113 protein-coding genes, 1 tRNA gene and 5 pseudogenes (2 of these 119 cut by a window edge) are annotated in these 110808 nt (G+C 70.4%); 44 read left to right on the forward strand and 75 right to left on the reverse strand.

Going from position 1 to position 110808, the window contains the following annotated elements:
- From ACFZDI_RS21700 to ACFZDI_RS21755, 12 genes are all read right to left on the reverse strand, one after another.
- Window positions 1-138 carry the 5' portion of an alpha/beta hydrolase fold domain-containing protein gene (locus ACFZDI_RS21700; RefSeq protein ID WP_391252525.1) on the reverse strand. Its footprint begins 726 nt before the window's first position, so 138 of the gene's 864 nt are visible here — the first part of the coding sequence; the start codon lies at window positions 136-138; the stop codon falls past the left edge of the window.
- A 175-nt stretch (window positions 139-313) separates the two neighbouring features.
- Window positions 314-1525, reverse strand: coding sequence for a kynureninase (gene kynU / locus ACFZDI_RS21705; RefSeq protein WP_391252527.1), 1212 nt, complete (start codon window positions 1523-1525; stop codon window positions 314-316).
- Window positions 1518-2348: a tryptophan 2,3-dioxygenase family protein gene (locus tag ACFZDI_RS21710; protein ID WP_234849507.1), complete on the reverse strand. Its 831-nt coding sequence runs from the start codon at window positions 2346-2348 to the stop codon at window positions 1518-1520. The genes kynU and ACFZDI_RS21710 overlap by 8 nt, the downstream gene beginning before the upstream one ends.
- Window positions 2349-2498: 150 nt before the next feature.
- Window positions 2499-2912 carry a DUF3151 domain-containing protein gene (locus ACFZDI_RS21715; RefSeq protein WP_190198187.1) on the reverse strand — a complete coding sequence of 138 codons (414 nt, stop codon included), beginning with the start codon at window positions 2910-2912 and terminating at the stop codon, window positions 2499-2501.
- A gap of 31 nt (window positions 2913-2943) precedes the next feature.
- Entirely contained in the window at window positions 2944-4410 is a 1467-nt protein-coding gene (locus ACFZDI_RS21720) for an MFS transporter (protein ID WP_234849506.1), read from the reverse strand.
- 105 nt (window positions 4411-4515) lie between these two features.
- The gene (gene fbaA, locus ACFZDI_RS21725) at window positions 4516-5538 is read right to left on the reverse strand and encodes a class II fructose-bisphosphate aldolase (RefSeq protein WP_361112999.1); all 1023 of its coding nucleotides are present in this window, start codon (window positions 5536-5538) and stop codon (window positions 4516-4518) included.
- A 148-nt stretch (window positions 5539-5686) separates the two neighbouring features.
- Window positions 5687-6235: an orotate phosphoribosyltransferase gene (gene pyrE / locus ACFZDI_RS21730; RefSeq protein WP_234849504.1), complete on the reverse strand. Its 549-nt coding sequence runs from the start codon at window positions 6233-6235 to the stop codon at window positions 5687-5689.
- Window positions 6236-6245: 10 nt separating this feature from the next.
- Window positions 6246-7034, reverse strand: a complete 789-nt coding sequence (locus ACFZDI_RS21735) for an aldose 1-epimerase (protein WP_234849503.1) — start codon at window positions 7032-7034, stop codon at window positions 6246-6248.
- A 306-nt stretch (window positions 7035-7340) separates the two neighbouring features.
- Window positions 7341-8342 (reverse strand): SRPBCC family protein, encoded by a 1002-nt coding sequence (locus ACFZDI_RS21740; protein WP_391252531.1) that lies wholly within the window; start codon window positions 8340-8342, stop codon window positions 7341-7343.
- 246 nt (window positions 8343-8588) lie between these two features.
- A complete protein-coding gene (locus ACFZDI_RS21745; protein WP_234848945.1) occupies window positions 8589-10244 on the reverse strand; it encodes a polyamine aminopropyltransferase in 1656 nt (551 codons plus the stop codon).
- A 58-nt stretch (window positions 10245-10302) separates the two neighbouring features.
- Complete coding sequence (locus tag ACFZDI_RS21750) at window positions 10303-10911, reverse strand: DUF2617 family protein (protein WP_234848944.1); 609 nt, start codon at window positions 10909-10911, stop codon at window positions 10303-10305.
- A 583-nt stretch (window positions 10912-11494) separates the two neighbouring features.
- Entirely contained in the window at window positions 11495-11782 is a 288-nt protein-coding gene (locus ACFZDI_RS21755) for a hypothetical protein (RefSeq protein ID WP_391252534.1), read from the reverse strand.
- A gap of 128 nt (window positions 11783-11910) precedes the next feature.
- Here ACFZDI_RS21755 and ACFZDI_RS21760 point away from each other — a divergent pair, with 128 nt between their 5' ends.
- Window positions 11911-13113 carry a pyridoxal phosphate-dependent aminotransferase gene (locus ACFZDI_RS21760; RefSeq protein WP_391252536.1) on the forward strand — a complete coding sequence of 401 codons (1203 nt, stop codon included), beginning with the start codon at window positions 11911-11913 and terminating at the stop codon, window positions 13111-13113.
- 345 nt (window positions 13114-13458) lie between these two features.
- Here the strand turns inward: ACFZDI_RS21760 and ACFZDI_RS21765 are convergent, their stop codons facing one another.
- On the reverse strand, window positions 13459-13986 hold the full coding sequence (locus ACFZDI_RS21765) for a YbjN domain-containing protein (RefSeq protein ID WP_234848941.1): 528 nt from the start codon (window positions 13984-13986) through the stop codon (window positions 13459-13461).
- Between the two features lie 165 nt (window positions 13987-14151).
- On the opposite strand from ACFZDI_RS21765, the gene ACFZDI_RS21770 reads away from it, so the two are divergent.
- Window positions 14152-14637 carry a hypothetical protein gene (locus ACFZDI_RS21770; RefSeq protein WP_391252538.1) on the forward strand — a complete coding sequence of 162 codons (486 nt, stop codon included), beginning with the start codon at window positions 14152-14154 and terminating at the stop codon, window positions 14635-14637.
- Window positions 14638-14672: 35 nt separating this feature from the next.
- Here ACFZDI_RS21770 and clpB read toward each other — a convergent pair whose 3' ends face one another.
- Window positions 14673-17270, reverse strand: coding sequence for an ATP-dependent chaperone ClpB (gene clpB / locus ACFZDI_RS21775; protein ID WP_391252540.1), 2598 nt, complete (start codon window positions 17268-17270; stop codon window positions 14673-14675).
- Window positions 17271-17371: 101 nt separating this feature from the next.
- On the opposite strand from clpB, the gene ACFZDI_RS21780 reads away from it, so the two are divergent.
- Complete coding sequence (locus ACFZDI_RS21780; RefSeq protein WP_308287482.1) at window positions 17372-17788, forward strand: TIGR03618 family F420-dependent PPOX class oxidoreductase; 417 nt, start codon at window positions 17372-17374, stop codon at window positions 17786-17788.
- Between the two features lie 167 nt (window positions 17789-17955).
- On the opposite strand, the gene ACFZDI_RS21785 is transcribed toward ACFZDI_RS21780, so the two are convergent.
- A complete protein-coding gene (locus ACFZDI_RS21785) occupies window positions 17956-18291 on the reverse strand; it encodes a hypothetical protein (protein ID WP_030846386.1) in 336 nt (111 codons plus the stop codon).
- 304 nt (window positions 18292-18595) lie between these two features.
- Here ACFZDI_RS21785 and ACFZDI_RS21790 point away from each other — a divergent pair, with 304 nt between their 5' ends.
- Together ACFZDI_RS21790 and ACFZDI_RS21795 are read left to right on the forward strand one after the other, a co-directional pair.
- Window positions 18596-19627, forward strand: a complete 1032-nt coding sequence (locus ACFZDI_RS21790; protein WP_234848937.1) for a helix-turn-helix transcriptional regulator — start codon at window positions 18596-18598, stop codon at window positions 19625-19627.
- A 136-nt stretch (window positions 19628-19763) separates the two neighbouring features.
- Window positions 19764-19943, forward strand: a pseudogene (locus ACFZDI_RS21795) (helix-turn-helix transcriptional regulator); the annotation flags it as partial.
- On the opposite strand, the gene ACFZDI_RS21800 reads toward ACFZDI_RS21795, so the two are convergent.
- The 7 genes from ACFZDI_RS21800 to ACFZDI_RS21830 form a co-directional block, all read right to left on the reverse strand.
- Window positions 19906-20958, reverse strand: coding sequence for a helix-turn-helix transcriptional regulator (locus tag ACFZDI_RS21800; protein WP_234848935.1), 1053 nt, complete (start codon window positions 20956-20958; stop codon window positions 19906-19908). The pseudogene ACFZDI_RS21795 and the gene ACFZDI_RS21800 overlap by 38 nt on opposite strands.
- Window positions 20959-21200: 242 nt before the next feature.
- Window positions 21201-22310 carry a substrate-binding domain-containing protein gene (locus ACFZDI_RS21805; protein ID WP_391252544.1) on the reverse strand — a complete coding sequence of 370 codons (1110 nt, stop codon included), beginning with the start codon at window positions 22308-22310 and terminating at the stop codon, window positions 21201-21203.
- 282 nt (window positions 22311-22592) lie between these two features.
- Entirely contained in the window at window positions 22593-23045 is a 453-nt protein-coding gene (locus tag ACFZDI_RS21810) for a heat shock protein transcriptional repressor HspR (RefSeq protein WP_142166878.1), read from the reverse strand.
- A gap of 5 nt (window positions 23046-23050) precedes the next feature.
- A complete protein-coding gene (dnaJ, locus tag ACFZDI_RS21815; RefSeq protein WP_234848932.1) occupies window positions 23051-24235 on the reverse strand; it encodes a molecular chaperone DnaJ in 1185 nt (394 codons plus the stop codon).
- Window positions 24236-24268: 33 nt separating this feature from the next.
- Complete coding sequence (gene grpE / locus ACFZDI_RS21820) at window positions 24269-24925, reverse strand: nucleotide exchange factor GrpE (protein WP_234848931.1); 657 nt, start codon at window positions 24923-24925, stop codon at window positions 24269-24271.
- Entirely contained in the window at window positions 24922-26778 is a 1857-nt protein-coding gene (dnaK, locus tag ACFZDI_RS21825; RefSeq protein WP_234848930.1) for a molecular chaperone DnaK, read from the reverse strand. Before dnaK ends, grpE begins: the two co-directional genes overlap by 4 nt.
- A gap of 94 nt (window positions 26779-26872) precedes the next feature.
- Window positions 26873-27808 (reverse strand): undecaprenyl/decaprenyl-phosphate alpha-N-acetylglucosaminyl 1-phosphate transferase, encoded by a 936-nt coding sequence (locus tag ACFZDI_RS21830; RefSeq protein ID WP_391252547.1) that lies wholly within the window; start codon window positions 27806-27808, stop codon window positions 26873-26875.
- Between the two features lie 349 nt (window positions 27809-28157).
- On the opposite strand from ACFZDI_RS21830, the gene ACFZDI_RS21835 reads away from it, so the two are divergent.
- From ACFZDI_RS21835 to ACFZDI_RS21845, 3 genes are all read left to right on the forward strand, one after another.
- On the forward strand, window positions 28158-30482 hold the full coding sequence (locus tag ACFZDI_RS21835; protein ID WP_391252549.1) for a heterodisulfide reductase-related iron-sulfur binding cluster: 2325 nt from the start codon (window positions 28158-28160) through the stop codon (window positions 30480-30482).
- Window positions 30483-30771: 289 nt separating this feature from the next.
- A complete protein-coding gene (locus ACFZDI_RS21840) occupies window positions 30772-31407 on the forward strand; it encodes a hypothetical protein (RefSeq protein WP_391252551.1) in 636 nt (211 codons plus the stop codon).
- The gene (locus tag ACFZDI_RS21845) at window positions 31389-32132 is read left to right on the forward strand and encodes a glycosyltransferase (protein WP_391252553.1); all 744 of its coding nucleotides are present in this window, start codon (window positions 31389-31391) and stop codon (window positions 32130-32132) included. The genes ACFZDI_RS21840 and ACFZDI_RS21845 overlap by 19 nt, the downstream gene beginning before the upstream one ends.
- A 12-nt stretch (window positions 32133-32144) precedes the next feature.
- Here ACFZDI_RS21845 and ACFZDI_RS21850 read toward each other — a convergent pair whose 3' ends face one another.
- A complete protein-coding gene (locus ACFZDI_RS21850; protein WP_391252555.1) occupies window positions 32145-32933 on the reverse strand; it encodes a hypothetical protein in 789 nt (262 codons plus the stop codon).
- A 62-nt stretch (window positions 32934-32995) separates the two neighbouring features.
- Between ACFZDI_RS21850 and ACFZDI_RS21855 the strand changes: the two genes are divergently transcribed.
- On the forward strand, window positions 32996-33913 hold the full coding sequence (locus tag ACFZDI_RS21855) for a polyprenyl synthetase family protein (RefSeq protein ID WP_234848924.1): 918 nt from the start codon (window positions 32996-32998) through the stop codon (window positions 33911-33913).
- Between the two features lie 202 nt (window positions 33914-34115).
- Here ACFZDI_RS21855 and ACFZDI_RS21860 read toward each other — a convergent pair whose 3' ends face one another.
- The gene (locus ACFZDI_RS21860; protein WP_391252558.1) at window positions 34116-34616 is read right to left on the reverse strand and encodes a hypothetical protein; all 501 of its coding nucleotides are present in this window, start codon (window positions 34614-34616) and stop codon (window positions 34116-34118) included.
- Between the two features lie 46 nt (window positions 34617-34662).
- On the opposite strand from ACFZDI_RS21860, the gene ACFZDI_RS21865 reads away from it, so the two are divergent.
- The 10 genes from ACFZDI_RS21865 (at window position 34663) to ACFZDI_RS21910 (ending at window position 45467) form a co-directional block, all read left to right on the forward strand.
- Complete coding sequence (locus ACFZDI_RS21865; RefSeq protein ID WP_391252560.1) at window positions 34663-34830, forward strand: hypothetical protein; 168 nt, start codon at window positions 34663-34665, stop codon at window positions 34828-34830.
- Window positions 34831-34963: 133 nt separating this feature from the next.
- Window positions 34964-35761 (forward strand): DUF1963 domain-containing protein, encoded by a 798-nt coding sequence (locus ACFZDI_RS21870; protein ID WP_391252562.1) that lies wholly within the window; start codon window positions 34964-34966, stop codon window positions 35759-35761.
- 179 nt (window positions 35762-35940) lie between these two features.
- Window positions 35941-36345: a hypothetical protein gene (locus tag ACFZDI_RS21875; RefSeq protein WP_391252564.1), complete on the forward strand. Its 405-nt coding sequence runs from the start codon at window positions 35941-35943 to the stop codon at window positions 36343-36345.
- Window positions 36346-36583: 238 nt separating this feature from the next.
- Entirely contained in the window at window positions 36584-37147 is a 564-nt protein-coding gene (locus ACFZDI_RS21880; RefSeq protein WP_391252566.1) for a hypothetical protein, read from the forward strand.
- Between the two features lie 20 nt (window positions 37148-37167).
- Entirely contained in the window at window positions 37168-37548 is a 381-nt protein-coding gene (locus ACFZDI_RS21885; protein ID WP_234848919.1) for a hypothetical protein, read from the forward strand.
- A 341-nt stretch (window positions 37549-37889) separates the two neighbouring features.
- Complete coding sequence (locus tag ACFZDI_RS21890) at window positions 37890-39419, forward strand: FG-GAP-like repeat-containing protein (RefSeq protein WP_391252569.1); 1530 nt, start codon at window positions 37890-37892, stop codon at window positions 39417-39419.
- 522 nt (window positions 39420-39941) lie between these two features.
- A complete protein-coding gene (locus ACFZDI_RS21895; RefSeq protein ID WP_391252571.1) occupies window positions 39942-41345 on the forward strand; it encodes an FG-GAP-like repeat-containing protein in 1404 nt (467 codons plus the stop codon).
- A 35-nt stretch (window positions 41346-41380) separates the two neighbouring features.
- Window positions 41381-42805, forward strand: a complete 1425-nt coding sequence (locus tag ACFZDI_RS21900; protein ID WP_391252573.1) for an FG-GAP-like repeat-containing protein — start codon at window positions 41381-41383, stop codon at window positions 42803-42805.
- A gap of 117 nt (window positions 42806-42922) precedes the next feature.
- Window positions 42923-44368 carry an FG-GAP-like repeat-containing protein gene (locus ACFZDI_RS21905; RefSeq protein WP_391252575.1) on the forward strand — a complete coding sequence of 482 codons (1446 nt, stop codon included), beginning with the start codon at window positions 42923-42925 and terminating at the stop codon, window positions 44366-44368.
- A gap of 88 nt (window positions 44369-44456) precedes the next feature.
- Window positions 44457-45467 (forward strand): Yip1 family protein, encoded by a 1011-nt coding sequence (locus ACFZDI_RS21910; protein WP_234848848.1) that lies wholly within the window; start codon window positions 44457-44459, stop codon window positions 45465-45467.
- A 61-nt stretch (window positions 45468-45528) separates the two neighbouring features.
- Here the strand turns inward: ACFZDI_RS21910 and ACFZDI_RS21915 are convergent, their stop codons facing one another.
- Both ACFZDI_RS21915 and dcd read right to left on the reverse strand, forming a co-directional pair.
- The gene (locus tag ACFZDI_RS21915; RefSeq protein WP_391253221.1) at window positions 45529-46026 is read right to left on the reverse strand and encodes a phosphoribosyltransferase family protein; all 498 of its coding nucleotides are present in this window, start codon (window positions 46024-46026) and stop codon (window positions 45529-45531) included.
- A 26-nt stretch (window positions 46027-46052) separates the two neighbouring features.
- The gene (gene dcd, locus ACFZDI_RS21920; protein WP_309097764.1) at window positions 46053-46628 is read right to left on the reverse strand and encodes a dCTP deaminase; all 576 of its coding nucleotides are present in this window, start codon (window positions 46626-46628) and stop codon (window positions 46053-46055) included.
- 547 nt (window positions 46629-47175) lie between these two features.
- Here dcd and ACFZDI_RS21925 point away from each other — a divergent pair.
- A tRNA-Gly gene (locus ACFZDI_RS21925) sits at window positions 47176-47249 on the forward strand.
- A 79-nt stretch (window positions 47250-47328) separates the two neighbouring features.
- Here the strand turns inward: ACFZDI_RS21925 and ACFZDI_RS21930 are convergent.
- The 13 genes from ACFZDI_RS21930 to ACFZDI_RS21990 all read right to left on the reverse strand — a co-directional run bounded on the left by ACFZDI_RS21930 (window position 47329) and on the right by ACFZDI_RS21990 (window position 56359).
- Window positions 47329-48495 carry a tyrosine-type recombinase/integrase gene (locus ACFZDI_RS21930; protein ID WP_391252577.1) on the reverse strand — a complete coding sequence of 389 codons (1167 nt, stop codon included), beginning with the start codon at window positions 48493-48495 and terminating at the stop codon, window positions 47329-47331.
- Window positions 48495-48707 carry an excisionase family DNA-binding protein gene (locus ACFZDI_RS21935; protein WP_391252579.1) on the reverse strand — a complete coding sequence of 71 codons (213 nt, stop codon included), beginning with the start codon at window positions 48705-48707 and terminating at the stop codon, window positions 48495-48497. Before ACFZDI_RS21935 ends, ACFZDI_RS21930 begins: the two co-directional genes overlap by 1 nt.
- Entirely contained in the window at window positions 48704-50005 is a 1302-nt protein-coding gene (locus tag ACFZDI_RS21940) for a replication initiator (RefSeq protein WP_391253223.1), read from the reverse strand. Before ACFZDI_RS21940 ends, ACFZDI_RS21935 begins: the two co-directional genes overlap by 4 nt.
- Before the next feature lie 130 nt (window positions 50006-50135).
- Window positions 50136-50393 carry a SpdD protein gene (locus ACFZDI_RS21945; protein ID WP_391252581.1) on the reverse strand — a complete coding sequence of 86 codons (258 nt, stop codon included), beginning with the start codon at window positions 50391-50393 and terminating at the stop codon, window positions 50136-50138.
- A gap of 26 nt (window positions 50394-50419) precedes the next feature.
- Window positions 50420-50614, reverse strand: a complete 195-nt coding sequence (locus tag ACFZDI_RS21950; RefSeq protein ID WP_391252583.1) for a hypothetical protein — start codon at window positions 50612-50614, stop codon at window positions 50420-50422.
- 9 nt (window positions 50615-50623) lie between these two features.
- Entirely contained in the window at window positions 50624-50815 is a 192-nt protein-coding gene (locus ACFZDI_RS21955; protein ID WP_391252585.1) for a mobile element transfer protein, read from the reverse strand.
- Complete coding sequence (locus ACFZDI_RS21960) at window positions 50815-51006, reverse strand: hypothetical protein (protein ID WP_104783024.1); 192 nt, start codon at window positions 51004-51006, stop codon at window positions 50815-50817. Before ACFZDI_RS21960 ends, ACFZDI_RS21955 begins: the two co-directional genes overlap by 1 nt.
- A gap of 18 nt (window positions 51007-51024) precedes the next feature.
- Entirely contained in the window at window positions 51025-51681 is a 657-nt protein-coding gene (locus ACFZDI_RS21965; protein WP_391252587.1) for a DUF2637 domain-containing protein, read from the reverse strand.
- A 122-nt stretch (window positions 51682-51803) separates the two neighbouring features.
- Window positions 51804-53135 carry an FtsK/SpoIIIE domain-containing protein gene (locus tag ACFZDI_RS21970; protein ID WP_391252589.1) on the reverse strand — a complete coding sequence of 444 codons (1332 nt, stop codon included), beginning with the start codon at window positions 53133-53135 and terminating at the stop codon, window positions 51804-51806.
- Window positions 53136-53140: 5 nt separating this feature from the next.
- The gene (locus ACFZDI_RS21975; RefSeq protein ID WP_338783135.1) at window positions 53141-53491 is read right to left on the reverse strand and encodes a hypothetical protein; all 351 of its coding nucleotides are present in this window, start codon (window positions 53489-53491) and stop codon (window positions 53141-53143) included.
- A 596-nt stretch (window positions 53492-54087) separates the two neighbouring features.
- Window positions 54088-54816, reverse strand: coding sequence for a UTRA domain-containing protein (locus ACFZDI_RS21980; protein ID WP_391252592.1), 729 nt, complete (start codon window positions 54814-54816; stop codon window positions 54088-54090).
- A gap of 86 nt (window positions 54817-54902) precedes the next feature.
- The gene (locus ACFZDI_RS21985) at window positions 54903-55343 is read right to left on the reverse strand and encodes an ATP-binding protein (RefSeq protein ID WP_384153213.1); all 441 of its coding nucleotides are present in this window, start codon (window positions 55341-55343) and stop codon (window positions 54903-54905) included.
- A 275-nt stretch (window positions 55344-55618) separates the two neighbouring features.
- Complete coding sequence (locus ACFZDI_RS21990) at window positions 55619-56359, reverse strand: GntR family transcriptional regulator (RefSeq protein WP_101278023.1); 741 nt, start codon at window positions 56357-56359, stop codon at window positions 55619-55621.
- Window positions 56360-56503: 144 nt separating this feature from the next.
- Here ACFZDI_RS21990 and ACFZDI_RS21995 point away from each other — a divergent pair, with 144 nt between their 5' ends.
- On the forward strand, window positions 56504-57601 hold the full coding sequence (locus ACFZDI_RS21995; protein ID WP_391252595.1) for a DUF1152 domain-containing protein: 1098 nt from the start codon (window positions 56504-56506) through the stop codon (window positions 57599-57601).
- 456 nt (window positions 57602-58057) lie between these two features.
- Here the strand turns inward: ACFZDI_RS21995 and ACFZDI_RS22000 are convergent, their stop codons facing one another.
- Together ACFZDI_RS22000 and ACFZDI_RS22005 are read right to left on the reverse strand one after the other, a co-directional pair.
- Window positions 58058-58531 carry a hypothetical protein gene (locus ACFZDI_RS22000; protein ID WP_391252597.1) on the reverse strand — a complete coding sequence of 158 codons (474 nt, stop codon included), beginning with the start codon at window positions 58529-58531 and terminating at the stop codon, window positions 58058-58060.
- A gap of 226 nt (window positions 58532-58757) precedes the next feature.
- Window positions 58758-59819 (reverse strand): hypothetical protein, encoded by a 1062-nt coding sequence (locus ACFZDI_RS22005; protein WP_391252598.1) that lies wholly within the window; start codon window positions 59817-59819, stop codon window positions 58758-58760.
- A 739-nt stretch (window positions 59820-60558) separates the two neighbouring features.
- On the opposite strand from ACFZDI_RS22005, the gene ACFZDI_RS22010 reads away from it, so the two are divergent.
- Window positions 60559-60783, forward strand: a complete 225-nt coding sequence (locus ACFZDI_RS22010) for a cold-shock protein (protein WP_033203862.1) — start codon at window positions 60559-60561, stop codon at window positions 60781-60783.
- A gap of 877 nt (window positions 60784-61660) precedes the next feature.
- Here ACFZDI_RS22010 and ACFZDI_RS22015 read toward each other — a convergent pair.
- Window positions 61661-62131: an ATP-binding protein gene (locus ACFZDI_RS22015; RefSeq protein WP_391252600.1), complete on the reverse strand. Its 471-nt coding sequence runs from the start codon at window positions 62129-62131 to the stop codon at window positions 61661-61663.
- 176 nt (window positions 62132-62307) lie between these two features.
- On the opposite strand from ACFZDI_RS22015, the gene ACFZDI_RS22020 reads away from it, so the two are divergent.
- Window positions 62308-62682 carry an anti-sigma factor antagonist gene (locus ACFZDI_RS22020; RefSeq protein ID WP_391252601.1) on the forward strand — a complete coding sequence of 125 codons (375 nt, stop codon included), beginning with the start codon at window positions 62308-62310 and terminating at the stop codon, window positions 62680-62682.
- A 12-nt stretch (window positions 62683-62694) separates the two neighbouring features.
- Here the strand turns inward: ACFZDI_RS22020 and ACFZDI_RS22025 are convergent, their stop codons facing one another.
- Both ACFZDI_RS22025 and ACFZDI_RS22030 read right to left on the reverse strand, forming a co-directional pair.
- Window positions 62695-63033: an ANTAR domain-containing protein gene (locus tag ACFZDI_RS22025; RefSeq protein ID WP_391252602.1), complete on the reverse strand. Its 339-nt coding sequence runs from the start codon at window positions 63031-63033 to the stop codon at window positions 62695-62697.
- Between the two features lie 402 nt (window positions 63034-63435).
- On the reverse strand, window positions 63436-63999 hold the full coding sequence (locus tag ACFZDI_RS22030) for a DM13 domain-containing protein (RefSeq protein WP_391252603.1): 564 nt from the start codon (window positions 63997-63999) through the stop codon (window positions 63436-63438).
- A 199-nt stretch (window positions 64000-64198) separates the two neighbouring features.
- On the opposite strand from ACFZDI_RS22030, the gene ACFZDI_RS22035 reads away from it, so the two are divergent.
- Complete coding sequence (locus tag ACFZDI_RS22035) at window positions 64199-64648, forward strand: SRPBCC family protein (protein ID WP_391252604.1); 450 nt, start codon at window positions 64199-64201, stop codon at window positions 64646-64648.
- A 7-nt stretch (window positions 64649-64655) separates the two neighbouring features.
- The gene (locus ACFZDI_RS22040) at window positions 64656-64985 is read left to right on the forward strand and encodes a TfoX/Sxy family protein (RefSeq protein WP_391252606.1); all 330 of its coding nucleotides are present in this window, start codon (window positions 64656-64658) and stop codon (window positions 64983-64985) included.
- A 347-nt stretch (window positions 64986-65332) separates the two neighbouring features.
- Here ACFZDI_RS22040 and ACFZDI_RS22045 read toward each other — a convergent pair.
- Window positions 65333-65514: pseudogene (locus ACFZDI_RS22045) on the reverse strand (arsenical-resistance protein); the annotation flags it as partial.
- Window positions 65511-65918, reverse strand: a pseudogene (locus tag ACFZDI_RS22050) (ArsR/SmtB family transcription factor). The pseudogenes ACFZDI_RS22045 and ACFZDI_RS22050, both read right to left, overlap by 4 nt.
- A gap of 79 nt (window positions 65919-65997) precedes the next feature.
- Between ACFZDI_RS22050 and ACFZDI_RS22055 the strand changes: the two are divergent.
- The gene (locus ACFZDI_RS22055; protein ID WP_391252608.1) at window positions 65998-66471 is read left to right on the forward strand and encodes an ArsI/CadI family heavy metal resistance metalloenzyme; all 474 of its coding nucleotides are present in this window, start codon (window positions 65998-66000) and stop codon (window positions 66469-66471) included.
- 59 nt (window positions 66472-66530) lie between these two features.
- Here the strand turns inward: ACFZDI_RS22055 and ACFZDI_RS22060 are convergent, their stop codons facing one another.
- The 11 genes and pseudogenes from ACFZDI_RS22060 to ACFZDI_RS22110 form a co-directional block, all read right to left on the reverse strand.
- On the reverse strand, window positions 66531-67223 hold the full coding sequence (locus ACFZDI_RS22060; protein ID WP_391252610.1) for a hypothetical protein: 693 nt from the start codon (window positions 67221-67223) through the stop codon (window positions 66531-66533).
- Between the two features lie 124 nt (window positions 67224-67347).
- A pseudogene (locus tag ACFZDI_RS22065) lies at window positions 67348-67554 on the reverse strand (VapC toxin family PIN domain ribonuclease); the annotation flags it as partial.
- 44 nt (window positions 67555-67598) lie between these two features.
- A complete protein-coding gene (locus ACFZDI_RS22070; protein ID WP_391252612.1) occupies window positions 67599-69011 on the reverse strand; it encodes an MFS transporter in 1413 nt (470 codons plus the stop codon).
- A gap of 133 nt (window positions 69012-69144) precedes the next feature.
- Window positions 69145-70086: a LuxR C-terminal-related transcriptional regulator gene (locus ACFZDI_RS22075; RefSeq protein ID WP_391252613.1), complete on the reverse strand. Its 942-nt coding sequence runs from the start codon at window positions 70084-70086 to the stop codon at window positions 69145-69147.
- A gap of 418 nt (window positions 70087-70504) precedes the next feature.
- Window positions 70505-70699, reverse strand: coding sequence for a (2Fe-2S)-binding protein (locus ACFZDI_RS22080; protein WP_234848860.1), 195 nt, complete (start codon window positions 70697-70699; stop codon window positions 70505-70507).
- Window positions 70686-71360, reverse strand: a complete 675-nt coding sequence (locus tag ACFZDI_RS22085) for an HAD family phosphatase (protein WP_234848861.1) — start codon at window positions 71358-71360, stop codon at window positions 70686-70688. The genes ACFZDI_RS22080 and ACFZDI_RS22085 overlap by 14 nt, the downstream gene beginning before the upstream one ends.
- Entirely contained in the window at window positions 71357-72343 is a 987-nt protein-coding gene (locus tag ACFZDI_RS22090; RefSeq protein WP_391252616.1) for a nucleoside-diphosphate kinase, read from the reverse strand. Before ACFZDI_RS22090 ends, ACFZDI_RS22085 begins: the two co-directional genes overlap by 4 nt.
- Window positions 72340-73113, reverse strand: a complete 774-nt coding sequence (locus ACFZDI_RS22095; protein ID WP_234848863.1) for an alpha/beta hydrolase fold domain-containing protein — start codon at window positions 73111-73113, stop codon at window positions 72340-72342. Before ACFZDI_RS22095 ends, ACFZDI_RS22090 begins: the two co-directional genes overlap by 4 nt.
- Window positions 73110-73841, reverse strand: a complete 732-nt coding sequence (locus ACFZDI_RS22100) for a hypothetical protein (protein WP_234848864.1) — start codon at window positions 73839-73841, stop codon at window positions 73110-73112. The genes ACFZDI_RS22095 and ACFZDI_RS22100 overlap by 4 nt, the downstream gene beginning before the upstream one ends.
- Window positions 73841-74524 (reverse strand): hypothetical protein, encoded by a 684-nt coding sequence (locus ACFZDI_RS22105; protein WP_391252619.1) that lies wholly within the window; start codon window positions 74522-74524, stop codon window positions 73841-73843. Before ACFZDI_RS22105 ends, ACFZDI_RS22100 begins: the two co-directional genes overlap by 1 nt.
- Window positions 74525-74543: 19 nt before the next feature.
- Window positions 74544-75620, reverse strand: a complete 1077-nt coding sequence (locus ACFZDI_RS22110; RefSeq protein WP_234848866.1) for a hypothetical protein — start codon at window positions 75618-75620, stop codon at window positions 74544-74546.
- A gap of 440 nt (window positions 75621-76060) precedes the next feature.
- On the opposite strand from ACFZDI_RS22110, the gene asnB reads away from it, so the two are divergent.
- Genes asnB through ACFZDI_RS22130 form a run of 4 tightly spaced genes read left to right on the forward strand, consistent with a single transcriptional unit; the run spans window position 76061 to window position 80560 of the window.
- Complete coding sequence (gene asnB / locus ACFZDI_RS22115) at window positions 76061-78256, forward strand: asparagine synthase (glutamine-hydrolyzing) (protein ID WP_391252621.1); 2196 nt, start codon at window positions 76061-76063, stop codon at window positions 78254-78256.
- A gap of 47 nt (window positions 78257-78303) precedes the next feature.
- Window positions 78304-79128, forward strand: coding sequence for a hypothetical protein (locus tag ACFZDI_RS22120; protein ID WP_391252623.1), 825 nt, complete (start codon window positions 78304-78306; stop codon window positions 79126-79128).
- Window positions 79129-79416: a PqqD family protein gene (locus ACFZDI_RS22125; RefSeq protein ID WP_234848869.1), complete on the forward strand. Its 288-nt coding sequence runs from the start codon at window positions 79129-79131 to the stop codon at window positions 79414-79416.
- Window positions 79417-79453: 37 nt separating this feature from the next.
- A complete protein-coding gene (locus tag ACFZDI_RS22130; RefSeq protein WP_391252624.1) occupies window positions 79454-80560 on the forward strand; it encodes a diiron oxygenase in 1107 nt (368 codons plus the stop codon).
- 87 nt (window positions 80561-80647) lie between these two features.
- Here the strand turns inward: ACFZDI_RS22130 and ACFZDI_RS22135 are convergent, their stop codons facing one another.
- The 13 genes from ACFZDI_RS22135 to ACFZDI_RS22195 all read right to left on the reverse strand — a co-directional run bounded on the left by ACFZDI_RS22135 (window position 80648) and on the right by ACFZDI_RS22195 (window position 93847).
- A complete protein-coding gene (locus ACFZDI_RS22135; protein WP_391252626.1) occupies window positions 80648-81922 on the reverse strand; it encodes an ATP-grasp domain-containing protein in 1275 nt (424 codons plus the stop codon).
- A gap of 82 nt (window positions 81923-82004) precedes the next feature.
- On the reverse strand, window positions 82005-82766 hold the full coding sequence (locus ACFZDI_RS22140) for a PIG-L deacetylase family protein (protein WP_234849103.1): 762 nt from the start codon (window positions 82764-82766) through the stop codon (window positions 82005-82007).
- Window positions 82759-84111, reverse strand: coding sequence for an MFS transporter (locus ACFZDI_RS22145; RefSeq protein ID WP_391252628.1), 1353 nt, complete (start codon window positions 84109-84111; stop codon window positions 82759-82761). The genes ACFZDI_RS22140 and ACFZDI_RS22145 overlap by 8 nt, the downstream gene beginning before the upstream one ends.
- Window positions 84108-85487 carry a hypothetical protein gene (locus tag ACFZDI_RS22150; RefSeq protein WP_391252630.1) on the reverse strand — a complete coding sequence of 460 codons (1380 nt, stop codon included), beginning with the start codon at window positions 85485-85487 and terminating at the stop codon, window positions 84108-84110. The genes ACFZDI_RS22145 and ACFZDI_RS22150 overlap by 4 nt, the downstream gene beginning before the upstream one ends.
- The gene (locus ACFZDI_RS22155; RefSeq protein WP_391252632.1) at window positions 85487-86539 is read right to left on the reverse strand and encodes an aminotransferase class I/II-fold pyridoxal phosphate-dependent enzyme; all 1053 of its coding nucleotides are present in this window, start codon (window positions 86537-86539) and stop codon (window positions 85487-85489) included. The genes ACFZDI_RS22150 and ACFZDI_RS22155 overlap by 1 nt, the downstream gene beginning before the upstream one ends.
- Window positions 86540-86568: 29 nt before the next feature.
- Window positions 86569-87435: a diaminopimelate epimerase gene (gene dapF, locus ACFZDI_RS22160; protein ID WP_391252633.1), complete on the reverse strand. Its 867-nt coding sequence runs from the start codon at window positions 87433-87435 to the stop codon at window positions 86569-86571.
- A gap of 34 nt (window positions 87436-87469) precedes the next feature.
- A complete protein-coding gene (locus ACFZDI_RS22165) occupies window positions 87470-88555 on the reverse strand; it encodes an iron-containing redox enzyme family protein (RefSeq protein WP_234849098.1) in 1086 nt (361 codons plus the stop codon).
- A gap of 20 nt (window positions 88556-88575) precedes the next feature.
- A complete protein-coding gene (locus ACFZDI_RS22170; RefSeq protein ID WP_391252635.1) occupies window positions 88576-89265 on the reverse strand; it encodes a 2OG-Fe dioxygenase family protein in 690 nt (229 codons plus the stop codon).
- Window positions 89266-89295: 30 nt separating this feature from the next.
- On the reverse strand, window positions 89296-90309 hold the full coding sequence (gene sbnB / locus ACFZDI_RS22175) for a 2,3-diaminopropionate biosynthesis protein SbnB (RefSeq protein ID WP_391252637.1): 1014 nt from the start codon (window positions 90307-90309) through the stop codon (window positions 89296-89298).
- Between the two features lie 27 nt (window positions 90310-90336).
- Complete coding sequence (gene sbnA / locus ACFZDI_RS22180) at window positions 90337-91314, reverse strand: 2,3-diaminopropionate biosynthesis protein SbnA (RefSeq protein WP_234849094.1); 978 nt, start codon at window positions 91312-91314, stop codon at window positions 90337-90339.
- Window positions 91311-92291: an ornithine carbamoyltransferase gene (locus ACFZDI_RS22185; protein ID WP_391252640.1), complete on the reverse strand. Its 981-nt coding sequence runs from the start codon at window positions 92289-92291 to the stop codon at window positions 91311-91313. Before ACFZDI_RS22185 ends, sbnA begins: the two co-directional genes overlap by 4 nt.
- Before the next feature lie 21 nt (window positions 92292-92312).
- Window positions 92313-93230 carry a diiron oxygenase gene (locus ACFZDI_RS22190; RefSeq protein ID WP_391252642.1) on the reverse strand — a complete coding sequence of 306 codons (918 nt, stop codon included), beginning with the start codon at window positions 93228-93230 and terminating at the stop codon, window positions 92313-92315.
- Between the two features lie 17 nt (window positions 93231-93247).
- Window positions 93248-93847, reverse strand: coding sequence for a LysE family translocator (locus ACFZDI_RS22195; RefSeq protein WP_234849091.1), 600 nt, complete (start codon window positions 93845-93847; stop codon window positions 93248-93250).
- 419 nt (window positions 93848-94266) lie between these two features.
- Here ACFZDI_RS22195 and ACFZDI_RS22200 point away from each other — a divergent pair, with 419 nt between their 5' ends.
- From ACFZDI_RS22200 to ACFZDI_RS22220, 5 genes and pseudogenes are all read left to right on the forward strand, one after another.
- Complete coding sequence (locus ACFZDI_RS22200; protein ID WP_391252644.1) at window positions 94267-95109, forward strand: formyltransferase family protein; 843 nt, start codon at window positions 94267-94269, stop codon at window positions 95107-95109.
- Window positions 95106-96422 (forward strand): aminotransferase class III-fold pyridoxal phosphate-dependent enzyme, encoded by a 1317-nt coding sequence (locus ACFZDI_RS22205; RefSeq protein WP_234849089.1) that lies wholly within the window; start codon window positions 95106-95108, stop codon window positions 96420-96422. The genes ACFZDI_RS22200 and ACFZDI_RS22205 overlap by 4 nt, the downstream gene beginning before the upstream one ends.
- A pseudogene (locus tag ACFZDI_RS22210) lies at window positions 96422-96835 on the forward strand (CYTH domain-containing protein); the annotation flags it as partial. The gene ACFZDI_RS22205 and the pseudogene ACFZDI_RS22210, both read left to right, overlap by 1 nt.
- 81 nt (window positions 96836-96916) lie before the next feature.
- Entirely contained in the window at window positions 96917-97585 is a 669-nt protein-coding gene (locus tag ACFZDI_RS22215) for an HAD-IA family hydrolase (RefSeq protein ID WP_391253225.1), read from the forward strand.
- 46 nt (window positions 97586-97631) lie between these two features.
- The gene (locus ACFZDI_RS22220) at window positions 97632-98039 is read left to right on the forward strand and encodes an NUDIX domain-containing protein (RefSeq protein ID WP_234849088.1); all 408 of its coding nucleotides are present in this window, start codon (window positions 97632-97634) and stop codon (window positions 98037-98039) included.
- 7 nt (window positions 98040-98046) lie between these two features.
- On the opposite strand, the gene ACFZDI_RS22225 is transcribed toward ACFZDI_RS22220, so the two are convergent.
- Together ACFZDI_RS22225 and ACFZDI_RS22230 are read right to left on the reverse strand one after the other, a co-directional pair.
- Window positions 98047-99441, reverse strand: coding sequence for a DUF5933 domain-containing protein (locus ACFZDI_RS22225; RefSeq protein ID WP_391252647.1), 1395 nt, complete (start codon window positions 99439-99441; stop codon window positions 98047-98049).
- A 258-nt stretch (window positions 99442-99699) separates the two neighbouring features.
- Window positions 99700-100554, reverse strand: a complete 855-nt coding sequence (locus ACFZDI_RS22230) for a LysR family transcriptional regulator (protein WP_391252649.1) — start codon at window positions 100552-100554, stop codon at window positions 99700-99702.
- Between the two features lie 103 nt (window positions 100555-100657).
- Here ACFZDI_RS22230 and ACFZDI_RS22235 point away from each other — a divergent pair, with 103 nt between their 5' ends.
- The 8 genes from ACFZDI_RS22235 to ACFZDI_RS22270 all read left to right on the forward strand — a co-directional run bounded on the left by ACFZDI_RS22235 (window position 100658) and on the right by ACFZDI_RS22270 (window position 108092).
- On the forward strand, window positions 100658-101383 hold the full coding sequence (locus ACFZDI_RS22235; protein WP_391252650.1) for an SDR family NAD(P)-dependent oxidoreductase: 726 nt from the start codon (window positions 100658-100660) through the stop codon (window positions 101381-101383).
- A gap of 412 nt (window positions 101384-101795) precedes the next feature.
- Window positions 101796-101999, forward strand: coding sequence for a cold-shock protein (locus ACFZDI_RS22240; protein ID WP_004986771.1), 204 nt, complete (start codon window positions 101796-101798; stop codon window positions 101997-101999).
- 179 nt (window positions 102000-102178) lie between these two features.
- Window positions 102179-103642: a DEAD/DEAH box helicase gene (locus ACFZDI_RS22245; RefSeq protein ID WP_391252652.1), complete on the forward strand. Its 1464-nt coding sequence runs from the start codon at window positions 102179-102181 to the stop codon at window positions 103640-103642.
- Window positions 103643-103686: 44 nt separating this feature from the next.
- Complete coding sequence (locus ACFZDI_RS22250) at window positions 103687-103920, forward strand: CBS domain-containing protein (RefSeq protein WP_391252654.1); 234 nt, start codon at window positions 103687-103689, stop codon at window positions 103918-103920.
- 481 nt (window positions 103921-104401) lie between these two features.
- A complete protein-coding gene (locus tag ACFZDI_RS22255; RefSeq protein WP_234849082.1) occupies window positions 104402-104752 on the forward strand; it encodes a MerR family transcriptional regulator in 351 nt (116 codons plus the stop codon).
- Window positions 104753-105001: 249 nt separating this feature from the next.
- Window positions 105002-107065: a discoidin domain-containing protein gene (locus ACFZDI_RS22260; RefSeq protein WP_391252657.1), complete on the forward strand. Its 2064-nt coding sequence runs from the start codon at window positions 105002-105004 to the stop codon at window positions 107063-107065.
- Between the two features lie 19 nt (window positions 107066-107084).
- Window positions 107085-107681, forward strand: coding sequence for a TetR/AcrR family transcriptional regulator (locus ACFZDI_RS22265; RefSeq protein WP_234849080.1), 597 nt, complete (start codon window positions 107085-107087; stop codon window positions 107679-107681).
- A 123-nt stretch (window positions 107682-107804) separates the two neighbouring features.
- Complete coding sequence (locus tag ACFZDI_RS22270; protein ID WP_234849079.1) at window positions 107805-108092, forward strand: DUF4190 domain-containing protein; 288 nt, start codon at window positions 107805-107807, stop codon at window positions 108090-108092.
- Window positions 108093-108144: 52 nt separating this feature from the next.
- Here ACFZDI_RS22270 and ACFZDI_RS22275 read toward each other — a convergent pair whose 3' ends face one another.
- From ACFZDI_RS22275 to ACFZDI_RS22285, 3 genes are all read right to left on the reverse strand, one after another.
- Window positions 108145-108699, reverse strand: a complete 555-nt coding sequence (locus ACFZDI_RS22275; protein WP_234849078.1) for an ABATE domain-containing protein — start codon at window positions 108697-108699, stop codon at window positions 108145-108147.
- Window positions 108700-108862: 163 nt separating this feature from the next.
- Window positions 108863-109306 carry a hypothetical protein gene (locus ACFZDI_RS22280; protein ID WP_391252659.1) on the reverse strand — a complete coding sequence of 148 codons (444 nt, stop codon included), beginning with the start codon at window positions 109304-109306 and terminating at the stop codon, window positions 108863-108865.
- 272 nt (window positions 109307-109578) lie between these two features.
- Complete coding sequence (locus ACFZDI_RS22285) at window positions 109579-110364, reverse strand: helix-turn-helix domain-containing protein (protein WP_391252661.1); 786 nt, start codon at window positions 110362-110364, stop codon at window positions 109579-109581.
- A 70-nt stretch (window positions 110365-110434) separates the two neighbouring features.
- Between ACFZDI_RS22285 and ACFZDI_RS22290 the strand changes: the two genes are divergently transcribed.
- Window positions 110435-110808, forward strand: partial view of a phytanoyl-CoA dioxygenase family protein gene (locus tag ACFZDI_RS22290; RefSeq protein ID WP_391252663.1) — the 5' portion only. 469 nt of this gene lie beyond the right edge of the window; only the first 374 of its 843 coding nucleotides appear in the window; it begins with the start codon at window positions 110435-110437; the stop codon falls past the right edge of the window.

The raw sequence follows: 110808 nt of genomic DNA on the forward strand, positions 1-110808 counted from the left end.
CCGGCGCGGCGCGAAGAAGTCGATCACCTGGTCGGGGTGGTCGCCGTAGGCCACGGTGGCGTCGGGGTCGACGGGCGCGTGGGAGAAGGCCGACTTCTCCTCGGCAGCGGCCCGTGCTGCTGCGACGTCGTCCGTCATGCTCCAGCCCTCCAGCGATGAACCGTACGGGGCAGACCGGTTGAGGGGGTCGGCCGTTGGCCGGGACGGTACCAGGCGCGTGACATGCGCGGACATGCAGATGTCACGCTCGGTGAGGAACGCCGCGGGCCGCCGCGGGCCGGGACACCGAAGGGCCGTCCCGGCCCGCCGCCGCTCAGCCCAGAGTCCGCGCCAGCACCCGGGCCGCCCGCTCCACGTCGGCGAACCCGACGTACAGCGGGGTGAAGCCGAAACGCAGCACGTCCGGCGCCCGGAAGTCACCGACCACACCCCGCTCGATGAGCCGTTTCATCACGTCACCGGCGTCGTCGCAGCGCAGCGCGATCTGGCTGCCCCGCTCCTCGTGCGCCACCGGCGTCACGCACTCCACCCGGCCCGCGGGCACGTACGCCGCCACGCACTCCAGGAAGAAGTCCGTCAGCGCCAGGGACTTGGCCCGCACCGCCTCGACCGACACCCCGTCCCAGACCTCCAGGGCCGCCTCCAGGGCGAGCATGGAGAGGATGTCGGGCGTGCCGACCCGGCCGCGCAGGGCGCCGGGAGCCGGTTCGTAGCCGGTGCGCATGCCGAACGGCTCGGCGTGCGAGTTCCAGCCGGGCAGCGGCGAGTCGAAACGGTCCTGCAGCTCCCGCCGCACGTACAGGTACGCCGGTGAACCCGGCCCGCCGTTCAGGTACTTGTAGGTGCAGCCGACCGCGAGGTCCACGCCGTGTTCGTCCAGCCCGACCGGCAGCGCGCCCGCGCTGTGGCACAGGTCCCACACGGCGACCGCGCCCGCCTCGTGCACGGCGGCGGTCAGCCCCGGCAGGTCGTGCAGCCGGCCGGTGCGGTAGTCGACGTGGTTGAGGAGCACGGCCGCGGTGCGCTCGCCCAGCGCGCCCGGCACGTCCGCCGGGGCCACGGGCCGCAGCGTGCGGCCGGTCATACGGGCGGCGGACTCGGCGATGTAGCCGTCGGTGGGGAAGGTCGTCGCGTCGACGAGGATCTCGTCCCGGCCCTCCCCGGCCATCCGGACCGCGCCCACCAGCGCCTTGAACACGTTGACGCTGGTGGAGTCGCCCACGACGACCTGCCCGGGCGCCGCCCCGACCAGTGGGGCGATCCGGTCACCGATCCGCTCGGGCGCCGTCCACCAGCCGCTCTCCTCCCAGGACCGGATGCGTAGCTCGCCCCACTGGCGGCGTACGACGTCCTCGACCCGGCCGGGGACCACGGCGGGCAGCGCGCCCAGGGAGTTGCCGTCGAGGTAGACGCCCGCGGCGCCAGCCGCACGATCAGACGCAGTGTCGAGCACGAACTCGGCGCGCCGGCCCGCCAGTTCATCGACGGCGTCCAGCTTCTCCGCGACGATGGCCAGGTCAGACATAGGACCGCGCCGTCCACAGCTCGGGGAACACGTTCTTCTGCGCACGCTTCTCCAGCCAGGCCACGCCCGCGGAGCCGCCCGTGCCGGTCTTGGCGCCCATCGCGCGGCGGGTGGCGACCAGGTGGTCGTTGCGCCAGCGCCACACCAGCTCGGCGACATCGCTCAGCGCCTCGCCCAGCCGGGCGACGTCGTCGCTCTCGTCACCCGAGTAGACGGCCGTCCAGGCCGCCTCCACCTGCGGCGACGGCTCGTAGCGCCGCGAGACGTCACGCCGCAGCACGGCCTCCGGGATGTCGTGCCCGCGCCGCGCCAGCAGCCGCACGACCTCGTCGTACAGGCTCGGCTCGTGCAGCGCCTTCTCCAGCTCGGCGTGCACACGCGGTGCGCCCCGGTGCGGGACGAGCATCGACGCGGACTTGTCGCCGAGCAGGAACTCCATGCGCCGGTACATCGCCGACTGGAAGCCCGAGCCCTCACCGAGGGCGCTGCGGTACGAGTTGAACTGGGCCGGCGTGAGTTGGGCCAGCGGCTTCCAGGAGTGGTTGAGCGCCTCCAGTTCGCGCACGGACCTCTTGAGCGCGGCGATGGCGGTGGGGATGTCGTCGCCCCTGAGCGCGCCTGCCGCCGTCTCCCACTCGTGGACGATGACGGTGAACCACAGCTCCATCACCTGGGTCGTCACCAGGAAGACCATCTCTCCGGGGTCGTCGGAGAGGGTGTGCTGGAGGTGGGTGAGTACGTCCGCCTTGACGTAGTCCTCGTACGGCGTCGTGCCGTGGAAGTCGAGATGCGGGGTCTCGGGCTCGTGAGCCTCGTGGGACATCGCTGTCTCCTGCGTATAACTCCGGGTAGCGGTCCGCCCCTGCCGAATCCGACACGGGGGCCCCGGTCCCCGAGGGCATCTTGCGCAATCGTCCCCCGAAACCGCAAGGCCCGCCTTTCGGGGACGGGCCTCGCGTGCACGGACCGTGTGTCAGCCCAGGACCTGCGCCGCCGTCGGCGAGGAGTCCTTCAGGAACTGGGAGCAGCGCTCGTACTCCTCCTGCTCGCCGATCGCCTGTGCGGCGCGGGCGAGGGCGTGCAGGGCGCGCAGGAAGCCGCGGTTCGGCTCGTGCTCCCACGGCACCGGGCCGTGGCCCTTCCAGCCGTTGCGGCGCAGCGCGTCCAGACCGCGGTGGTAGCCCGTGCGGGCGTACGCGTAGGACTCCACGGCCGCGCCCCGCTCGAACGCCTCGTCGGCGAGCTGCGCCCAGGCGAGGGAGGAGGTGGGGTGCGCACCGGCGACCTCGACGGACGCGGCGCCCGCCGCGAGCATCTCCCGCGGCCCCGGGTCGTCGGGGAGGTGGGTCGGGGGCGGACCCCCGAGAAGGTTCTCGTGAATGGACATGCCTCAAGTCTGCGGCATGGCGAGGGTCCCGCTACCCCAACCGCTTCCGCACCGGCTCCCCCTCCAGCGGCGGCGCCATGACACCGCCGTGCCGCAGGCATTCCGGCCGCTTGCAGTCCGGCGGCGGCCTGCGCACCACCGCGGCCGCGATCACCGCCCCCAGCACCATCGCCCCGGCACACCACCCCATCGCCTTCCCGAACGCCGTGTCGAAGGCGGCCGGCTCCCGGTACGCCTCCTCCCCCATGCCCACCAGCAGCGGCAGCGCCGCCACCGCCACCAGACCCGCCGCCCGGGCCGCCGCGTTGTTGATGCCGCTCGCCAGCCCGGCCCGCACCACACTCACCGAGCCCAGCACCGTCGCCGTCAGCGGTGCCACCAGCGTGACCAGGCCCAGGCCGAGCACGACCAGCGCGGGCAGCACATCGGCGAGGTAGGACGCCCCCGGCCCGACCCGCAGCATCAGCAGCATCCCGGCCGCGCACAGCAGCGGCCCCACCGTCAGCGGGATCCGCGGCCCGATGCGGTCGGCCAGCTCCCCGGAGCGCGCGGACAGCAGCAGCATCAGCACGGTCGTCGGCAGCAGGGCCGTACCGGCGGCGAGGGCCGAGTAGCCCACGACCACCTGGAGCTGGAGCGCGGCGAGGAAGAAGAACCCGCCGAGGGCCGCGTACACGCACAGCGTGACGAGGTTGACGGCCGTGAACTGCCGGGACGCGAAGATGTCCGGCGGCATCATCGGATCGGGCCGGCGCCGCTCGACGACCACGAACGCGACGGCCGCGGCCAGCCCGGCCACCGCCGAGACCGCCACCGCCCAGCCGCCCTCACCGGCCTCGATCAGCGCGTACGTCACCAGTGCGAGCGCCAGCGCCCCCAGCACCGCCCCGAGCACGTCGAACCGCCCGTGGGCCGAACCGTCCCCCGACTCGGGGACGTGCCGCAGCGCCACCGGCACACACACCAGCGCCAGCGGCACGTTCAGCAGGAACACCCACCGCCAGCCCGGCCCGTCCACCAGCCAGCCGCCGACGAACGGCCCGACCGCCGCCCCGATCCCGCCGAAACCGGACCACAGACCCACCGCCCGCCCCCGGTCGTCGGGGTGGAAGGAGGCCTGGATCAGCGCCAGTGATCCAGGGGTCAGGAGCGCGCCGCCGACCCCCTGAAGCGCCCGCGCGGCGATCAGCACGCCCGCGTTCGGCGCGATCCCGCACAGCAGCGACGCCGCCGCGAACCACGCCACGCCGACGACGAACACCTTGCGCCGGCCGAACCGGTCCCCGAGCGCCCCGCCGAGCAGGATCAGCCCGGCCAGCGTGACCATGTAGGCGTTGACCGTCCACTGCAGGGCGGACAGGTTCGCGTCGAGGTCGCGGCCGATGCGCGGCAGGGCGACGTTGACGACGGTCGAGTCCAGCATCGCCATGCTGGAGCCGAGGACGGTGGTGAGCAGGACCCACTTGCCCTGCGGTGAGGCCAACCGGACATCGGGCATGCAGGGAGCATACGGAAGAGCCCGGCACCTCAGGAGGTGCCGGGCTCCACGCGAGCGACCGGATGCGAGCCGATGCGAACGGGCTCGAACCGGTGCGCGCCGGACTTACTTGATCTTCGTGCCGGTCGAGCGCAGGTTGCCGCAGGCCTCGACGACACGCGCGGCCATGGAGGCCTCGGCCAGCTTGCCCCAGGTGCGCGGGTCGTAGGTCTTCTTGTTGCCGACCTCGCCGTCGACCTTCAGCACGCCGTCGTAGTTGCGGAACATGTGGTCCGCGACCGGACGCGTGAACGCGTACTGGGTGTCCGTGTCGATGTTCATCTTCACGACGCCGTTCTCCAGCGCGGTGCGGATCTCCTCCTCCGTGGAGCCGGAGCCGCCGTGGAAGACGAAGTCGAACGGGGAGGCCTTGCCGAACTTGGCCGCGACGCCCTCGTTCAGCTCCTTCAGCAGCTCGGGGCGCAGGACGACGTTGCCCGGCTTGTACACGCCGTGCACGTTGCCGAACGACGCGGCGAGCAGGTAGCGGCCCTTCTCGCCCAGGCCGAGGGCCTCGGCGGTGCGGATCGCGTCGTCGACCGTGGTGTAGAGGGAGTCGTTGATCTCGTGGGAGACGCCGTCCTCCTCGCCACCGGTCGGGGTGATCTCCACCTCGAGGATGATCTTCGCGGCGCGGGCCTGCTCCAGCAGCTCCTGCGCGATGGCGAGGTTGTCGGCGAGGGTCTCGGCCGAGCCGTCCCACATGTGCGACTGGAACAGCGGGTTCAGACCGGCCTCGACGCGCTTCTGGGACAGCGCCAGGAGGGGACGTACGTACCCGTCGAGCTTGTCCTTGGGGCAGTGGTCGGTGTGCAGCGCGATGTTCACCGGGTACTTCTCGGCGACGATGTGCGCGAACTCGGCCAGGGCGACGGCGCCGGTGACCATGTCCTTGTTGTACTGACCGCCCAGGAACTCGGCGCCACCCGTGGAGATCTGGACGATGCCGTCGCTCTCCGCCTCAGCGAAACCGCGCAGGGCCGCGTGCAGGGTCTGGGTGGAGGTCACGTTGATGGCCGGGTAGGCGAACTTTCCTGCCTTCGCCCGGTCCAGCATCTCGTTGTAGACCTCGGGAGTTGCGATGGGCATGCGTCCGCTCCTTGTATCTGCGGGTTGACGTACTGCTGTGTCTAACGGCCCTGACCTAGACCTTGGGGTGCGACGTCATCGTCGGCCCCATCTTTCCAGACTTGGCCGGAAGGTCCAGGCCACCGTCCACGCCCTGGTCAGTCCTCGGTCAGTCGAGGCCCAGCTCGTCCTTGGAGAAGGCGTGGAGGTAGGGCACCCCGGCGCCCTCCTGGATCTTCTCGGCGGCGCCGGTCGCGCGGTCGACGATGGTCGCGACGGCGACGACCTCGGCCCCGGCCTCGCGCACGGCCTCGACCGCGGTGAGCGGGGAGCCCCCGGTGGTGGAGGTGTCCTCGACGACCAGCACGCGGCGGCCCGCGATGTCCGGGCCCTCGACGCGCCGCTGCAGGCCGTGCGCCTTGGCGGCCTTGCGCACGACGAAGGCGTCCAGGCGCTTCCCGCGCGCGGCGGCCGCGTGCAGCATGGCGGCGGCGACCGGGTCGGCGCCCATGGTGAGCCCGCCCACCGCGTCGAACTCCAGGTCAGCGGTCAGATCGAGCAGCACCTGCCCGACCAGGGGCGCCGCCTCGCCGTCGAGCGTGATGCGCCGGAGGTCGACGTAGTAGTCGGCTTCCAGACCCGACGACAGGGTCACCTTGCCGTGCACCACGGCCTTGTCCTTGATCTGCTGCAGCAGCGCGCCGCGTGTGTCCGTCATGCCGCCCAGCTTAGAGGCGGCGCCAGCTCCAGGTCGTGGTGGCCTCCAGCGGCTCCAGGGGCGTGACCAGGCGCGGCAGGGTGTTGAGCCCGTTGGGCGGGCCGGTCTGCGGCTCCACGCACACGGCCTCCCGCTGCTCGTCGTAGACGACGACCCACTCCTCGCGGCTGGTCACCTTCAGCTCCAGCTGCCCGGGCCAGGTCAGGGTCGCCTCGACGCCGCCGGGCATGCCGAAGCAGTCGTCCCAGGGGCCGGGCTTGGGGTCGAGGCGGTTTCCGGTGGGCAGGTGATCCGCGCCGCGCTCCTCCTGCCAGGCCGGGTCGAAGTCGAGGGTGACGTCCTCGCCGCCGAGGTTCCGGTTGAACCAGGGGTGCCAGCCGATCTGCGCCGGGAAGGACGACTCGTACGTCTCGACGGACATGGTCAGCGTCAGCGCGTCCTCGGTGAGGGCGATGATCTGGGTGACGAGGCCCGGGTGGGGCCAGGGGTCGACGAGCTCGCACGTGAGGACGGCCTCGTCCGTGCGCGTGCGGGCGGTGCGCCAGGCGTGGTCGCGGACGGTGCCGTGGATGGCGTGCGGCGGGGCGTTCAGCGGCAGCTGCCGCACCTCGGCGCCGTCCAGGAACCGACCGTCCCGGATCCGGCCGCACCAGGGCACCATCGGGAAGCAGCCGAAGCGCTCGCCCTGGCGCAGCAGTTCGACGCCGCCGATCCGCAGTCCTCCGACCCGGCCGCCGTTGCCCGGCTGCACGGTCACCTCCGCGTCACCCGCGGTCAGCGTGATGTCTCGGTCACTCACGGGACGACCCTACTGCGACGATCAAGAGGGCCTCACCGGCGACGGGTCACTTCGACCGGATGTGCCAGGGCCGGGGGCGGTGCGGTCGGGCCACCGCATGCAGCAACGTCTGCCGGGACCCGGGCCGGGATGCGCCCGCGCACGGGCGGTGCCGCCGGGCCGCGTGCAGCAGTGTCTGCCGGAGCCCGAGCCGGGATGCGCCCGCGCACGGGCAGTGCCGCCGGGCCACCGCGTGCAGCACCGTCTGCCGGGGCCCGGGCCGGGATGCGCCCGCGCACGGGCGGTGCCGGCCGGCCGCCGCGTGGATCAGCGGCGTCGGCGCAGGGCCCGGACCGCCACGATGGCCGATGCCAGGGCCAGGGCCGCGGCGGGGGCCGCCCAGCGCAGCGGGGCCGGGGCCGTCACGGTCTGCGGCGCGGGCACGGGGGCGTACCGGCCGCGCGGCGGGGCGTGGTCCACCTCCTCGGCACTGCGTCCGATCATGGTCCGCCGCGCGTGCGCCGCCTCGGCGATGTCCTCGTCGTCCGTGTCATCCTCGCCGTCCACCGGTCCGGGCGGGGAGAGCGGGGTGTCGGCGCCGAAGGCGGAGGGGCGTTCGGGGGCCGGGGGCTCCTCGGTGAGACCGGGGTCGGAGGGGGCCTTCTCGTCGGCCGCACCTCCCTTGTCCTCGGCCGCCCTCCCCTTGTCCTCCGCCGCGCCCTCCTTGCCCTCGGCCGTGTCTCCCATGCCCCCTGCCGTGTCTCGCCGGCCCTCGGCCGCACCTTCCTTGCCGTCCGTCGCGGGCGCGGGCGGGGGCGGTGGCGCCTCGTCGTCCGCGTCGGGCGTCGTCTCGTGGTCCGTCGTCGCGCGCGGTGCGAGGTCCTGCGGGGCGAGGGGTGTGGTGCGTTCGGGCGCCGCCGCGGCCAGGTGCTCCGCGAAACGGTTCAGCAGCCGGGTGACCGCCCCCTCCACCGCGTCCGCCGGGAAGTCCTTGATCCGTCCGTCCGCCGCGGCCGTGCCCTCGTACGCGACGGTGCAGCCGTCCTCCGCCTCGCGCAGGGCGATCCGCAGGGCGATCCTGACCGAGCCGCTGCCGCGCGACTCCTCGGCCTCGCCCTCGACGGCGTACGCGTCGTCACGCCGGAACACCCGTACGGCACCCCGGTAGGTGACGGAGTGAGTGCCGACGCGGATCTTCAGCCGCCCGGTGACGGGCTCGGCGCCGGCGTCCTGTTGGAGCCCCGGAACGGCCCGGGCGACCCGCGCGGGGTCGTCCAGCACCTCCCTCAGCCGCTCGGCCGGAACCGGAACGAACACCTCGTGCTCCATGTCGACGGACTCTACCCAGCACAGCCCGAAACGCACCCCCGCCCGAGGGATTCACCCCCGATCCACCCCCACCAGGCGTATCCTCCCGGCCCTCCCCCTCCCGGTGACGCGGGAGCACCGGTCAGCGACCGGACGCACCAGCCGGCACCGCAGGTCCACCCGCCAGGAGCGCGGACGCACCAGCCGGCGACGCAGGTCCACCCGCCAGGAGCGCGGATACACCCGCCGGCACCGCAGGTGCACCCGTCAGTAGCGCGGATGCACCAGCGTCGACGCCGGCAGTCCCTCGATGCGCGTGCCGCGCGCCGCCCGTTCCCCCGCGGCCAGGGCCGCCTGCGTGAGGGCCCGGGGCCGTGGCCCGTCCGGGTCCAGCCGCAGCCTCGGCTCGGTGCGCGCGGCCAGGACGAAACCCCAGTCGCGGGGCGCCCGGGAGCGGTCGGCGGGGGTGCGGTCCGGCCGGTCGGCGAAGCCGGGATGGCGGCCGCCCGTGCCGTAGGGGGCGGTACGCAGACCGGCCGCGCGCAGGGTCGCCTCGACCGTCCAGTACACGCGGGGGCCGGACGCGACCGGCCCGGCGTGCACCACGAGCCGGCCGCCGGGAGCCAGTACGCGCCGCGCCAGGCCGTAGAACTCCTGCGAGTACAGCTTCGTGCTCGCCGTCATCTCGGGGTCGGGCAGGTCCGAGACGACGACGTCGTACGCCGCCGGGTCCGCTCCGCGCAGCCAGCCGAACGCGTCGTCGGTCGTCACGTGCACGCGCGGGTCGCCGAAGGCGTGCCGGTTGAGGGCGGACAGGGCCGGGTCGGTGCGGGCCAGGCGGACCACCTCCGCGTCGAGTTCGACGACGTCGATCCGGTCCACCGCGCGGTGGCGCAGCACCTCTCGGACGGCCAGGCCGTCCCCGCCGCCGAGGATCAGCACGCGCGCGTGCGGCCCGCTCATCGCGGGGTGGACGAGGGCCTCGTGGTAGCGCGGTTCGTCGCGCCCGCTGACCCGCAGCCGGCCGTCGAGGAACAGGTCGAGGGGCCGCCCGCGGGTGCCTCCGGTGAGGACGACCTCCTGCACTGCGGTCCGCAGCGCCACCCGGACGTCCTCCCCGTACACCGCCTGCCGCGCGGCCCGTTCGAAGTCGTCGACGAGGACGGCGGCCGAGGCGAGGACGGCGAGGACGAGGGCGTTGCCGACCAGCAGCAGCCAGCGGGCGCGCCGGCTCAGGTCCCGGCGGAACAGGCCGAGCACCAGCGCGCCGCCGACGACCGCGTTGACCGCGCCGGTGAGCAGCGCGCCGGTCAACTGCCCGAGGAACGGCAGCAGAAGGAAGGGAAAGGCGAGGCCGCCGACGAGGGCGCCCACGTAGTCGGCGGCGGACAGGTCGGCCACCGCGCCGCCCGCGTCCTGGCGGCGGATGCGCTGGATCAGCTCCATCAGCAGCGGCACTTCGGCGCCGATGAGCAGCCCCGTGGCCAGGGAGAAGGAGACCAGCAGGCAGCGCGGCCCGTTGGCCCACATGCCGCCCCAGTCACCGGTCCAGGCGAACACCGCGTACAGGGCCATCGCGCTGCACCCGCCGACGAGCGCGAGGAGGGCCTCGACGGCACCGAAGCCGGCCGCGGCGAGCGGGCGCAGCCGCTTCGCGGCGAGGGAGCCGATGCCCATCGCGAAGACCATGACGGACAGCACGACGGACGCCTGGGTGACGGAGTCGCCCATCAAGTACGAGGCCAGTGCGACGAGTTCCAGCTCGTACACGAGTCCGCAGGCCGCGCAGACGAACACGCCCGCGAGGACCAGGAAGCGCCCGGTGCCGGGCCGTACGGGCAGTCGCGCCGGGCCGGCGGGGCCGCCCGGGGCGCTCCAGGGCGGCGGGCCACCTGGCGGGGCGGGCGCGTGCGGCTCGATCACGCTGCGACGTTACGTCACGTCTCGACTGCGGTTCGTCACCCACACGTGTGGTGCTGGTTTACCGGGGGCGGGCATCGGTACGCGATGGGTTTCGGCCCGTGCGGCTCTGCGGGGCGGGACCGACGGCCTTTCGCCGGGGGTCGGTTGAGGAGGACCGCCGCCGCACGCGCACGCCGACCCTCGTGCGGGTCGCCACCAACTGCCCGTCCTGCGGATAGGCGTGCCACGTCCGCCAGTGCATCTGGCCCTCGTGGTGCTGGGCGAGCAGGGCCGTGAAGGCGTACGGACTGCCGGGGAAGACGCCGACGAGGCCGTGCGGATGGTCGGAGACGAGGGCCAGCAGCTCCTGGGCGCGGCCCGCGAAGGAGCCGGGCGAGAGGACCTCGACGCGGGCCGCGAACTCGTACTCCCAGTCGTCCACCCGCTTGGCGACGCCGAGCGGAAGCGGGGTGCTGCTGCCCGCGATGCACGCCACCGTCTCCGAGCAGATGCCCCGCTCCTCCTCCAGGAGGACCTGGTGGGACGCACCGAGAAGCCGCAACTGCAGTTTGGTGCCCGCCAGTTCGAGGTCGAGCGTGGCCAGTGCGGGAAGCGGCTCGCGTCCCAGGGCCCACGCGAGATCGGCCGCGCGGGTGTCGGTGTAGGAGGTGTTCAGGGTCGTGAGCATGGATCGGCTCCGCAAGCACACAAAGAGAGTGAGAGGGGTCCGCTGCGCCCCGGTGGCACCGGGGGATGTCGGCCCGGGTCAGCCCGGTCGGCCGGTTCGGGAAGGGTGTCCGCGGGGCTGCCTCGGTGACTTAGAGGGAATCATGAACGGTGGTACCGCAATAGCGTTTTTACCCAAGTTCAGAGGGTTTCCATCCCTCAGAGGGCTCCACAGCTCAACTGTTCAACTACGGCGTGCGCCGCTGCCGGGGAGGCGTGCGCCGGTGCGCCGTGCTTCGCACCCGCAGCCGGGGCGGAGGAGGCGGCGGCGTTACCGACGAAACTCGCAAATGACCATCTCTCCCGCACAGTTACGGAAGCGGTCCCCGCGCGACGGAAGTTGTCCTACAGACAGGGGACGCCACCGCCGGCCACGCGAAGTGGCCCGACGGATATTCGACGCATCGCCTGTCAGGGCTCCGGGCGCCGAGTACGACAACGCGGGCCGACCCCGGGCGCGAACCACACGACGACGCGGGGCCCGCCCAGGTGCGGACCCCGCGTTCGGCAGGGGCAGCCGCCCCGCGTGAGGACGCCGGTGTCGGTCAGCTGCCCCCGCCGCCGCAGCCACCGCCGCCCCCGCAGGAGGACCCGCCGCCGCAGGACGAGCTGCCGCCGCAGGAGTGCCCCCCGTGGTGTCCGCCGCCGCTGTCGGACGAGCCGGAGTCTCCCCCGCCCGCCCACCAGCTGTTGTGGCTGCTGCTGCCGCTCGAACCGGAGGACGCCCACGCCCCGCGACGCGCCGTCCGCCGGGTACCGCCCCTACGGGCCTTGGAGACCAGCGCCCCGATCAGGACGACTCCGACCACCGCCAGGATGATGCCGACGATCATGGCGTCACCCTCCTTCCTTTTCCCCCGAAGCGGCCCCCCGTGGGCGCCTCGCTCTTGCGTGAGGCGGTGATGCCCTCCCCGCTCCCGGCCCAACACAGAGTTGAGGAACTCCAGAGCTTCGGCGGAGGATGGCCGGCATGACCTCCAGCGCGCGCCCCCTCCTGAACCGCCGGCTCGCCGAGTTCGGGACGACGATCTTCGCCGAGATGTCGGCCCTGGCCCTGAGCACCGGCGCCATCAACCTCGGGCAGGGCTTCCCCGACACCGACGGCCCCGAGGAGATCCGGGAGGCCGCCGTACGGGCCCTGCGGGACGGCCTCGGCAACCAGTACCCGCCCGGCCCCGGCGTGCCCGAGCTGCGCGCCGCGATCACCGCCCACCAGCAGCGCCGCTACGGACTGTCCTACGACCCCGACACGGAGGTCCTGGTCACCGCCGGTGCCACCGAGGCCATCGCCGCCGCCCTGCTGGCCCTGGTGGAGCCCGGCGACGAGGTGATCGCCTTCGAGCCGTACTACGACTCCTACGCCGCGTGCATCGCGATGGCGGGCGGCCGCCGGGTGCCGGTCACGCTGCGCGCGGACGTCGAGGAGGGCCGTTTCCGTCTCGACCTGGACGAGCTGCGCGACGCCGTCACCGACCGGACCCGGCTGCTGCTGATCAACACCCCGCACAACCCGACCGGCACGGTCCTCACCCGCGAGGAGCTCGCCGCGATCGCCGAGCTGGCGGTGGAGCGCGACCTGCTGGTGGTGACGGACGAGGTGTACGAGCACTTGGTCTTCGACGACGCCGAGCACGTGCCGCTGGCGGCGTTCCCGGGGATGCGCGAGCGCACGGTCACCATCTCCAGCAGCGGCAAGACATTCTCGTTCACCGGTTGGAAGGTCGGCTGGATCACAGGGGCCCCGGAGCTGGTCACGGCGGTGCGCTCGGCGAAGCAGTACCTGACGTACGTCTCGGCGGGCCCGTTCCAGTACGCGGTCGCCGAGGCCCTCTCGCTGCCCGAGTCGTACTTCACGGACTTCCGCGCCGACATGCTGGCCAAGCGGAACCTGCTGGCGGCGGGCCTGGAGGAGGCCGGATTCCGCGTCTTCCGCCCCTCGGGCACCTACTTCATCACGACCGACATCCGCCCCCTCGGCGAACCGGACGGCTTCGCCTTCTGCCGCTCCCTGCCGGAACGCGCCGGCGTCGTCGCCATCCCCAACGCGGTCTTCTACGACCACCGCGAGGAGGGCGCCCCGTTCGTACGGTTCGCGTTCTGCAAGCGGACGGGGGTGCTGGAGGAGGCGGCGAAGAGGCTCGAGGCCGCGCTCCGGTCGCGCTGAGGCCCGAGGCATGAAGGTCCGGGCGCCCGCCGGGCGTGCACTCGCGGCGGCGTTCCAGGCATCCGGCCGATTCGAGTTCCCTGAGTGCTCGTGAGAGCGGTCCGTGTCCTGCCCCTGCAAGCTGGTCACTCGCACGGGTGACGCCCGCCTCCCGGCGCGGGGAGGGTGGGGGATGAATAGTTCTGTTCCCAGTTCCTTGAGGAGGTCAGTGGTCGACCCGCCTTTCGGGGACAAGGGCCCGGCGATGCCGCTGTGGGGGTGGCCGGGCACCCGAAAAAGCAGACGGCGCGTGCAGCGCGTACCCGTTCGTACGCGCCGACGCGCCGTGGAGGCCTCGGTGGGGGCCTACTCGTCGTCCTCGGGCTTCTCCGCCTCGTCGATCTCCTGCTCCAGGCCGAGCTGCTCGACGAGCCACTTGTCGAACTCGATCGCCGCGCGCACCCAGCTGACCGTCGAGGAGACGAAGTGCTCCAGGCTGACGCCCATGCCGATCAGCATCTGGGCCTCGCCGATCAGGCGGACCGTGCCGTCGTCGTGGGTGTGGCTGTACACCTTCGGCCACAGGGTCCGGCGGTTCCAGTCGTCGATCGACTCCAGGATCTGCGGCTTGGCCTCGATCTCGTGAGGCCGGTCGTAGAACGTCCGCACGGAGAAGACCTGCTGGTCTCCCTCTCCCCGGAACATGAAGTAGGTGCGGAACTGCTCCCACGGCGCCGCGAGGTCACCCTCGTCGTCGACGACGTACTTGAGCTCCATCTGGTCGAGGAGCTGCTTCACGAGGTCCTGATCCGGGACGACGGGGCCGGCCGGGCCGCCGGGCTGCGGCTCGGGCTGGCCCCCGAAGTTCGGAATCGAGGACGGGTCGATGGTCACCGTGAATTTCCCTTCGTACGGATTCCGCCATCCTCCCCCATGCGGGGAGGGGGGTGGCAAGCCCCGACAGGGCCTGTCAGCCCAGGGCTGACACGATCCGGTCAACTGCAACCTCCGAGTACCCGGAACCGTCCTCCTGAGCAGCCGACGGAGGGGGCTGTGCACATGCAGGCTGCGGACAGAGGTCGTACCCGGTGGGGGATCGTCCTGCCGTTCCTGGCGCTGCCGGTGGTGGTGCTCGGCGTCCTGATCATCGGCCTGTTCCTGTGGGCCTGGTCGGACGACGGCACCGGCGACGACGGCCGGGCGGGGGCGGCGGCGACGGTCCCCTGCACCGAGGCCCTGGCCTTCGGCGCCGCCGAGCGTCCCGCGCACGCCCGCGCGCACGACTGCACCGTGCAGCGGGGCATCGACACCTCGTACTCGGCGGTGCTGCGGATGCCCCGCGAGGACGTGCGCGCCTGGCTGCGCGAGACGTACCCGGACGCTCCGGAGCCCCGCACGGGCGGCGGTGTCTGCGGGGCGCTCTGCCTCGACGTGACCCACGAGGACGGCCTCCCGGGAACGGCGGAGGCGCACGTGGTGCAGGTGAGGGTGGAGTACGAGAACGCCGAGACGGCGCGGGTGCGCTTCTCGGCGTTCACGATGTGACCGGGGACGGTCCTGCCGTGTGACCGGGGACGGTCCTACAGCGTCTTGCCCGTGGCCGGGCCCACCAGGAGCCCGTCCTCGAAGCGGTCCACCCGGACCGTGTCGCCGTCCTTGATCTCCCCGGAGAGGATCTCCTTGGCGAGCCGGTCGCCGATCGCCGACTGCACGAGCCGCCGCAGCGGACGCGCGCCGTACGCCGGGTCCAGGCCCTCCTCCGCGAGCCAGGCCAGGGCCTCGGGGGTGATGTCGAGGCTGAGCCGCCGCTCGGCGAGGCGCTTGGCCAGGCGGTCCAGCTGGAGTTTGGCGATGCGCTCCAGCTCGGGCTTGGTCAGCGCGGAGAAGACGACCAGGTCGTCCAGGCGGTTGAGGAACTCCGGCTTGAAGGAGCTGCGCACCACCTCCAGCACCTGCTCCTTCTTCTCCGCCTCGCTGGTCAGCGGGTCGACCAGGAACTGGCTGCCGAGGTTCGACGTCAGCACCAGGATGGTGTTGCGGAAGTCGACCGTGCGGCCCTGGCCGTCCGTCAGGCGCCCGTCGTCGAGCACCTGGAGCAGGATGTCGAAGACCTCCGGGTGCGCCTTCTCCACCTCGTCCAGCAGGACGACGGAGTACGGGCGGCGGCGTACGGCCTCGGTGAGCTGGCCGCCCTCCTCGTAGCCGACGTAACCGGGCGGGGCGCCGACCAGCCGGGCCACGCTGTGCTTCTCGCTGTACTCCGACATGTCGATGCGGACCATCGCCCGCTCGTCGTCGAAGAGGAAGTCGGCGAGCGCCTTGGCCAGCTCGGTCTTGCCCACGCCCGTGGGGCCCAGGAAGAGGAAGGAGCCGGTGGGCCGGTCGGGGTCGGCGATGCCGGCGCGGCTGCGGCGTACGGCGTCGGACACCGCGCGCACGGCCTCGGTCTGGCCGATGAGCCGCTTGCCCAGCTCGTCCTCCATGCGCAGCAGCTTCTGCGTCTCGCCCTCCATCAGCCGCCCGGCCGGGATGCCGGTCCAGGAGGCGACGACGTCGGCGATGTCGTCGGCGCCGACCTCCTCCTTGACCATGGTGTCCTTGGCGACCTCCTCCTCGGCCTCGGAGGCGGCCTCCAACTCCTTCTCCAGAGCCGGGATCTCGCCGTAGAGGAGCTTGGAGGCAGTGTCGAAGTCGCCGTCGCGCTGGGCGCGTTCGGCCTGACCGCGCACCTCGTCGAGGCGTTCCTTCAGCTCACCGACGCGGTTGAGGGACTGCTTCTCCTTCTCCCAGCGGGCGGTGAGGCCGCGCAGCTCCTCCTCCTTGTCGGCGAGGTCGCGGCGCAGCTTCTCCAGGCGCTCGCGGGAGGCGGCGTCGGTCTCCTTGCCGATCGCCAGCTCCTCCATCTTCAGCCGGTCCACGGCGCGCTGGAGTTCGTCGATCTCGACGGGCGAGGAGTCGATCTCCATGCGGAGCCGGGAGGCGGCCTCGTCGACGAGGTCGATGGCCTTGTCGGGCAGGAAGCGGGAGGTGATGTACCGGTCGGAGAGCGACGCGGCGGCGACCAGCGCGCTGTCGGCGATCTGGACCTTGTGGTGGGCCTCGTAACGGCCCTTGAGCCCGCGCAGGATGGCGATCGAATCCTCGACGGTCGGCTCGGCGACCAGCACCTGCTGGAAGCGCCGCTCCAGGGCGGGGTCCTTCTCGATCCGCTCGCGGTACTCGTCGAGGGTCGTGGCACCGACCATGCGCAGCTCGCCGCGGGCCAGCATGGGCTTCAGCATGTTTCCGGCGTCCATGGCGGAGTCGCCGCCCGCACCGGCCCCGACGACGGTGTGCAGCTCGTCGATGAAGGTGATGATCTGCCCGTCGGAGTCCTTGATCTCGGCGAGGACGGTCTTCAGCCGCTCCTCGAACTCACCCCGGTACTTCGCGCCCGCGACCATCGCGCCCAGATCGAGTGCGACGAGCCGCTTGTCCTTCAGCGACTCGGGCACGTCGCCCTTGACGATCCGCTGGGCGAGACCCTCGACGACGGCGGTCTTGCCGACGCCGGGCTCGCCGATGAGGACGGGGTTGTTCTTGGTCCGCCGGGACAGCACCTGTACGACCCGCCGGATCTCCTGGTCGCGGCCGATGACGGGGTCCAGCCTGCCCTCGCGCGCGGCGGCGGTGAAGTCGGTCCCGAACTTCTCCAGGGCCTTGTACTGGCCCTCGGGGTCGGCGGTGGTCACGCGGCGCTGTCCTCGTGTCTTCTGGAAGGCGGCCTGCAGCTTCTTGGCGTCGGCCCCCTGCTGGGACAGCACCTCGCCGGCCGCGCCGCCCTTCGCGGCCAGGGCGATGAGGAGGTGCTCGGTGGAGAGGTACTCGTCGCCCAGGTCCTTGGCGCGGGCCTGCGCGTCGGCGACGACGGCCAGCATCTCGCGGTTGGGCTGGGGCGGCGCGACGGTCGACCCGGTCACGCTCGGCAGCCCGGCGAGCACGCGCTCGGCTCCGGCGCGCACGGCGGCCTGGTCGGCGTCGACCGCGGCGAGCAGGTCGGTGATGTTCTCGTTGTCCTGTCCCTGGAGCAGCGCGAGCAGCAGGTGGGCAGGGGTGAGGTCGGGGTGTCCCTCGGTCACGGCCCGGTTGCTGGCAGCGTTGATCGCGTCCCGGCTCCGGTTGGTCAGCTCGGCGTCCACGTTCGCGTTCTCCTCCTTGCACTGACCCGAACGGCTTGCACAAAGTTGAGTCTAGTGCACTCAAGGACGGTTCGTGGAGGCTCGGGGGCTAAGTTCCGGGCATGGCGACCAAGTACTCCATGGACCCCGGCGCTCCGGACCCGTCATTTCTCGGCTTCTGGCGGGAGCGGCACCTGTGCACCCTGACGACTCCCCGCCCGGACGGCACTCCGCACCTGGTACCCGTCGGGGTCACATACGATCCCGAGGCCCGTCTGGCTCGGGTGATCACCAACCGGGGCAGCGCGAAGGTGCGGTACGTGCGGGCCGCCGGGGAGCAGGGGGCGGCCGTCGCCGTCTGCCAGCTGGAGGGGCGCCGCTGGGCGACGCTGGAGGGCCGGGCCTTCGTCCACGAGGAGCGGGAGCGGGTGGCCGAGGCGGAGCGGCGGTACGCGGAGCGCTACGGCAGGACCCCGTCGCCCAATCCCTCACGGGTGGTGATCGAGATCCATCTGACGCGGGCGATGGGGCGGGGTTGAGGGAAGTGAACATCCACACCGGTGATCGACCGGATCCAGCCACTGCGGGACTGCGTCGATACCCGAAATACCCCCCGAAAACTGCAGCGGCGTCACCGTGTTCAGGTCACGGTGACGCCGCTGCGGGGGGAAGCACCTGAGCGATCTTTTACGACGGGGGAATCGCGTCAGGCACTGCGGGGGGTGGCAGAGATGGTCCTCGGGGCAGGGGAGTCGGCCTCCACCTGCTGGTGGTCCCGTTGATCCAGGTTCACAAAGATCATTCCGTACCGTACGGCGCACCGTACAGGCTGCGGCGCCCCCCGAGGCCGCCGCAGACACCGGTAAGCCCGTACGTCCTCGTCGTCGTCCCGCGTGACGACCACCGGTTCGCCGAAGACCGTCACCATCAGCGAGTCACCACTGTGGGGGATGGCGGTGACCAGGTCGATGAAGTGCCAGCCGGAGCGGTAGGCGGTGGCCATTTCACGGCGGAAGGAGCGGTCGTCGGGTGGAGTGGTCACGGTCAGCTCCCCGCCCCGTCGACTCCGGGGCTCGGCCACTGGGTGTTGTCAGTAGCTGCTGCGACGCTCACAGCTGCTGCCGGCCACTGCGTGTTCGCCCGGGCCTCGCGCCCCTCATCGGAGAAGCCACTCAGTGCACCGAGGGCTACAACAGCGGAGAAGGCGGCGACAAGCACCGAGCGAAGCATTTTGTTACGCATAGTCGGCTTCGTCCTCACTTGAAGGTCCCCTTTTCCCCCGTCGAGTACGACGATGGCTCATTCGGGCACGTCATGGCCACACAATCGATGCATCATGTTCCTGCATGTTCAGGACCCTGGGGGGTGGAGATTTGGGCTCTAATCGGACCAAGGGTGCGCATACCCACCCGATTACCGAGCTGTGCGAGGCAGGAAGTCGCCTCTATACCACAGCTCTTCGGGCTGGACGGGTCGCGCGCACCGAAGCGGAGTCCGCTCCCTGCCTCATCGAACTCGCGTTGCTCCACCCCGATCCCGACGATCAGGACTGGTTGCGCCCCGTGCCGCCGGCGCTGGCACTGGCGCAGCATCTGCATCCCCTCGAGCGGGAGATAACCGAGCGCAGGCGCCTGTCCGTGCAACTCGCGGACACCTTCGAGCCGTTCCTGGCCATGGGCCTGCAATCGACGACCACCAGCGACTCCATCACCGTGCTGGAGGGCGGCGAGCGCATCAACGCCGCGCTCAACCTGGCCACCACGCAGTGCCGGACGGAGCTGCTCACGGTGCAGCCCAGTGACCGTGTCTCCGAACGGAGCCTGCTGCGAAGCCTGGAGCGGGACAAGCCCCTCATCGACCGCGGGGTCAAGGTCCGGAGCCTGTACCAGCACACCGCCCGTTACAACCCGGAGAAGCTGGCGTACGTCGCCCGCCTGTCCGAAGGAAAAGTCGAGTACCGCACCATCGACGAACTGGTCGAGCGCTTGATCATCTGCGACGAGACCGTAGCGTTCATCCCTGCGCGCGAAGACCAGCAGGTCGCCCTGGAGCTGCGTCATCCCGGACTCGTCCGCTACCTGATCAAGGTTTTCGAGTACCTGTGGGACCGCGCGGTCCCGATGAGCACCGGCGCGCCCTATGAGGTGGCGTCCGACGGCATCACCGAGATCCAGCACTCCATAGCCAAGCTCCTGGTGGAGGGCCACGTGGACGAGGCCATCGCCCGCCGCCTCGGCATGAACGTCCGCACCTGCCGGGCCCACATCGCCAAGCTGGCGTCGGCCCTGGGCAGCGGCAGCCGGGCACAACTGGGTTACCTCATCGCGCGGTCCGGGATGCTGAAACAGGACGACGGAACGGGAGGAAGTCCCGGGTGACGTCGGTGCCACACGCGGAGCACGGCACGGAGGAACCGTGCCCCGGCGGGGCCGCGCTGTACGAACGGGCCCTTGGCGAAGGGCACGTGAGCGCCGAAGCAGCCCATCCGCGCCGTGCCTGCTGGACTTCGGGCACGCCATGGCCGCCCTCCTCGTCGAAGGGCACACCGACGCCGTCCTCGCCGAGCGGCTGGGGCTGAACATCCGTACCGCGCGCGTGCACATCGCCAAGCTCGCCGCGACGCTGGGCAGTCAGCGCAGGGCGCAGCTCGGGTATCTCATCGGGCGGTCCGGGATCCTTGGTCGGGGACGCTGAGGGACGGGGTGGCCGCCGAGGGGGGCGGGCCGTCGAGGCCCGCCTGGGCGATGCGGACGCCCAACTGCGTACGGCTCGCCGCCCCCAGTGTCTCCGACAGGCGCGCGATGTGCGCCCGGCACGTCCGCACGCTTATGCCCAGCCGTTCCGCGATGACGGCGTCCTGATGCCCCTCCGCCAGCAGCGCCGCGATCGACTGCTCGCGGTGGGAGATGCCCTCGATGCCCGTCTCGGGGAGCGGGGCCGTGAGGGGGATGGCCAGGCGCCACAGCCGTTCGAAGACCGTGACGAGGTACTCGATCAGCGCCGGGTGCCGTAGCTCCAGGGCCATCGTGCGGTCGGTGTTGGCGGGGATGAACGCCACCGTCCGGTCGAAGAGGATCAGCCGGTCGATCACCTCGTCCAGCGTGCGCGCCTCCACCGCGTCGCCCATCAGCTCCAGATACGTCAGCAACCCCTGCCCGTGCCGGGCGACATGGGTGTACAGGTCCCGCATCCGCACCCCGCGGCCGCGCAGGGACATCGCCCGGTGCAGCCCCTCGGACAGTTCCGCCTCGCGGCGGATGCCGCCCGGCTGGACCGTGAGCACCTCGGCCGTGCACGCCTGGGTCGCCTCGTCCATCGCCGCCTGGATCCGGGCGAGTCCGTCCAGGACCCGGATGGCCGGGCCCTCCGCCGCCGACGCGGCCGACTCGGCCGGCCGCACCGGGCTGCCCAGTCCCGCGTACCACTCGACGGCCGCGACGGCCGAGCCCACCCGCCGCTGGCTCGCGCTGACCTCGTCGTGCATCGCGCGCAGCAGCCGGGTCATGACCTCCTGCGGGGAGGTCGGCACCAGCCAGTCCATGTCGTCGGGGTCGGGGTGCAGCAGGGCGAGTTCCAGCAGGCAGGGCACCGGCTCCGCGTCCCGGCGCGGCACCCGGCCGCGCCGTACGGCCCGGGAATACACGCGATCCCCGGCGTCGCACAGCCGGTCGGCACCGTGGGGATGCTCATCCGCCCCGTGCCCGGCCATCGCCCATCCCACCCCCGGTTCCGCCGTCTTCCGCAGCGCAACTATGCGCGGACCGGACGTGCTCCGCAACACGGCTCCCCGCGCGACGGCCCCCGGAAACCACCGGTACGCACCGGTGTCTCCGAACGCGGTCCGATCGAAGGCGGTCCTGGTCGCAGCCTGTTCGCAGGTCCGTTCCCAGGCCTGCTCGCCCGTCCCGCCGCGGCAGAGGCCGGGGGTGGTGAACCCGGCTCGGGAGGGGGCTACTTCAGGCCGATCGCCCGGCACGCCGCCTTGTACTCGGCCGTGCAGATGTCCGACAGCTTGTAGATGTCGTCCGCGACCACCGTGTCCTTGATGTTCTCCTTGGTGAGCGCGACCACGGGCACGAGCTGCGCCGGGATGCCCTTGTCGGTGGGGCTGTCGACCCTGTCGCGGGTGAGGGCGGCGAACTGGATGTCGCGGCCCTGCACCTTGGCGACCGCCATCTCCGCGGCGTTCTCCGCCTCCTGCGGGTACGACTTGTACACGCTCATGTACTGCTGACCGGCGATGATCCGCTGCACCGCGGGCAGCTCCGCGTCCTGGCCGGTGATCGGCGGCATCTCGGTCACACCCGCGGCCCGCAGCGCCTTGACGATGCCGCCGGCCATGCCGTCGTTGGCGGAGTACACCGCCGCGATGTTGCCCTTGCCGATCTTCTGGATCGCGCGTGCCATGTTGGCCTGGGCGTTCTCCGGCTTCCAGTCCTCGGTGTCGAAGGAGTCGGCGATCGTCACCTTGCCGTTCAGCTCGGACATCGCGCCCGCCTTGAACTGCTTGGCGTTGGGGTCCGTCGGCGAGCCGTTCATCATGACGATCTTGTCGGAGAGGCTCGCCTTCTCGCCGATGGCCTCCAGCAGGGTGCGGCCCTGGACCTCGCCGACCAGCTCGTTGTCGAAGGAGATGTACGCGTCGATCGGGCCCTCGGCCAGCCGGTCGTAGGCGATGACCGGGATGCCGGCCTCCTTGGCCTTCTTCACGCCGCTCGCGATGGCCTTGGCGTCGACCGCGTCCAGCAGGATCACGTCGACCCGGTCGTCGATCATCTGCTGCAGCTGGCTCGCCTGCTTGTCCGCGCTCGCCTCGGCGTTGGCGTACTCGACGCGGCCCTTGTCGTTGGTGAGCGACTCGACCTTGGTCTTGATGATCGGGTAGTCGAAGTTCTCGTACCGCGTGTTCGCCGTCTCGGGCAGCAGCAGCCCCACGGTGATGTCGTTGCCCTTGGCCGGGCTCGCGTCGTCACTGCTCCCCGTCGCGTTGAGCACGCCGCAGCCGGCGAGCGTGACGGACATCGTGGCCGCGGCCACGGATATGGAGATACGACGACGCATGGGGGAGCTCACTTCGCGTGTGATTCGGACGTGGGCACAGCTTTACGGCCCATGTGACTGAAAAGCCAACGCTGAGGCGCCCTCCAGGTCAAGCGGAACCACTTAACGAGATGACAACACCACGCTCCGCAGCGGTTGTGAAGACAGTGCGGAATGGCCTTCAAGTGCTCTGCACCGGTCAGTCATGGACAGGAGACCTGGCGAAATCGGGTCAAGGCACGCAAAAGAGGCCGGGAGTTGACTCCCGGCCTCTTTCACACACTGTCACGTTGGGCACATGGTTCAGTCGGACTGCTGCTGCCGCTTCGGCCGCCACACCACCAGCGCGCTGGTCTGCTGCACCTCCTGGTACGGCACCAGGTCACGGCGGTACGACGCGTGCACCGCCGCCTCGCGCTGCCGCATGGCCGCGGCCGCGCCGTCGAGCGCGTCCTGCATCTCGGCGACCCGGGCCTGGAGCGCGGCGACCTGGTTCTCCAGTTCGATGATGCGCTTGATTCCGGCCAGGTTGATGCCCTCGTCCTGCGACAACTGCTGCACCGTGCGGAGCAGTTCGATGTCGCGGGCCGAGTAGCGGCGGCCCCGGCCGGGGGTGCGGTCGGGGGAGACCAGGCCCAGGCGGTCGTACTGGCGCAGCGTCTGCGGGTGCAGGCCGGACAGCTGTGCCGCGACCGAGATGACGTAGACCGGGGTTTCCTCGGTCAGTTCGTACGGATTGCGCCGACGACCGTCCATCTGCCTCATGCTCCCTTCGCGGCCTGGAACAGATCCGCCCGCGGATCCTCACCCGCGGTCGCCTCGCGGTACGCCTCGAGTGCGTCACGAGCCTTCCCCGACAGGTCCTTCGGAACACTCACCTCGACGGTGACCAGGAGGTCGCCGCGGGTGCCGTCCTTGCGGACCGCGCCCTTGCCCCGGGCGCGCATGGTACGCCCGTTGGGTGTGCCCGGCGGCAGTTTCAGGGTGACGGGCGGGCCGCCCAGGGTGGGCACCCGCACCTCACCGCCGAGGGCCGCCTCGGCGAAGGTCACCGGGACGGTGACCGTGAGGTTGTCCTCCTTGCGGCCGAACACCGCGTGGGAGTCGACGTGCACGACCACGTAGAGGTCGCCCGCCGGCCCGCCGCGCTCGCCCGGTGCTCCCTTGCCGCGCAGCCGGATCCGCTGGCCGTCGTTGACGCCCGCGGGGATGCGCACCTGCATGGTCCGCGAGGACTTGGCCCGGCCGCTGCCCTTGCAGACCTCGCAGGCGTTCTCCGCGATCAGGCCGCGGCCCTTGCAGTCGGGGCAGGGGTCGGTCAGGGAGAACCCGCCGCCGCTGCCCCGGGCGACCTGCCCGGTGCCGACGCAGGTCGGGCACACGCGCGGCGTGCCGTTCTTGTCGCCGGTGCCCGAACAGGCCTTGCAGGGCGACTGCGAGGACATCCGCAGCGGGACGGTCGCGCCCTCGATCGCCTCGGTGAAGCTGAGCGTGACCTCGGACTCGATGTCCTGGCCGCGCCGGGGCTGCGTACGCGTCCCCGGGCCGCCCGCGCCACCGCGGTTGAACAGGCCCCCGAAAACGTCACCGAGCCCGCCGCCGAAGCCGCCGGCTCCCTGGCCGCCCTGGGCACCGCCTCCGAAGAGGTCGCCCAGGTCGAAGTTGAAGGAGCCGCCCGCGCCGCCCGGCCCCGGGCGGAAGCCGCCGTTGCCGAAGAGGGCACGCGCGTCGTCGTACTCCTTGCGCTTCTTGGGATCGCCGAGGACGTCGTTTGCCTCGGAGATCTCCTTGAAGCGCTCCTCCGCCTTGACGTTTCCCTTGTTGGCGTCCGGGTGGTTCTCGCGGGCGAGCTTCCGGTACGCCTTCTTGATCTCGGCCTCGGTGGCGTCCTTGGGGACGCCGAGGACCTTGTAGTAGTCCTTCTCGATGAAGTCCTTGGTGCTCATCCTCGACGCCCCTCCTTCCCTTCGTCTATGACGTCAGCCCTCGTCCGGGCCACCGCTCTCCTTGTCGTCGGCGTCGGCGGACTCGTCCGCCTTGACCGTCTGCGCCCCCGGCTGGGGTTCGGCCACCGCCACGCGGGCGGGGCGGATGGTGCGCTCGCCGATCCGGTACCCGGGCTGCAGAATCGCCACGCACGTCGTCTCGGTGACGTCGGGTGCGTAGCTGTGCATCAGGGCTTCGTGGATCGTCGGGTCGAAGGGCTCGCCCTCCTTGCCGAACTGCTGCAGGCCCATCTTCGCCGCGGTGCTCTCCAGCGACTCGGCGACGGACTTGAAGCCGCCGACCAGTTCGCCGTGTTCACGTGCGCGGCCGATGTCGTCGAGCACGGGCAGGAGCTCGGTCAGGAGGTTCGCGATGGCGATCTCCTTGACCGCGATCCGGTCGCGCTCGACCCGGCGGCGGTAGTTCTGGAACTCGGCCTGGAGGCGCTGGAGGTCCGCCGTGCGCTCGGTGAGCGCGGAGCGGGCCTGGTCCAGCTGGGCCACCAGAGCCACGTCCTGGCCCGTGTCCCCGGCCGGGGCCGCCCCCTCCTCCGCGGAGGGGGAGGCGGCCTTCGGCTCGGCGTCGTCGGAGGTGGCGCCGGAAGGGACGTCGGGCTGCTGCTCGTCGAAGCCCGGGGTCTCCTCCGTCACGCGGCACCGTCCTTCCGGTCCTCGTCGACGATCTCGGCGTCGACGACGTCGTCGTCGGCGGACTTGGCACCACCGGCCGCGCCCGCGTCACCGGCGGGACCACCGGCGGCCTGGGCCGCGCCCGCGTCCGCGTACATGGCCTGGCCGAGCTTCTGCGAGACGGCCGCGACCTTCTCGGTGGCGGTGCGGATCTCGGCGGAGTCCTCGCCCTTGAGCTTCTCCTTCAGCTCGGCGACGGCTTCCTCGACCTCGGTCTTGATCTCGCCAGGGACCTTGTCCTCGTTGTCCTTGAGGAACTTCTCGGTCTGGTAGACGAGCTGCTCACCCTGGTTGCGGGACTCGGCGGCCTCGCGGCGCTTGTGGTCCTCCTCCGCGTACTGCTCGGCCTCCTGGCGCATGCGGTCGACCTCGTCCTTCGGCAGCGAGGAGCCGCCGGTGACGGTCATCTTCTGCTCCTTGCCCGTGCCCAGGTCCTTCGCGGTCACGTGCATGATGCCGTTGGCGTCGATGTCGAAGGACACCTCGATCTGCGGGACGCCGCGGGGCGCCGGCGGCAGACCGGTCAGCTCGAACATCCCGAGCTTCTTGTTGTACGCCGCGATCTCGCGCTCGCCCTGGTAGACCTGGATCTGCACGGACGGCTGGTTGTCCTCGGCCGTGGTGAAGATCTCGGACCGCTTGGTCGGGATCGTGGTGTTGCGCTCGATGAGCTTGGTCATGATGCCGCCCTTGGTCTCGATGCCGAGGGACAGCGGGGTGACGTCGAGGAGCAGGACGTCCTTGACCTCACCCTTGAGGACACCGGCCTGCAGGGCGGCGCCGATGGCGACGACCTCGTCCGGGTTGACGCCCTTGTTGGCGTCCTTGCCGCCGGTCAGCTCCTTGACGAGCTCGGCGACGGCGGGCATACGGGTGGAGCCGCCGACCAGGACGACGTGGTCGATCTCGCTGATGGAGATGCCGGCGTCCTTGATGACGTTGTGGAACGGCGTCTTGCAGCGCTCCAGGAGGTCCGCGGTCAGCTGCTGGAACTGGGCGCGGGTGAGCTTCTCGTCGAGGTGCAGGGGACCCTCGGCGGAGGCGGTGATGTAGGGCAGGTTGATCGAGGTCTCGGTGGACGAGGACAGCTCGATCTTCGCCTTCTCGGCGGCCTCGCGCAGACGCTGCAGGGCCATCTTGTCCTTGCCCAGGTCCACGCCGTGGCCGGACTGGAACTGCTGGACCAGGTAGTCGACGATGCGCTGGTCCCAGTCGTCACCACCGAGGTGGTTGTCACCGTTGGTGGCCTTCACCTCGACGACACCGTCGCCGATCTCCAGCAGCGAGACGTCGAACGTACCGCCACCGAGGTCGAAGACCAGGATGGTCTGGTCGTCCTTGTCGAGGCCGTACGCCAGGGCGGCCGCGGTGGGCTCGTTGACGATGCGCAGCACGTTCAGACCGGCGATCTCGCCGGCCTCCTTCGTGGCCTGACGCTCGGAGTCGTTGAAGTACGCCGGAACGGTGATGACCGCGTCGGTCACCTTCTCGCCCAGGTAGGCCTCGGCGTCCCGCTTCAGCTTCTGGAGCACGAAGGCGCTGATCTGCTGCGGGTTGAAGGGCTTCCCGTCGAGCTCGATCTTCCAGTCGGTGCCCATGTGACGCTTCACGGAGCGGATGGTCCGGTCCACGTTCGTGACCGCCTGGCGCTTGGCCACCTCTCCGACGAGCACCTCACCGTTCTTGGCGAAGGCGACGACGGACGGCGTGGTCCTGGCGCCCTCGGCGTTGGTGATGACGGTGGGCTCGCCGCCCTCCAGAACGCTGACGACGGAGTTAGTCGTGCCCAGGTCGATGCCGACCGCACGTGCCATGGTTGATTCCTCCAGCTGACTTGAGTGGAACGGACTCAAGTGTGCACGACGGCTCCCCACCGGTCAACAGACCTGAGCCGGGCAGGCTCAACTCTTATCCGCTCCTTACACGCAATGGCGCGCTGACCTGCGCGGATACGCTGCGTCGAGGGCCGTATGCAGGAACACGGGAGAGTGCAAACACGGCCACGAGGACCCCTCCCGCCACCCACCACAGAGCGCCGGCCCCGATCCGGCCGGCATGCGCGAGTACCCCGACGAGCATCCCCGGCAACGCCCCGGCCCCCAGCAGCAGACACGCTCCGGGCGCGGTCACCCCGAGCCGCCGCAGCCGGTGCGCGAGATGGTCGGGCCCGCCGCGCGCGAGCCCCCGCCCGGCCGACTTCCGCGTCACGAGCACGAGGCCGGCGTCGGCGGCCACCACGGCGGTCAGCCCGAACAGGACCCCCGCGCTTTCCACCACCCCGAACCCGGCCCGGGCGTACACGGCCGCCACGGCGATCACGAACCCGGCGGCCATGGACCCGCAGCCGCCCAGCGCCGCGCGCGCGGGATGCCAGTTGTGCAGGAGGAGGCCGGTCAGCGCGGCGGCCAGCACGCTCACCAGCCCCGCGAAGGCGTCCATCGCCTCGACGGCCGCACAGGCCGCCACCCCGAAGGCGGTGACGACCCCGACCGTACCCGCCAGCCCGTCGGCGTGATCGAGCCCCCGGAACCCGGCCACCACCGCCACGACCCACCCGACGGCCAGCAGCCCGGTCCCGATCCCCGTCTCCCCGAACGGCACGACACACGCGGCCGCCACGCCCGTACCGGCGGCCAGCACCCTCCGCCGCAGCCGCCGGACGTCACCGGCGAGCCCGAGCAGGGCGACGGCACCCGCGGCGACGAGCACCCCGCGCGTCCCGTCGCCGGACGGCGCGAACCCCATCCACTCGCCGGCCCCCACGACCAGCCCGGTGACGAGCACGACGGCGACACCCCCGGACAGCGGCACGTCCCGCATCCGGCGCCGCTCGACCAGCCGCAACCGCAGAGCCGGGGGCCCGCAGGGCGGCCGCGAGCAGGACGGTGAGGAGAAGGGCGGTGGCGGCGGCGGTGATCCCGTAGAGCACGGATATAAGTTAGGCGGGACTATGACATTTCGGTACGAAGAACACGAGGGATGTGCGGCGGGATGTGCGTCGGGTTCGTGACCGGATCCATCCGCTCCTGAGGCAACCCTCAGCGATTCAGATCACTGCCCACCCGGCTACAGTGCGGCGGAAGATAGGGGTAGTCTCAGACGGACTGCATAAGTTACCGCTTAGTAATTTCGGGTAGGCCTGAAGAACGACAGGTCACCCCGACGAAACCCCTCGCAGGCCCGAGGAGCCCCCATGCAACTCGCCGCGATCGTCGTGTCGCTGGTACTGACCGTGATCGGCGTCGCGCTGCTCGCACGCGCGATCGGCCAGTTCGTCCGGTACTTCAAGCTGGGCCAGCCGGTCCCCGCCGGTACCCGGACCGACAACCCCTACCAGCGCAGCGTGACCCTGGTGAAGGAGTTCCTCGGCCATACGCGCATGAACCGGTGGGGCATCGTCGGTGTCGCCCACTGGTTCGTGGCGATCGGCTTCCTGACGCTGCCGCCGACCCTCGCCCAGGCCTTCGGCCAGCTGTTCAAGGCCGACTGGGTGCTGCCGGTCATCGGTGAGTTCCTGCCGTTCGAGCTGTACATCGAGTTCATCGGCGTGATGACGATCCTGGGCATCGCGGTGCTCATCGCGATCCGCCTGCTGAACCTGCCGAGCCGCCCGGGCCGCAAGTCCCGCTTCGCCGGTTCCAAGGCCGGCCAGGCGTACTTCGTCGAGTACGTCATCCTCACCATCGGCCTCGCGATCTACGTCCTGCGGGGTCTGGAGGGCGCGCTCCACCACGTCGACCACTACGAGGCGTCGTACTTCGCGTCGTACCCGCTGGTGCTCGCGTTCAAGGGACTGAGCGTCACGGCGCTGCAGAACCTCGTCTACTTCGTCGCGATGATCAAGATCGGCACGTCGTTCATCTGGATGATCGTGGTGTCGCTCAACACCAACATGGGTGTCGCCTGGCACCGCTTCCTCGCCTTCCCGAACATCTGGTTCAAGCGCGAGGCGAACGGCGGCACGGCACTGGGCGCGCTCCAGCCGATGACGTCGGGCGGCAAGCCGATCGACTTCACCGACCCGGGCGACGACGACGTCTTCGGTGTCTCCCAGGTCGAGCAGTACTCCTGGAAGGGCCTGCTGGACTTCTCCACGTGCACCGAGTGCGGCCGCTGCCAGTCGCAGTGCCCCGCCTGGAACACGGGCAAGCCCCTCTCCCCCAAGCTGCTGATCATGTCGCTGCGCGACCACGCGCACGCCAAGGCGCCGTACCTGCTGGCCGGCGGCGGCAAGACGATGGAGGGCGAGGAGAAGGCGTCCGAGGAGCAGCTCGCGTCGGTGCCCGCCGCGGCTCTCGCGGAGGCCGAGCGCCCGCTCGTCGGCACGGCCGAGGAGAACGGCGTCATCGACCCGGACGTCCTGTGGTCCTGCACCACCTGCGGCGCCTGTGTCGAGCAGTGCCCGGTGGACATCGAGCATGTCGACCACATCGTCGACATGCGCCGCTACCAGGTGATGATCGAGTCCGCGTTCCCGTCCGAGGCGGGCACGATGCTCAAGAACCTGGAGAAGAAGGGCAACCCCTGGGGCCTGGCGAAGAAGCAGCGCCTGGAGTGGCTCAAGGAGGTCGACTTCGAGGTCCCGGTCGTCGGCAAGGACATCGAGGACCTGTCCGAGGTCGAGTACCTCTACTGGGTGGGCTGCGCGGGCGCCCTGGAGGACCGCGCCAAGAAGACCACGAAGGCCTTCGCGGAACTGCTGCACATCGCGGGCGTCAAGTTCGCGATCATGGGCGGCGACGAGAAGTGCACCGGTGACTCCGCCCGGCGTCTCGGCAACGAGCCCCTGTTCCAGGAGCTCGGCATGGAGAACGTCATGGCGCTGAACATGGCGTTCGGCGAGGAGATGGACGACGAGGGCAAGGTGACGCCCGAGTCGGCGAAGCCGAAGTCCTCGAAGAAGATCGTCGCGACCTGCCCGCACTGCCTCAACACGCTCGGCAACGAGTACCCGCAGCTCGGCGGCGACTACGAGGTCATCCACCACACGCAGCTGCTCCAGCACCTCGTCGACGAGGGCAAGCTGATCCCGGTCACGCCGGTCGAGGGCATCATCACGTACCACGACCCGTGCTACCTGGGCCGCCACAACAAGATCTACACGCCGCCGCGCGAGATCATCGCTGCCGTCCCCGGAGTCCGCAACGAGGAGATGCACCGCCACAAGGAGCGCGGCTTCTGCTGCGGCGCCGGTGGTGCGCGGATGTGGATGGAGGAGCGGATCGGCAAGCGCATCAACAACGAGCGCGTCGACGAGGCCCTCTCCGTCAACCCCGACATCGTCTCGACGGCCTGCCCCTTCTGCCTCGTCATGCTGACCGACTCGGTCAACGGCAAGAAGAACGACGGCAAGGCGAAGGAGTCCATCCAGGTGGTGGACGTGGCCCAGCTGCTCCTGGACTCGGTGAAGACGCCGGTCCCGGCGGAGCACGAGACCGACGGGGCGAACGACGACGGCGAGCCGCCGGCCGGCACGTCGGACTCGGAGAACGCCCCGGAGCCGGAGCCGGTGAAGTAACCGGCCCCCGCTGTTCGTTCCGACGCCCCCGCCCGAGCCATCGGGCGGGGGCGTCGGCGTTCGGGCGCCCGCAGGCTCGCGCATCGGGGCGGGCGGCGACGAGGTAACGACGGCTTTCCTCGCCTGCACCCCATAAGGGAATTCACCGGACATCCAGGGAATGCGCCTCAGAGGCACCTACGAATAGAACTGGCGTCCATCCGCCCCAGCGGATCCGACGCCCTTGCACCCCAAACCCCGCGCCTGCCACCCTTACGCTTCATCTCAAGCTCTCCACCAGGGAGACCCAGTGATCGACCAGGCAGAGACCCCTCTCAAGCGTTCGGCTCTTCTCGCCCTCAAGCTGTTCGGCGGAGCCTGCTGGGTGGCCGCCTATCGCGAAGCGGTCAAAGAAACCGAAGAGCAGGGCAAGGAACTGCTCCCGGAGGCCGCTGTGGCCTTCAACTTGGCCTGGGAAGCGATTTACTCGGCCGGTGGAATCTACACCTGGAAGAAGCTCTCACTGGAGGACAAGGCCCAGACCCTCGTCAACATCTCCTGGCTGGTGCACGACGTGAAATGGCTCAGGTCGATGCGCCGGCGGGGGACATCGGTGAGGCCGGCCTTCATCGTCCTGGCCGTGGCGTACCAACTGGCGTTTCTGGCGAAGCTCCCACCCGGTGAGGCAGCCCGGATCTCGGCGCTCTGGCAGAATCTTGGCTTCTCCGGATATTGCGCGCTCGTCCCCCCTGAGAAGTCCGACGAACACACCCGTAATTTCACGCTGCTCCGGGCCATCGGGACCGCTGTCCCGACCATGACGTCCGGCGTTCTGCGAGGAATCCAACCGAAATACCTCGCACCCGGGCTGGGGTGTGTGCTTTTCGACCTGATCCGCTTGGCCAGGCAAGAGGGAGGGCGAACGAGTTGGCACTCTCGATCATAATACCCACCCTCAATGAGGAGAAATACCTGGGTGCACTCCTGAAATCGCTGCTGGCCCAACGCCTGGAGATCGCTTACGAGGTCATCATCGTCGACACCAGCCCGAATGAATTGACTACACAGACGGCGAACGAATTCGCCGATGCCATGCCCTTGAAAGTCACCACATCTCCCGTCACGGACACCGGCACCCAGCGCAACATTGGAGCCCGGTTAGCTCGGTATGAGTATCTGCTCTTCCTGGATGCCGACGTCGTACTGGGCGATGGCGTCCTGCACCGCTGCCTCAGGCGATTGCACCCGGACGAGCTTCATATCGTCTCGGTGCGCCACCGGGCAGATCACTCCACGATAGGAGTGCGGGCCACCCTGGTTTTCATCTACTTCCTCATACTGCTCGCCCGCCTGGCGGGCTTGCCCGTGACCAACGGCGACTTCCTGCTGACCAACAGGCGAACCTTCCAGGCGACAGGCGGTTTCAAGGAAGGATTCCTTCTCGGCGAGGACACCGACTTCGGAGTGCGCGCCTGCAGACTCGGTGCACGGCACTCGATCGAGTGGCGCGGGTTCGTCCTCGCCAGTTCTCGCCGTTTGTCCGTCACACCCGCCTGGAAGCTCGCACTCACCTGGGCCACCGCCTACACACGCGTGATACGAGGGAAGGGCCCGACCGGATCGCGCCCCGACGACGAGCGGTATCCCTACGGCAGGTGGTGCGGACCGTAGCTCCACGGGCCCTCATGCGAGACGGTTCCTCTTGCGCATGTAGTGGCTCTCCAGCGGGGCGATGACCATCAGTTGCACGAGCACCAGGAGCAGCATGATGACGCTCCACCTGACCTGCCCGTAGTGCGAAGCCGGCACGAAGAGCAGGATCCACAGCACAAAGGCCGTCTGGGCACTGCCACGCACCACCCATATGAAGCGGGTCCTCCGACTGCGGACCGCTCCGATCACCAGCGGAAACACGGCATCAGTCACGAGAATCCCGAGAATCAGAAGCAGCTGATTCACCGACGGGCTGCCGATCGTGGCCCCGAGGAAGTAGAACTGGGCCAGCGCGACCGTCAGTACGACGTGGGTTACCTTTCTTCTGAAAGGTTTCGCCTCCGGAATAAGCAAATAGATTCGCACGTTATTGATGTAATAGAGCCCCATCCAAATCAGCATTGCGAGCAACTGACAGATCAGGACGATCTGCTGGGACGTCACGTTGATGTCCGGACTTCCCGCGTGGAACGTCACATCCAGCGGCGATCGATCGAGGGTCTGAATACTCGTCTCGAAGGCCCGCTGCACACAGATGGCGTAGAAGGCGCCGATGGCGATCTTGTACGGCTCGCGAAAGGCGGCGGAGTCCAGCCCTTCCTTTTGCGCTCGAGCCTCCGGGATCGGACCCTCAGGCGCCTCACGGGCCTCCTCGAGTAACAACCGCGTTGAGCGCCGCGGGGTCCTCAGCACGTAAAGCGAGAAAGGCACGAGAAGCAAGATCGATAAACGCTTCAGCGCTTGTAGGCCGATTGACATGGCGGAAGCATACTGGGTAGCGTTCCTTTGCGTGATGCTAACGAGAGAATGAGAGCAATGATTTGATCTACGACTCTCACTGGAGCGACATTCGCAGCGAGATCCGCTTGGCCTTGGCGAGACATCTCGAAGAGATGGGCCTTCCCGAAGACATCGTTTCCAGGCTGTCGCACAGAGGACGCTTGAACAGAGCCTCACTCTTCTTAATCCTTGCTGATCCTGGTGACACGAAAGAAAGCAGAGAGTCTGTTGTGACTCTGGCCGTGGGCATCGAAATGATCCACAAGGCCAGTGTGATACGTGACGATGTGGAAGACCGGGACGTCCTGCGCCGAGGGCTTCCCACGGAACTCTCCCTCATGGGGCCGGCCGGGGCGCTTGCCCTTTCCGACGTTCTGCTCGCCGACGGGCTGGCCACCACTTTCCGCGTGCAGCCGACGGCAATGCACCGGATCCTGAACACCTTGGTGAGCATGTCGTCAGGGCAGTTTCACGACGTACACAGAGGTATCACCATCTCGGATCCCTTCGACGTCGCGGAGCGAAAAACCGGCAGTCTCCTGGCCCTGGTCTTCTGGATGGGCGCCCTGTGCTCCAGCCGCTCTCGTGAGGACCGCCGTCTGCTGCACACCATCGGACTTCATCTGGGAACCGCGTTTCAGCTCGTCAATGACATCAACAATGTGACGCGAGACGAAGGGCGCGGGAAGGACATGAGGTCCGATCTGGCGGAACGCAGGAACTCTTCCATCGCCCTGCTGATGAGCCAGCAGGGCGGCGCGGGGACCGACGAGGCACCGACAGAGGTGGCCATATCCGCGGCTGTCGACCAGGCTCGTGCGGAGGTCGCTCGACGGCTGGACGAGGCGAGGACCCTCGCCTCACAACTGGATGAGCCGCTGCCGGTCCGGCTCGATCTGCTGATCAACGACGAGGCGACCGCGCGCGACTTCGTCAATGATCAGCAGGCTCTGATCTGACGGGCCTTCCCTGGGGGCCGGCCCCTGACACAGTGGTCACCGGCCCGCCGGGGTGTCATCGGCCCACTCGTACGACCTGGGAAGTCGCCGCGCGGAACGCGTCCGTTCGGGGCAAGTGCGCGCGGTAGTGGCCCCGTTTCGGCGGGGAATGTCCGTCAGAAGGCGTGGCCCTGGGAGGTGCCCGTCTGCCAGGGGGTGTGGGTCAGTGTGGCCGTCCTGCCGGATGCCGATCGGAGTCGACCCGGATTCGCCGTACACCACGAACGGGTTGGGCGTTGTCGTGCCGGTAGACGGCCTGCACCGGCACCGCGTCATTCATGGTGACCGTGCCGGAGAAGTGGCCCTGCGCGTCGGTACGGATGGTGTTCTCCGTCCAGTTGTCGACGTCGAGGTCCACCCGGTGGTCCACCAGGGGCTTCAGCTCGCGCGTCGCCGGCCAGCGTCCCTTGAGGATGCCGTCGATGCGCACCTGCCGGTGATCGGTGTCGATCTCGGTGCGGTCGAGCCGTACGTCCTCGAAGACCGCCGCGACGTAATAGGCCAGCGTGCCCGCGGAGTTGTCGACGTCACGGTCTCCGTCGGCGTCGGCGGCCTCGATGCGGACGGTGTAACTGCCCGGCTCGGCGAGGTCGACAGGCTTCTTGGTGCGCCACACGCCGTTGTCCGCCGTACCGGAGACCAGGTCGAACGCGTCGGTCTCCACGATGGCCACCTCCTGCCGTATGGCCGCGGAGACGAGGTGGGCCCGGATGTCCGTGATGGCGCTGTCGGAGCTGATGCCGATCTACAGAGTCCCGAGGTCGCCCGTGGCGCGGTGCGCGTACCGGACGTCGGGAGCCTGCGCCTCCGCGGCGTTCGCCGCCGGAGTGCCGGTCACCAGGACTGCGACGACACCGATGGCGGCCGAGGCCGCCTGAGTTCCCCCACAGGATGCGTCGCATCCGTGTCCACGGCTTAACACCGCCTCGGCCGGGACGCGTTGGCGACGGGCGTGCGAGTTTCGTCGGGGGCGGTGTGACGGTCCGGCCGTGTCGTTGGCAGGATCCTTCCATGCAGTTCGACGACCCCCGCAGCCTCCACGACGTCTGCACCCGGCGGCTCGGCGAGAAGGCCGGCCGGCAATTCGCCGCCATGGCGCGTCGCGGATTCCGGCTGGTCCCCGCTACGGACGGCGCCGGGGCGACAGGGCGGTGTCGGCTCGGTGGTGCCGCGCTCCTCGAACCGGGCACTCCCTGGCCCGAACTGAGCGGTGTCCCGCTGTCCCTGCACGCCGTTCTGGACACGGACGCCCTCGCCCCCTGGCTGGGACCCGAACTGCCCGTGCGGCCCGGCCTGCTGAACTTCTTCTACCTGGATCCGGACCTGCCGTACGAGGAGTACCGCAAGCTGGACGTGTATCAGCCCCCGATGTGGCGCGTCCTTCCCGCCGACCCGGAGCGGGCCGTCCCGGTGACAGCACCCCCGCCCGCCCGGAGTTACCCGGCGACGCCTGTCCGCGCGGTCGAGGTCGCCATGCTCCCCGACAGCTGGGACGTCGAGGACGGCGACCTGGACTACGACAGGGACGAGCACTGGGGAGCGGCGTCGCTGTTCCTCACCGAGTGGGCGGATCTCGACGGCAACACCGCCGGCAGCCACTGCGCCTTCGGCTGGCCCGACACCTCGCACACCGTGCCGGTGTCGTCCCGGGACGTCGACGGCCCGGCCGTCCACCTGCTCCAGCTGGCCGAGGACCCCGCACTCGGGTGGGGCTGGGGCGACGCCGGAACGCTGTACTTCACGATCCCCAGGGCGGCCCTCGCGGCTGGCGACTTCAGCGAAGCGGTGGCCCAGGTCCACTGCGGTTGATACGGCGGCGTTGATGCCTGCAGCTGCCGCCGGGTCCCCTCCCACCTGGGCTGACCGCAGCTAACCCGTGGCAGTGCGGACCCGTGGTACGGACGCGCATACGGGGGCGCACCAAGGGGCGCGCGATATTCGCGAGTGCAGCGCCGAGCGCGCCGCACACACCCTGACCTCGCCACGAAGTGCGAAGGCTCATCTCGCCGGCGTTCGGGCTGCTCCAGCTCGTCATCACCCCGGTGATGCCGGCCTGGATCGTCGTCATGACGCTCCTGACGCTGGGCGGGCGGTACCACGACCCGGGCATCGCGCTGGTGTACCTCGCCGTGTACCTGGTGGTGCGCTTCGGCCAGTCCGGGCTCTACGTGCTGATGCGCCCGGACATGACCGCCCGCCAGCGCTGGCACTCCTGGCTCGTCGGCACCCCGGCGGCCGTGTTCATGAACATCGTGCTGCTGTGCCCGACCCGCTACTGGGCCCTGTTCAAGCTGCGGGACAACGCGTGGCAGTCGCGGGGTCTGACGGCGAAGTCGGTGCTGCCCCGGGCCGGCTCGGCGGAGACGGGCGGGACAGCAGGTCTCGCCTTGTAGCAGCGCTGGTTTAGTTTTGAAGGTTCCATCAGTGCTGCGCCTGGGATCAGATGGTTATCAAGGCGTAACATCCGCACAATTATCGGGCATAGGGGCCGGAATCATGGCTTCCGTCACAGCCGTTCCGATCTCGGTCTGCTTCTGTTGATCTCGACCACACACGCACGCGCGTCTCTCCCGCCTTGCCAGGGCGGGCAGTTGCGCGTGCGCGCACCACCCTTGAGAAACACGGGGACAGATGTTCACCAGAACGACCGACCGGACCCTCTTCACGCGCGGCACCGCCATGTTCGTGTCCGCCCTCACCGCGGGCGCGATCTTCACCGCGAGCACCGGGGCACACGCGGCCGAGGCCACCCCTCGCACCACCGCTCCGGTCTCCGCAGGTATCACCGCTCCGGCCGCCGCCGTCGCCGACGACTCCGCTGACGACGCCCAGTGGGAAGCCCTGCTCAACTCGATGCTGTCCGTACCCGAGGACGTGCTCGCACAGGGCGACGAGGCGACCGCCGCCTACCTCAAGCAACAGCAGCAGATCCGGAAGCCGGGGCAGCCGCTGGTCGGCTTCGGCTGGCCCAGCTTCGGCTGCCTGGGCGCCGTCGCGGTCGCCATCGGTACCAACCTCCTGCCCGCCGCGAAGATGGTGAAGATCGTGAAGGTGGCGAAGCGCGTCGGGGTCAAGCGGATCGTGAGCGCGATCAAGGCCATCCGCAAGGGCAAGGGACACACACTCGCCAACGACCTCCAGTGGGTCGGCGCCCAGCTCCTGGGACTCGAAGGCGTCAAGGCAGCCTGCCACTAGCAGCGATCGGAGGCATCTACATGCTGGCAGCGAACATCGTTCTCGCCTGCGAGACCCTGCTGGTCGTCGCGGGCATCATCTGGATGCTCGCCGTCGTCCGCACCGGGGCGAGGGTCGCCGGGGCCGATCGTCCACGCCTCGGCCTCATCCAGCCCACCGGAGAGCTGATCACCGCCGCGGCACTCAGCCTGGGCGCGGGGTGGGCCGTCACCCGCCACGCCGTGCCCAACCTGCTGGCGCTCGCCGTTCTCGGCGTCGCGCTGCCGGCCATGGCCGGCATGGCGCTGGCGCTGCTCATCCGCCAGGAGGAGTCGCCGCTGCGCAGCGCCCGCGGCTTGCCGGTCCTGCTCGTGCCCGTCGTCGGAGGCGCGACCGCCGGCCTGGCACCTCACCTGTTCTGAGTCACGGAACAGCCGTTTCCGAGCGCGGAACAGCTGTTTCCGAGCACGGAGCAGCCGTGTCCGGTGGGGCATCGTCCCGCCGGGCACGGCGAGTTGCAGGCCGGGGCCAACCGCACATCCCGCCCGTACCGTTCGGCGACGGAACCCGGCCCTCCCGGACCGTCCCCGGCACCCCCGGAAATTAACCGAACTCACGTACAACCCTTACGTCCCGCCAGCGGTCTCTTGATCGCCGACCAGCCGTGAACGCCCGGGCAACGCCCGGCGAACACGGCCGGTACGGCCCTCCATCGACTGTGGATGTCCGCCAGGCATCCCCCGCATGCAGCAGGAGACCCCGCATGCAGCAGCACGAGCGCCCCGCCGGGCGCCGTCCCGCGTCCGCCCACCCGTCCCGGCGCTCCCGCGTGCGGCTCGCCCTGGCGACCGCCGCCGCGGCCGCGCTGACCGGCACGCTGCTCTCGGCCGCGGCCGGCCCGGCGACGGCCGCCGACGGCACGCACGCCCCGCGGGCCGACTTCAACGGCGACGGCATCGGCGACGTGGCGTTCTCCGCCTCCGGCGCGTACGTGAGCGGCAAGAAGGACGCCGGGCAGCTCGTCGTCCTCTACGGCACCAAGACCGGCGTGTCCGCCGCGAAGCGGTCCACGATCAGCCAGAACACCACCGGCACCCCCGGCACCGCCGAGACCGGCGACGTCTTCGGCGCCGACAGCGCCTACGCCGACTTCAACGGCGACGGCTACGACGACCTCGCCGTCTCCGCCCCGATGGAGGACGTCGGCAGCGACAAGGACGGCGGCACCGTCGCGGTCCTGTGGGGCTCGGCCGGCGGCATCACCGGCAAGGGCGTCACGATCGCCGACGCGGCCCCGACCCAGCACGACCGCTGGGGCCGGAACCTCGCCGCCGGCGACTTCGACGGCGACGGCAAGGCCGACCTGGCCGTCGGCAACACCTCCAACGTCGTCTACGTGCTCAAGGGCGGCCTCAGCGCCTCCGGTACGGCGCTCGAGGGGCGGTACGGCGTCAAGGCCCCCGTCCAGGCGTCGGGCGACGGCTCCGGGCCGCTCAACATCACCGCGGGCGACGTCAACGGCGACCACCGCACGGACCTGGTCGTCGACGGCTTCGAAACCGCCACCGGCCAGTACTGGAACACCAATTACCTGCTGCTCGGAACGAGTTCCGGCCTGTCCGCCGCCGGCGCCCAGCCGCTGAAGGCCGGTGTCATCACCGGCATCGGCGACATCAACGGTGACGGCTTCGGCGACATCGTCACCGGCATGCACTGGAACAAGACCGATGACGGGGTGACCTTCCCCGGGGCCTCCGACGGCGGCAAGGTGTGGATCACCTACGGCGCCGCGGACGGCATCGGCTCCACCACCGGCATCACCCAGGACACCGGCAACGTCCCCGGCAGCGCGGAGAAGAACGACTACTTCGGCTACGAGCTGGACCTGGGCGACGTCAACGGCGACGAGTACCAGGACCTCGTGGTCGGCGTGGCGGGCGAGGACATCGGGTCCGTCACCGATGCCGGGCAGCTCGTCGTGCTGTACGGCTCGGCCGCGGGCATCAACACCTCCACCGGCACCCAGTCCTTCGCGCAGAGCACCGCGGGCGTCCCCGGCTCGGACGAGAAGGGCGACTTCCTCGGCACCGACGTGAAGCTGGACGACGTCACCGGCGACGGCCGCGCCGACGTGGTGGCCGGCTCGTACGAGAACGACGGCAACGGCGCGGTCCTGTACCTGCCGTCCAACGGCACGAAGATCACGGCCACGGGTTCGCGCACCGTCGCCCCCGGCGACTCGGGTGTCTCGACGACGGGTTACCCGAACTTCGGCGCGAACTTCGGCGACTGAGCCGCCCGCGGTGGCTCAGCCGACCCATGCGGGCTGAGCCGCCCGCGATGGCCGAGTCAACCGGTGCGGGCTGAGCCCACCCATGCCGACCCGTACGGGCTGACCCTCCATGCCGAGCGAACCCACTCGTGCCGGCTGAGCCGACTCGTGCCGGCTGAGCCGACTCGTGCGGGCTGAGCCGACTCGTGCCGGTTGAGCCAGCTGAGCCGGCCGTACGGGCTGAGCCACCACACCGGCCGACCCGTCCCGCACAGGCCGCACCATCCGGCACCCACCGCACCACCCCGCCCGCAGCAACCCGTCGCCACCCACCGCACCACCCCCACCGCACCACCCGCCGCGGAAGCCCCGCCGGCACCACCGCACCTTCCCCGTCGCGGAAGCCCCGTCGGCACCAACCGCACCACCCCCGCCGCGGAAACCCCGCCGGCACCCGGCCCCGCCGCCCCTCGGCTGAGCCACCCCGTCCCCCTTCGGGGCCGGGCCCCCGGGCCCGGCCCCTTCCCCACCCGGAGTCCCACCTTGCGCAAGCGCACCCTCCTGCTGGCCGCCGCCCTCACCAGCGGCCTCCTCTCCGCCACCCCCGCCACCGCCGCCCCCTCCGGTCTCGCCGGGGACTTCAACGGCGACGGCTACCGGGACATCGCGACCGGCGCCCCGTGCACCACCGTCGGCTCCGCGTCGTGCGCCGGTGCCGTCGTCGTGCTGTACGGGTCGGCGTCCGGCGTATCGGCCACCCGCAAGGCCGTCATCACCCAGAACTCCACGGGCGTGCCCGGCACCGCCGAATCGAGCGACCTGTTCGGCGCGTCCCTGGCCGCCGGTGACCTGGACCGGGACGGCTACTCCGACCTCGTCGTCGGCGCCCCCAACGAAAGCGTCGGCGACCGGGACGGCATCGGCTCCGGCACCGTCCTGTGGGGCAGCACGTCGGGCCTGACCAGCGGCAAGGGCCTGCCGCAGCCCTCCACCCTCTCCGAGTACGGCGGCTTCTCCCAGGGCATCGCGGCCGCCGACTTCGACGGCGACGGCGACACCGACGTCACCCTCACCGGCCAGAGCCACACCCGCCTCTACCAGGGCCCCTTCACCAAGACCGGCGGCCCGCTGACCCACTCCCGCGTCGGTGAACTCGGCACCACGTCCGAGGTGATCGCGGGCGACCTCACCGGCGACGGTGCGGCCGAGCGCGTCTACCCGTTCGCCGTGGACGGCGACCCCGGCGGCGAGATCCTCTACTTCCGCTGGAACGGCACGGCCCACAAGATGACCGAGCTGCCGAACGCCGACGGCTCCCAGGGTGCGATCGGCGACATCAACCACGACGGCTACGGCGACCTCGTCCTCGGCGACTCCACGGACCCGTACGAGCTCAAGCCCGTCGGCCACAAGGGCGGCCAGATCACCGTCTGGTACGGCGGTCCGAACGGCCCCGACCCGGCGCAGCAGCCGACCGTCATCCACCAGGACACGGAGGGCGTGCCCGGCGCGGGCGAGCCGGACGACGGTTTCGGCACGTCCGTGAGCACCGGCGACATCAACGGCGACGGGTACGCCGACGTGGCGGTCGCCGCCCCGGGGGAGGACATCGGCTCCGCGAACAACGCCGGCTCGGTGACCGTGCTGTTCGGCTCCGCGTCGGGACTGAAGACCAGCGGCGTGAAGTCGTACACCCAGGACACCGCCGGTGTGCCCGGCATCGCCGAGACCTACGACAGCTTCGGGTCCGCGGTCGACCTGACCGACGTGACGAAGGACGGCAAGGCGGACCTGTCCGTCGGCGTCGCCGGCGAGAACTCCACGGGCGGCCTGTGGTTCCTGCGCGGCTCCGCCTCCGGCCTGACCACCACCGGCGCGCAGGGCATCACCACCGCCGCCATCGCCCTCAAGTACGGCGCCAACTTCGGCTCCGCCATCGCCCAGTGACGCCCCGTCCCCTTCCCCGTGAGGCACGTACCCCCATGCGCACCCGTATCGCTTCCACCGCCGTCGCCGCGGCCCTGACCCCGCTCGCGCTCGCCCTGTCCGTCCCGGCCGCGCACGCCGCGCCGGCCGCCGCCCCGTACGACTTCAACGGTGACGGCCGCACCGACCTGGCGATCGGCGCGCCGGCCGCCACCGTCTCCGGGCAGGCGCGGGCGGGCGCCGTGTCGGTGGTCTACGGCAGCACCAGCGGCCCGAAGACCTCCACCCGGACCCTGCTGACGCAGAACACGGCCGGGATGCCGGGCACCGCCGAGGCCGACGACGCCTTCGGTTCCGCCCTCGCCTCCGCCGACCTGAACACCGACGGCTACGCCGACCTGCTGGTCGGCACGCCCGGCGAGGACGGCAGCGACAGCAACGACGGCACGGTCACCATCGTCTGGGGCTCGGCGTCCGGCCTGTCCGGGGCCCGCACGCTGTTCAGCTTCTTCAGCACCGACTACGACCGGTACGGCCGGACGCTGGCCGCGGGCGACTTCGACGGCGACGGGAACGTGGACGTCGCGGTCGGCTCCACCGGGCCGACCACCCTCTCCCTCGTGAAGGGCCCGATCACCAAGACCAGCGCGCACAACGGCGGTTCGGGCTCGCAGAACGACGGGTGGTCGTCCTCGAACGGCGTCACCCACCTCTCCTCCGGCGATGTCGCCGGCGACGGCCGCCCCCGCGTGGTCCTGCACGGCCGCACCGCGCACGACGGCGCCGCCGCCACCTCCCTCGCCGACATGAAGATCGGCAACTACGTCGACTGGCTGCAGAAGCTGCCCGCCGGGTTCGTCTCCGCCGTCGGCGACATCGACAACGACGGCCACGCCGACATCGTCGTGGGGAATGACCGGGAGGTCTCCGCCGACCCCGGGGGCGCCCTCGGCGGCAAGGTCAGCGTCGTCTACGGCGGGCCCGAGGGCCCGGAACCGGACCGCGCCCCGCTCGTCCTCACCCAGGACAGCGCCGGTGTGCCCGGGGCCTCCGAGAAGGGTGACCGGTTCGGCAGCGGCGTCTCGCTCGGCGACATCAACGGCGACGGGTATGCCGACCTGGCCATCGGCTCCGCGGGCGAGAACAGCTCCGCCGGTGCCGTCACCGTGCTGTACGGCTCGGCGTCAGGCCTCACCACCAAGGGGGCGACGTCGTACACGCAGAACACGGCGGGTGTGCCCGGCGGTTCGGAGGCGGGCGACCGGTTCGGCGAGCGCGTCACCCTCACCGACCACACCGGCGACGGCCGCGCCGACCTGTCCGTCTCCGCTCCCGGCGAGAACGCGGGCGACGGCGCCGTCTGGTCCCTGCGCGGCACGGCGACCGGCCCGGCCACCTCCGGCTCGACGAGCTTCGGCCCGGGCGCGACCGGCATCTCCACGGCCGGCACGCCCGGCTACGGCACCGCGCTCAACTCCTGACCACCCCGCCTTCCGCCCCTTCGGCCGACGCCCGACGACGCCCCCCGGGCGTCGGCCCGACGACCACCGGCGACCACCGACAGCCGCCGGTGACCACCGACGACCACCGGCGACCTCATGCCGAACCACCCGACCACCCGACCACCCGACGACCGCTCCTACGACGCGTTCGGCGCCCGGCCTCATCGGCTGACGAACCAGGAGATCCCCATGCGCAGATCCACCTCGACCGCCCTGGTCGCCGCCCTGCTGGCGACCGGCGTCACCCCCGTGCTCCTCACCGGCCCCGCCTCCGCAGCCGTCGCCAAGCACTACGACGACTTCAACGGCGACGGCCGCCGCGACCTCGCCTACGGCGGCTACAACGACGTCGACCGCGAGGGCGGCACGATCACCGTCGTGTACGCCACCGCCACCGGCCTCGACACCGCCCACCCGAAGTTCTTCCACCAGGACAGCGCCGGGGTCCCCGGCAGCGGCGAGGAGGACGACCAGTTCGGCGCGTCCCTCGCGAGCGCCGACCTCAACAAGGACGGCTACGCGGACCTCGTCGTCGGCAACCCCACCGAGCACGTGGACGGCGACGAGTACCGCGGCACGGTCACCGTCCTGTGGGGCTCGAAGTCCGGCCTGTCCGGCGGCAGCAACCTCGCCCCCGTCGGCGGCGCGGCCGGCCACTTCGGCCGCGACCTGGCCACCGGCGACTTCACCGGCGACGGCTCCCCCGACCTCGCCGTGATCGGCGGCGAGGAGGCGTGGCTGTACCGCGGCCCCTTCACCAAGTCGGGCACCACCGGCAAGGTCAGCAAGATCGACAAGAGCTCGGGCGGCTGGTACTCCACCGCCCTCGGCGCCGGAAAGGTCGACGGGGACGGCAAGACCGACCTGGTCGTCATCGGCACGGAGATCAACGGCAGCCAGATCCGCGAGCGCGCCTGGTACCTCAAGGGCACCTCCTCCGGCCTCGCCACGGGTGCCTCCAGGACCCTCAGCGACCGGCAGGAGGGCCTCTACCCGAGCCCCGTGATCGGCGACTTCGACAAGAACGGCTACGGCGACATCGCCCTCGGCGTGCCCGACAAGGACAACGGCAAGGGCGCGGTCACGATCTGGCGCGGCACCTCGTCCGGCCCGGGCACCTCCGTCACCCTCACCCAGGCCACCTCCGGCGTCTCCGGCAGCCCCGAGGCCGACGACAACTTCGGCTACGCGATCTCGGCCGCCGACACCAACGGCGACGGCTACTCGGACCTCGCGGTCGGCGTCCCCCACGAGGACGTCGACGGCAAGGCGGACCAGGGCGGCGTCCACGTCTTCCGCGGCGGCTCCGGCGGCCTCGGCGGCGCGCGCTCCTCGTGGATCGCCCAGACGGCCCTCGGCCCGGCCGACTCCCACGCGGCCTTCGGCTACACGGTCCGCCTGCGCGACCTGACCGCCGACGGCAAGGCCGACCTGGCCATCGGCGCGGCGAACAGCGCGCTGCTGATGCGCGGCACGGGCACGGTCCCGACGAAGACCGGTGCGATCACTCTGCCGGAGCTGGGCGGCGGCTTCGCCGACTGACCGACGGGAGCAGAGCGGGCCCGGGGCGTGGCCCGTACGGCCCAACCCTGACACCCCACGGACACCCAAAGCCCCTTCCCCTTAAGGGATGTCACAGCTCGGCCGCAAAGCCGGGCCCGAAAGCCCGGGCCCGGCACGCCACCGCCGGGGACCAGGTACGTTCGAAGACGTGGCTGGATTCAGGATCGGACGCGGCCGGAACAACGGCGCTCCTCAAACGCGACCGCACAACCCTCCGTACGGGCAGCAGACGCCGCAGGGACCGTCGTACGGCTCCCCGCCGGCGCCGCAGGCGTACCCACAGCAGCAGCCGTACGGCAACGGCGGCGGTCCCACGTGGCCGCAGCCGAACGCCGGACACGGCGGCGGCTACGGCGGGCAGGGCGAGCCGGAGTACTTCGGCGACGGCGCGTACCCGCCCGGCCCGCAGGGTCCGGCCGACCCGTACGCGGCGAACAACCCGGGCCACACCCAGGCCTTCTCGGTCGGTGAGGAGCCCTACACACAGGGCGACACCTACCGCGCCGGCTCCGCGGCCCCGCCGCCCGGCCCCATCGGCCCGCGCCTGCACTGGAAGGCCCTGCTCCGGGGGATCGTCTTCGCCCCGAACCAGACGTTCCTCCAGATGCGGGACTACTCGATGTGGGGCCCGGCCCTCATCGTCACGTTCCTCTACGGCCTGCTCGCGGTCTTCGGCTTCGACGGCGCCCGCGAGGATGCGATCAACGCCACACTGTCGAACGCGGTGCCGATCGTGCTGACGACGGCCGTGGCGATGGTGCTCAGCGCGTTCGTCCTGGGCGTGGTCACCCACACCCTGGCCCGCCAGCTCGGCGGCGACGGCGCCTGGCAGCCCACGGTCGGCCTGTCCATGCTGATCATGTCGCTCACGGACGCGCCCCGCCTGGTCTTCGCGATGTTCGCGGGCGGCGACGCGACGTTCGTCCAGCTGCTGGGCTGGGCCACCTGGGTCGCCGGCGGCGCGCTGCTCACCCTCATGGTCAGCCGCTCCCACGACCTGCCCTGGCCGAAGGCGCTGGGCGCGTCGGCGATCCAGCTGATCGCCCTGCTGTCGATCGTGAAGCTGGGCACGGTCTGAGGCCACACGACACGACAGAGGGGCTCCCCGAGCGGGGAGCCCCTCTTCGTCGTCATGGCCGTCAGGCGTCGAGAACCTGCCCGGCCCGGCGCACGACGGGCGGTTCCACGCTCCACGGGAAGTTGATCCAGTCGTCGGTGCGCTTCCACACGTACTCGCACTTCACGAGCGACTGCGGCTTCTCGTAGACGACGGCGCTGCGTACCTCGGCGACGGTGTCGAGGCAGAAGTCACGGACCAGCTTGAGCGTCTTGCCGGTGTCGGCGACGTCGTCGGTGATCAGCACCTTCTTCTGGGAGAAGTCGATCACGTTGGGGACGGGCGCGAGCATGACAGGCATCTCGAGGGTGGTCCCCACGCCGGTGTAGAACTCGACGTTGACCAGGTGGATGTTCTTGCAGTCGAGGGCATAGGCGAGGCCGCCGGCCACGAAGACACCGCCGCGGGCGATGCTGAGGACTATGTCGGGCTCGTAGCCGTCGTCGGCGATGGCCTGCGCGAGCTCGCGCACGGCGACGCCGAACTTCTCGTACGTCAGGTTCTCGCGCACGTCATTCACGCCTGCTTCGCTCACGTTCTGCCCGCTCACACCTGGGTCCGGTGGAAGTTGAGGAAGGACCGGGAGGCGGTCGGGCCGCGCTGCCCCTGGTACCGGGAGCCGTACCGCTCGCTTCCGTAGGGGAAGTCGGCGGGCGAGCTGAGCCTGAACATGCACAGCTGCCCGATCTTCATGCCCGGCCAGAGCTTGATGGGCAGGGTGGCGAGGTTGGACAGCTCCAGGGTCACGTGCCCGCTGAAGCCGGGGTCGATGAAGCCGGCCGTCGAGTGCGTGACCAGCCCCAGCCGGCCCAGCGAACTCTTGCCCTCCAGCCGGGAGGCGAGGTCGTCGGGCAGGGTGATGACCTCGTAGGTGCTGGCGAGGACGAACTCACCGGGGTGCAGGATGAACGGCTCGTCCCCCTCCGGCTCCACGAGCCGGGTGAGATCGGCCTGCTCGATGGCGGGGTCGATGTGGGGGTACCGGTGATTCTCGAACACCCGGAAGTAGCGGTCCAGCCGCACATCGATGCTCGACGGCTGCACCATCGCGTCGTCATACGGATCGATCCGCACCCGTCCGGCGTCGATCTCGGCCCGGATGTCCTTGTCTGAGAGAAGCACGCCCCGAGGATACGCAAGGCGCGCGGAGCGACCACAACCGGACGTCTCCGCGCGCCTTGCGCCTGTTGCTTCCTGCTGGGTCCGTCACGGCCGCCACGAGTGCGGCCGGTGCTGCCGCTACCGCTTCTGATAGCTGACGGGCACCACGCTCCGGAGCCGCGCACAGCGCGGGCACCGAAGCAGCCGCCCGGGGCCGAGCCGCTCGGCCTGCTGCATCGGGAACGAAGCGGTGCTGAACACGTGCCCATCGGCACAACGGACGACGGTGCGCTCCATCAAGTCCAAGAGTCCCTTCCCCAAGAGCCTCGTCCGGCTGCTGCTTGCCAGACGACAAAAGCCACAGTACGGGATCAAAGGGACGGCCCTCCAGGCGGCACTCCGGTCCCGCCGGGCCCTCTCACGCCTCTCCACCGTACGCCCCAACTCCGTTCCCCCGCAGCCGCATCCCACGCCTGAAACGCCCTCAGGCCTCACGGCGCGAACGCCGGAGGCCTGAGATGAGGTACAGTGAGCGAGCATTCGGACACCGACTCGGTCGGCGTCTTACGCGGGTGTAGTTTAATGGTAGAACATCAGCTTCCCAAGCTGAGAGCGCGAGTTCGATTCTCGTCACCCGCTCCATGCGAAACCCCCAGGTCAGAGACCCGGGGGTACTTTGTTGTCTAGACCGGTGGGCGGGTTGCGCACCACAACCGCACCATTAGCTCTCGGCCGCCTCCTCGCTGTGGTGCGCAGGGTCGTCCTTGTGGCACTTCGCACGCTCGGCGCGCACCAGGTCGTCGAGCCCGGCAGCCACCTCCCGCTGCCGCTCCTCGTCGGAGTGCTGATAGATCAGCGCGGCCTTCTCGGACGACTGCCCGGCACGGACCATCGTGTCCTTGAGGGTGGCACCGGAGCGGGTCGAGAGCGTGTGGCCGGTATGACGGAGGTCGTAGAACCGGAAGCCGTCCGGGAGGCCGACGGCCGCGCGAGCCCGGCGCCACTTCCGACCGAAGGAGGTACGCCGGAAGGGGGCGCCCTTCTCGCCGACGAAGACCAGGCCTTCGGGCCCCTTCTCGGCGTACCAAGCGAGGTGCCGCTTCACCTCCTTGTGGAGGAAGGCCGGAAGGACGACGGTGCGGACGCCCGCGTCGGACTTGGTCTCGCCGGGGGCGCGTCTGCCGTTCGTCCGCTCGGGTTCGGCGACGCGGACACGGATGACGAGGTTGTCCAGGTCGACGTCTCGGCGGCGAAGGCCGGCCAGCTCCTCCGGTCGCATCGGGCCGTACGCGCCCAGGTAGACCATGAGGCGCCAGCGGATGCCGATCGCGTCGGCGAGAGCGTCGACCTGGGCGACGGTGGCGATGCGACGTTCGGCGGCTGACTCTTTGCCCGCGCCCTTGATGCGGCACGGATTGCGGCTGATCAGGTCGTCGTCCACGGCCGTCTCCAGGATGGCCTTGAGGAGGCGGTATGCCTTGGCTACGGCTGTCTTGGCCCCAGTGGTGCGGAGTCGCTCCGCTCGCCACTCGCGGACCCGGGGAGCGGTGATCTCGTCCAGGTCGAGCGTGCCGAAGGTCGGCAGGATGTACAGCCGCAGGAGGTGCTTGTAAAGGTCGTCGGTACGGACGGACAGCTCCCGCTCTTCGACCCACTTCTGGGCGTACACGCGGAAGTTGACGGCTCCGGCATCCGGGGCGCGCCAGTCCCCGCGACTGAGGTCGGCCTCTACCTGGGACAACCAGATCTCGGCGTCCTTCTTGGTGTCGAAGGTCTCGTCCGCGCGGATGCGCTCACCGCTCGGCCCTAGGTACGAAGCGGTCCAGCTGCCGGACCTGTACTGCCGCACCGCACCGAAGCGGCGACGTCTCCCCCTCTTGTTCGCCATCAGGCAGCCCTCCGAAGTGCGGCGCGACGGGGCTTGACCGGCTCGACGGTCCTGGATCGAACGAACTCCTCGACGGCGCTCTCCGGGATGCGTACATGCCGGCCGACCTTCACGTACCGGATGCGCCGTTCCTCGATGAGCCGCCGGGGAAAGCGGGGAGTCGTGCCGAGCAGCTCGGCGACCTGGTCGACGGACAGGTAGCGGTCCTTCATGTGGTGGGCTCTCCTTCCGTTCCGGGGGCGGGTTCGAGGGATGCGGCCAGCCATTGCTCACCGGTGCTGAGGCCGGTTCCGGCGAAGACCCAATGCGCGAGGACGAGCGTGGTTTCGCCATCCTGGGGAACGGCCGTAAGGGCTTGGGCGCGGCGCCATTCGGCGCGTGCGTGGCGGAGGGCGCCGAGGGTGGTGGAGTAGCGGCGGGACTTGGTGGAGAAGTGGCCGCGAAAGCCGAACATGTGGGCCCAGGCGCGCAGGCGGAGGTGTTCGAGGTCCTTGCGTGCGCCGAGGGCCCAGGCCGTGCGGATCATGCGGCGGGCATGGTCCGTGATCCGGGCCTGTGCCAACTCGGCAAGGAAGCGGATCGGCCGGTCCAAGGTGCCGGTCGCTGTCTCGGCGCCTTTGGTGGCGTACTTGGCGATGTACGCCGCTACGGCCCGTTCGGTCAGCTCCTGGCCGCCGTCGAAGTCAGCGGAGCGGATGGTGCGCACGTCGAGTTGACGACCGAAGGTGAAGGTGTGGGCGCGGCCGTCGACGTCCGGCCCATTGACGCGGGTGGCGGTGACAGCGGCATGGATGGCGTCGGTCAGCAGCTCGGCGGAAGCCCAAGCCGGAGGTGCCGTGTCACCGCCCTCCGAACCGTCGAGGCGGATGACCGCGTGGAAGTGGACCGCGCCGCGCTTCTGGTACTCGGCGACCTTGGCGAAGGACACGCGCGCGTGATGCCGAAACGCGCGCTGGGTGAGTCCGGCGCGCTTGGCGATCTCACGGCGCAGGTAGATCGAGAAGCGCCGCCAGAGGGCCCCGGCGTGGGCGTTCCATAAAACGGCCGCTTCGTAGTCGTACGTGTCCGGGTCGAGGGACGTACCGAGGGCCGGGTCTGTGTCGTCGTGCCGGGCACCGCAGCGGCAGGGCCGCCCGCTGGAGGGGCGGTTGTGGACCGGGCCGAAGCTCGGTGCGGTGAGGGTGGCGAAGACACGCGGGTGTGTGCCGACCTGTTCGGCGGTGCCCTTGCCGCCGCGGAGGCCGGCGGTGATCAGGTGGAAGGTGTCTCGGCGGTAGACCTCCGCGCAGGCCGCACAGCGGGTGGCACGGCGGTTGTTGCAGCGGACGAGGAGGCTTCCGGCGGGAAGGGAGGACGAGTCGAGGTGGTGGAGGACGCGCCCGATCTCTCCGGTCGTCCGGTCGACCGCGTACTCGGTGCGGTGGCCGTCGAGGCGCACGGGGTTCGTGCACCCGCCCAGGCCTGAGAGTTGGCGGGCCAGCTCGGGCATGGTGCCGAGGGAGGCCAGCATGGAGAGTTCCGCCAACGGGGGCGGAGTCTGCCGGGTGATGATGGGTCTTCCTTTCGGCTGTTTCGGCGGTTGGGAGGGACGGCCCCGGGGCGGCGGGATGCTTGGCGGCGTTTGCCGCCCCGGCGGCCGGTCAGCGCCTGTTGGCGCCAGTGGCAAGAGAGCGCAGGACCACGGCGGCGATGGCCACGGACACGGCCGAGACGGCGACCGCCGCCAGGAGCGCGGTGAGGACGACGCCGACGACGACCACGGCGGCGACCGCACCGGCGCCGACCCCCACGAACGGGGCGATCGAGCGGCCGGCGGAAGGAGCCGGGGCGTGATCCTGCGGGATGTGGGTGGTGATGCTCGGGACGTGCGGGGTGTCGGGCAGCTTGGGGCGGAACATCGCGGGACTCCTTGTCGGTCGGGGTGTCATTCGTGGGTGCCGTTGACGATGTCGACCCCGGAGCGGGTGCCGGACTCGATGGCCGGGGCGAGGATGGTGTGCGAGAGCCAGAAGCCGAACAGGGCGATCACGACGGCGACCCAGAGACGGATGCCGAGGAACTTGATCGCGGCCCAGGCGATGACGCCCAGGACGAAGACGAGCGGCAGCGAGACGGTCACTGGAACTCCTCAGCGGACGCGGCAGCGGTGAGTGCGCGCGGCCAGCTCGGCGGCGGCGCGACTGTCGTAGTCGGTGGAGAAGCAGCACCGCGGAGCCGTGCAGGCGACGGTGTGCTTCTCGCGGCCCCGGCCGTCGTAGTAAGTGCCGACCTGGACGGGGCCGATGCGGACGACACGGCGGAAACGGCGGTTGGCAGACATCAGGGCATCTCCTTGTCGGTCTCGCCGGTGAAGTCGGTGACGTGGTCGGCCAGCCAGCGCAAGATCTCGTCGCCCTCGTAGCTGTCGGCGGCGAGGATCACCGGCTCGGCGATCAGCACGGCTTCGGTCAGGCGGTTCTGTCGGGTCAGCTCGGCGGCGCGCTTCAGCGCGCGGAGCGTGGACGGGCGCAAGGGGGAGATTCCTCCGGGTCAGGTGAGTTGGGTGGTGATGGCTTCGGCGAGCGGCATCGGGACACCGAGCCGCGCGCGAAGGGTCGAGGTGTCGATGTCGGTCCCGGTCCGGGCGCGGTGTTCGTCGGCGACCTTCCGGGCGAGAGTGACGAGCGCGGGCGGTACCGAGGACGGAGGCAATGAAGCCGACTCCGGCGCGGCGGCCGGCAGTTCGGGCTCTGCCGTGGGCGGCTCGACATCTGCGGCAGTCGGTTCCGGCGCGTGCGCCGTCGAAGGCCGTTCCGGTGCCGTCGCCGGGTCCTCGCTGGGATGCGCTGCTCCGTGAGCGAGCAGCGTGCCGCCGAGGAAGGCGACCGCGGGCCAACCGGCGACGAGGATGCGGAGCCAGGCCGGTACGTCCTCCAGGTCGAGCAGACCGGCGGTGGCGACGTTGGCGCCGAGGGACGCCGTCAGTGCGACGAGGAACCAGCACCACCCGGCCGTCTTCGACTCACCGGAGCGCAGACGCCGCCAGGCCGCGACCAGCAGCAGGTCGACGGAGACCGGATAGGCCCACGCCTTCCAGCCGTCCTGTCCGGCGGCGAGTGCCAGGTCATGCAGGTGAGCGAAGGACAGCGCGGCGGCGATCACCGCTTGGACGAGCACGGCGTCCACACGGACGGGTAGGGCGCGCACGGCCACTCCTTCCAGTTCCGGGCATGGGTGGGGTAGGGACGTGGCGCGGGACGGCCGCGCCGACCGTGGGAGCGGGTCGGTTACTCAGTGATCGGCCGAGGAGTGGCCAGGGAGCCGGACTCCTACACCGGCACGGGTGGAACGTGAGGCCGGAACGGCGCGAGCGCCGGAACGTCCGGGGCGAGATGTGCCGTCTCGCGGCAGGTGGCCGCAGCGTCGCCGAGGGACAGGTGAGGGGTGCGGATGCGAGACCAGCCGCCGGACGTGTCGCCGACGACGGCGAGGCCGGGCAACTCGGCCGCTATGGCGCAGGAGGCCACGACTGCCTCAGGGGCGATGTCCCCGAGCGCCATCTTCGCGGACGCTTCGTCGTTCACCCGATGGCAGACCCGGCCGGTGAGCTGAGCCCGGAGCATGGTCGCCCCCTTGCCCAACTCGGCCCCGAAGCGCTGTCCACACACCTCCAGATAGATGCCGGCCGCACGGCCGAGCTGGGCGAGCCGGACGAGCTGGGTGACCATCTCGTCCCGCCGCTCCTCCTCCTTCCTCGTGGCGACGAGGAAGAGTTCCGCCACTTCATCGACGAACAGCACGATCGGAGCCGGGCGTTCGTCCTCCGGCAGACCCCAGACGTCCGAGGTGATCAGCTCATCCGGGGTGCCGGGCGCGATGCCCTGCCGCGCTTTGATCAGGTCGTATCGGTCCTCCATTTCCTTGACGAGCACGGGCAGCAGCTCGGCCGCCTGCTCCGGATCGGTCGCCAGCGCCGAGAGCCGAGGACCGAACGGCGCCAGCTCCACACCGCGCTTGCAGTCGATCCCGACCAGGACCACCGGCTGAGCGGCCAGCCCGGCCAGCAGGTTCCGCAGGAACATGGACTTGCCGGACAGCGTGGCGCCGAGCACAAGTTCGTGAGGTACGGCCCGGTAGTCCCGTACGAAGGCGGTTGCGTCCTCCCGCAGAGCCACAGGCACGCGGAGCGGACCAGCTTCGGTCCGGCGAGGCATCCGCACCTTCCGCAGGACGTCGAAGCCGACGAGCCGCAGTTCCACGACACCGGGCTTGACGTCCCGCACATACACGGCGTGAACGCCCCATGCATGCCGGAGCCGTTCGGCCGAGGCCGCCACGTCCGCCGGTTCCTGGCCCGGAGCCAGCCGCAGCCGGAGCCGCAGACCGGTCGAGGTCGGCCGGATCATGCCCCGGCGAGGAGGCACCGGCCGGACCTCACGGCGAGTCGTGGCCTTCACGGCCAAAGCCCGCCACCGGGGCGGCTCGACCGTCAGGCCGCACGCGTCCATGGTGGAGGTATACGAGGCCAGCAGCCGGGCCACCGAGACGGGCAGCCCGACCCCGGACCAGTACGCCGCGGGATGGGCATGCCGGGCGTAGGCCGCGCCGCCTATCGCAGCGAGCGACCCGCCCAGCTCGGCCCACGTCACCAGGTCGGTCACGACGATCAGCCCGCCTGCTCCATCGGGAAGGCGCCAGGAGCAACGGCGGTCGCCCGGTAGGCAATGCCGTGCCGCTGCTGCCCGTTGAACACGCTCTCCCACGGCCGGGCGATGAGCCCCGGCAGCGAAACCGGGGCCCCCACGGTCAGACCGTCCGTCACACCGCTCTCGGGGACAGTGACCTGAAGCAGCGACGACTCACCCTCGTCGATATAGACGACGCCGACCGTCATCAGCGCCTCACCGCTCACGGCATCCTTGGCGATCTCACCGGTCTGCCGGTCACGCACCTTCGGCGCCGGCGCTTCGGTGAGCAGGATCGTGGCGGCCGAGGCGTCAATACGAATCACACGCACAGAGATTTCTCCTTGTCGATCAACCAACTCGCCACCTGACAAGTTGACTTAGCAAGTTCGAAGCTACGGATGCCAGGTTGACTTGTCAAGTGGCTTGGCGGCGGCCAGCGAGCGCCCGAATGACCCCGAGCGCACTATGAAGTCAGCAGCAAGGGAGGGCGATATGAGCAAGAAGGACCGCGCTCCAGAACCGCAGTCGTGGGGCCCTCGCACTCCACAAGGGCCAGCACCACCGCCGGGCACTTGGCAAGGACCACCTCAAGGGGCGCTCCCAAGTCAGCCCCCGTACCAGGGCAACACGGCGCCCCCGCCGAGGAAGCGACACCGTGTCTTCCTGTGGGTCTTCCTCGCAGTGCAGCTCTTGTTCCTGGCCTGGGTCATTTGGGGTGCCACAACCGCCAGCGGCACGCCCGAAGAATGCCGCGGCCTAACGGGAGACGACCTAGACCTGTGCAACGACGCGAACGACGTCGGAACCACGATCGGAGTGGGCCTGGTGATCGGGCTCTGGGTGGCCGCGGACTTCATCCTGGCCCTGACATACGTGATCTACCGGCTTGCCAGCCGCCAGCCCCGGGGCTGAGGCCGCTCACTCGTCAGCCGAGGCGGTAAGTGTCTTCAAGTTCCTGTCGGTCAGCAGGAAGCAGCACGTCAGAAACCTGCAACGCCTGCCCTGACGCGTCGCACGCGATGACCAGGACGCTCAGCACGGGCACGCCGTCCGGCAGGCCCAAGAGGCCGGCTTCACCTGCCTCAGGGAGCCGAGCTGAGACCCGTTCCGTGACATGGTCGAACCGGATCTTCTTCCTCGCCTCCAGGTGCTCGCGCACACTGCCAGTGAGGACTTCCGCGCTCGCCAGCTCAGTGTCCTCTACCAAGCCGGCGGGGAAGTACGACGAGACCAGCTCAACCGCTTCACCTTCCTCCTCAATGAGGAAGCGACGCATGAGAACTTTGGCCTTCTTCGGCAAGCCGAGCGCTGAGGCAACTCGCACCGGGACAACGACTTCAGCGACTTCCACGAGGCGTCCCGAGGTCTGGGACTCGTCGCGCTGCAGAGCCTCTCGCCCCCGCCTGTCCTTCTGCTCGACCACTTCCGGCCGGTCCCGAACGATCGTGCCGTACCCCTGTCGGGACTCCAGCCAGCCATCACGCTTCAGCAGTTCCAGCGCCCGCACGACGGTGGGGCGGGACATCCCGAAGGACTGCACCAGCTGGTTCTCACTGGGCACCCGAGTGCCAGGCGGGTACGTGCCGTCCTCGATGCGACGCTGGATCGTCTGTGCGAGGCGCACGTACTTCGGTGGCTCCACTTCATACGCCATGAACGCCGCCTGTCGGGATTGGCCAAGTCAACTGGTCAACCAGACTAGCGAATCTTCGATTGTCAAAGTAGAAGCGGAGCGAACTCTTACCTTCCCGGCCAGGCATCGGCCACCACGAAGGAGACGACGGTTCCGCCGAAGCGGCTCGGTGCAGCGTGCCACGACTCGGCCAGCGAATCGACCAGGAGCAGTCCACGCCCGTGGGAGTCGTTGGCGTCGGGATGCCTCAGCCGCACGTTCGCCGGAAAGCCGGGGTTGTGCACGTCGACCCGGAGCGAGGTCCCCTCACGGAACCACTCAACCCGTACGAGCCAGGGTTCATCCGACCGGCCGTAAGCGATGGCGTTGGTGACCAGCTCCGAGATCATCAGCGCGCAGTCGTCGACGGAGCAGGCCGGGTTGTACGGGGCGATGAACTTGCGGAACCAGCGCCGAGCCCGCGGCACAGACTCAGCGACAGGGTGCAAGGTCATCGCACCGAGGCGCGGCGACTCCTCAGACGGGTAGCGGTCGATCATGTAGGCCATGGGTGCTCACTTCCTGCCGCTACCGTCGCAGTCGAGGCAGCACCGCTTCGATGTGGCACGGGTGCGATCGGCGGCGGTGGCAAGCGCCAGGGTCGTTCGTGAGCCGACACGCTTCCAGCCGCGCCCCCGGCAACCCCGGCAAGGTAAGTGCGTGCCCTGATCCGGCCGCTGACTCGTCACACCGCGCCTCCTCCCAGTGAAGTGGCCTTAGCCACTTTCTGGATAGTGGCATTAGCCACTTGCTCGACGCAAGCGATTCGCCGCAACTGGCCCCCTCAGGTGAGGGGGTAGCCCTGCTCGAACGCCCAGCGATGCGGCGGGTAGGTGGCCTCAGCAAACTCCAACGGCCGGTCCTGGAGGTCGAAGACGACGTGGTGCACGATCAGCACGGCAGAGCCGGCGGCAAGTTGAAGGTCCTCGGCCTCTTCCTCAGTTGCCGCACGCGCACACATGCGATCTTCCGCGTAACTCCCCTGCCGTCCGGTCAGGTTCTCGACGTACAGCAGCGTCCCCTCTTGGATCCGCTCCGGCTCCAGAAGCTTCGGCGCACGCTGACCGACGTCCGGAGCGAACCACGAGGTGGAGAGCGTGATCGGCCCGTCCTGGTTGTTGGTCACCCGCCGCCGGTGCACCGCCCGGCGATCCTTGACCAGGCCAAGCGCCTCAGCGACGTGATCCGGCGCCTCCAGCCAACCGGCAGAGGTGATCACGGCGTACTCGCCAGGCGTGTAGATCTTCCCGGTCTGCCGAGCACGCCCGTACAACTCACGAGCCCGCCGGTTGACTTCGAGGCTCCGCACGTACGTGCCCGACCCCTGACGCTTCTCGACAAGTCCCTGATGACTCAGCGCCTCCAACGACCGCGCGGCCGTGGGCCGGGAGACCTTCCAGTCCGCCGCCAACTGCCGTTCGGACGGCACTTCGTCTCCTGGTCGCAGGTCACCCCGAAGAATCTGATCACGGATGTAGTGCGCGATCTGGAGATACTTCGGCTGAGCCTCCTCGATCTGCGGCATCAGTCCTCCTCACCCAAGGCGAGCCCCAGGCGAGTAGTCGGGCACCCCGCTACCGAGCTGAGGCCTGCTTCTCGACAAAAGTGGCTATGGCCTCTAGCCACTATAGGGTGAGTGGTCAACCCCCTACCCCGTAGGCTGATTCTCATGACGCGGTTGATCGTCGCAGCAGGAGGAGGGGGCGACGCAGTCGCCGCCGCAATGATTCACGCCGCCCTCTACGGCGACGAGGACCAGGCGGTGATCCTCACCTACGCGTGGGACCGCCTCCTGGTCGACCCAGTACCGGGCCCCCGAGCACCAGACAACTTCACCGGTCTCCTGCCCCTCACCCCAGCAGTCTGGGCAGTGCCGGCCGAGGCCCGTCCGATCGCTCCGGCAGGCTCGACTCTCCCCCGACTTGCAGCAGAGCTCCGGCACACGTTCGCGCTGGTCGATCCGCGCAACGGGGTCGAGGGCGTCACCCGCCAACTCGAACAGTTGGTGGCCCACTTGTCACCAGTGTCGATCGACCTCCTGGACGTGGGCGGCGACATCCTCGCCCGAGGTGATGAGCCGACGCTGAAGAGCCCGCTCGCCGATGCCGTCACGCTCGCCGCGTGCTGCCAGGTGAACGCTCCCGTCCGCCTGTTGGTGGCGGGCCCCGCCCTCGATGGCGAACTCCCTCTCGACGAACTGCGCGGCATGCTCGGCCCGCTCATCCACACCCTCACCGCGAAGGACGTCGAACCGATCAGCTCGGTCCTGGAATGGCACCCCTCCGAGGCAACCGGGATGCTCGCAGCGACAGCCCGAGGCGTACGCGGCACCTGCGAAATGCGGGACGCCGGCCTTCCAGTCCTCCTCACCGAAGAGGGCCCAGCGATCCATGAGGTCGACCTGGACGAGGCGCTCACCCGCAACCAGTTGGCCCGCGCCATCCTGACGACCGCCACCCTGGACGAGGTCGAGGCACACAGCCGCGAAATCTGCGGCTACTCGGAGATCGACTACGAGCGCAACAAGGCCGCGTGGCTCAAGGATCAGCCACCCGTGCAGCTCGACCCGGTCGCCGTACTGTCTCAGCTTGACCACTTCGAGGCCGAGGCCCACAGCCGCGGGGTCACACACACGACGTTCCGCCGCATCACTGAGGCCCTGAACCTCAACGGCTCCTTGCGCGAGGATCTGCGCCAACTGCTCATCAACAGCCGTCCGAAGCAGTACGACGCTCCCTTGTGGCGCATCACAGCCCCTACTGAGTAACAACCTTCTTCACGGGTTCAAGCCCGGCTGCGCTCCGCTCCGCCGGGCGCGCTTCCCGGCTCCGCTCCGGGCGCCGCTCCTGCCTTCGGCCCGCTCCGCCCGCGCTGCGCCGACGCGCGCCCACACGTGGATAGGGCCGGAGGTCATGAGGCGATCACCGCTCAGAGCGGCTCGCGGTCAAAGACGATGCCTCCGGCGGGGGATCGGCCGGCACCGGGATGGAGGGGCGCCGTTCCCGACCGCGGGCCCGTAGAGGCGTGCGCGGGGAGCTCCCATCCCGTCCACCGCCGACCCAGGCGCAGCCGAGCAGACGCGGCCCATGGCGTCCAGGTCGTTCGTACAGTGGCGCGCTCCACCTGGACGCCATGAACCACGCCCGCTCCACGGTGTGTGGGTCGACGGCGGACGGGATGGGAGCGGGGCAGGTGGTGGGTGACGGCGGATCGGCCGGAACCGTCACTCGATACCCAGAGCGTTTCTCGCCGTGTCACAGAAGCGCTCGATGAAGTCGCCAGCCTGGTCGACCCGCTCTGTCACGTACTGGTCGATAGCCTCATCCTGCGATGGGTGCGGGGAGTCCAAAGTGGACTGGAATGCCCTCTCCAACTCGTCAAGTTTGTCATGTGCACCACTCATCAGGTCGGTTAGCGGACGAGGTCCGACCAGGTGCAACTCTGCCAAAGTAGACATGAAGTTCCAGAGTCGCTCCTCTCTGTCCTGTTTGGCTGCCTCGAAGGCCTGGTGATCGCCCCAATGCTTGCGGCCGTAGTTCAACAACGGCTGAAAGTCCGCCGTGAGTAGCTCGATGCATCGTGCGTACACCTCGCGTCGCAGTTGCTCACGGCGTGCACTGCGCTGATCGGCAACCTGCAAGCTCACGTGACTCCGCCCGGATAGCCAGGTGAAGACACCCGTGATCAAGCTCGCCATCAGTGCGGCTCCCGCAGCGACTAACGCAGTACTCATCGCCCCCCAACCCCGTCCTACCCTTTCAACCTAGCTGCGCGGGTTCGATTGCCATGCCCGCTCAATACGGCTCAGGCCCAGCCCAGAGGATGGATCCACCGCCTGGCCCTGATGGTGTCCACGGGCTTTAATCAGTCCCCCGTGGCTTGACTCAGTCATTGAAACTCCAGCCTAAAGCCGTTCCCCCTACCTAGTCCTCAAGCTCCTCGAGACTGGGGTCGCCAACAACCCACCATGTTGGAGGAAAGCCGGGCAGCGGCGGTGCAATTCCCAGATGATTAGCCAGCAGCCACTTTCCATTGTGCTTGTGCATAAGGAAAGTCATGCCACCTGGTACGGGAGTGGGCGAGTTAACGAAGTAACCGTCACTTTCGCCAAGCGGTACGAGGACCACCAAGTCGTAATCTGGGCCAACTCGACGGCGCCTGCTTGCGCCACCCAATCGATCCAGGTCAATTTCGCCCCACGCCTCCTGGAAGGCGTCAACTTCTGCGGCGGAAAAAGCATCCCACAAATCATGTTGCCCGCGAGAAGCCATCATGGCATCTGTTGCGGCTTGGAGTTGAGTCTCGTCTTCGCCAACGAGAGCTCGCGCGTTCCAAAGCCAAGACTGTATGCGACAGGTTAGCCAGTTTTCATCCGTGAGGCTCAGGGCTTCGTCGAACTCACCGGCTGTCATATGGCGCACGAAGCGAAACGCCACCCCAAGCTGACCTTCATCGTCGAACCTGCCGTCTGAACTCATGGCGGCCATGGCTACAGATGCAACTGCATTCTGTGCGGTAGATCCAGACCCGAGAGGGTGGGCGCCCTCCGGTATCTCACCCTCTGCGTCAGGGGGGATTTCCCTATTACTTGTCATTCCCAGGATCGAAATGAGCATAGAGGCGGCCAAAGCGCCTGTGACCAATGAATACCATACGAAGCCGTCACGATTGAGCCAGTAGGTCCATCCCGCAAACCCGAGGAGGAGGATGCTAGCAAATACCACAGAACCCTTCGGGATCGGCTTCTTAGGGGCCCCGATAGGCTGGCCGGATAGTTTGGCTACGTCTAAGGCGATCTTCCCGTGAAGCCAAGCAACGGCAGGAGTGTGGTCACGTAAGATTGTGTTCTTTTGGAGCTCTTCCGCCAGGGCGAGATTTTCTTTGATCTCATTGCGTCGTCGCCTGGTGCGGCTCGTTACGCCGGCGAGTGTTCCTGCGGCAGCGAGTACCGAGACCACTGCGTTGGCGATCCCCTCCGGAGTCATGTGCCGAGCGTACCCACCGCATGAGCTGTCAGCGGCTGAAGCGGCGAAGCGGTCTGCCAGAGTGCCGACAGGGCGTTCACCGATTCGCGCTCCTCGTCGGCTGTGACTACCTCAGCGAACTGAATCCAGTTGTCTCGTCCTTGCAGAGCAGTGAGTGCGATACATGAGCCCCCTGGGCCGTCCCTGGGCCGTCCGAGGCCGACCAAAGCCGACAGACGGCACCCACGGGTGACCACCCCCACCCCGCTCTGGCCTGGGCTCCCCGAGTTGATCTGCGACACTGGGTGGGTTATGCCGAAGCCCGGAGAACTGAGCTGAGAACCGGTCCCGCACACCGGGTGAGTGTCTAACTGCGTGACAACGCCAGCGAACAACAGCGGACGCCCGCGAACGCCGGCGGACCACCGCCGCAGGTGAGAGGCGCCGCGTCCAAAGGTCGAGTGCCCAGCCAAGTTGCTTCGGGACGAAGAGGTCCTCACTTAATGTCTCAACGCCACGCTTCCGCCGGCGCGGCTTGCTCTGGTCGACGACATGGCGGCGTGGCTGAGGCCGGTGGGGGTGCGGCGAGGCATACGCGTGCGTGATCGGTCGGCGCTCCCGCCGTCGTGGCTGACTGTCGTCGGCTGAGGATCAGACACTCCCAGCGCAGGTCAGCACAGCAACCGCTACCAAAAAACCTAGGCTTCCAAGCTGAGGTACCAAGTGCGTCGGCGCAGACGCAGCCCGTAGCATGCCGCCCATGGTGACTGCGACTGTCCGCGAGTGGAACGACGAGGAAGGGTGGGGCGTGCTCGACTCCCCCGAGACCCCCGGGGGTTGCTTCGGCCACTACTCCGACATCCAGGCGCCCGGCTTCCGTACCCTGTCGCCCGGACAACAGGTGGACCTCAAGTGGGAGGCTCCGGGCTTCAAGCAGGACGGATACGACTACCGCGCGGTCAGCATTGCGCCTCGGCGTGCCTGACATCCACAGCTGACATCAACAACGCCGGACGGGCGCATACGCCAGCACCCCTGTCCAGCCGCCGCATCTATCGACAACAGCCGCCGGAGCGGGCTCGGATCGCACTCCTAAAGCGGGTGTCGCAGGTTCGCTGCCGGGGCACCAGTCAAAGCGGAACCGGATCGATCATGGTCCAGGCCGCTTGACGGCAGTCACACGGACGGCACCTTTCCCGCCCGGCCACCCGCGGCCACAGGTATTGGAGCAGGCCGACGAGACGGCGCCCACACCCCACATCGCGCCTGAGTGCCTGCCTGAACCCGGTGGCTTGATCGAGCGAATCCGGGACAGGCGAGGCTTGTGTCATCTGCGCCGCCTACCCTGCTCACGCAGGTCCGCCACGCCTTGAAGCAGGCGGGGTTTCATCTCGTCGGCGATGACGTGGAGGACGGCAGGCATGGGATTACGGTGACGGAGGTGCCGGCCGGAGTGCTGGTGCGGTGGACGGCCTCGGACGGGTTCCACGCGCTATCGAAGGACCAGCCTGGAGCCTCGGGCGACAGCATGCAGGCGATCGTGCAGGCTGCGGTTTCGGGCCTTTTGGTCCAACTTGGACACGCCGTCACGGAACCATCAGACATTGGTGACCTGCTGGTTTTGGTTGACAGGTAGGAGATTCATCGAGTGCCTGTTGCTGCTCCACGGAACGCGGGCTCGGTAGCCGGGTCACAGGCGGATCGGAGGCCGAGAAGATGTTCATCTCCTTGGTATCGATCAAGCGGCCGGGCTCCGGTTGGCGGTAGTGACGACCATCACCACGGCGACTGCCGACCCCGTCACCTCAGCGTCGGGCAATTCCGTTCGAGGAGCGGTCACGGTGACCGTTCCCCGAAAGCTTCTACCTGCGCCCGGCGGTGTCGCTTGGGGTGTCGGACAGTGCGATGCGGGCGGTGATGCGCTTACCGACAGGCTCCTGCTCGATGAGCAGCTCCTCGGTGGCGACCTTGACGATCTCCAGGCCGTGCTGGCCGATCCTGCCCGGATCCGCGGGCCGGGCCTCGGGCACGGTGGGCTCGCTGTCCCACACCACCACTTCCACGACGCGAGCGGTGAGAAGCAGCTCCATCAGCACCGGACCGGGAGCGTACTTACGAGCGTTGGTGACCAGCTCACTGACGACCAGCTGGGTCAGTTCCCGGACACGGTCGGACACGAACACGCAGTGGGCAGCATGAGCCTGGTCGAGAAAGGCAACGGCATGGTGACGGGCCTCGGCGATGCAGCTGTCATCTCCCACCAGGGCGTAACCGGTGCGCACCAGGTGCGCCTCCGGCGTTCTACCGCCCTTACCGTCGGTATCAATTCCCACCAGCCCCGTCCTCACTCCTATACGCGCCCCGGTACCCCGGCTGTCGCCATGCATGCATGCCGCACCGGTCACATGCACATGCGTACATAGATGCGTCCGGCCGTATCGGTGGGGCACAATCACCCCCGCACGTCCCGCCCCGAAGAGGGCAAGCCTAGATCGCAGTCGAGGAGATCGTGACCCGCACCGAACAAGCCGACCGGCCGGACCGTCTCTCGGTCGAAGAGCGCGTTGTCGACGGAGTCCGCGTCGTGACCATCAGGGGCGAGCTCGACCATGACGTATATGACAAGCTCAGCAAGGCTCTGCTCGGCGAGGACGAGGAGCCGGTGTCGGCGCGGATCGTCGCTGATCTCACTGGTGTGACCTTCATGGACTCCAGCGGCCTCAACGCCTTCCTCGCCACACACCGGCAGGTAAGCGACACAAGCGACGTGGGGTGGGTGCGTATCGCCAGCGCCCAGGATTCCGTACTGCGCGTGCTGCAGATGACCGGCGTCGACAGCATCATCGGCTGCTACCCGACGGCTGAGCAGGCCCTGACGGCCTGAGCGCTAGCCGGGCTAATCCGGGTCGTCCACGGCGGGAGAATGCCGTCTCAGGGCCGCCTGTAGATCCCGGTCCACGGACTCTGGCAGGGGCCTCTGCTTCAACGCCCAGTTGAGCACCGCTTCGGCAACCGTGTGCAGCTTGATGTTGGTGCGCTGGGAGACCTCCCGCAGCACTTCGAACCCAGCCGCAGGCTCAAGCCTGCACACCGCGGCCAGGACACCGATGGCCTGGTCAATCGTCGCGTGCGAATCGACGGCCTGGCGCAGCTGCGCATTCTCCCGCTCCAGCCGTGCCACCACGTCATCACGACCGTCGGCAGGCAGGGGCCGCTGCTCACGGGAAGTCGTCATCACCGGCTCTCCACATGGTGAGGTCTACTTCCATACGCCTGCCCGCTCACGGAGCCCCAAGACATCCCGCCTACGACGCGGAGATCACAGGTGACCGCACCACAAGCGCACCAGATCGAGCGGGGAACAGCGGGGAACCACGGTGAAAGCAGCTGAGCCCACAGAGGCAGCGAACCGGCCGTTCGAGCAGGTCAGCGCCTACGACAGGCCCTCGGTGCCCGCAGCTTCCGAAGCTGAGAGTGCGAGTTCGATTCTCGTCACCCACTCCATGACCTGGGGTTTGCCTGTTGTCCAGGCCGATGTGTGAGTGGTGTGCCCCGTGGGGCGGGGCGGTCCGCCCACCGTTGGGTGCGGGCACCCGTCATGAGCCCTGAGCCCGAAGAAGTCTGCACGCACCCGGCGTCAGGCGGAGGCGAGTTCGGCGGCGCCGAAGGAGACGTTGAAACGGTCGCACCAGATCGTGACGCTGGTGTAGCGGGAGAGGTCGGCGTCCTCGGGCACGGCGTAGTTCTGGCTGCCTTTGTTGCCCTTCAGCTTGCCGAGGCTGATGTGCTCGCCGTCGTCGAAGACGCGCCAGCCGGCCGTCCCCTCCTTCACCGGCGCGTCGGTCAGCCACACGCGCAGGTCCGGGCCGTTGCTGGTGTCGAGGTTCTCCAGCCGGACGACGTGGCTGCCGTCGGCGAGCCGCACCAGCTTCACCCCGCCCGACGTGTCGTGCTCGTGGCTGATCAGCTCACCGCTCGCCAGGGTCTGCGGAGCGGGGGCCGGGGAGGCGGTGCCGGACGGCGCCACCGCTGGGGGCGCAGCGGTCTTGGCCGCACCGGGCAGCGCCTCTTCCACCGTCTTGTCCTGCCACAGCTTCCACGGCTGGAACCAGTACAGGCCGAAGCCCAGCGCGGCCGCCATCACCACCGCGGCGCCGATGACCAGCCGCCTGCGCAGTGCCTTCCGCGTCGTCCGTCCCATTCCCGCCCCGCCTCCTGAGAGAGTGCTCCCGTCCCTGCCTCATTCAACGACAGGGGCATGCCGTCCTGCGTCCTGAAGGAGGTGACGGAAGTCTTACGTCACCTCCATGCCTCAAGCGGATCCAGAGGCTTCCTGGAAACCGCCCGGCCGTACGAGGCCCCGGTGGTGACCGCTCGTGGGAAGGCGGAAGCTCGATGGCATGACGATCGACGTGACGGCCGACCGGGTCATCCCGCTGCCTCTCGACCGCGTGGCCGCGTATGCCATGGATTGGCGGCACGACGCCGACTGGACGCAGGGGATCCGCACGGCGGAACTCAGCAGGGAGGCGACGGGCGGTGGCTTCGGAGCGGGGGCCGAGGTGACCCGTACGGCCTACTTCCTGGGTCGCCGCATCGACTACGTGCTGCGGGTCGCCGCGTACGAACCGCCGCTGCTGCTGGACATGGTCTCGGTGTCGGGCCCGATGCCGATGCACGTGACGTACACCTTCGAGCCCCACACGGACGGCACCCTCGCCCGCATCCGCGTCCAGGGCGACGAGGGAGGTTTCTACCGGCTGGCGGCGCCGCTGCTGGCCCGGCAGGTCCGCGGCAATCTGGTCAAGGACCTGCGGGACCTCGAAGCGAGACTTCTGGAACAGAGGTGAGGCCACGATGGTGTACGACGAAGGGCTGGCGGAGCGGATCCGGGGGCGGCTCGGTGCGGACCCGGCCGTCACCGAGAAGCGGATGTTCGGCGGAGTGGCGTTCCTGTACGAGGGGAACATGGCCCTCGGGGTGACCGGTGACGACCTCATGGTCAGGGTCGGGCCCGATCACACCGACGCGGCGCTCGCCCGGCCGGGGGCGCGTGCCTTCGACATGACGGGCCGTCCCATGCGTGGCTGGGTCGTGGTCGACGGGGCGGCGGTCGCGGAGGACGACGCGCTCGTCGCCTGGATCGACGAGGGACGTGCCTTCGCAGCGAGCCTGCCGCCCAAGTAGGTCGCCACGGACAGGAGGGCCCCCGACCGCGGACAGGGCCACGACCGGCTCGACGGACGTGAGCGGAGGCGACGCCGTGTCGTGAGGTCGAGTGGCTCCCCCGGCACCGTTCGTTGCGAGGCACCAGATCGTCGTCCACGACGCCTGCGGCGGCTACGCGCCCACCAGCGATGCCCGTTCCAGCAGTTCGTCGACGGACCACTGGTCGTCGACGTGTGCGCCGTACTTGCTGGCGAGTACGCGGCCGTCCGGGGCGATGAGGAAGTCCACGGGGAGGCCGAGCCGGCCGCCGGTCGGGTGGGGTGAGGGCAGGTGGCCTCGGCCTCGGGCGATCTCCCGCAGGCCGGGCCTACGGCGATCGGCAGGGACACTCCCGTGACCGTCACCGCGGCCAGCGCTGCGCCCAGGCCCGGCACCAGTCGGCCCAGGCCGAGCCCCACGCCATGGCCGTGAGGATCCAGACGGCCAGGTAGCGGTCCACGAAGGACAGGCGTCCCGCCACGTTCCCCTCGGCCGCCGCAGTGGTCACGAGGCGGCCCCGACAGGTGCCGTGCGGCCCGGCAGCGGGTCTCCTGACGGGCGGGCCAGGAGCGCGGCGAGCCGGTCGGTCATCTCGGGGACCAGCTAGTAGTAGACCCAGGTGCCGCGCCGCTCGCAGTCGATCAGACCGGCCTGCCGGAGCAGCTTCAGATGATGGGAGATCGTCGGCTGGGACAGGTCGAAGGCCGGGGTCAGGTCGCACACGCAGACCTCGCCGCCCGCGCGTGAGGCGATCATCGACAGCAGGCGCAGCCGGACCGGATCACCCAGCGCCTTGAACACCTTGGCCAGTTCAAGTGCCTGGCCCTCGTCCAAGGGGGTCGTGAGCAGCGCTGGGCAGCAGTCGCCGGCCGCACCGTCCTGACCCAGCACAACGAGCTCTTGATTCGACATTTCTCTATGTTGACATTCTTCGATTCAGAGTGCAATGTTGCATCGACGGACATCAATGCAACCCGTTGGGAGTCGTGCCATGTCTCGTGCTCAGCTCGCCCTTCGTGTCAGCGACCTGGAAGCGTCGATCACCTTCTACTCGAAGCTGTTCGGCACCGAACCGGCCAAGCGGCGTGAGGGCTACGCCAACTTCGCCATCACGGAGCCCCCGCTCAAGCTCGTCCTGATCGAGGGGCGGCCCGGCGAGGAGACCCGCCTGGACCACCTCGGTGTCGAGGTCGAGTCCACCGAACTGGTCAACGCCGCCACCTCTCGCCTCAAGGACGCCGGCCTGGCCACCTTCGAGGAGAACGACACGTCCTGCTGCTACGCCCTCCAGGACAAGGTCTGGGTCCACGGCCCCGGGCGGGAGCCCTGGGAGGTCTACGTCGTGAAGGCCGACGCCGACAGGCTCGGCAAGAGCGCCGATCCCGACGCCGCCGGGGACACCTGCTGCACCGGTCAGGCGACCGTGGGGGATGCGACGGCCGCCGGATGCGCATGCGGGCAGTGAGGTGAACGGCCCCGCGGCATGGGTCCCGTACGGCGAGCACTCCGCTGCCCGCGGCTTGATCAGAGCAGTTCGGCGGTCTCGCGGGGGTCGTCGGAGGTGATGCGGTCGACGAGGCGTCGTGCCTGTTCCTCGGCGGTAACGTCTGGGGTGACGGGGAGGTCGAAGGTGAAGCCGGGGCCGTGGGGTGGTGTCTTCCGGCGGCTGGTGAAGTACACCTCCACCCCTTCCGGCTCCTCGCGCCTCGGCTCCACTCGGTCCACCACGCAGTCCCAGCGCTCGAACCAGCCGCTGTGCACGAGCTCTTGGGTGACGAGCCGGGCGACCGTGTCCACGGGCTCCTCCCATGCCGTGTCCGCGGCGGCGCGCGCCGGTTCCGCGTCGTACTGAGCGGCGTCGAAGTGGACGTCCGCGGGGACGGGCACCCGGATGTCGTTCGTGTTCTGCCAGGACGACCACAGCACCCTGTCGCCCCGGCGGTGGACGGTGACGAAGATGCCTCCGCAACAGCCCGTGTAGCAGTCGTTGTTGGACAGCTCGACGCGGCGGGGTTCCTCCAGCGCCGCCAGCGGCCACCCCTCGGCCGGCCCGAACCACTCCCTGCGCGAGCAGCTCGACACCCCGCCGGGGTGGATCCCGGCCAGCACGTCCCGTCCGTCGATCAGCGGACGCACCTCCGCCCACTGGTCGATGGCCAGAGGGTCAGGGATCACGTGCCGCAGGGCCAGCGTGCTGATCCGGGTGGGGGTGGTCATGCCGTGCATCATCACTGAACTCGGCGTGTGCCGAAATCGGGTATCGGGAGGACGAGAGAACCCCTACCGGGAGCCTTACGGCGGACCACCCCGGGCCATCCCGACCAGCCCTTGAACGGCGGCTTCAGAGCGGAAGGCCGTCCGGGAGGACCCGAAAGGCCTTGTGGCGGCCCAACGGGCGTACGGCCCGGAAGTCGCGTCGGTCGAGGGTGAGGATCGCGTCCGTGTCATAGTCGGCGGCCAGCGCCACGGTCACCGCGTCGGCGAGGCCGAGGGCCACCGCGCGGTAGCGGACACGGACGGACTGTGCGGCGCCCAGGTGGCTCTCCGTGGCCCCGTCCGGGTGTCGGACGGGGCCCACGGGTGGGACGTGGCTCAGTCCAGGTCCCTCTGGCCGCGGATGGAGCTCGTCCACATGGCCAGCGGGGTCAGGAAGCCGATGGCGACGATCAGCCAGAGGGCGCCTCGGCTGCCGAGGAGGGTGCCGGCGACGCCGGCGGTCAGGGCGCCGACGGGGACCGCCCCCCACGAGACGAAGCGGACGGTGGCCATGACGCGCGGCAGGAGCTCCGGCGGGGTGACCGTCTGGCGGTGGGTGCGGGCGAGGACGCTGAGCACCACCGCCGCCGCGCCGACGCCCACGTTGCCGAGGGCGAACAGGAGCAGGCTCCAGCCGCTGCCGGCCAGCGGCAGCAGGAGGGCGGCGCAGGCGCCGGCCAGGGTCGAGTAGAGGATCGTGCGGGCGCTGCCGAAGCGGTTGGCCAGAGTGGTGGTGACGGCGGCCCCGATGAAGCTGCCCAGTCCCTCGGTGGCGATCAGGACACCGACGAGGCTCGCCGGAGCGTCGAGCGTCCTGATCAGGAAGACGGGGATGAGCGCCATGAGCGCGCCGAGGGTGAAGTTCACCAGGGTCGCCGCGGCCGCGCACAGCCGGATGACCTTGTGGCGGACGACGAAGTGCCAGCCCTCCTTGATGAGCGCCAGTGTGGATTCGCGCTCGGCCTGCGGCGACGTCGGCACCGCAGGTCTCGGCAGGCTGCGCAGAAGCACCGCCGAGACGAGGTAGCTGACCGCGTCGAAGACCAGGCTGACGGCCGCGCCGCACAGCTGGACCAGCACACCGCCCACCGCCGGGCCGCCCATCTGGGTGGCCGCGGCGGAGCCCGAGGTGAGGCTGTTGCGCGCGGTCAGCTCCTCCTTGCTGACGATCGACGGCAGGAAGGTGGAGTTGCCGACGTCGAACACCACCGTCCCCAGGCCCACGACCAGGGCCACGACGACGAGTTGCGCCAGGTGCAGGACGCCGAGGAGGGCCGCGACGGGCACCGACAGGACCGCGACGGCCCTGATGACGTCCATGGCCACCTGGGTGCCGCGCAGCGGCAGGCGCTGGACGATGACGCCCGCGGGCAGACCGATCGCGATCCAGGCGGCGTACTGGGCCGCCGGGAGGAGGCTGACTTCAAAACTCGACGCGTGTAGAACGCTGACGGCAAGAAGGGGCAGGGCGACTGTGGTGACCGCGTCGCCGACACCGCTGATCGTCGTCGCGCTCCAGAACCGCCAGAAGAGGGATGCCCCCTTCGCGGAACCCTTCGGGTCCTGTACCGACGGATCTTGTACCGGCCGATTCTGTACCGACCGATCCTGTACCGACGGATCTTGTACCGACCGGCCCTGTTCCGACGGATCTTGTACCGACCCGCTCGCCGCGTCCTGTGGCGACCCCTCCGCCGTCCGGCTGGTGTCTGATGAGCCATCAGATCTGGTCGTCTGGTCGGCCGTCACCGGTCCCCAACCTCCATGAGAATCACAGCAATCGCAGCATGTGCGGCAATTGCAGGTCGTGCACAGCTTGCCGGAATCGCCGATTTTGCTGACTTTTTATGCTTCGAGCGTTGCGGATATTGCATGATCGATGTCAGCTCGCGTTTTCCCCGACCACGTCGTCGGCGTTCCCGTCGAGCAAACCCGAGTTGGCGATGAAGACGCCCAACTGGCAGCGGCTGCGCGCTCCGAACATTTCGTAGATCTTGGAGATATGGCTGCGACAGGTCCGCACGCTCAACCCCATACGGCGGGCGATGGTTTCGTCCGTCTCACCGTCGGCGAGCAGCTTGATGATGGACAGGCGGACACCCGAGAGCAGGACCTGCACATCGGGGGCGCGGTTCTGGGCGGGGAAGGGAGTTCCGAGGAGCCAGGCGCGCTCGAAGATGCCGACCAGGAATTCCACTATGGCCGGCTGATAGATGGCGAGGGCGACCTCGCGATCGCTGCGGGCCGGGATGAAAGCGACCTTGCGGTCGAAGATGATGAGGCGCTCGGCGAATTCCTCGAGGCTGCGGACCTGTCCGCCGTGCTTGGTCACCTGGTTGACATAGCGCCTGGTGGCCGGGCTGAAACGGGCGGAATGCTGGTAGACCGTGCGCATCCGGATGCCGCGGTCCAGCATGTCCTTGGTGGCCGACCAGGCCGATTCCAGACTCTCCGCGCTGCGGCCTCCGCCCGGCTGGGCGGTGAGGACCTCCTCCTGGCACCGTGCGGCGGCCCGCTCCAGCTCGGCGTTGATGGCGTCGTGGCCGACCAGGGTGACGAACTCCAGGTTCCGGTCGGAGCCGGCGACCGCCTCGGTGTAGGCGACCTGATACTTGCCGAGGTCGGCACGGAGCCGGAACGCCTCGCGCTCCAGGGTCTCGATCTGCCGGTCCAGCGGTGCGAGGAGTCTCGACGCCGCATGGCGTGGAGTGGAGACACTGAAGGTCTCTCCGTCCTGGTGGACCGGAACCAGCAGGTTGTAGCGGCACAGCTTCTCGACGGCGGCGGCTGTGCGTTCCCTGTTCCAGCCGAGCGTTTCGCTCAAACCGCCCAGTCGTACCTGCCTCTGACGGACCGCGAGGGAATACACGCGCTCCGGATCCGCCTCGTCTTCTGACGTGGCATCAGCAATTGCTATTTGTTTGAGTGGTGAATTACTCACACTGTCCCCCTCCGCGCTGACACGCGCAAGCAGACCAGCCATCGTGGCCCTCGATGGACTGGCCCCTGTCTCCACACGAGGATTTGCGGACGACGGACCTGGCCACATCACAGGATCCCTGCTGCGCCCCCCGGAATTGCCGTCGCCGCACCCGCCGCACTCAGTCACTGCCGAATTAGGCAAGCGGAGAGAAGCGTATGGCCCCTACAGGCACTCGGCAGTACGGTTTTGAGACACAGTTCAAGCCAGGACGATTGAATTTGGCCCTATCGCGCGGGAGTTGCGGACACCGCCCGGCGGGTCAGGCGCGGGTGGCGGAATCCGTCCAGGCGATGAGGTCCTCGACTTCCATCACACAGTCCCCGCAGCCGGATCCGGCGCCCGTCTCGTCACGCACCGCCGCCGGATCCCGATGGCCCGCCCGGATCGCCGCCATGATCTCGCTCTCGGGCACCCGCGCGCACAGGCAGATCAGCGGATCGTCACGGTCGGACACCGTCGCCCAGTCCTTCCGCCCAGCGGACGAGTTCGGCGTCGGCGAGCGAGGAGGCCAGCCAGTCGTGGTCCAGCGCGGCGCCCGGCAGGGAGGGCACGGTGACGACGTAGAGGCCCGCCGCCCGGGCCGACGCGATGCCGGTGGCGGAGTCCTCGAAAGCGACCGAGCGGCCCGGAACGGCGCCCAGTGCCTCGCACGCCACCAGATAGAGATCGGGCGCCGGCTTGGCCGTGGTCACCTCGTCGGCCGCGAAGGACACCGGGAAGTAATCGGCGAGGCCGGAGGAGGTGAGCGCGGTGTCGAGCAGTTCTCGCGGGGAGTTGCTGGCGACCGCCACCGGGAGGGCCGCGGCGCACCGCTTGACGAGTTCGGCGGCGCCTGGCAGCGCGTCGGCCCCCTGTGCCAGCTCCTCGCGTACCAGGCCGAGCAGTTCGGCGGCGAGCTCGCGGCCGGCTCCGGGGCGGCCGAAGTACTCGGCCATCGCCTCGCCCGCGCCCTGCAGCGTACGACCGATGACCAGGGCCTTCTGCTCCGGTCCGAAGTCGTGGCCGTGGGCGGCGAAGATCTTGGTCTCGGCCCTGGTCCAGCAGACCTCGGTGTCGACCAGGAGTCCGTCGCAGTCGAAGACGACGGCCTGCGGGGCGGGGGGAAGGGCGCTCACTCTTCGTTCCTCCAGTCGGCGGCCGCGACGGTGGCGAGCAGCGGCGCGACACCCGGTTCGTTGCAGTCGATCCATTCTGTCAGCACCGACAGGACGTCCCAGCGGGCGGCGCCCGGGGGTAACTCCGTGTCGCTCAGGGCCGTCAGCCAGTGCCGGACCGCGTCGCGCGAACGGTGTTCGCGGGCGAGCGCGCCCCACCGGTCGGTGCGCCCGGCGAGCCGGCCGAGGCTCGCCTCCGCCGCCAGGTCGTGCAGCGGGACGTCCTGCTCCAGCTCGGCGACCAGGCTCCGGGCCGGGCACGGCTGTCCCTCGGCGGGCAGGCTCTGAGTGAGCGCCGCGCGCAGCCAGGCGGTGCCCGTGCGGTAGGTGAACAGCCGCAACTCCCGGACCAGGTCGGCCGGTTCGTCAGGGGTGTGGACGAAGTTGAACAGCCCGTTGACCCGGCCGAAGCGGGTGCGCAGGTCACGGCCGTGCGCGGAGGCGGGATCGGCCGCTCCCTTGGCGGCGGTCAGCCGTACGCTCGCGGGAAGGCCGGATCCCGCTCTGCGGGTGTCACGCAGCAGGACGAGCGCGGACGGACCGGAGCCCAGCAGGTGGTCGACCACCGCGATGCGCTGCCGTGAGGCGGCGTTGAACTGATAGCGCCAGATCTCCCTGGTCAGCACCGGGTCGAAGGCGAACGGCCGGGCCGCGAAGGGCTTCCAGCCCTCCTCCTCCAGGATGTCCAGCACCCGCGGGCCGCGCCGGCCGGCCAGGGCGTCCGGCTTGAGGACCACGAAGGTGTTCGCGTGCAGCCATGCCCGCTCGCTGGGGGAGCCGAACAGTTCCAGCCCCTCCCGCGCGTAGGTGTCCAGGCGGTACAGGTCCCGCTTGCGCGGGTCCACGGTCAGGGAGTCGAACGCCCGCGGCAGGACGGCCGAGCGGGTCGTGCCCGGCACGTGGAGGTCCGCCGGGGCCGGGGCGGCGGTGGTCGTCGTGGTCACCTGTCCTCTTTCCCGGCGGTGGCGGCACCGCCGCCGATGAGCTTCAGCACGGTCCGGCAGGCGGGGCGCTGCGGGTTCACCAGATGCATGTGGCGTGCGCCGGGCACGGACACCGTTGTCAGCCGTGGTCCGTCCTGCGGCCAGTGGTCCAGCTGGTGGCGGGTGAGTTCCGCCGGCACGGCCTGGTCCTCCAGTGCGCTCACCACCGTGACGGAGGCCGCGTCGGCCGGCGCGAGCACGGGCGTCGCCTCCCGGTGGGTCCCGCCGGTGGCGAGGTGTGCGGCCAGGAAGACGTCGACGGCTCCCTCACCGACCCCGAGGCGGGCCGCTTCGGCGAGGTCGGTCACCGGGGCGAGCAGCACGACGCGGGCCCCGCGGGCCTGCCCCTGGAGGGCGGCGAGCAGCAGATGGGCGCCCGCGGAGTGGCCCACGAGCACGGCGCCGTCCCAGGTGCCGTCCTTCTGCCCGAGCAGGTGCAGGGCGGCCCGGCAGTCCTCGGCGGCACCCGGCCAGGCCCCGCCGTCCCAGCTCGGCCGGTACTCCAGCACGGCGACCCGGTGGCCGAGTTCGGCCAGGGCGAACGCCAGCGGTTCCAGATCCTGCGCCGTACGGTCGTGCCGCCAGAAACCGCCGTGCACCAGCACCACCGGCGCGGCCTGGGGGATCTCGGCGACGGGCGCGTCACCGTCCTCCGGTTCCGCCGGCCCGTACAGGTCGATGCGCTGCCACCCGGACGTCCCGTACCGGAGGTGGCCGAAAGCCGTGCTCACAGGAGGCCGAACGCTTCGAGTCGCGACAGCCAGTGGTGCATGCGCTCGTCGGACATGCGCACCTCGGCCCGGCGCTCGGCGGACTCCTCGGCGGCGCCCAGGCGGTACCAGACGGTCCCGTCGTCGCGGCGGATCATGAAGGCGCGCTGCTTGCGGGCGGGGCTCTGGATCATCAGCGAGATCGTCTCGGGCTCGGTGATGGTGGTGTGCAGCTGCTCGTGGTCGAGGGTGATGCACCGGCCCGCCGGCTCCTCGCGCACGAAGTACGGCCAGAAGCGGGAGACGTCGGCGCTCTCGTCGAGCGGCTGGTCGGTCGCGTACAGGGTGTGCTGGTACGCGCCGTGCAGGATGTAGGCGGTGAAGCTGTAGCGGTGGTTGTGGACCCGCTCGTACTGGTCGGTGTTGGCGAGCCGGAGCCGGATGCGCAGGCCCTTGTCCTGGTCGTCCCAGATCACGATCTTGTCGTCGAGCGCGTGGCACTCGAACTTCTCGCGCAGTTCCGGGGTGCGCAACGCGCGGCCCACGAGGGTGCGCAGCAGCGCCCGGTCGTCGCCGAGCCGGCGGGCGATCGCCTCGGTGATCTCCGCCGCCGCCTCCAGGTCGTCCCAGCGCACCTTGGGAAGCGAGGCCATGAGCGCCTCGGCCTTGGCGATGTCCTGCTCGGAGGGCGCGGTCAGCAGGATCGACGGGGTGGGATCCAGCAGGTCGTCGCCGGGGCGGGTCACCATCACAGCACCTCCATGGCCCGCAGACGGCCGGTGAGTTCGTCGAAGTAGTCCTTGCTGATGCGCTTGCTGCCGCGGCGCTCGGCCTTTTCCTTGTCCTCGCCCAAGCGCCACCAGACACGGCCCGTCTCGCGCTCGGTGATGATCGAGCGCTCCTTCTCCGCGGGGCCGCGCAGGAAGAGCGAGACGGTGTCGGGGGTGGTATACGTGGTGTGGATCTCGCTGTGGTGGAGCGTGTAGCAGTTGCCCGCCTGCTCGTGGGTGACGAACCGGGGCACCACGCGCAGGTCGGTCGGCACGGCGTCGAAGTCGTCCTGGGCGCTCTGCGGAATGTCCTCCTCCGAGAGGCGCCCGGTGAGTTCGTGCCGCACGTGCTTGTACTGGCCGCGCATGATCAGCGAGGTGAAGGTGAACCGGTGGTCGTGCGGCCGGTCCCGGTGGTCCTCGGTCGAGACGTGCACGCGGATCCGGAAGCCGCGGTCCAGGGCGTCGTAGATGACGAGCTTGTCGAGCAGCCGGTGGTGCTCGCACTTGTCGAAGAGGTCCTCCTCCTCGCGCGCCCGCTCCAGCAGCTGCGTCAGAGCCGCCTTGTCCTCGGAGAGCGCGGTGAGGATCTCCTTGGTCTGCGCGCGGGCCTTGGGGAGATCGGACCAGTCGACGACCAGCCGGTCGAGTGCGTCAAGCATGTGGGGCTCCTTCTTCGGATTACGCGACGGGGAGACGGGCTTCCGACCGGACGGGCAGTCCGAACACCCGGTGCGCGGTGCCGGCGGCGAGGGTGCGGACGTCCTCGGGGGACAGGCCCTGCGACTGCGCGTTGGCCATCTGACGGGCCAGCGGTACGGAACCGGCCGCGACGATGCCGTCCTGCTGGTACCAGAGCGCGTTGTCCACGCGGTGGTGCAGGTCCTGGCCGCCGAGCCGTGCGGAGTCGCAACGGTCGGTCATCATCATCGAGTTCTCCACGCCCATCAGCTGGACGGCGCGGGTGGCGATGGCCAGGTCGACGTGCTCCCCGTCGAAGTTGATGCAGGCGCCGATCCGGCCGGCCGCCGCCTGGCGCATGATGGCCGCCGGGACCGGTCCGACGATCCGCGCCATCTGGTCGAGGGTCCAGCCGGGCAGGTCGTAGGAGGCGATGACGGCGTCCCGCTCGGCGCGCGCCCGGGCGCTGCGGAAGGCGTGCCGGATCAGCAGCGGCATGTCGTTGAACAGGTGGTCGGTGACGACGCGGACGCCGTTGCCGTTCCACTCGCTCTGCCAGGCCATCTCGACGATCTCGTCGACCTGTTCCGCGCTGCGCTGCGGGTCGGCACGGGTGAAGTGGCCGAGCGCGGGGCGGATTCCGTGGGCCATCAGGAGCGGGATGAGCCAGTCGAAGCCCGTGTCGCGGGCGGTGGGCTCGGCGTGGAGTTCGGAGGCGGGCGAGAACGCGTCCGGCGACAGGACGGTGTACGTCAGTCCGTACGGTCCGAGGGCCGCGAGGCGCTCCCACTCGTGCCTGCTGGGGGCCCAGACGGTCGACGCGGGAGTACCGCCGTGGCTGGCCAGCAGCGGCCCCTCCAGGGCGATGCCGGCGACGTGCGGCAGCAGACCCTCGCCCCGCATGCGGTGGTACTCGTGCACGAAGGCCTCGAACTCGGCGAGCTGCTCCCGGTGGAGGTACATCGTGGGCAGGCTCAGGACGCCCTCGCTCGCGCACCAGGCGTCGAGGCGCGCGAGGTCGACCTTGGTGAAGTCCGAGAAGTCGACGTCACCGAACCCATGGCAATGAACTTCCACGGGCGGCAGCCCACTCCATGGATTCGCCATAGGCGACCTAGACCCGCTCGCTGCAGTGGATTCCACGAGACAACTCCCAATCCAATAAGTTGGCCTTAGTGATTGTCGTTCACCGTACTCCGCTGCTACCAGCCCGTATCGAGCTCAGCATCATGCATTGCAGGATGGTGAAGGTGCACTGATCGGCTCCGGCGGCTTAGTGTCGTTCCAGCGAAGCCGACGGGCTCCGGTCACCGGAACCTGATGGCTCGCCTATTCCCCAGGAAAAGGAGGTGATTCCACATGAAGAAGTACACCAAGCCGGCCACCAAGAAGGTTGCCTTCGGGACCGTTCTGATCACGGTCGTGTGATGTGCGCGCCGGGGCGCCGAGGTTCTCTGGACCACGGCGCCCCGGCGCAAATCCTTTTTCTGGGTACTCCGAGATCGAGTGAGGTGAATATGTGCGGCCTTGCAGGTCTGGCCCGCACCGATGGGCAGGTGCTCTCGCCGGACACTGACGGCCTTCTGCGTCGCATGGCGCGGGCCGTGGCCCATCGAGGCCCCGACGATCAGGAGTTGTTGCTTACCGGGCCGGTCGGCCTGGCCTTCACGCGACTGTCCCTCGTGGATCCCATGAACGGCGGCCAGCCGATCCACAGCCCCGACGGCGACGTGATCCTCATCGCCAACGGCGAGGTCTACAACCACCGCGAACTGGCCGCGACCCTGCCTTCCGGCGTCCGCCTTCGCACCTCCGGCGACTGCGAAGTGCTGGTCCATCTCTACCAGCAAAAGGGCCTGCGGTTCCTGGACGACGTCCGGGGCATGTTTGCGATCGTCCTCTACGACCGCAAGAGAAACCGTCTCCTTTTCGCCCGCGACCGGTTCGGTATCAAGCCGCTGTTCCATCACCGGAACAAAGAGCGCGTCGTCTTCGGATCCGAGATAAAAACGCTCTTCGAAGACCCGGCCTGCCCGCGCGAACTCGACTGGGACAGTGCCCTTTCCGACCAGGCGCTCACCGGAGCGCCGGATTTCGTCGAAGGCGCACCCAATACCTGGTTCCGCGGTGTCGAACTGGTGCCGGCCGCGACCATCGTCACGATCGACCTGCGTGACGGAAGCACCGAGAATCACCGCTATTGGTCCTTCCCGCGCCCGGCGGATCTGCGGGACGAGCTGTCCCCCGCCGAATTCACCGAGCGGTACGCGCAGGCGCTCGCCGACTCGGTGCGCGAGTGCGAGACCTCGGACACCGAGGTGGGCCTCTTCCTCAGCGGTGGCGTCGACTCCGCGTCGATCGCCGCCCTCAGCACCATCCGCCCCCGCACCTTCACCGCCCTCAACGGCAGCACCCTCGCCAACGAGGACGCCATGTACGGGCATCGCGTCGCCCGGCACTACGGGCTCGACAACCACCAGGTCCTCTTCGACATCTCCCGCGTGCCGGCCGCGCAGGAGTGGAAGAACCTGCTGTGGCTGCTGGAGAGCCCCCAGTGCGGCCCCGAGGTCTTCTACAAGCGGGAGCTGTACCGCTTCGTCAAGGCCCGCTTCCCGGAGATCAAGGGCATGCTGCTGGGCGGCGGCAGCGACGAGTTCAACGGCGGCTACACGGCCAGCTTCGGCGACGACTGGGAGCAGTTCGCCTCCGGCATCGACGGCATGGCGCTGCGCGACGACCGCCACCGCCACCGCGGACTCGCGGCCTGGTGGGAGCAGTCCCCGCAGCCGCTGGTGCGGGCCGAGGTGCTGCGCCGCGGGACGCCCGCCGAGGACCCCTACGAGCGCTACCTGCGCTGGAAGTACCGCGACGTCCAGCAGTACAACTGCTGGCACGAGGACCGGACGGCCGCCGGCAGCGGCATCGAGGCCCGGGTCCCCTTCCTGGACCACCGCCTCGTGGAACTCTCCGCCTGTGTCCCACCGTCGCTGCGCTCCCGGCTCACCTGGGACAAGCGCCTGCTGCGCGACGGCCTCGAGGGGGTGCTCCCGGCCGAGTTCGCCGAGCGGACCAAGGTCGGGTTCTTCTACGGCGACGGCATCCGCCACACCTACCGCGCCTTCGCGGGCATGCTCGCGGCGGACGGCGACGCCCTGCTCGAAGAGGCCCTGTCCGGCCCGCGGGCCAAGGAGTACCTGGACGCGGACAACGCGCGTGCCACCCTGCGCGCCCTCCAGGAGGACCCGTCCTCCGGGCACGTGGAGTTCCTGCTGCGCGCGGTCAACCTCGGACTGCTGGACGTGATGCTGCAGCAGCCGCCCACGCCGCCCGTGGAGGCCACACCCGCTCCCGTCCCGGTCGAACTGATCGTCGGGGACTGGGACGCCGAACGCGACGGCATCGAGGCCCGGGTGCTGCGGCGGCCCGACCTGCACGACGCGCTCGTGCCCGCGCTGGACGACTCGGTCCTGCTGCTCACCGACCAGAAGGAACCGCTGCTGCGCTACCTGGTCACCGACGGCGAGATCCAGTTCGTCATCGACGGCGAGGAGATGCCGCAGTGGCAGCGGCTGCTCGACGGCATCGACGGACAGCGCACCCTGGGCGAGCTCCTGGCGGCCGCGGAGTGCGAACTCTCCGACGTCGAGGAACTGCTGTACCAGTCGGCCGAGTTCGGCCTGCTCACCCTCTCCGGCCCGGCGACGGGCGAATAGCCGGGCCACCGGCCTGCCACCGCGTGTGCGGTGGCAGGCCACCAGCCATGTCCAGCCCCCTGACGACCGCGCCCCGGAAGGCCAACGCCCGCATGAGTCTCGACTTCACCCGCTGCCTGGACGAACTGGCCGGGCGTGATCTGCTGCCCGACGGCCACGACTCCGCGTTCGTCGTCGGCTCCCTCGCCCGCGGCTGGGGCAACGACCTGAGCGACCTCGACATCTACGTGGTGGGCGAGAAGCCGTGGACCGGCAGCTCCTCCGGCACGATCCGCGTCCCGCTGAGCCACCCCGAGGTGCCCACGGAGCACTTCTACACCGAGGAACGGCGCTGGGAGGTCAAGTACTGGACGTCCGGCCAGGTGGAGGAGATCCTCGCCAAGGTGTCCTGGGCGGTGTTCGACCAGGGCCGGACCATCGGCCAGATGCTCACCCGGGACGAGGAGCAGCTGCTGGAGCGGCTGCTGGTCTGCCGCCCGCTGGACGGCGAGGAGTGGGTGCGCCGGCAGCAGCGGCTGATCGAGGAGTCGGCGTTCGGGGCGGCCGTGGTGACGCACTGCCTGACCAACGCCGACGACTTCGTCGAGGACGCCCTCGGGCAGCTGGCCACGGGCGACGAGGCGAGCGCCGTGCTGTCGGTGCGCCAGGCCTTCGGACACGCGGTGGACGCCCTGGTCGCCGCGCACGGCGAGTGCGGCCGGCTGGTGAAGTGGCGGGCCCGGCGCGTGAAGGCGGCCGCTCCGCAGGCGCTGTCGTACGAGCGTTACTGGGCGGTCGAGACGATGCGCGACTTCGATCCGGACGACCCGGCCACCTGGGTCCGTGACGTGATGTACCTGTGCAAGCTCCTTTCCATGAGGGTGGAGATCTGAATGTCCCTGACCACCTCGGCAGCCGACGTCGTGCCCCGGCTCGGACTGGCGGCACGTTTCCGCAGGTTCCGTGACAAGACGCTCATCGCCGTCGGACCGAACGCCATGGAGCTGTCCGACTCCGCGGCCTTCATCCTGGCCTGCGTGGACGGGCAGCGCTCGGTGGCCGCCATCGGGGCCCTGCTCGCCGAGGAGTACGGCATCGACGTCGACGAGGCGGTCGCGGACGCCGCGGACCTGATCGGCCAGCTCGCCGACGTCGAGGTCCTGGACCTGCCGAACGCCTGACCCTCCACCACCTTCACCAACGATTGGGAACCATGCGATGTGCGGGATTGTCGGGCTCTTCGTGGGGTGCTCCGCCCTGGCCTACTGCCCCCGCAAGGCACTCGCCCCGGCCGGTGCGGCGCCGGCCGCCGGCGCCGCACCGGTCGCAGGTGCCGAACCCGTCGGTGGTGCCGGGCAGCTCACCGGTGCCGGCGCAGGGGTGGACGGGGAGCAGGTCGACGTCTCGTACAGCTCCCCCTTCGGCCGCTGGGCGGAGCGGGCGACCGTCCGCCGGTCGCCCCGGCGGGAGCTGAGCGCGCCGTCCTCCGACGCCTCCCGCTACTTCTCCCCCGAACTGGTGCCCGTCGCGCGCCACCCGCTCATCGCCGAGCTGCGGCCCGAGCTGTTCGACACGGTGCTCGTCCAGCACCTCTACCGTTACCTGGACTTCACCGCCAAGCTGGAGACGCTGGTGGTCAACCGCACCGCGCTCGGCATCGCGCAGGGCAGCGTCGGCGTCGGACTCCCCGAGGAGATGCGCTTCGACGCCTACAAGATCTACTGCGACGAGGCCTACCACGCCCTGTTCTCGGTGGACTTGATGCGCCAGGTCCGCGACACCACCGGCATCGTCCCGGTGCTGCCCGAGCAGCCCTACTTCCTGCGGCGGCTGGAGGAGATCCAGCAGGAACTGCCGCAGCACACCCGGGCCCTGGCCGAACTGCTCTTCGTGACCGTCTCGGAGACGCTGATCTCGGCCAGCCTCGCCGAACTGCCGGTGGACAGCGAGATCGTTCCGGCCGTGCGGGAGACGATCCGCGACCACGCCGCGGACGAGGGACGCCACCACGTGTACTTCGCCGCCTTCCTGCGCTACCTGTGGGCCGCCCTGGACCCCGCGGCCCGGCGCGAGGCGGCCCTGCTGGTGCCCCGGCTCATCGCGGCCTTCCTGCAACCCGACACCGACGCCGTGCGCGCCGAGCTGCTGGGCTACGGGCTCACGCGCGACGACGCCGAACAGGTCCTCGCGGAGGTGTACGACGAGAAGACCGTCGCCGCGCACACCCGGGCGACGGCCAAGCGGACGATCTCCTACTTCGTGGCGCTGGACGTGCTGGACGACCCGATGGTGGAGCACGAGTTCCGCGCGCACGGCCTGCTCTGAGCCCCGTACGGCCGGACGAGGGCCCGTGGTTCAGGCGCCCGGCCGCCCGGTGCCTCTCGCCGCCGCACGCGGGACGGGGCCGGTGGTTCAGGCGTCCAGGTCGCCGGTCATCAGCCGGACGCCCAGCGTGCCCTCCAGCCGGCCCAGCAGCTCCTCGGCCCTGCCCACCGCGGCCCGGCGGTTCTCGGCGCGCAGGATGAAGCGGGCGACGGCCTGGCCGGGGGCGACGCTCTCGCCCGGGCCGGTCCGGTAGGCGTCGAACCCGATGACCTCCAGGATGTCGTCCTGCCCGTCGAGCGGCGTGAGGCAGGCCGTGCCGGACAGCCGTCCGCCGTCCCGGGGGACGACCGCGAACACGGCGGTGCAGCCGGTGATCTCGCCGGGGACGTCGACCGGTTCCCCGGTCATGAGCTGGAGCCAGGACGCGTAGATGTCCTGCCCGGTGGCGTGCCGGTAGGCGTGCGGCAGGCCGCCTCCCATGATCCGCGGGTTGAACTCGACCAGCACCGGCCCGCGTTCGGTCAGCATCACCTCCAGGTGGAAGATCCCCTGGTCGGCTCCGATGGCAAGGCAGACCTCCTCGGCGTAGGCGACGCAGTCGGCGCTCTCCCGCGGTGAGAGTCCCGCGGGGACGCACGAGCCCAGTTCGACCACCTCGTTCTCCGGTGCGCGGAAGCGGCCGGTGACGCAGAACGGGAAGAACTCGCCCCGCCGGGCGCCGATCTCCACCGAGACCAGCCTGCCCGTCAGCTTCTCCTCCACCAGGACGCCCCGCGCGAACTGGGCCCGCCAGTGCGCCGGAACCCCGTCGGTGCCGGTCAGCACGTTCCGGCAGGCGGCCGCCGCCTGCCGCGGGTCGTCCGCCACGTGCGAGAGCAGGCTGGCGCTGCCGGACGTCGGCTTGATCACGACCGGGTAGCCGATGCGCCCGGCGGCCTCCAGCGCCTCGTCCACGTCGAGCGCGAGCGCCCAGCGGGCGGACGCCGCCCCCGCGGCCTCGAGCGCCGCCCGGCACCGGTCCTTGCGCCGGGCGGTGAACACCGCGTCGGGCGCCGTGCCGCGCAGTCCGAGGCTCCGGCAGGCGGCGGCCACCGCTTCGGCGGCCAGCTCCTGGAACGTCACCGCCACGTCGATCGGCGCCTCGGCGTGGCATTTCTCCAGCGCTTCGAGCACGGCGACGGGGTCTGTCGTGTCGATCCCGTCGATCAGCCGGTCCACCGACCGCACGGCCTTCAGCGTCTCGCCGGTGAGCGCGTACTGGGTCAGCGCCGGCTGCAGGAACGTCACCCGGTGGCCCGCCTCCTTGGCGAGCCGTACGGCCTGCACCGCGGGGGGATTGACGTCGACGATGGCGAGGTGCACGAACGGTGTCCCTACGGTCGGTCCCGGGTCGGGGCGGGAGGGGGCGGGTGGCGGGGCGGACGGGGAGCGGGGCGGGCGGGGCTCAGCGGTAGTGGACCTCGCCGGCGCGCACCCGGTACGGGTCGCGGTGGAAGACCTCGAAGGACACCGCCGGCCGGCCGCCGAACCGCGCTCCGGCGGCGGCGAGGTTGCGGCCCAGGAAGCCCCGGACGTAGGCCTCCGGCTCCTCGTCGGTCAGCGCTTGGAGGTAGGTGGCGTGCTCCAGCACCGCCCGGACGCCGCGCTCCACCGCCCAGGTGACGTCCACGGCGTGCGTGGGGTACGGGGATCCGGCCACCGCCTGCCAGCGCACCCCCTCCCAGGGCTCCAGGCCCTCCTCGGGGAACAGGTACCGGTTGGCGGCGTCGGCCGCCGCGTCGAGGGCGGCCCGGCCGACGTTGCGGTGGTCCGGGGTGTTCCACGAGACACCGCGCCAGTGGTCGTGGTGGTTGAGGGTGAAGACCAGCTCCGGGCGGTGCCGGCGCACCGCGAGCGTGAGGTCCCGGCGCAGGGCGGTGCCGTACTCGATCAGCCCGTCGGGGTGGTCGAGGAACTCCACCTGCCGCACGCCGGCGACCGCGGCGCTCGCGCGCTGCTCCCGCTCCCTGATCGGCGCCGCCTTCTCGGGGTCCAGGCCGTCGATCCCGCACTCGCCCCGGCTCGCCATCAGGTAGACGACCTCCTTGCCCTCGTCGACCCAGGTCGCGACGGCGGCGGCGGCCGAGTACTCGACGTCGTCGGGGTGCGCGACGATGGCCAGGGCCCGCGTCCAGTCGGTGGGAAACTCCTGGAGCTGTTCAGTCATGGGTCAGTTCCTCGTCGGTGGGTCGGGGGTCCGCAAGGCGGTCGCAGCCTTGGGGTGCGGGGTGGAAGAGCAGGGCGGGCAGCAGGGCGCCCGCGGCCAGGGCCAGTGCGCCCCCGGACAGGAACACCGCGGCGGTGCCGAACCGCTGTGCGACGAGACCGCCGAGCAGGGCTCCGACGGGCGAGACGCCGAGGATGATCCACCGGTAGACGGAGTTGACCCGTGCGAACAGCGCGGTCGGGATGCTCGACTGCCGGTGGGACATGCTCATCACGTTCAGCTGGACCATCAGCCCTCCGACGACGGCCAGCGCGGCGAACGCGGCCGGCGGGGTGGGCAGGGCGATCGCGGCCAGGCACAGCCCGACGGCGGGGGCGCAGAAGCCGAGGACCGCCCGTCCGCCGAAGCGTTTCAGCAGCCGCGCGGCCACCAGGCCCGCCAGCACCCCGCCCACGGCGGGGGCGGCGGCGATGACGCCCATGGCCGAACTCGGCAGTCCGAGCCGCCCCGGGGAGACCACCCACACGGGCAGCATGGTCATGGTGGCGGCGAACGCGATGTTGCCGGTGGCGGCGACGGCGGCGAGGCCGATCAGGTCATGGCGGCGTCTGAAGTAGGCGGCGCCCTCGCGCAGGTCCCGCCCCATCGACGCGATCCCGCGGCCGGCGGGCCCCGGCTTCCGGGGCGCGGCCGGCAGGGTCTGCGTGATGTGCGTCCCGAACGGGCCCGGCCGGCGGTGCAGCAGGGCGAGGCCGATCAGCCCGCCCGCGTAGAGCACGGCCGCGACGGTGAAGCCCACGCCGTGCATCGAGGCGAGGACACCGCCGAGGGCCGGGCCCGCGAACTGCGCCGCGAGGGTCTGGCCGGACTGCAGATTGGCGTTGGCCCTGGGCAGCAGCTCGGGGGTGACCAGACGCGGCAGGAGCGACTGGGCGGCGAGGTCCACGAAGGTCCCCATCGCCGCGATCAGGAACGCCCCGGCCACCAGCGCCCACACCGGCAGCATCCCCGCCCAGGCGAGCAGGCCGAGCACGGCGACCAGCGGGAAGCGGCACTTCGACGCCCAGTCCATGACGGCCATCGGCGCGCAGCGGTCCACCACCACGCCCGCGGGCAGGATCAGCAGCAGCCACGGTGCCCGCATGGCGACGCCCACGGCGCTGACCACCAGCGCCGAGCCGCTCAGGGAGAGGGCCAGCAGCGGCAGGGTGACCAGGTAGACGCCGTCGGCCAGGTTCGAGCCCAGGACGGACGCCTGGAAGATCCGGAAGGGAGCGCCGAGGCTCCGGTCGGCCGGGGCGGCCGTGGCGGGCTGTTGCGGGAAGGCACGCACGGGCCGTCTCACGCCCCCACCAGGAGCACGCTGTTCATGACCACGCCCGCGCCGGCGGTGAGCACGGGCCCCGCCGAGGGGGTGCCGTGCCGCACCAGCACCCCGGACGCGCGCAGCCCGTACAGGAACGGACCGAGGACGTAGGGGACCTCGGCGTGGGTGACCTCGCCGCTGGGGGTGTGGACGAAGCCGAGGCGGACCCGGTCGGGTTCGACGTGCTCCTGGAGGACGTGGCCGCCCTCGCGCGCGGCCCGCTGCACCTCGGTGCGCCAGGTGTCGTCGGACACTGCCGCCCCGATGACGACGCCGCGGCCTCCGAAGCCGTCCGCGGGCTTGAGGACGAGGCCGGAGCGGCCGGTCAGGGCCTCGCGCGGGGCGGCTCGGCCCGCGGCCGGCTCCAGCCGGACCGTCCTCGGGATGTGCGCGGTGACGAACTCCCGCTCCCGCGAGGGCAGTCGGTCCAGGTCCTCCCAGAGCCAGGCCAGTGTCTTCTTGTTGGTGAGCAGCATGGTGGCCTCCGGCGTGAACATCCGCACGGCGCCCGTGGACACGGCACGGGCCAGCGCCGCGAGGCCGGGACTCGCGCCCTGGCCGTGGCTGACGAACGAGCGGAACACGCCGTCCACCGGGCGGTCACCGGCCCTGAGGCGCCCGTCCGGGCCGGTGGTGAGGTCCTCCAGCGGGTGGCTGAACAGCTCGATGCCGTGACGCCGGGCGCTGCGGAAGACGGGCGCGAGCCACGCGGCGAACCGGGCGGGGTCCTCGGCCAGCCCCGGCAGGTTGCCCACCCGGTAGTGCGGGAGGAGGACGGAGGCGCCCGCGGGCAGCGCGAGGAAGGACCGCAGGGCCCCGGCCCGGGCCTCGACCGCCGACGGTGGTGCGGTGAGCGCGGGCCCGCCGGGCAGCGGTGTACGCCGGTAGTGCCGCAGGAAGCGGTCCGGGACCAGGTCGGCCTGGAGCACGCCGCCCAGGGCGCTGTCGATGTTGAGTTCGACGAACCGGGGCGTGCCGCGCTCCATCAGGATGTCCGGGCGGATCGCGGCCAGCAGGTGCCCGCCGAGCGGGGCGTCGTGGTCGAGCAGGGGGAACGCCTCGGGCCGGGAGCCGAGCGCCGCCAGCAGTTCGCCGGCGGTGCGGGCCCGGCGCAGGGCGGCGTCCAGCACCAGCCGGGCGGCGCGGGCGGACAGGTCCGCCGTCCTGCGGTGGTCGTCGGCGGGCAGCAGCAGGGGACGCACCGGCCGCCACGGACCGTCGGCGCCGTGGACACCGTCGAACAGCGCGGCGGCCGCGCGGGCGTCCTGGGCGTCGCCGGCCGGCCCGGTCGCCAGGGCCACGGGCTCGTCCCCGCCGGCCATGTCCGTCCGGCGGGCCCTTCCCACGCCTCCCATCAGCCGCTCCGGTCGTGGAGCAGCGCACCGAGCCGGTCCAGCCCCTCGCGCAGCACGGACTCCTCGCGCGCGAAGGTGACCCGCAGGCCCTGTTCGCTGTCGAAGACCTCGGCGGGCATGAGCAGGACGCGGCCCCGGTCCAGGACGCGCCGGCCCAGCGCGAGCGATGTCTCGCCGGTGTGCAGCGAGAGCCAGGCGAACGGCGTCCCCTCGGGTTCCATGACGCGCACCGCGCCCTCGTGCCCGGCCGCCCAGGCGCGCAGGACCCGGTATCCGTCCGAGGTCAGCGTCCGGTACCGCTCCAGGTAGTGCTCACGGCGCTCCAGGACCTCGGCGGCCAGCCGCTCGGTGAGCACCGAGTTGGAGATGGTGGTGAGGTGCTTGAGCTCCATCGCGGCACGCACCAGCTCCGGGGGACCGCACATCCAGCCCGTCCGCAGCCCGGGGAAGCCGTAGACCTTGGAGAGGCTGGAGACGGACACCGCCCGCTCGTAGCGGCCGAGCAGCGAGTCGGCGGCGAGGTCGGCCACGTACTCCTCGTCCAGCAGCAGGTGCCCGCCGTGCCGGCGCAGCGCGGCCAGCAGGGGTTCCGTGTCGTCGTCGGCGAGTCGTCGTCCGCTCGGATTGCAGGGCGAGTTGAGCACGACCACCCTGGTGCGCGGTCCGATCAGCCCGGTTGCGGCCGCCACGTCGGGGCGGCCGTCGGCCGTCAGGCCCACGCACGAGACCTCGCACCCGAGCGCCTCGGGCACCGCGCGGGCCTGCTGCCAGCCCGGGGTGAAGACCACGACGTGGTCACCGGGCCGCAGCAGCGCCTGGTAGAGGAGGTACAGGGCCTCCTGGGCCCCGTGGGTGATGCCCACGTGGCCGACGTCCCGGCCGTAGCCGTCCGCGACGAGCGAGCGGAGCCGGTCGCCGCCGGCGTCGGTGCCGTAGTCCAGGACCAGGTCGGCCGGCCACGGCAGGTCGCCGACGGTGGAGCAGTCGACGTGGCTGTCGCCGAGGTCGATGTCGTAACGGCCCCTGGCGTCCTCGAAGACCCAGCGGCGCATCGGGTACCCGGTTCCCGGGCGGGCCCGCCTCACGCGAGCGCCCCCTCGGCCAGCCGCCGCCCGAGGCCCGCCGCCCAGCGGCCGCGCAGCACCGAGCGGACCACGCCGGTGAGGGTGACGGTGCCGTCCTCGCCGATGCCGGCCTCGACCTCTCCCCCGGGCATGCGGACGGTGACCCGTGAGCCGGTGAGGCCCAGGGCGTGCGCGGCGACGGCGGCGGCACAGGCGCTGCTGCCGGAGGCGAGGGTGTACCCGGCGCCCCGCTCGAAGATCTCGATCCGGAGGGTCTCCCGGTCGATCACGTCGAGCAGTGCGACGTTGATCCGGTCCGGGAACAGCGCGTGGTCGCGCACGGCCGCGCCGACCGTACGGGCCAGGGCCTCGTCGGCGTTCCGGCCGGGTACGGGGATCACGCAGTGCGGGCTGCCGAGCCGCACGCAGGTGACCTCCCACCGTTCCCCGGCGGCGAGCAGGGGCTCGCGCAGCAGGGTGCGGGCGGGGCCGGCCGCCCCGACGGCGCGGCTGTCCAGCGAGGCCGTGCCGAGCTCGGCGCTGACCGTGCCCGCGTCGAGGTCGAGCACCCGGACGGTGACGGGGCCGGCGGACGAGTGCAGTGTGAAGGTGTCCGCCTCCGTGTGTCCGGACTCGCGCAGGTACCGGGCGAAGATCCGCAGGCCGTTGCCGCTCTGCGGGCACTCGGAGCCGTCCGCGTTGAAGGTGAGCAGCCGGAAGCCCTCCTCGGCCGGCATCGGTCCGTACAGCAGACCGTCCCCGCCCAGGCCGTGGTGGCGGTCGCACGCCAGCCGGACGTGCTCGGGCAGCGGCACGAAGCCCGTGCCGCTCGGGTCGATGACGATGTAGTCGTTGCCCAGCGCCTCGTACTTGGCGAAGTCCATGGCCGGGAAGGCTCCCCCGTTCACCGGCGCCCGCTCAGACGCCGGTCGGGACCGGGGCGCCGGCACGCATGCGTTCCAGCAGCGTGTCGAGGTAGTCCCGGGAGGTGTTGAGCCGGATCATCGCGCCGAGGGCGATGTCGCGTCCCGCTGCCGGATCGGCGCTCACCAGCGGGCCGATCACGTTCTTGAACCAGCCGGCGGCGTGTCCGGCGTCCACCCCGATGTGCAGGTCGTGGTAGACGATGCCGACCTCGTCCAGGTCGTGGCGCCGCCAGGCGTCGACCACGCAGCGGAACCGGCGCGGTGCCAGGTACTCGGTGACGCCGAAGTAGCCGACGGCCTTGTGGTAGTGGCGGCGGGAGAGGGCGAGGCAGGCCGAGATGTTGCCGGAGATCCCCGCTTCCAGCAGGAACTCGCGGCGTATGTACGCGGAGTCGGCGCCGATCGCCTCCAGCGCCTGCGAGAAGAGGGTGGTGTGCACCCCGGCGGGCTCGCCGTTGCCCATCTCGTCCCAGTAGTTGGCGGCGATCTCCATCTTCTCGGCGCCGTGCCGGCCGATCTGGAGGAGGGCCAGGATGTCGTCGAAGCGCGGGTCGAGGCTGGTCTCCTGGGCGAGCAGCAGGCGCAGGTCGTCCGTGCTGCCGTGCTCGGCGAGATGCCGGTGGTAGAGGGGGTGCCAGCCGGCCGGGTGGTCGCTGATCACCGCCTTCAGCCAGCGGACGTACTCCGGGCCCGACTCGGGGTGGCCGGTGACGCTCGACTCCGGGATCCGCCGGAGCTCGTGGCCGAGCACGGCCCGCTCCAGGACGGCCGCCACGTCCCGCAGGATCGGCTCGCGTTCGTGGTCCGACTCCTGGACGGGGCGGGCGGAGAACTCGCGGTCGTATATCAGGGCCAGCGCGCCGTGCACCTCCTCCAGGGCCGCCCGGTCGCCGTCGTCGTAGGCGCGGCTCGTCAGCGCGTGGCACGCCGCGGCGAGGTCGGCGCGGAAACCGTAGTCGTCGGACATCCGGAGCAACTCGTCGGCGGAGCGGTGTTCCAGGTCGCGCAGGACCGCCAGCACGCCCTCGGCGAGCACGTTCTTGCCGTCGGTACAGCTGTGGTGGGATGCCGTGTACATGTGGAGTGCCGTCCGTCCTGTCAGTTCTCGTCGTCGAGCGCTGCCGCGTCGTGCTCGTCGCCGTACCACTTCTCGCTCCAGCGCGAGAAGGCGACGATGAAGATGTCGCGGTGGCCGGGCCGTTCCCCGGTGGCGACGATGTCCGTCACGTCGTGGGCGATCCGCCGGTCGTCGAGGAGGACCGCCCGGCCGGGCTCCAGCGTGCCGTTCCAGAAGGGCTTCTCGTCCCCGGGGTTCCACAGCCGCGTCTCGCCGCCCGTGACCCCTTCCCGGCGCAGGACGCCGATCATGACGAACTCGTGCCCGTCGTGGTGCACCCCCTCCGGCGTGAGCGGACCGGGCCGGCCCCGCTCCGCGCGGCTGCGGTTCTGGTGCACGTTGATCTGCCAGTCCTCATTCCGGTCCAGCCCGATCTCCCGGGCGCCCACGGCGATGAGGGGGGTGAAGTCCGCGTCGAGGGGCGGGTACGTGCGGCGCATGCCGCCGCCGACCGGGTTGAACTTCTTGAACGCGGTGTAGTCCCGGTGCGGCAGCAGCCCGAAGCTCCACCCGCCGTCGGGCGACGCCGTCAGCCGGTACTGCGAGAACTTCTTGTACCGGGTTCCGTGCCCCATGTAGGGGTCGACCGGCAGCTCGTCGTACGTCGCCAGCAACTGCGTCGTGACCGGCGGCAGTTCGATCAGGGAGAAACCTTCAGCGCCGAGCGGCATGACAGTCCTTCGCGTCGTCGGGGAGGTGGGTCACTTCTGCCACCGCTCGGTCTCGGCGAAGAACCCGTCGATGCCCGTCGTACGGCCCGACTCCACCGCGTTGCGGTAGACGAAGGAGCCCACGGCCAGATCGAGGACGCCGAGGCCGAAGGGGGAGAAGATGCGCGGCTTGCCGTCGCCCGGCCGGACCTTTCCCTCGATCACCTGGGCCAGGGTCCCGTCGACGAAGTCGCGGTGGCCGCAGCTCTGTTCCGCCAGGTGCACGGAGGTGTTGGCGGTCAGGCAGTGGTCGACGTCGTCGACCACGTTGTGCGCGCCCAGGATGATCTCGGGTGCGATGTCGCGCAGGGAGATGTTCAGCACCACCTGGCCCGGCTCGAAGAGGTGCGGGTCGGTGATGTAGGGGGTGCCGGCCGTCGTCGCCAGCACCACCAGGTCGGCGCCCTTCACGGCGGACTCCAGGCTGTCCGTGCGCTCCGCCCCGGTGCCCAGCGTCTCGCGGGCGTACGACACCAGCGCGTCGGCGTAGCCGGGCACCTGGTCGTACAGGGCGAACTGCCCGATGTCCCAGCCGCCCGCGACGAAGAAGTCCAGGATGTTGCGGGCGATGACGCCCGCCCCGACGACGGCGATCCGGGCGGCGCGGGAGGAGCCGTGCAGCTGCGCGGCGCCCAGCACGCAGGACGCCGCGGTGCGGGCGGCGCTGATCTGGGACGCCTCCAGGCAGGCGAAGGGGTATCCCGTGGCGTAGTCGTTCAGCAGCAGGACGGCGGACGCCCTGGGCACGTTGCGCTCGACGTTCTCGGGGAAGCTCGCGATCCATTTGATGCCGGCCACGTCGTAGCCGCCGCCGAGATAGGCGGGGAGCGCGATGATCCGCGCCGAGGGCTTCTCGGGAAAGCGCAGGAAATAGCTGTTCGGGTTGACCGAGTCCCCGCCCTCATGGGCCAGATAGGCGTCCCGGACGATACCGATCAGTTCTTTGCGCGATTCGGAGATCACCTCGCGGGCGACCGTACCGCTGACTACATCGAATCCGAACATGAGGTTCCCCCAAGAGTTCACGGAGTTTCATCGGCCCATCACGGCCGGAAGCTGGGAAACGGGGTCGACGCCGAATCGCGCGGCGACCCAGTCGTCGTCGTACACGGTGCCGAGGTAGCGCTCGCCCATGTCGGGCGCCACGGCCACCACCCGGGAACCGGCGGGAATGTCCAGGGCCCGGCTCTGGACCGCCGAGAACACCGATCCGCTGGAGCCGCCCACCAGCAGGCCGTGCCGCCGGGCGAGCATCCGGCAGGCCTTCACCGCCTCCGCCTCCTCCACCAGCATGATCTCGTCGATCAGGTCGGTGCGGCTGATCTCCGGCACGCGGCTGGTGCCGAGGCCGGGCAGATGGCGCGGCCCGGGCCGGCCGCCGAAGGTGACCGAGCCGACGCTGTCGACGGCGATGATCCGGGTGCGGGGCGAGGCCTCACGGAAGTGGGAGGCGCATCCGGTCAGGGTGCCCGTCGTGCCGGCGCCGACGAACAGGTAGTCCACCCTGCCGAGTTCGGCGAGGATGGACACGGCCGTGTGCGTGGCGTGGACGCGCGGGTTGGCCGGGTTGGCGTACTGGTTGAGCCACACCAGCGCCGGGTCCTCGGCCAGCATCCGCCGGATCAGCGCGATGCGCGTCCCGAGGAAGCCGCCGTTGGCGTCCCGCTCGTCGACCAGGACGACGTTCGCGTGCAGGGCCCGCATCAGCGCGACGCTGTGCGGTGAGGCGTTGACGTCGGTGACGCAGGTGAAGTCGTAGCCCTTCGCGGCGCAGACCACCGCCAGGGCGACCCCGAGGTTGCCCGACGAGGACTCCACGACCTGTCCCCCGGCGCCGAGCAGCCCGCGCCGCTCGGCGTCCTCGATCAGCCCGACCGCGGTCTTGAGCTTCACCGAGCCCGCCGGGTTCAGCCCCTCCAGCTTCAGGAACAGCTCGCTGCCCGGCAGGACGTCGGGGAACCGCAGGAACACGTCGTCGGTGACGACGTCGTACACGCAGTCCTTGATCATGCGCTGTCCCGGCGCGCGGTCGCCAGCGACTCGAGGACGGCCATGGCGCTGGTCAGCTTCATCTCCGCCTGCGTCCAGGCGAGGGTGCGCTCGCCCTCCAGCATACCCGCGGAGATCTCGTCGCCGCGGTGCGCCGGCAGGTCGTGCATGAGGACGGCCCCGGGCCTGCGGCCCATGAACGCCTCGTCGATGTAGTAGGGACGGAAGAGCTCCCGCCAGTCGGCGTCCGGCTTCGAGGTGCCCGTCGTCTGCCAGCGCGTCGTGTACACCACGTCGACGGCGTCCGGCGCCTCGTCGAGGGAGTGCGTCTGGCGCAGTACGGAGCCGTTGGCCCCGGCCCTGCTCCGGGCCGCGGCCAGCTCGTGCTCGGGCACGCCGTAGCCGGGCGGGGTGAGCAGCGTCAGCTCCGTCCCCGGGTAGTGGGCCAGGCCGTGCGCCAGCGCGACGGCACTGTTGTTGCCCTCGCCGACGTACAGCACCTTGACGCCCTCGACGGCGCCGAAGTGCAGGTTGATGGTGGCCAGGTCGCAGACGCCCTGGGTGGGGTGCTCCTCCTGCCCCATGGCGTTGACCACGGGGATCCCGCCGTAGCGGGACAGGGTGCGCAGCTGCTCGACGGGGCCCGCGGTCCGCGCGACCAGCAGGTCCAGCATCCGCCCGAAGACCCGGCCGGTGTCCTCCAGGGACTCACCGGTCTCCAGCTGGAGGTCGTGCGGGCCGTAGCTGATGACCTGGGCACCCAGCCGGAGCGCGGCGGTCGTGAAGGCCGTGCGGGTCCGGGTGGAGGTCTTGGTGAACAGGATGCCCGCGATGGTGTCCCGCAGCGGGCGGTCGTGGTCGCCGCGGTCGGCGAAGAAGTCGCAGGACCGGCGCACCAGGGCGTCGAGGTGTTTGCCGTCCAGCTCGGACAGCGAGAAGACGCCCGTCTCGGGGACGCTCTCGGGTGTTCCCAGGAGGGAACGGCTCTCTGCGGTCATGTCCTTCTCCCGTGTCCGTCGTCACAGCAACCCGGCGGACATGAAGGAGTCCCGTGCACCCGGAACGTCCAACACGCCCACCGATTCGAAGAGTTGAAAGGTGTGCCGGGCACTGGCCCGGATGCCGTCCCGGGTCTTGTCCGGGGCGTAGACGTCGGCGAGGACCTCGCTCACCGCCGCCTCGTCCAGTCCCGCCGCCCGGAGGGAGCCGCGCACCGGCACCAGGTCGGGCGTCAGGCTGCGGCTGACCAGTTCCGGCAGACAGCGCGACGCCCGCTCCCGCAGAGCGGGGCTCAGGTCGTGCCAGAGCTCCTTGAAGAACGCCGCGAAGTACGCGTGGTGGCGTCCCTCGTCCTGGGCGTGGTCCCGCACGACCTCCCGTACGGTGCCGACCACCGTCTGGTCCTTGGGGATGTCCTTCAGGATCGAGGTGACCAGCGTCTCGAAGACGACCACCTGCAGCAGTTGGACGAGGACCGTCTCGCCGGGCATGACCGAGGCCCCGAGGCCGTCGAGGCGTTCGAGGAACGGGGCGAAGTCGTAGTCGGGCACCGCGACGCCGGTCGCACCGCTCACCTGCTCCACCACGTCCAGGCTGTACAGGGCGTGATAGGCCTCGTCGCAGTAGATCTTGTAGGCGTCCAGCCGCGTCGCCGCCGGCAGCGGCAGGCCCGACGTGCCGTTCGCGATGCGCTCGGCCGCCCGGTTCACCACACTCGTCTCGAAGTGCATCGTGAACTGCATGTACTGGTACAGGTGCCGTGCGGTCATCCGGTACCGCTCCTCGGGCTCCAGGGCGGCCACGAGGGGATGGTCCAGGTACGGGATGAGTGTGTGCGGGAAGAGGGTCTTGCCCTCCTCCAGTTCCCGTGCCATGACCCGCCGCGGGTCGGTCCGCACCCCGGCCTTGTCGTACCAGCCGTCCAGCGGCGACTTCATCTCAGCTCTCCTGATGTCTAGATTCCCGTGACCGCGGAGGCCATCAGCCACAGTCCGACGGCGACCAGGGCCGCCCCCGCGACCGTCTCCAGGACGCGGCGCCATCCGTCCTTGCGGAACACGTCCCCCATGCGGGCGACGATCGCCGCGTACGCGAGCAGGGAGAGGAAACTCAGGGCGACATGAATGGCCGCCAGGAGCAGCGAGGAGGAAAGGGACGACCCGTCCGCCGGAATGAACTGCGGCAGCAGGGAGGTGTAGAAGACGCCGACCTTCGGGTTTCCCAGACTGGTCAGCGCGCCTTGGCGCCAGTCCCTTCCGGAGCGCGCGGGCGGCGCCTCCCGCCCGGTCTGGCGGGCCGCGTCCGGTGTCCCGGTCCGGCGTGCCGCCACGAGCGCCTGCACGCCGAGATACACCAGATAGGCGGCACCGGCGGCTCTGAGCAGGTTGAACAGTGTCGGCGACGCGGCCAGGGCGGTCGCGAGCCCGATGGACGACATCAGGGCCCAGGCGACCAGCCCCGCGCACACACCCACGGTGGTGCGGACCGCGCTCCTGAAGTCACCGTTCAGCGTGTTGCGCACCACGACCAGCGTGTCGGCTCCAGGAATGATCACCAAGAGACCTGCGACTGCCACGTACCCTGAGATGTCAATCAATGGGATCCACTGCCAGGTAGGCCGAATTCAGCAGGCAGGCCGGGAGAGAAATCAGTCCCAACGAATGTCGGGGGCCTGCCCGCAACGCTCGAGAGAGAACATGTCACGAATGAGCGAGGACATTTTCGGCCTCCTGCTTTCTGGAATTGCCAGTTGGTACGGGATTTCCGGGTAGTACAGGCTCTGTGGCCCGGTTTCGAGCATCACCTATCACCGTTCAACAACTCCAGCCCCGCGGCCATCATCTCCCTGCAGTGCAGGGAAATGAGCCGCACAGGCCGTGGACGGGTCGGCCGGCGGGCTCCCACAGTGGAGCGAGTCATGTCGCAACCGCCGCGAACGTCTTCGGGGCCCGAGAGAACAGAGACGGAGTGCTCTTGTCCGCACCCACTCCGACCGGCGCCGCCCTGACGCCCCTGGGCCGTCGTTCGGCGGCCGGGCCGCTGCGCATCGGCGTCCTGGTCTCCGCCACCGGCGCCAATCTCACCACGCTGCTCGACCTGCAACGGACACGGCCCGAGGAGTTCCGGGTCTGTCTCGTCGCCTCGCACGCGGAGCGGGTCAAGGCCCTGGACGTGGCACGGCAGGCCGGGGTCGAGGCGTGGCCGGGCGACTTCGACCGCGTCTGCGGAACGGCGTCGGCCGCCGTCGACCGGGCGGGCCGCGAGGCCTACCGGGACCGGGCCCGCCAGTGGCACGACGCGCTGGACGGGCGGATCGCCGGCTGGGAGCGGGACAACGGCGAGCTGGATCTGGTCGTCCTCGCCTACCACCGCTGGATCGACGGCCGGCTGCTCGACCGCTACCGGGGACGCATGATCAACCAGCACCCGGCCGACCTGTCGGTCCTGGACGAGGAGGGCCACAGGCGGTTCACGGGCAAGGACCCCGTGCGGCTCGCGATGGCGGCGGGCCGCGAGACGACCCGCACCTCCTGCTTCCTCGTCGACGGCACCCGGGACGGCGGCGCGATCCTCGCGATGGGCCCGGAGGTGCCCGTCGAGGGACGGCGGCCGACCGCCGAGGACGCCGAGGTGCAGGAGATGAAGCAGAAGAGCCTCAGCGACCGGCCGTGTCTGCGGTGGTCGGTGGAGGCATTCGCGGCGGGGCGGCTCGCCCTGTCGGAGCAGCGGCACCGCGACGGCAGCCGGGTCGTGGTGGTGGACGGAGAGCCGACCGAGCTCGGCGGACGGCGACTGACCGGGGAGCCCCTTTCATGACCGACCTCGCCGACGAGCGCATCCCCTCCTACGCCGGGGCGGGCAACCTGGTCTACCGCGAACCCGACGTCCCCCGGTTCGTCTCCGGTTCGGGCAGCTGGCTGACCGCGCACGACGGGCGCCGCTACCTCGACGCGGAGGCCGCCAACGGCACCGTCGCCTTCGGCTACGACGCCACCCTGCTGCAAGAGGCGATGCGGCGCTGCGAGCAGCTGCCCGCCCTGCCCTCGTTCGCCGAGTCCGAGCTGCGGCTCAAGGTGCTCTCCCGGCTGGAACCGCTCGTGTCCGAGGTGCTGGGCACGCCCGGCCGGGTGGAGCTGGACCTCGGCGGGGCCCAGGCCATGGAGACGGCCCTGCGCATCGCGTTCGCCGCGAACGGCCCGGGCACTATCGTCGTCTTCGAGGGCGCCTTCCACGGCCGCTCCGGCGTGACCAGCATGCTCAGTTCCAGCCCGCGCTACCGGGAGTTGCTCGCCGCGTGGGGGCTGGAGGTGGTCCGGCTCCCGAGCCCGGACTCCCAGCGGTGCCCGCACGCCGTGGCGGGAGCCGGCTGCGGGCCGGGCTGCCGTGAGGCCGTCACCCGGTGGGGTTCCGAGCTGAGCGGCGTCGGGGGGCGGGACTTCGGCCGGAAGGTGTCGGCGTTCGTCTTCGAGTCCGTCCAGAACGTGGGCGGCATGGTGGAACCCGACCACGAACTGCTGCGCGCCGCCGTGGACCACGCCCGGGAGCAGGGGGCGGTGGTCATCGCGGACGAGATCTTCACCGGCATGCACCGGGTGGGGCCGCGCTGGGGGTTCCAGCGCTCCGGGGTGACCCCGGACATCGTGGTCACCAGCAAGGGCCTGGCCAACGGCGGTGCGGCGCTGAGCATGGTGTGGTCCCGCGAGCCGCTGGGCAGCCCCGAGCGATACCGGCCGGGCAGCCACTCCTCCACGTACATCGGCATCCCGAGCGCCCTCGCCGTCGTCGACACGGTGCTGGACCGCTGGGAGCGGTGGACCACGGTCGACAAGGACGTCCTGCGGCTGGAGGAGGCCATGCGCGACCGGCTCACCGAGGTCGCCGCGCGCCATCCGGACCTCGTGCGGGGTGTCGACGCGATGGGCGGCACCGCGCGCATCGTCCTCACCGGACCGCACGCCGGCCGGATGCGGCACCTGTTCCGGTCCGGGCACCCGGACGCCGGCGTCCTCGTCGCGACGACCGGGATGGCGCCGGACGTCATCAACGTGCACCCCCCGCTCGTCATCGGCGAACGCGAACTGGACTTCTTCGCCGAGGTCTTCGAGACGGCGCTGAACGGGATCGTCTGATGGGCGTGGAGACGGAGCGGAAGTTCCTCGTCGGCCGCGGCTGGCGCGAGACGGTGGTGCGGACCCGGGAGGTCCGCCAGGGGTACCTGTCCGACGGACCCGAGCGGGCGGTGCGGGTGCGGATCACCGACGGCACCGAGGCGGTCCTCACCGTCAAGGGCCCCCGCGACGGGGCGCGCAGGGCCGAGTTCGAGTACCCGGTGCCGCTCGCGGACGCCGAGGAGATCCTCGCGCGGCTGTGTCCACAGCCGTTGGTGCTGAAGAGGCGGCACTATCTGGGCGGGCGGTTCGACGGCTGGACCGTGGACGAGTTCTACGGCTCCAACTCCGGTCTGGTGCTGGCGGAGCTGGACGCCGAGGACGCGGCGGACGTGGTCGACCTGCCCGAGTGGGTCACCGAGGAGGTCACCACCGACCTGCGGTTCGACAACGCCTCCCTGCACAGCAGTCCCTACCCCACATGGGCGACGGTCACTGCATCCGCGCCGCGACCGCTGCGGGACCCCGCCGACGCGGAGCTGGTGATCTTCGACAACGACGGCGTGCTCGTCGACTCCGAGCCGATCGCCAACAGCGTCCTGGCGGCGCTGCTCACGGAGGCAGGGTTCCCCACCTCGTACGAGGACAGTGTGCGCCGCTACATGGGCGGCACCCTGGACCGGGTGCGGGCCATGCTCAGGGCCGAGACCGGGCGGGAGCTGCCGACGGGGTTCACCGAGCACTACCGGGCCCGGCTGATCGAGGCCTTCGAGCGGGACCTGCGTCCGGTCGCCGGCATGGCGGACGTCCTCCGGGCCCTGTCCCGGTGTGGCACCCCCTTCTGCGTCGCGTCGAGCTCGCCCCGGGACCGGCTCGCCCTCGGCCTGCGCGTGACGGGGCTGGGGTCCTTCTTCGAGGACCGGGTGTACTGCGCGGACGACGTCACGCGGGGCAAGCCGGCACCGGATCTCTTCCTGCACGCGGCGGTCCGGATGGGGGTCGACCCCGCCCACGCGGTGGTGGTCGAGGACAGCGTGCCCGGGGTCGACGCCGCGACGGCCGCGGGCATGACCAGCATCGGCTACGCGGCCCTGACCCCGGCCGACCGCCTGTCCGCCGCGACCCGCGTGGTGCGGGACACCGCGGGGCTGGCGGTGGAGTTGGGGCTGAAACTCTCCGAGTGAGGCGCCGACGGAGGCAGCCGGGGCAGCCCTCCGGTACGGTCCCGCCATGGCCGAAGGCGACGGTGTGCCGGAGAAGGTGGCGTGGGTCCTGGTCCGCGACGCGGCGGTGCTGGTGACGCGCAGTCACGGCAGAGACCGCTTCTACCTCCCCGGCGGTCACCGTGAGCAGGGCGAGTCCGACCGCGAGACGCTCGTGCGGGAGATCGACGAGGAGCTGCGGGCGGCGATCGACCCCGACTCCATGGTCTACTTCGGCACGTTCGAGATCGGCGAGGGCCATCCGGATCACGACCCCTTCCGGATGATCTGCTACACCGCCGACCACCACGGCCGGCTGACCCCCTCCCGCGAGATCGCCGAAACGGCCTGGTTCCACTACACCGACCACACCCGGGTCTCAGCCGTCGACGGCCTGGCATTCGACGCACTCCACGAGGCGGGGCGGCTGGCGTGACCAGGGGTCAGCCCGGGACGGTGTCTCTGTGTTCGGTGTCCGTCTCCGGGTCCTCGTGGTCGCTCGGTGTCTCGGCCCGGATCTGGGCGGGGACAGCCGGGGTGGGTGCGGTCAGGAGTCGTGACCAGTGGGTGGTGACTCGGGTGTAGCCGTAGATCACCGACCCCATCGCCAGGAGCAGGAGAGGTCCGGAGACCTCCGGGACGGCGGCCATGCGCGTCGGCAGGTAGCGGTACGACAGCAGGAGCGCGGCGAACAGCGTCGTGCCGTAGGCGACCAGGTAGAAGCCCGCCCGGTCCCAGCCGCGGTCGTGCGCGCGGAGTGCGGCCTCGATGGTGAGGGCGAAGACCACCCCGGCGACGAGGTCCACGCCGTAGTGGTAGCCGAATCCCAGCGTCGCGGCGAGGGTGACCACCAGCCAGAACGAGCCCGCGAACCGCAGCAGCCGCGGCGCCCGGCGGGTGTGGACGAAAATCGCGACGGCCCATGCGGTGTGCAGACTGGGCATGCAGTTGCGCGGCGTGATCCCGTCGTACGTCATCGGCTCGGGGACGCCGACCGGCAGCGGCGTGTGCGGCCACAGGTTCGCCGCCGCCCACTGCACGCCGCCGGTGCCCGAGGCGCCCGGGCCGTAGGCGAAGACCGGTCCGACCACCGGGAAGAGCATGTAGATGCCCGGCCCGAGAAGGCCGATCACCAGGAACGTGCGCACCAGGTGATGGCTCGGGAAGCGGCGCTCGACCACCACATCGCGCAGCTGGTAGAGGGCGACGACGACCGCGGCCACCGCCAGCTGGCCGTAGACCAGCTGGAGCAGGTGGGTGCTGAACGGCGCCGTGGCCTCCACGATCCGGCCCGCCAGCCACGACGGGTTGCCCAGCGCGTGGTCGGCGGTCGCCACGTACTGGTCCAGCACGGTCGGGCGGGTCTTCGCCGTGATGAACAGCCAGGTGTCGCCGGTCTTGCGGGCCGCCACCAGCAGCAGGCCCAGGCCGACGCCCTTCAGCAGCAGGACGCGTTCGGCGCCGGTGCGGCGCGTGACGGCGACGACCCCGAACCCGAGCATCACCCACAACGCACCGGTGCCCAGGGAGTGGCCCTCGGCGGCCTCGGCGCCGGCCGCCCAGCGCACCAGCAGGAGTACGGCGTCGATCCCCAGCGCGGCGCCGGCCGCGATGAACCGCTGCCGCCAGGTGAGCACCACCATCATCAGCGCCAGACCGCCGTACAGCGGCCCCGGCTTGGGGGCGAAGACGAGGGCGTTCACCTGGGTGGTGAGCGGTCCGGGCTCGCCGTGGCCGCGGGCGGCGACCTCCAGTGCGACGAGGAAGGCGAGAGCCACCGCGCCCGCCGTACCCCACAGCGCCGCACGCCGGTGGCGTGACGCGCCCCCCGCGGACATGCCACTTGGTCGGGAAAACACCCGCGATGCCCTGGGTATCAATCTTTTGGCCGATTCATCCGAATGGCTGGGTAGATGGTGAGCGATGGCGGGACCACCGCGAGTTCGAACATGCTAACGGAGGGGCCGGACGGCGACCCCGTCATCCGGCCACGCCCACCACCCGGCGCCGCCCTTTTCACGAACACACCCCCACCGCCGTGCGTGGCGCCGCCCCTCTCACGAACACACCCGCACCGCCACCCGGCGCCGCCCCTCTCACGAACACACCCGCACCGCCGTGCGGACCAGCCCCGCGACCCCCCGGGATCGGCTGTGCGGCGGCCAGGCGATCACCGTCGTGACCGTCGGCGCGTCGTCCACGGGCACCGCGGCGAGGCCCTCGCGCAACTGGGACCGGCAGGACTCCGGTGCGATCCAGCAGGCGCGGCCGAGGGCGATCAGCTGAAGCAGCTGCGTGTGGTCGCGGGCCTCGGGGCCGGGCCCGGCCGGGTAGATGCCGTCGGGTCCTGGCCAGCGCGGCATGGGCAGGTCGGGCAGGCCGGTGACGTCGGCCGTGCGCAGCCTGGGACGGTCGGTGAGGGGGTGTCCGGCGGGGAGGATCGCGACCTGCCCCTCCGTGCGGAGCTCCTCGGTGTCGAGTCCGGCCGTGGTGTCGAACGGCAGGTGCAGCAGCGCCACGTCGGCCCGGCCGTCGCGCAGCATCGGCCCCTGCTCGCCCACGCCGCACAGCAGCAGATCGACGGTGACCGCGTCGGGCTCGGCGGCGTAGGCGTCGAGCAGTTTCGCCAGCAGCTCGCCGGACGCGCCGGCCTTCGTGGCGAGGACCACCCCGGCCTGGCCCGCGGGGGCGAGGGCGGCCCGGCGGGTGCGGCGTTCGGCAGCCTCGACGGCCGCCAGGGCCGCGCGGGCCTCCCGCAGCAGCACCGCCCCGGCCTCCGTCAGGGTGACCACGCGGTTGCCGCGCGCCAGCAGCGTGGCCCCCAGGCGCCGTTCGAGCTGCCCGATCGCCCGGGACAGCGGGGGCTGCGCGATCCCGAGCCGCTGCGCGGCCCGCCCGAAGTGCAGCTCCTCGGCGACCGCGACGAAGTACCGCAACTCCCTTGTCTCCACGCCGCGATGGTACTGCCGCGAGCTGGGCCGATACCCGTGCGGTATCGCCGCCCACCCGATCGGTGTTGGCCGCGCCGCACCGGGCCCGGACAGGATCGACCGCATGAGCGAACAGACGATCGCGCTGGTGACGGGCGCGAACAAGGGGATCGGATACGAGATCGCGGCCGGCCTGGGCGCCCTCGGGTGGCGGGTCGGGGTCGGCGCCCGGGACCGGGAGCGACGCGAGACCGCCGTGGCGAAACTGCGCGCGGCCGGCGCCGACGCGTTCGGTGTGCCGCTCGACGTGACCGACGACGCGAGCGTGACGGACGCCGCCGCGCTGCTGGAGGAGAGCGCGGGACGTCTCGACGTACTGGTCAACAACGCGGGGATCACCGGCGCCGTGCCGCAGCTGCCCACCTCGCTCGACCCGGCGACGGTGCGGACCGTCGTGGAGACCAACGTGATCGGCGTCATCCGCGTCACCAACGCGATGCTGCCGTTGCTGCGCCGCGCGGCGTCCCCGCGGATCGTGAACATGTCCAGCGGCGTGGGGTCACTGACCCGGCAGACCACGCCCGGCAGCGACACGGGTCCGATCGCCGTGGCCTACTCGCCGTCCAAGACGTTCCTCAACGCCGTCACCGTCCAGTACGCCAAGGAGCTGGACGGCACGAACATTCTCATCAACGCCGCCTGCCCCGGCTACTGCGCGACCGACCTCAACGGGTTCCGCGGCGTCCGCACCCCGGAGCAGGGCGCCGCGGTCGCGATCCGGCTGGCGACGCTGCCCGACGACGGCCCGACCGGCGGCTTCTTCGACGACGAGGGCGAGGTGCCGTGGTAACCCCTCGTCCGCCCGGGGTACGGCCCGACGGGTGATGTGACGTTCGTCGCGGCAGGGGCGTTCCGGCGTGCCCGGGGGCCTGCCGCCCGGCGACCGCGTCGGCAGCGGCACATCCCCCGTCGCGCGAGGTCACGGGGCCGGCAGGCGGGGGCGCGACAGGAAGGTCCGCGCCCGCGAAGGGCAATATCTGTGCCAGCAAAATGAGAAATAGAAGCGGGGCCCGCAGAATATTCCCCGAGCACCCGTGCGTCCCGGAATTTCCGTACCGCACGGGGCCGAACCCCCCGTGCTACTGTCGATCTCAGTTGCAGGTGTGGTTGCCAAAAGGTTCATTTCCTACGGGGTAATCAGCACGGCGACACGGAATGCACACAGGGTGGATTCCTGAAACCGCCTCCGAAGGAGAAACAACATGGCTACCGGTACCGTGAAGTGGTTCAACGCTGAAAAGGGTTTCGGCTTCATCGAGCAGGACGGCGGCGGCGCCGACGTCTTCGCCCACTACTCGAACATCGCCGCCCAGGGCTTCCGTGAGCTGCTGGAAGGCCAGAAGGTGTCGTTCGACATCGCGCAGGGCCAGAAGGGCCCGACGGCCGAGAACATCGTGCCCGCCTGACATCGGCGCTCGCGCATCTTTCGCAGCCGGGGCCCGCACCTCAAGGGGTGCGGGCCCCGGCTCGCTGCTTTTCCCGTCGGCCCCACCCGGCCGCATCGACTTCGGCTCGTCTCGAGATTCTCTGCGCCGCTCTTCTGCTGCGGATTTCCTTGCTACGCGCCCCTCAAGGAAGGTCCCGCATGAAGCGTGCCCACACACCTCGCACACATGACCGTTTCGGAGGCCACGACGCCGGCCGCCGTTCCGGTGGTCCGCACCGCTCCAGGAGTTACGGAAGCCGCCGGGCTCCCCAGGGCGAATTCGCCCCGCCGAAGACGGTCACACCCCCACTGCCCGCCGTCGAGTCGTTCTCCGATCTCGTCATGTCCGCAGGGCTGTTGGACACGCTGGGCCGCGAGGGCGTGACCGCTCCGTTCCCCATCCAGGCGGCGACCCTGCCGAACTCGCTGGCCGGCCGGGACGTCCTGGGCCGTGGCCGCACCGGCTCGGGCAAGACCCTGGCCTTCGGTCTCGCCGTGCTGGCCCGGACGGCGGGGCGGCGTGCCGAGCCGCGGCAGCCGCTCGCCCTGGTCCTCGTGCCCACCCGCGAGCTCGCCCAGCAGGTCACCGACGCGCTCACTCCGTACGCCCGTTCCGTGAACCTGCGGCTCGCCACCGTCGTCGGCGGGATGCCGCTCGGCAGGCAGGCCCGTGCCCTGCGAGGCGGGGCCGAGGTGGTCGTCGCCACGCCCGGGCGGCTCAAGGACCTCATCGACCGGGACGACTGCCGGCTGGACGACGTCGGCATCACGGTCCTGGACGAGGCCGACCAGATGGCTGACATGGGCTTCATGCCGCAGGTCACCGCACTGCTCGACCAGGTGCGCCCCGACGGGCAGCGGATGCTGTTCTCGGCCACCCTGGACCGCAACGTCGACCGGCTGGTCCGCACCTACCTGCACGACCCGGTGGTGCACTCCGTCGACCCGTCGGCGGGCGCGGTCACCACGATGGAGCACCACGTACTCCACGTGCACGACGCGGACAAGCACCGGACGACCACCGAGATCGCGGCCCGCGACGGCCGAGTGATCATGTTCCTGGACACCAAGCACGCGGTGGACCGGCTGACCGAGCACCTGCTGAGCAGCGGCGTCCGCGCGGCGGCCCTGCACGGCGGCAAGTCCCAGCCCCAGCGGACCCGGACCCTCACCCAGTTCAAGAACGGGGACGTGACGGTCCTGGTGGCGACGAACGTCGCCGCGCGCGGCATCCACGTCGACAACCTCGACCTGGTCGTCAACGTGGACCCGCCCGGTGACCACAAGGACTACCTGCACCGCGGCGGCCGTACGGCCCGCGCCGGCGAGTCCGGCAGCGTGGTGACCCTGGTCACCCCCGGCCAGCGTCGTGGTATGAGCCGGCTGATGATGTCGGCGGGCATCACCCCCCGGATCGCCCAGGTGCGCTCCGGCGAGGCGGAGCTGAGCCGCATCACGGGCGCACAGGCCCCGTCCGGCGTCCCGGTCGTCGTGCCCGCGCCGCGCGCGGAACGCCCCCGCGGCGGGTCCGCTCCGTCCCGCGGCCGCCGGGGGCGCCGCCCCGCCGGCGAGGCGGGACGGCCCCGGGCACAGCGACGCAGCGGCTCCGGCTCGGCCGCGTAGGACCCCCGGCCCGCCCGACCACCCCCTCTCGGCAGGAGACACCCATGACGCCGGTTCTGACCCAGCCCCACGCCCAGGCCGACGCACCTCGGATCCGTGACGACATGACGGTCGAGGTGGCGCTGTCCCTCATGGCCGGGGCCCGGGTCGATCACCTCGTCCTCTGCGACGGGGACGACCAGAGCACGGGCCTGATCACCCTGGCCCGGCTCAACGGACTCAGGAACGCCCCTACGTACACGGACCGAATCCGTCTCCGGGACGTCCCGGAGGCGTGACACACCGGCGGGCGACCGCCACCTGATACCGGGAAGGGCCCTGCCGACGCGCGTCGGCAGGGCCCTTCCCGCCGTGTCGCCGCCGCCCCCCCTTCGCCCGCCGGTACGTGATCGGACACCACCGGATGCCTGCCCTCGGCAGATCCCAAAATCTGTGTTTGTCGCAGTAGACATTTACGCCCTCCGACGTTAACCTTCTGCTCGTAGACATGGTCGGACAAGAACCCGAGAGGACGGAGAGCAGACGCCATCAGGATCGCCCGGCCCGGGAAGCTCCCGGCCCGGGTACCGCAAGACCCCGGATTGGATGGTGGTCCCCGGTCACGCAGCCGCGATCCCCGCACCCCTCCCGTAATCGGGCCGGGTAGCGGAAACAGAAGGTCGGCACCCGAAGAGGGCCGGCAGATGGTGTTGAATTTCCTTCGGGGCCCTGGTGCCGTACGGCGCCAGGGCCCCTCGACGCGTTGCACTACGAGGTGACATGCCAGCAGATACCCCGCTCAGCGATCGTCTGGACGACGACGACTACCCGGCCTACACCATGGGCCGGGCCGCCGAGATGCTCGGTACCACCCCGGGCTTCCTGCGCGCCATCGGCGAGGCGCGTCTGATCACGCCGCTGCGCTCGGAGGGCGGGCACCGCCGGTACTCCCGTTACCAGCTGCGGATCGCCGCCCGCGCCCGCGAGCTCGTCGACAGGGGAACCCCGATCGAGGCCGCCTGCCGCATCGTCATCCTCGAGGACCAGCTCGAGGAAGCCCAGCGCATCAATGCCGAGTACCGCCGTGCGGCACGCGAGGGGTCCGGCGACCCCGACGCCGGTCCGAGCTGACCGCCCGCGGTCCGTCCGCAGTCGAGCGGGACCCTCGTCCACTCCTCGTCACCCCAGGCCGGCGGCCTGGGGTTTGTCGTTCCCCGGCCGGTGCGCGGAGTCGCGGCCCGGGGCGAGCCGGTCCCCCGGCCATCAGGTCACCTGTCCCGGACTCTTGACTCGTCGAGCGGAAGTGGCGATTCTCGTCGCACACTTTGCGAGGTCATGACAAGAGGGTCTCGCTGATCCGCCGACCGAGGGACGTGGGCTGTGACCGGTTCCGGACGCCCGTACCGCCGACGCAAGAACGTCACCGTGGTGTCGCTCCTCCTGCTCGTGCTGTCGATCGCGCTCGGCCCCACCCCGAGTGCGGCGGCCGGGAACGACTGGTGGGAGCCGACCGCACGGCCCGCCCCGGACTCCCGGATCGGCGTCACGGGCGAGCCCTTCACCGGCACGAACGCCAAAGGCGAGGTGCGCGGGTTCGTCGACGCGCACGACCACATCTTCTCCAACGAGGCCTTCGGCGGCCGGCTGATCTGCGGCAAGGCCTTCTCCGAGCAGGGCGTGGCCGACGCGCTCAAGGACTGCCCGGAGCACTACCCCGACGGCTCGCTCGCCATCTTCGACTTCATCACCAACGGCGGCGACGGCAAGCACGACCCGAACGGCTGGCCCACCTTCAAGGACTGGCCGCGGCACGACTCGCTGACCCACCAGCAGAACTACTACGCCTGGGTGGAGCGGGCCTGGCGCGGCGGGCAGCGGGTGCTGGTCAACGACCTCGTCACCAACGGCGTGATCTGCTCGGTGTACTTCTTCAAGGACCGCCCCTGCGACGAGATGACGTCCATCCGGCTGCAGGCCAAGCTGACGTACGACATGCAGGCCTTCGTCGACAGGATGTACGGCGGGCCCGGCAAGGGCTGGTTCCGGGTCGTGACCGACAGCGCGCAGGCCCGCAAGGTCATCGAGCAGGGCAAGCTGGCCGTCGTCATGGGCGTCGAGACCTCCGAACCGTTCGGCTGCAAGCAGGTCCTGGACATCGCGCAGTGCAGCAGGGCGGACATCGACAAGGGGCTCGACGAGCTCCATTCGCTCGGCGTGCGCAGCATGTTCCTGTGCCACAAGTTCGACAACGCCCTGTGCGGGGTGCGGTTCGACTCGGGTTCGCTCGGAACGGCCATCAACGTCGGGCAGTTCCTGTCGACCGGCACGTACTGGAAGACCGAGACGTGCAAGGGCCCGCAGCACGACAACCCGATCGGCAACGCGGCGGCGCCCGCGGCCGAGAAGAAGCTCCCGGCGGGCGAGGAGGTCCCCTCCTACAGCGCCGACGCGCAGTGCAACGTGCGCGGACTCACCGACCTCGGCGAATACGCGGTGCGCGGCATGATGAAGCGCGGCATGATGCTGGAGATCGACCACATGAGCGTCAAGGCCACCGGCCGGGTGCTCGACATCTTCGAGTCCGAGTCCTACCCGGGCGTGCTCTCATCGCACAGCTGGATGGACATGGACTGGACCGAGCGGGTCTACGGCCTCGGCGGCTTCATCGCCCAGTACATGCACGGCTCCGAGGGGTTCATCGCGGAGGCGAAGCGCACCGAGGCCCTGCGCGACAAGTACGGCGTGGGGTACGGCTACGGCACCGACATGAACGGCGTCGGCGGCTGGCCGGGTCCGCGCGGGGCGGACGCTCCGAACAAGGTCACCTACCCGTTCAAGAGCGTCGACGGCGGCTCGGTCATCGACCGGCAGACCACCGGTGAGCGCACCTGGGACCTGAACACCGACGGCGCCGCCCACTACGGCCTCGTACCGGACTGGATCGAGGACATCCGCCGGGTAGGCGGCCAGGACACCGTCGACGACCTGTTCCGGGGCGCCGAGTCCTACCTCGGCACCTGGGCGGCCTCCGAGCGGCACGAGTCCGGGGCCAACCTGGCGGCCGGTGCCGCCGCGTCGGCGAGTTCCTCGGAGTGGAGCCTGTTCACGAGCTACAAGCCGCACCGGGCCGTCGACGGCGACCGCGGCTCCCGCTGGGCGAGCGACTGGAGCGACGACCAGTGGTACCAGGTCGACCTCGGCTCGCCGCGGACCGTCGGGCGGGTCACCCTCGACTGGGAGCGGGCGTACGCGAAGTCGTACCGGATCGAGCTGTCGGCCGACGGCACGACCTGGCGGACCGTCTGGTCCACGACCGCCGGTGACGGCGGTCTGGACACGGCGCGCTTCGCCGGGACGCCCGCCCGCTACGTCCGCGTCCACGGCCTGGAGCGCGGCACCGGCTGGGGCTACTCCCTGTACGAGGTCGGCGTCCACAGCGGCTGACGGGCACGAGAGGGACTCCATGGCACGGTTGCCGTCCGCCGAGCGGCGGCGACAGCTCACCGAAGCGGCGATCAGGGCGATGGCCCGGGACGGCGTCCCCAGGACGACGACCCGGTCCATCGCCGCCGAGGCGGGCGTCTCGCTGAGCGTCTTCCACTACTGCTTCGACTCCAAGCAGCAACTGATCGAGTCCGTCATCACCACCATCACCGGGCACTACGTGACGGTGGTGAAGGAGGCCCTGCGCCCCAGAGCCACCCTGGAGGAGACCGTCCGTGCGGGGTTCCAGGCGTACTGGGACCACGTCCGGGCCCACCCCGACGAGCACATGCTCACCTACGAGCTCACCCAGTACGCCCTGCGCCAGCCCGGTTTCGAACATCTGGCACGGCGTCAGTACGAGCTGTACGCCGAGACGTACACCGAGCTCATCGAGCAGCTGCGGCAGGCCATGGGGCTGCGGCTGCGCGTGCCCGTGCCCGTCCTGGCCCGCTACCTGGCCGCCATGACCGACGGCCTGACGCTCAACTACCTCGTCCTGGGCGACGATTCTGCCTGGACGGGCATCCTCGACACGGTCACCGCGCACGTCGCCGGACTGGTGCGGGAGAACTGACGGCGGTCTCCGCCTAATCAGCAGTCATGCGAACGCCTTTGAGGGGCATTCGAACAAAACAAGTCGAAAGTGAGGAGAGTGCGGCCCGTTGGGTCCGCGCCATCGACAACTGGGAGTTTTTCCATGGCGAGTTACGGCGGTTCCTCTGCCGCGTCCTCCGGTTCGCGTACCAACGGCCTGGCGATCGCGAGCCTGTGCTGCGGCATCGTCGGCCTGTTCTTCCTGAACATCATCCTCGGCCCGCTGGCCATCGTGTTCGGTGCCGTCGCCCGGCGCCAGGCGTCGGTCAGGAACGGTGCCGGGATGGCGAAGGCCGGCATCATCCTCGGCATCGTCGACGTCGTCCTGTGGCTGATCCTCCTGGCCGTGGCCAGCAGCAACGGCGGATTCAGCTGGTACGTCGGCGGCTAGCGCGCGCCCCACGGGCGGGGTGGGCGGATGGACCGACGGCGGCTCCCTGTATTCAGCGGGCCGCCGCGGTCTTCTTGCGGGCCCGGTACGCGGCTGCCTTGATCCTGTTGCCGCAGGAGTCCATCCCGCACCACTGCCGCCGCATACCCCGCGAGCGGTCGATGTAGGTACGGGTGCACTCCGGGTTCTCGCACTCCTTGAGCAGGGGCACGTCCGGGCCGCTCAGCAGCTCGATGGCGTGCCGCGCCACCAGCGAGAGGGCCTCGTCCGGCGTCGCCTGCGTCCAGCGCCCCGACGGAGTGAGCTGGGGGACGGCGGGCGGTGTGCGGGCCGCGTTGTTCAGCACGGTCAGCGCGGCCTTGTCGTACTCCTCCCCGCACCGGCGGGCGGTGACCAGTCGGTAGACCGCTTCCCGGACGGCCCTCGCCCGCTCGACGTCGGCCTCCTGACCGGGGGAGACCGCGTCGACCAGCCCGGACTCCACGTACCAGGCGTTCAGCCGGTCCGGCGTCACGAGCATCTCGAAGGGGGCCGAACGGCGTGCGCGGAGCGTGGCGGCGAAGTCGAGGGCCGGGTTCCCGCAGACGAAGACATGGTCGAGATTCACGTCACCATACTGGCCGGTGACCCTTGCCCGGGCAAGCCTCTGAGACGGCCGACGTCCAGGATGAAGGTGCCCGGGGGCGGGCGTGGGAGCAGCGACCAAAGCCCCCGGGTCGTCACCTGTCAAATCGGTAACGCATTCTCGACTGCCGCTTGCCGGCCCGGCGTCAGGAGTCGTACGGCCCCTCGCCCCTCGTGAGGTCGGCGCGGGCGCGGGAGGGGACCAGGCGGCGGTAGGCGGCACGGGCGTGCACGACACGGGCCAGACCGGTGCCGACGAGGGCGGCGGCGAGCAGGCAGGCGAGCCACGAGGTGTCGCGGTGGCCGGCCCAGGTGAGCACGCCCGCGGGCGGTATGGCGAAGCCGTTGAGGAACAGCCAGCACAGCAGGGCCGTGCCGGGGGCGGCCGTGAAGCGCGCGCACAGCCCCAGCAGGGCGGCCAGCACGGACAGCGCGAGCAGGGCCAGTCCGGGCCGGTCCGGCCCGACCACGGTGTTGAGGAGCGCCACCAGCGCCAGGGCGCCGCCCCCCGCCCCGGCCCAGACCAGCGGCGTGGCCACGGGCTGGGGCACGGGCCGGGCTCCGGTGCCCAGGGGCTTCCACTCGATCATGCTGGCGCTTCCTTCCGGTCCTCCTGGACGGAATTCTCCCCCGGTCCGTCCTGCCGGTTCCCGGGGTGCTCGCCAGGGTGCCAGCGGGCCCTGCCGCGGAGAACAGCCAATCCGGACAGCCGTTCCCGGCTCAAGGGGCGGGCGGAGGCGGCCTGTTTCGACACCTCGGCACCGGACCCCCGGCCGGTACGCGGCGGGCCGGGCGGCGGACGACGCGGCGTGCGAGGTTCGCACACGAGTTCCGCGAGGCCCACGCAGGAGCGCCGCGTCCCTCACGCCCCTGCGGCCTGCCGTACGGCGCGTGGGGACGCGCCGAGTTCCTTGCGGCAGGCCTTGTTGAAGGCCTGGAGGTCGGGGATGCCGACCGTCGCCGCGACGGCCGGGATCGCCAGGGTCGAGGCGACGAGCAGGTGGCGGGCGCGCTCCATGCGGCGGCGCCGGATGTAGCCGACGACCGTGTGCCCGGTGTCCTCGCGGAACAGCCGGGTCAGGTGGGTGTGCGACACCCCGGCGACCCGGGCGATGCCGGGCACGCTCAGCGGATCGGCCAACTGCTCCTCGATGTGGGCGACGGCCGCGCGCAGCGCCGGGTGCCGGGTCCCCGAGGGCGGTGCGGCGGCCTCGGTCAGGCCGGTCGTGCGCCACAGCACCGTCCACAGTTCCGCGGAGGCCCGGGCCGGGGACTGCGCGCAGGCCGCGATCGTCTGGCGCAGCAGCCCGCTCAGCACCGCCGTGTCCGACCCGGTGTCCTGCATCGCCGGAACCCGCCGCCGCTCCCCGTCGCCCGGCAGCCGGAAGTGGGCGTACAGGTGCTCGCAGCGCGTGGCGCCGTAGTGGAAGTGCACCTCCGTGCCGGGCGGTACGAGGCTGAGGTGGCCGGGGCGGATCGGGTGGCGGGCGCCGTCGAACTCCAGGGTGCCGGAGTAGCCGTAGAGGTGCAGTTGCCACAGGTGCGGGAGGCGGAAGACCTCGTGCGGGCCGGCCGAGCCGTGCACGCCCACCCCCGCGTGCACCAGGTCCGGCGGCAGGTCGAGGGTCAGTTCCACGGAGGCAGGCATGGTGGAAAATTACCAGTGGTTGCCGATTACGACCCACGACAGCCCACCTCCCCGCTTCTACGGTTGCGGCATGTCAACCACGAAACAGCTGCTGAGCTCGGCCGAGGTGGCGCGGTTCACGGCGCACGGTTTCCTGCGCCTGGACGGCGTCGTGCCCCGGGAGATGAACGAGGAGGCGCTCACGGTCTTCGCCGCCGGAGTGATGCCGCCCGTGCCGTACGGCACTCCCGTACCGGCGGCGTTCCCCGAGGGGTCCTTCACCCGCCGGCTCCTCCAACTGCCCGTGGTCGCGGGCGCCCTGGAGAGCCTGGTCGGACCGGACCCGGACGTCGACCACCACTTCCTGCACACCCGCATGCCCCATGAGGGCAGCGCCCAGCCGCTGCACGCCGACGCCCTCATCGACGTACGGCCCGACGCGTTCGACGTGCAGCTCATGTACTA

The organism is Streptomyces sp. NPDC007907 (assembly GCF_042959365.1).
In the GTDB taxonomy this organism is placed as follows: domain Bacteria; phylum Actinomycetota; class Actinomycetes; order Streptomycetales; family Streptomycetaceae; genus Streptomyces; species Streptomyces indiaensis.

Coding starts and splice junctions, on each gene's coding strand:
- kynU (WP_391252527.1), bottom strand. CDS start 1,525: ATGTCTGACCTGGCCATCGTCGCGGAGAAGCTGGACGCCGTCGATGAA.
- ACFZDI_RS21710 (WP_234849507.1), bottom strand. CDS start 2,348: ATGTCCCACGAGGCTCACGAGCCCGAGACCCCGCATCTCGACTTCCAC.
- ACFZDI_RS21715 (WP_190198187.1), bottom strand. CDS start 2,912: ATGTCCATTCACGAGAACCTTCTCGGGGGTCCGCCCCCGACCCACCTC.
- ACFZDI_RS21720 (WP_234849506.1), bottom strand. CDS start 4,410: ATGCCCGATGTCCGGTTGGCCTCACCGCAGGGCAAGTGGGTCCTGCTC.
- fbaA (WP_361112999.1), bottom strand. CDS start 5,538: ATGCCCATCGCAACTCCCGAGGTCTACAACGAGATGCTGGACCGGGCG.
- pyrE (WP_234849504.1), bottom strand. CDS start 6,235: ATGACGGACACACGCGGCGCGCTGCTGCAGCAGATCAAGGACAAGGCC.
- ACFZDI_RS21740 (WP_391252531.1), bottom strand. CDS start 8,342: ATGGAGCACGAGGTGTTCGTTCCGGTTCCGGCCGAGCGGCTGAGGGAG.
- ACFZDI_RS21750 (WP_234848944.1), bottom strand. CDS start 10,911: ATGCTCACGACCCTGAACACCTCCTACACCGACACCCGCGCGGCCGAT.
- ACFZDI_RS21755 (WP_391252534.1), bottom strand. CDS start 11,782: ATGATCGTCGGCATCATCCTGGCGGTGGTCGGAGTCGTCCTGATCGGG.
- ACFZDI_RS21760 (WP_391252536.1), top strand. CDS start 11,911: ATGGCCGGCATGACCTCCAGCGCGCGCCCCCTCCTGAACCGCCGGCTC.
- ACFZDI_RS21770 (WP_391252538.1), top strand. CDS start 14,152: ATGCAGGCTGCGGACAGAGGTCGTACCCGGTGGGGGATCGTCCTGCCG.
- ACFZDI_RS21780 (WP_308287482.1), top strand. CDS start 17,372: ATGGCGACCAAGTACTCCATGGACCCCGGCGCTCCGGACCCGTCATTT.
- ACFZDI_RS21790 (WP_234848937.1), top strand. CDS start 18,596: ATGTTCAGGACCCTGGGGGGTGGAGATTTGGGCTCTAATCGGACCAAG.
- ACFZDI_RS21800 (WP_234848935.1), bottom strand. CDS start 20,958: ATGGCCGGGCACGGGGCGGATGAGCATCCCCACGGTGCCGACCGGCTG.
- ACFZDI_RS21805 (WP_391252544.1), bottom strand. CDS start 22,310: ATGCGTCGTCGTATCTCCATATCCGTGGCCGCGGCCACGATGTCCGTC.
- ACFZDI_RS21810 (WP_142166878.1), bottom strand. CDS start 23,045: ATGGACGGTCGTCGGCGCAATCCGTACGAACTGACCGAGGAAACCCCG.
- dnaJ (WP_234848932.1), bottom strand. CDS start 24,235: ATGAGCACCAAGGACTTCATCGAGAAGGACTACTACAAGGTCCTCGGC.
- dnaK (WP_234848930.1), bottom strand. CDS start 26,778: ATGGCACGTGCGGTCGGCATCGACCTGGGCACGACTAACTCCGTCGTC.
- ACFZDI_RS21835 (WP_391252549.1), top strand. CDS start 28,158: ATGCAACTCGCCGCGATCGTCGTGTCGCTGGTACTGACCGTGATCGGC.
- ACFZDI_RS21850 (WP_391252555.1), bottom strand. CDS start 32,933: ATGTCAATCGGCCTACAAGCGCTGAAGCGTTTATCGATCTTGCTTCTC.
- ACFZDI_RS21865 (WP_391252560.1), top strand. CDS start 34,663: ATGTCCGTGATGGCGCTGTCGGAGCTGATGCCGATCTACAGAGTCCCG.
- ACFZDI_RS21870 (WP_391252562.1), top strand. CDS start 34,964: ATGCAGTTCGACGACCCCCGCAGCCTCCACGACGTCTGCACCCGGCGG.
- ACFZDI_RS21880 (WP_391252566.1), top strand. CDS start 36,584: ATGTTCACCAGAACGACCGACCGGACCCTCTTCACGCGCGGCACCGCC.
- ACFZDI_RS21885 (WP_234848919.1), top strand. CDS start 37,168: ATGCTGGCAGCGAACATCGTTCTCGCCTGCGAGACCCTGCTGGTCGTC.
- ACFZDI_RS21890 (WP_391252569.1), top strand. CDS start 37,890: ATGCAGCAGCACGAGCGCCCCGCCGGGCGCCGTCCCGCGTCCGCCCAC.
- ACFZDI_RS21900 (WP_391252573.1), top strand. CDS start 41,381: ATGCGCACCCGTATCGCTTCCACCGCCGTCGCCGCGGCCCTGACCCCG.
- ACFZDI_RS21905 (WP_391252575.1), top strand. CDS start 42,923: ATGCCGAACCACCCGACCACCCGACCACCCGACGACCGCTCCTACGAC.
- ACFZDI_RS21910 (WP_234848848.1), top strand. CDS start 44,457: ATGTCACAGCTCGGCCGCAAAGCCGGGCCCGAAAGCCCGGGCCCGGCA.
- ACFZDI_RS21930 (WP_391252577.1), bottom strand. CDS start 48,495: ATGGCGAACAAGAGGGGGAGACGTCGCCGCTTCGGTGCGGTGCGGCAG.
- ACFZDI_RS21935 (WP_391252579.1), bottom strand. CDS start 48,707: ATGAAGGACCGCTACCTGTCCGTCGACCAGGTCGCCGAGCTGCTCGGC.
- ACFZDI_RS21940 (WP_391253223.1), bottom strand. CDS start 50,005: ATGCTGGCCTCCCTCGGCACCATGCCCGAGCTGGCCCGCCAACTCTCA.
- ACFZDI_RS21945 (WP_391252581.1), bottom strand. CDS start 50,393: ATGTTCCGCCCCAAGCTGCCCGACACCCCGCACGTCCCGAGCATCACC.
- ACFZDI_RS21955 (WP_391252585.1), bottom strand. CDS start 50,815: ATGTCTGCCAACCGCCGTTTCCGCCGTGTCGTCCGCATCGGCCCCGTC.
- ACFZDI_RS21980 (WP_391252592.1), bottom strand. CDS start 54,816: ATGGCGTATGAAGTGGAGCCACCGAAGTACGTGCGCCTCGCACAGACG.
- ACFZDI_RS21985 (WP_384153213.1), bottom strand. CDS start 55,343: ATGGCCTACATGATCGACCGCTACCCGTCTGAGGAGTCGCCGCGCCTC.
- ACFZDI_RS21990 (WP_101278023.1), bottom strand. CDS start 56,359: ATGCCGCAGATCGAGGAGGCTCAGCCGAAGTATCTCCAGATCGCGCAC.
- ACFZDI_RS21995 (WP_391252595.1), top strand. CDS start 56,504: ATGACGCGGTTGATCGTCGCAGCAGGAGGAGGGGGCGACGCAGTCGCC.
- ACFZDI_RS22000 (WP_391252597.1), bottom strand. CDS start 58,531: ATGGCGAGCTTGATCACGGGTGTCTTCACCTGGCTATCCGGGCGGAGT.
- ACFZDI_RS22005 (WP_391252598.1), bottom strand. CDS start 59,819: ATGACTCCGGAGGGGATCGCCAACGCAGTGGTCTCGGTACTCGCTGCC.
- ACFZDI_RS22010 (WP_033203862.1), top strand. CDS start 60,559: ATGGTGACTGCGACTGTCCGCGAGTGGAACGACGAGGAAGGGTGGGGC.
- ACFZDI_RS22025 (WP_391252602.1), bottom strand. CDS start 63,033: ATGACGACTTCCCGTGAGCAGCGGCCCCTGCCTGCCGACGGTCGTGAT.
- ACFZDI_RS22030 (WP_391252603.1), bottom strand. CDS start 63,999: ATGGGACGGACGACGCGGAAGGCACTGCGCAGGCGGCTGGTCATCGGC.
- ACFZDI_RS22035 (WP_391252604.1), top strand. CDS start 64,199: ATGACGATCGACGTGACGGCCGACCGGGTCATCCCGCTGCCTCTCGAC.
- ACFZDI_RS22040 (WP_391252606.1), top strand. CDS start 64,656: ATGGTGTACGACGAAGGGCTGGCGGAGCGGATCCGGGGGCGGCTCGGT.
- ACFZDI_RS22055 (WP_391252608.1), top strand. CDS start 65,998: ATGTCTCGTGCTCAGCTCGCCCTTCGTGTCAGCGACCTGGAAGCGTCG.
- ACFZDI_RS22060 (WP_391252610.1), bottom strand. CDS start 67,223: ATGACCACCCCCACCCGGATCAGCACGCTGGCCCTGCGGCACGTGATC.
- ACFZDI_RS22100 (WP_234848864.1), bottom strand. CDS start 73,841: ATGGTGACCCGCCCCGGCGACGACCTGCTGGATCCCACCCCGTCGATC.
- ACFZDI_RS22105 (WP_391252619.1), bottom strand. CDS start 74,524: ATGCTTGACGCACTCGACCGGCTGGTCGTCGACTGGTCCGATCTCCCC.
- asnB (WP_391252621.1), top strand. CDS start 76,061: ATGTGCGGCCTTGCAGGTCTGGCCCGCACCGATGGGCAGGTGCTCTCG.
- ACFZDI_RS22120 (WP_391252623.1), top strand. CDS start 78,304: ATGTCCAGCCCCCTGACGACCGCGCCCCGGAAGGCCAACGCCCGCATG.
- ACFZDI_RS22125 (WP_234848869.1), top strand. CDS start 79,129: ATGTCCCTGACCACCTCGGCAGCCGACGTCGTGCCCCGGCTCGGACTG.
- ACFZDI_RS22130 (WP_391252624.1), top strand. CDS start 79,454: ATGTGCGGGATTGTCGGGCTCTTCGTGGGGTGCTCCGCCCTGGCCTAC.
- ACFZDI_RS22140 (WP_234849103.1), bottom strand. CDS start 82,766: ATGACTGAACAGCTCCAGGAGTTTCCCACCGACTGGACGCGGGCCCTG.
- ACFZDI_RS22150 (WP_391252630.1), bottom strand. CDS start 85,487: ATGGGAGGCGTGGGAAGGGCCCGCCGGACGGACATGGCCGGCGGGGAC.
- ACFZDI_RS22155 (WP_391252632.1), bottom strand. CDS start 86,539: ATGCGCCGCTGGGTCTTCGAGGACGCCAGGGGCCGTTACGACATCGAC.
- dapF (WP_391252633.1), bottom strand. CDS start 87,435: ATGGACTTCGCCAAGTACGAGGCGCTGGGCAACGACTACATCGTCATC.
- ACFZDI_RS22165 (WP_234849098.1), bottom strand. CDS start 88,555: ATGTACACGGCATCCCACCACAGCTGTACCGACGGCAAGAACGTGCTC.
- ACFZDI_RS22170 (WP_391252635.1), bottom strand. CDS start 89,265: ATGCCGCTCGGCGCTGAAGGTTTCTCCCTGATCGAACTGCCGCCGGTC.
- sbnB (WP_391252637.1), bottom strand. CDS start 90,309: ATGTTCGGATTCGATGTAGTCAGCGGTACGGTCGCCCGCGAGGTGATC.
- sbnA (WP_234849094.1), bottom strand. CDS start 91,314: ATGATCAAGGACTGCGTGTACGACGTCGTCACCGACGACGTGTTCCTG.
- ACFZDI_RS22185 (WP_391252640.1), bottom strand. CDS start 92,291: ATGACCGCAGAGAGCCGTTCCCTCCTGGGAACACCCGAGAGCGTCCCC.
- ACFZDI_RS22190 (WP_391252642.1), bottom strand. CDS start 93,230: ATGAAGTCGCCGCTGGACGGCTGGTACGACAAGGCCGGGGTGCGGACC.
- ACFZDI_RS22205 (WP_234849089.1), top strand. CDS start 95,106: ATGACCGACCTCGCCGACGAGCGCATCCCCTCCTACGCCGGGGCGGGC.
- ACFZDI_RS22220 (WP_234849088.1), top strand. CDS start 97,632: ATGGCCGAAGGCGACGGTGTGCCGGAGAAGGTGGCGTGGGTCCTGGTC.
- ACFZDI_RS22225 (WP_391252647.1), bottom strand. CDS start 99,441: ATGTCCGCGGGGGGCGCGTCACGCCACCGGCGTGCGGCGCTGTGGGGT.
- ACFZDI_RS22235 (WP_391252650.1), top strand. CDS start 100,658: ATGAGCGAACAGACGATCGCGCTGGTGACGGGCGCGAACAAGGGGATC.
- ACFZDI_RS22240 (WP_004986771.1), top strand. CDS start 101,796: ATGGCTACCGGTACCGTGAAGTGGTTCAACGCTGAAAAGGGTTTCGGC.
- ACFZDI_RS22245 (WP_391252652.1), top strand. CDS start 102,179: ATGAAGCGTGCCCACACACCTCGCACACATGACCGTTTCGGAGGCCAC.
- ACFZDI_RS22250 (WP_391252654.1), top strand. CDS start 103,687: ATGACGCCGGTTCTGACCCAGCCCCACGCCCAGGCCGACGCACCTCGG.
- ACFZDI_RS22255 (WP_234849082.1), top strand. CDS start 104,402: ATGCCAGCAGATACCCCGCTCAGCGATCGTCTGGACGACGACGACTAC.
- ACFZDI_RS22265 (WP_234849080.1), top strand. CDS start 107,085: ATGGCACGGTTGCCGTCCGCCGAGCGGCGGCGACAGCTCACCGAAGCG.
- ACFZDI_RS22270 (WP_234849079.1), top strand. CDS start 107,805: ATGGCGAGTTACGGCGGTTCCTCTGCCGCGTCCTCCGGTTCGCGTACC.
- ACFZDI_RS22280 (WP_391252659.1), bottom strand. CDS start 109,306: ATGATCGAGTGGAAGCCCCTGGGCACCGGAGCCCGGCCCGTGCCCCAG.
- ACFZDI_RS22285 (WP_391252661.1), bottom strand. CDS start 110,364: ATGCCTGCCTCCGTGGAACTGACCCTCGACCTGCCGCCGGACCTGGTG.